The organism is Lentzea sp. NEAU-D7, from assembly GCF_026242055.1.
In the GTDB taxonomy this organism is placed as follows: domain Bacteria; phylum Actinomycetota; class Actinomycetes; order Mycobacteriales; family Pseudonocardiaceae; genus Lentzea.
Map to the genome: position 1 here is coordinate 1 of NZ_JAPJDL010000015.1, position 110,845 is coordinate 110,845.

Annotated in this window: 125 protein-coding genes and 1 riboswitch (1 of these 126 cut by a window edge); of the genes, 73 read left to right on the top strand and 52 right to left on the bottom strand. The window is 69.6% G+C overall.

Annotated elements, in window-relative coordinates:
• Positions 1–485: hypothetical protein (locus tag ORI60_RS27225; RefSeq protein WP_266040851.1), on the top strand; the 485-nt coding region annotated here is incomplete at its 5' end.
• Here the strand turns inward: ORI60_RS27225 and ORI60_RS27230 are convergent.
• Together ORI60_RS27230 and ORI60_RS27235 are read right to left on the bottom strand one after the other, a co-directional pair.
• Positions 482–979, bottom strand: a complete 498-nt coding sequence (locus ORI60_RS27230) for a methylated-DNA--[protein]-cysteine S-methyltransferase (RefSeq protein WP_266040852.1) — start codon at positions 977–979, stop codon at positions 482–484. The two genes, ORI60_RS27225 and ORI60_RS27230, sit on opposite strands and share 4 nt — an antisense overlap.
• Entirely contained in the window at positions 976–2,262 is a 1,287-nt protein-coding gene (locus ORI60_RS27235; protein ID WP_266040853.1) for a bifunctional transcriptional activator/DNA repair enzyme AdaA, read from the bottom strand. The genes ORI60_RS27230 and ORI60_RS27235 overlap by 4 nt, the downstream gene beginning before the upstream one ends.
• Positions 2,263–2,342: 80 nt before the next feature.
• Between ORI60_RS27235 and ychF the strand changes: the two genes are divergently transcribed.
• The 4 genes from ychF (at position 2,343) to ORI60_RS27255 (ending at position 8,403) form a co-directional block, all read left to right on the top strand.
• Positions 2,343–3,422: a redox-regulated ATPase YchF gene (gene ychF, locus ORI60_RS27240; RefSeq protein ID WP_266040854.1), complete on the top strand. Its 1,080-nt coding sequence runs from the start codon at positions 2,343–2,345 to the stop codon at positions 3,420–3,422.
• Between the two features lie 97 nt (positions 3,423–3,519).
• Positions 3,520–6,645, top strand: a complete 3,126-nt coding sequence (locus tag ORI60_RS27245) for an AfsR/SARP family transcriptional regulator (RefSeq protein ID WP_266040855.1) — start codon at positions 3,520–3,522, stop codon at positions 6,643–6,645.
• A 109-nt stretch (positions 6,646–6,754) separates the two neighbouring features.
• Positions 6,755–6,910, top strand: a complete 156-nt coding sequence (locus ORI60_RS27250) for a DUF6131 family protein (RefSeq protein WP_090007203.1) — start codon at positions 6,755–6,757, stop codon at positions 6,908–6,910.
• 278 nt (positions 6,911–7,188) lie between these two features.
• A complete protein-coding gene (locus tag ORI60_RS27255; protein WP_266040856.1) occupies positions 7,189–8,403 on the top strand; it encodes a mannosyltransferase in 1,215 nt (404 codons plus the stop codon).
• 30 nt (positions 8,404–8,433) lie between these two features.
• On the opposite strand, the gene ORI60_RS27260 is transcribed toward ORI60_RS27255, so the two are convergent.
• Positions 8,434–8,727, bottom strand: coding sequence for a 4a-hydroxytetrahydrobiopterin dehydratase (locus tag ORI60_RS27260; protein ID WP_266040857.1), 294 nt, complete (start codon positions 8,725–8,727; stop codon positions 8,434–8,436).
• A gap of 32 nt (positions 8,728–8,759) precedes the next feature.
• Positions 8,760–8,872, top strand: a riboswitch (TPP riboswitch).
• Here ORI60_RS27260 and ORI60_RS27265 point away from each other — a divergent pair.
• The 4 genes from ORI60_RS27265 (at position 8,859) to ORI60_RS27280 (ending at position 13,169) form a co-directional block, all read left to right on the top strand.
• The gene (locus ORI60_RS27265; RefSeq protein ID WP_416234501.1) at positions 8,859–9,863 is read left to right on the top strand and encodes a thiamine ABC transporter substrate-binding protein; all 1,005 of its coding nucleotides are present in this window, start codon (positions 8,859–8,861) and stop codon (positions 9,861–9,863) included. Its footprint overlaps the riboswitch before it by 14 nt.
• Positions 9,839–11,446, top strand: coding sequence for an ABC transporter permease (locus ORI60_RS27270; RefSeq protein WP_416234502.1), 1,608 nt, complete (start codon positions 9,839–9,841; stop codon positions 11,444–11,446). The genes ORI60_RS27265 and ORI60_RS27270 overlap by 25 nt, the downstream gene beginning before the upstream one ends.
• Entirely contained in the window at positions 11,446–12,399 is a 954-nt protein-coding gene (locus ORI60_RS27275) for an ABC transporter ATP-binding protein (protein WP_266040858.1), read from the top strand. The genes ORI60_RS27270 and ORI60_RS27275 overlap by 1 nt, the downstream gene beginning before the upstream one ends.
• Positions 12,400–12,410: 11 nt before the next feature.
• Positions 12,411–13,169 carry an SDR family oxidoreductase gene (locus ORI60_RS27280; protein ID WP_266040859.1) on the top strand — a complete coding sequence of 253 codons (759 nt, stop codon included), beginning with the start codon at positions 12,411–12,413 and terminating at the stop codon, positions 13,167–13,169.
• Here ORI60_RS27280 and ORI60_RS27285 read toward each other — a convergent pair.
• From ORI60_RS27285 to ORI60_RS27295, 3 genes are read right to left on the bottom strand one after another with little or no spacing between them, the layout of a single operon-like run.
• The gene (locus tag ORI60_RS27285) at positions 13,166–13,978 is read right to left on the bottom strand and encodes an ABC transporter permease (RefSeq protein ID WP_266040860.1); all 813 of its coding nucleotides are present in this window, start codon (positions 13,976–13,978) and stop codon (positions 13,166–13,168) included. The two genes, ORI60_RS27280 and ORI60_RS27285, sit on opposite strands and share 4 nt — an antisense overlap.
• On the bottom strand, positions 13,975–14,979 hold the full coding sequence (locus ORI60_RS27290; RefSeq protein WP_266040861.1) for an ABC transporter ATP-binding protein: 1,005 nt from the start codon (positions 14,977–14,979) through the stop codon (positions 13,975–13,977). Before ORI60_RS27290 ends, ORI60_RS27285 begins: the two co-directional genes overlap by 4 nt.
• On the bottom strand, positions 14,976–16,049 hold the full coding sequence (locus tag ORI60_RS27295) for a LolA family protein (RefSeq protein ID WP_266040862.1): 1,074 nt from the start codon (positions 16,047–16,049) through the stop codon (positions 14,976–14,978). Before ORI60_RS27295 ends, ORI60_RS27290 begins: the two co-directional genes overlap by 4 nt.
• A 155-nt stretch (positions 16,050–16,204) precedes the next feature.
• Between ORI60_RS27295 and ORI60_RS27300 the strand changes: the two genes are divergently transcribed.
• Genes ORI60_RS27300 through ORI60_RS44640 form a run of 3 tightly spaced genes read left to right on the top strand, consistent with a single transcriptional unit; the run spans position 16,205 to position 18,954 of the window.
• The gene (locus ORI60_RS27300) at positions 16,205–16,918 is read left to right on the top strand and encodes a response regulator transcription factor (RefSeq protein ID WP_266040863.1); all 714 of its coding nucleotides are present in this window, start codon (positions 16,205–16,207) and stop codon (positions 16,916–16,918) included.
• Complete coding sequence (locus ORI60_RS27305; protein WP_266040864.1) at positions 16,915–18,171, top strand: sensor histidine kinase; 1,257 nt, start codon at positions 16,915–16,917, stop codon at positions 18,169–18,171. The genes ORI60_RS27300 and ORI60_RS27305 overlap by 4 nt, the downstream gene beginning before the upstream one ends.
• 9 nt (positions 18,172–18,180) lie before the next feature.
• On the top strand, positions 18,181–18,954 hold the full coding sequence (locus tag ORI60_RS44640; protein WP_323055949.1) for a (deoxy)nucleoside triphosphate pyrophosphohydrolase: 774 nt from the start codon (positions 18,181–18,183) through the stop codon (positions 18,952–18,954).
• Here ORI60_RS44640 and trpS read toward each other — a convergent pair.
• Positions 18,947–19,870: a tryptophan--tRNA ligase gene (gene trpS / locus ORI60_RS27315; protein WP_266040865.1), complete on the bottom strand. Its 924-nt coding sequence runs from the start codon at positions 19,868–19,870 to the stop codon at positions 18,947–18,949. The two genes, ORI60_RS44640 and trpS, sit on opposite strands and share 8 nt — an antisense overlap.
• A gap of 181 nt (positions 19,871–20,051) precedes the next feature.
• On the opposite strand from trpS, the gene ORI60_RS27320 reads away from it, so the two are divergent.
• On the top strand, positions 20,052–20,354 hold the full coding sequence (locus ORI60_RS27320; protein ID WP_266040866.1) for a YciI family protein: 303 nt from the start codon (positions 20,052–20,054) through the stop codon (positions 20,352–20,354).
• On the opposite strand, the gene ORI60_RS27325 is transcribed toward ORI60_RS27320, so the two are convergent.
• Positions 20,351–20,953, bottom strand: coding sequence for a S41 family peptidase (locus ORI60_RS27325; protein WP_266040867.1), 603 nt, complete (start codon positions 20,951–20,953; stop codon positions 20,351–20,353). The genes ORI60_RS27320 and ORI60_RS27325 overlap by 4 nt on opposite strands.
• A 377-nt stretch (positions 20,954–21,330) precedes the next feature.
• Positions 21,331–21,486, bottom strand: coding sequence for a hypothetical protein (locus tag ORI60_RS27330; protein ID WP_167974072.1), 156 nt, complete (start codon positions 21,484–21,486; stop codon positions 21,331–21,333).
• A gap of 166 nt (positions 21,487–21,652) precedes the next feature.
• Between ORI60_RS27330 and typA the strand changes: the two genes are divergently transcribed.
• The 9 genes from typA to ORI60_RS27375 all read left to right on the top strand — a co-directional run bounded on the left by typA (position 21,653) and on the right by ORI60_RS27375 (position 34,401).
• Positions 21,653–23,548 carry a translational GTPase TypA gene (gene typA, locus ORI60_RS27335; RefSeq protein WP_266040868.1) on the top strand — a complete coding sequence of 632 codons (1,896 nt, stop codon included), beginning with the start codon at positions 21,653–21,655 and terminating at the stop codon, positions 23,546–23,548.
• Between the two features lie 1,583 nt (positions 23,549–25,131).
• Entirely contained in the window at positions 25,132–26,793 is a 1,662-nt protein-coding gene (locus tag ORI60_RS27340) for an ABC transporter family substrate-binding protein (protein ID WP_266040869.1), read from the top strand.
• Between the two features lie 302 nt (positions 26,794–27,095).
• The gene (locus ORI60_RS27345; protein ID WP_266040870.1) at positions 27,096–28,877 is read left to right on the top strand and encodes an ABC transporter family substrate-binding protein; all 1,782 of its coding nucleotides are present in this window, start codon (positions 27,096–27,098) and stop codon (positions 28,875–28,877) included.
• A 94-nt stretch (positions 28,878–28,971) separates the two neighbouring features.
• Positions 28,972–29,970, top strand: coding sequence for an ABC transporter permease (locus tag ORI60_RS27350; protein WP_266040871.1), 999 nt, complete (start codon positions 28,972–28,974; stop codon positions 29,968–29,970).
• Positions 29,963–30,895 (top strand): ABC transporter permease, encoded by a 933-nt coding sequence (locus ORI60_RS27355; RefSeq protein WP_416234497.1) that lies wholly within the window; start codon positions 29,963–29,965, stop codon positions 30,893–30,895. The genes ORI60_RS27350 and ORI60_RS27355 overlap by 8 nt, the downstream gene beginning before the upstream one ends.
• On the top strand, positions 30,895–32,055 hold the full coding sequence (locus ORI60_RS27360) for an ABC transporter ATP-binding protein (RefSeq protein ID WP_266040872.1): 1,161 nt from the start codon (positions 30,895–30,897) through the stop codon (positions 32,053–32,055). Before ORI60_RS27355 ends, ORI60_RS27360 begins: the two co-directional genes overlap by 1 nt.
• Positions 32,052–33,044: an ABC transporter ATP-binding protein gene (locus tag ORI60_RS27365; RefSeq protein WP_266040873.1), complete on the top strand. Its 993-nt coding sequence runs from the start codon at positions 32,052–32,054 to the stop codon at positions 33,042–33,044. Before ORI60_RS27360 ends, ORI60_RS27365 begins: the two co-directional genes overlap by 4 nt.
• A 96-nt stretch (positions 33,045–33,140) precedes the next feature.
• Positions 33,141–33,977: an N-acetyl-1-D-myo-inositol-2-amino-2-deoxy-alpha-D-glucopyranoside deacetylase gene (gene mshB, locus ORI60_RS27370; RefSeq protein ID WP_266040874.1), complete on the top strand. Its 837-nt coding sequence runs from the start codon at positions 33,141–33,143 to the stop codon at positions 33,975–33,977.
• On the top strand, positions 33,967–34,401 hold the full coding sequence (locus ORI60_RS27375; RefSeq protein WP_266040875.1) for a hypothetical protein: 435 nt from the start codon (positions 33,967–33,969) through the stop codon (positions 34,399–34,401). The genes mshB and ORI60_RS27375 overlap by 11 nt, the downstream gene beginning before the upstream one ends.
• Here the strand turns inward: ORI60_RS27375 and ORI60_RS27380 are convergent.
• Positions 34,377–35,018 carry a GNAT family N-acetyltransferase gene (locus ORI60_RS27380; protein WP_323055950.1) on the bottom strand — a complete coding sequence of 214 codons (642 nt, stop codon included), beginning with the start codon at positions 35,016–35,018 and terminating at the stop codon, positions 34,377–34,379. The two genes, ORI60_RS27375 and ORI60_RS27380, sit on opposite strands and share 25 nt — an antisense overlap.
• Positions 35,019–35,251: 233 nt before the next feature.
• Between ORI60_RS27380 and fdxA the strand changes: the two genes are divergently transcribed.
• The gene (fdxA, locus tag ORI60_RS27385; protein WP_218130387.1) at positions 35,252–35,581 is read left to right on the top strand and encodes a ferredoxin; all 330 of its coding nucleotides are present in this window, start codon (positions 35,252–35,254) and stop codon (positions 35,579–35,581) included.
• A gap of 2 nt (positions 35,582–35,583) precedes the next feature.
• Positions 35,584–36,675: a succinyldiaminopimelate transaminase gene (dapC, locus tag ORI60_RS27390; RefSeq protein WP_266041059.1), complete on the top strand. Its 1,092-nt coding sequence runs from the start codon at positions 35,584–35,586 to the stop codon at positions 36,673–36,675.
• On the opposite strand, the gene ORI60_RS27395 is transcribed toward dapC, so the two are convergent.
• From ORI60_RS27395 to ORI60_RS27405, 3 genes are all read right to left on the bottom strand, one after another.
• Positions 36,676–37,581: a hypothetical protein gene (locus tag ORI60_RS27395; protein WP_266040877.1), complete on the bottom strand. Its 906-nt coding sequence runs from the start codon at positions 37,579–37,581 to the stop codon at positions 36,676–36,678.
• 86 nt (positions 37,582–37,667) lie between these two features.
• Complete coding sequence (gene dapD, locus ORI60_RS27400) at positions 37,668–38,624, bottom strand: 2,3,4,5-tetrahydropyridine-2,6-dicarboxylate N-succinyltransferase (RefSeq protein WP_266040878.1); 957 nt, start codon at positions 38,622–38,624, stop codon at positions 37,668–37,670.
• A gap of 69 nt (positions 38,625–38,693) precedes the next feature.
• Positions 38,694–39,107 carry a hypothetical protein gene (locus ORI60_RS27405; protein ID WP_266040879.1) on the bottom strand — a complete coding sequence of 138 codons (414 nt, stop codon included), beginning with the start codon at positions 39,105–39,107 and terminating at the stop codon, positions 38,694–38,696.
• A 60-nt stretch (positions 39,108–39,167) separates the two neighbouring features.
• Between ORI60_RS27405 and dapE the strand changes: the two genes are divergently transcribed.
• From dapE to ORI60_RS27420, 3 genes are all read left to right on the top strand, one after another.
• Entirely contained in the window at positions 39,168–40,235 is a 1,068-nt protein-coding gene (gene dapE, locus ORI60_RS27410) for a succinyl-diaminopimelate desuccinylase (protein ID WP_266040880.1), read from the top strand.
• Positions 40,236–40,252: 17 nt separating this feature from the next.
• Positions 40,253–41,035, top strand: coding sequence for a TIGR00730 family Rossman fold protein (locus ORI60_RS27415; RefSeq protein ID WP_266040881.1), 783 nt, complete (start codon positions 40,253–40,255; stop codon positions 41,033–41,035).
• A 115-nt stretch (positions 41,036–41,150) separates the two neighbouring features.
• On the top strand, positions 41,151–41,684 hold the full coding sequence (locus tag ORI60_RS27420) for a TIGR00730 family Rossman fold protein (protein WP_266040882.1): 534 nt from the start codon (positions 41,151–41,153) through the stop codon (positions 41,682–41,684).
• Here ORI60_RS27420 and ORI60_RS27425 read toward each other — a convergent pair.
• Complete coding sequence (locus ORI60_RS27425; RefSeq protein ID WP_266040883.1) at positions 41,655–42,707, bottom strand: winged helix DNA-binding domain-containing protein; 1,053 nt, start codon at positions 42,705–42,707, stop codon at positions 41,655–41,657. The two genes, ORI60_RS27420 and ORI60_RS27425, sit on opposite strands and share 30 nt — an antisense overlap.
• A 10-nt stretch (positions 42,708–42,717) precedes the next feature.
• Complete coding sequence (locus tag ORI60_RS27430) at positions 42,718–44,214, bottom strand: CocE/NonD family hydrolase (protein WP_266040884.1); 1,497 nt, start codon at positions 44,212–44,214, stop codon at positions 42,718–42,720.
• A gap of 117 nt (positions 44,215–44,331) precedes the next feature.
• On the opposite strand from ORI60_RS27430, the gene ORI60_RS27435 reads away from it, so the two are divergent.
• Both ORI60_RS27435 and ORI60_RS27440 read left to right on the top strand, forming a co-directional pair.
• On the top strand, positions 44,332–44,670 hold the full coding sequence (locus ORI60_RS27435; RefSeq protein ID WP_266040885.1) for a hypothetical protein: 339 nt from the start codon (positions 44,332–44,334) through the stop codon (positions 44,668–44,670).
• A complete protein-coding gene (locus ORI60_RS27440; protein WP_266040886.1) occupies positions 44,670–45,581 on the top strand; it encodes a glucosyl-3-phosphoglycerate synthase in 912 nt (303 codons plus the stop codon). Before ORI60_RS27435 ends, ORI60_RS27440 begins: the two co-directional genes overlap by 1 nt.
• On the opposite strand, the gene ORI60_RS27445 is transcribed toward ORI60_RS27440, so the two are convergent.
• The 4 genes from ORI60_RS27445 to ORI60_RS27460 are packed head-to-tail and all read right to left on the bottom strand — an operon-like array spanning position 45,471 to position 49,913.
• Positions 45,471–46,814, bottom strand: coding sequence for an amino acid ABC transporter ATP-binding/permease protein (locus tag ORI60_RS27445; RefSeq protein WP_266040887.1), 1,344 nt, complete (start codon positions 46,812–46,814; stop codon positions 45,471–45,473). The two genes, ORI60_RS27440 and ORI60_RS27445, sit on opposite strands and share 111 nt — an antisense overlap.
• A complete protein-coding gene (locus ORI60_RS27450) occupies positions 46,811–48,160 on the bottom strand; it encodes an ABC transporter ATP-binding protein/permease (protein ID WP_266040888.1) in 1,350 nt (449 codons plus the stop codon). The genes ORI60_RS27445 and ORI60_RS27450 overlap by 4 nt, the downstream gene beginning before the upstream one ends.
• Entirely contained in the window at positions 48,130–48,753 is a 624-nt protein-coding gene (locus tag ORI60_RS27455; RefSeq protein ID WP_266040889.1) for a cytochrome d ubiquinol oxidase subunit II, read from the bottom strand. Before ORI60_RS27455 ends, ORI60_RS27450 begins: the two co-directional genes overlap by 31 nt.
• Entirely contained in the window at positions 48,753–49,913 is a 1,161-nt protein-coding gene (locus ORI60_RS27460) for a cytochrome ubiquinol oxidase subunit I (protein ID WP_266040890.1), read from the bottom strand. The genes ORI60_RS27455 and ORI60_RS27460 overlap by 1 nt, the downstream gene beginning before the upstream one ends.
• Before the next feature lie 132 nt (positions 49,914–50,045).
• Between ORI60_RS27460 and ORI60_RS27465 the strand changes: the two genes are divergently transcribed.
• The 5 genes from ORI60_RS27465 to ORI60_RS27485 are packed head-to-tail and all read left to right on the top strand — an operon-like array spanning position 50,046 to position 52,293.
• The gene (locus tag ORI60_RS27465) at positions 50,046–50,384 is read left to right on the top strand and encodes a PadR family transcriptional regulator (RefSeq protein ID WP_266040891.1); all 339 of its coding nucleotides are present in this window, start codon (positions 50,046–50,048) and stop codon (positions 50,382–50,384) included.
• Positions 50,369–51,061, top strand: a complete 693-nt coding sequence (locus tag ORI60_RS27470) for a permease prefix domain 1-containing protein (RefSeq protein ID WP_266040892.1) — start codon at positions 50,369–50,371, stop codon at positions 51,059–51,061. The genes ORI60_RS27465 and ORI60_RS27470 overlap by 16 nt, the downstream gene beginning before the upstream one ends.
• Positions 51,058–51,366: a DivIVA domain-containing protein gene (locus ORI60_RS27475; RefSeq protein ID WP_266040893.1), complete on the top strand. Its 309-nt coding sequence runs from the start codon at positions 51,058–51,060 to the stop codon at positions 51,364–51,366. Before ORI60_RS27470 ends, ORI60_RS27475 begins: the two co-directional genes overlap by 4 nt.
• Positions 51,350–51,751: an SRPBCC family protein gene (locus ORI60_RS27480; RefSeq protein ID WP_266040894.1), complete on the top strand. Its 402-nt coding sequence runs from the start codon at positions 51,350–51,352 to the stop codon at positions 51,749–51,751. The genes ORI60_RS27475 and ORI60_RS27480 overlap by 17 nt, the downstream gene beginning before the upstream one ends.
• Positions 51,748–52,293 (top strand): DNA-3-methyladenine glycosylase I, encoded by a 546-nt coding sequence (locus ORI60_RS27485; RefSeq protein ID WP_359757614.1) that lies wholly within the window; start codon positions 51,748–51,750, stop codon positions 52,291–52,293. Before ORI60_RS27480 ends, ORI60_RS27485 begins: the two co-directional genes overlap by 4 nt.
• On the opposite strand, the gene ORI60_RS27490 is transcribed toward ORI60_RS27485, so the two are convergent.
• Complete coding sequence (locus tag ORI60_RS27490) at positions 52,280–53,065, bottom strand: enoyl-CoA hydratase-related protein (protein ID WP_266040895.1); 786 nt, start codon at positions 53,063–53,065, stop codon at positions 52,280–52,282. The genes ORI60_RS27485 and ORI60_RS27490 overlap by 14 nt on opposite strands.
• Positions 53,066–53,075: 10 nt before the next feature.
• A complete protein-coding gene (locus tag ORI60_RS27495; protein ID WP_266040896.1) occupies positions 53,076–53,873 on the bottom strand; it encodes a PaaX family transcriptional regulator C-terminal domain-containing protein in 798 nt (265 codons plus the stop codon).
• Between the two features lie 276 nt (positions 53,874–54,149).
• Here ORI60_RS27495 and ORI60_RS27500 point away from each other — a divergent pair, with 276 nt between their 5' ends.
• The 3 genes from ORI60_RS27500 (at position 54,150) to ORI60_RS27510 (ending at position 57,566) form a co-directional block, all read left to right on the top strand.
• Entirely contained in the window at positions 54,150–54,317 is a 168-nt protein-coding gene (locus ORI60_RS27500; RefSeq protein WP_084402065.1) for a DUF3117 domain-containing protein, read from the top strand.
• A 118-nt stretch (positions 54,318–54,435) separates the two neighbouring features.
• On the top strand, positions 54,436–55,887 hold the full coding sequence (locus ORI60_RS27505) for a leucyl aminopeptidase family protein (RefSeq protein ID WP_266040897.1): 1,452 nt from the start codon (positions 54,436–54,438) through the stop codon (positions 55,885–55,887).
• A gap of 164 nt (positions 55,888–56,051) precedes the next feature.
• On the top strand, positions 56,052–57,566 hold the full coding sequence (locus ORI60_RS27510) for a membrane dipeptidase (RefSeq protein WP_266040898.1): 1,515 nt from the start codon (positions 56,052–56,054) through the stop codon (positions 57,564–57,566).
• Here ORI60_RS27510 and ORI60_RS27515 read toward each other — a convergent pair.
• Positions 57,548–58,441 carry a LysR family transcriptional regulator gene (locus tag ORI60_RS27515; RefSeq protein ID WP_266040899.1) on the bottom strand — a complete coding sequence of 298 codons (894 nt, stop codon included), beginning with the start codon at positions 58,439–58,441 and terminating at the stop codon, positions 57,548–57,550. The two genes, ORI60_RS27510 and ORI60_RS27515, sit on opposite strands and share 19 nt — an antisense overlap.
• Before the next feature lie 52 nt (positions 58,442–58,493).
• On the opposite strand from ORI60_RS27515, the gene ORI60_RS27520 reads away from it, so the two are divergent.
• Positions 58,494–59,723 (top strand): MFS transporter, encoded by a 1,230-nt coding sequence (locus ORI60_RS27520; protein WP_266040900.1) that lies wholly within the window; start codon positions 58,494–58,496, stop codon positions 59,721–59,723.
• A 16-nt stretch (positions 59,724–59,739) separates the two neighbouring features.
• Here ORI60_RS27520 and ORI60_RS27525 read toward each other — a convergent pair whose 3' ends face one another.
• Both ORI60_RS27525 and glgA read right to left on the bottom strand, forming a co-directional pair.
• Positions 59,740–61,047, bottom strand: a complete 1,308-nt coding sequence (locus ORI60_RS27525; RefSeq protein WP_266040901.1) for a hypothetical protein — start codon at positions 61,045–61,047, stop codon at positions 59,740–59,742.
• A gap of 182 nt (positions 61,048–61,229) precedes the next feature.
• The gene (glgA, locus tag ORI60_RS27530) at positions 61,230–62,381 is read right to left on the bottom strand and encodes a glycogen synthase (RefSeq protein ID WP_266040902.1); all 1,152 of its coding nucleotides are present in this window, start codon (positions 62,379–62,381) and stop codon (positions 61,230–61,232) included.
• A gap of 88 nt (positions 62,382–62,469) precedes the next feature.
• Here glgA and glgC point away from each other — a divergent pair, with 88 nt between their 5' ends.
• Positions 62,470–63,684, top strand: coding sequence for a glucose-1-phosphate adenylyltransferase (glgC, locus tag ORI60_RS27535; protein WP_266040903.1), 1,215 nt, complete (start codon positions 62,470–62,472; stop codon positions 63,682–63,684).
• Between the two features lie 371 nt (positions 63,685–64,055).
• On the opposite strand, the gene ORI60_RS27540 is transcribed toward glgC, so the two are convergent.
• Complete coding sequence (locus ORI60_RS27540) at positions 64,056–64,688, bottom strand: O-methyltransferase (RefSeq protein ID WP_266040904.1); 633 nt, start codon at positions 64,686–64,688, stop codon at positions 64,056–64,058.
• 219 nt (positions 64,689–64,907) lie between these two features.
• On the opposite strand from ORI60_RS27540, the gene sigE reads away from it, so the two are divergent.
• The 4 genes from sigE to tatB all read left to right on the top strand — a co-directional run bounded on the left by sigE (position 64,908) and on the right by tatB (position 68,000).
• A complete protein-coding gene (gene sigE, locus ORI60_RS27545) occupies positions 64,908–65,489 on the top strand; it encodes an RNA polymerase sigma factor SigE (protein WP_082374044.1) in 582 nt (193 codons plus the stop codon).
• Positions 65,490–65,527: 38 nt separating this feature from the next.
• Positions 65,528–66,019, top strand: a complete 492-nt coding sequence (locus ORI60_RS27550) for a zf-HC2 domain-containing protein (RefSeq protein WP_323055952.1) — start codon at positions 65,528–65,530, stop codon at positions 66,017–66,019.
• A gap of 65 nt (positions 66,020–66,084) precedes the next feature.
• Entirely contained in the window at positions 66,085–67,605 is a 1,521-nt protein-coding gene (locus ORI60_RS27555; RefSeq protein ID WP_266040906.1) for a S1C family serine protease, read from the top strand.
• A 17-nt stretch (positions 67,606–67,622) separates the two neighbouring features.
• The gene (tatB, locus tag ORI60_RS27560; protein ID WP_266040907.1) at positions 67,623–68,000 is read left to right on the top strand and encodes a Sec-independent protein translocase protein TatB; all 378 of its coding nucleotides are present in this window, start codon (positions 67,623–67,625) and stop codon (positions 67,998–68,000) included.
• An 80-nt stretch (positions 68,001–68,080) separates the two neighbouring features.
• On the opposite strand, the gene ORI60_RS27565 is transcribed toward tatB, so the two are convergent.
• Positions 68,081–69,226, bottom strand: coding sequence for an Mrp/NBP35 family ATP-binding protein (locus ORI60_RS27565; RefSeq protein ID WP_266040908.1), 1,146 nt, complete (start codon positions 69,224–69,226; stop codon positions 68,081–68,083).
• 103 nt (positions 69,227–69,329) lie between these two features.
• On the opposite strand from ORI60_RS27565, the gene ORI60_RS27570 reads away from it, so the two are divergent.
• Together ORI60_RS27570 and ORI60_RS27575 are read left to right on the top strand one after the other, a co-directional pair.
• Positions 69,330–69,797 carry a MarR family winged helix-turn-helix transcriptional regulator gene (locus ORI60_RS27570; protein WP_035913526.1) on the top strand — a complete coding sequence of 156 codons (468 nt, stop codon included), beginning with the start codon at positions 69,330–69,332 and terminating at the stop codon, positions 69,795–69,797.
• A gap of 4 nt (positions 69,798–69,801) precedes the next feature.
• Entirely contained in the window at positions 69,802–70,200 is a 399-nt protein-coding gene (locus ORI60_RS27575) for an NUDIX hydrolase (RefSeq protein WP_266040909.1), read from the top strand.
• Positions 70,201–70,258: 58 nt separating this feature from the next.
• Here the strand turns inward: ORI60_RS27575 and ORI60_RS27580 are convergent, their stop codons facing one another.
• The 4 genes from ORI60_RS27580 to ORI60_RS27595 are packed head-to-tail and all read right to left on the bottom strand — an operon-like array spanning position 70,259 to position 73,173.
• Positions 70,259–70,744, bottom strand: coding sequence for a DUF1003 domain-containing protein (locus ORI60_RS27580; RefSeq protein ID WP_266040910.1), 486 nt, complete (start codon positions 70,742–70,744; stop codon positions 70,259–70,261).
• The gene (locus tag ORI60_RS27585) at positions 70,737–71,990 is read right to left on the bottom strand and encodes a magnesium transporter MgtE N-terminal domain-containing protein (protein WP_266040911.1); all 1,254 of its coding nucleotides are present in this window, start codon (positions 71,988–71,990) and stop codon (positions 70,737–70,739) included. The genes ORI60_RS27580 and ORI60_RS27585 overlap by 8 nt, the downstream gene beginning before the upstream one ends.
• A 14-nt stretch (positions 71,991–72,004) precedes the next feature.
• Positions 72,005–72,838 (bottom strand): aminoglycoside phosphotransferase family protein, encoded by an 834-nt coding sequence (locus ORI60_RS27590; protein WP_266040912.1) that lies wholly within the window; start codon positions 72,836–72,838, stop codon positions 72,005–72,007.
• Positions 72,835–73,173, bottom strand: coding sequence for a hypothetical protein (locus ORI60_RS27595; protein ID WP_266040913.1), 339 nt, complete (start codon positions 73,171–73,173; stop codon positions 72,835–72,837). The genes ORI60_RS27590 and ORI60_RS27595 overlap by 4 nt, the downstream gene beginning before the upstream one ends.
• Positions 73,174–73,332: 159 nt before the next feature.
• Between ORI60_RS27595 and ORI60_RS27600 the strand changes: the two genes are divergently transcribed.
• Positions 73,333–74,292 carry an HpcH/HpaI aldolase/citrate lyase family protein gene (locus tag ORI60_RS27600; RefSeq protein ID WP_266040914.1) on the top strand — a complete coding sequence of 320 codons (960 nt, stop codon included), beginning with the start codon at positions 73,333–73,335 and terminating at the stop codon, positions 74,290–74,292.
• A 146-nt stretch (positions 74,293–74,438) separates the two neighbouring features.
• Positions 74,439–74,615: a hypothetical protein gene (locus ORI60_RS27605; RefSeq protein WP_266040915.1), complete on the top strand. Its 177-nt coding sequence runs from the start codon at positions 74,439–74,441 to the stop codon at positions 74,613–74,615.
• Positions 74,616–74,626: 11 nt separating this feature from the next.
• Here the strand turns inward: ORI60_RS27605 and ORI60_RS27610 are convergent, their stop codons facing one another.
• Positions 74,627–75,004, bottom strand: a complete 378-nt coding sequence (locus ORI60_RS27610) for a DUF4190 domain-containing protein (protein WP_266040916.1) — start codon at positions 75,002–75,004, stop codon at positions 74,627–74,629.
• A 202-nt stretch (positions 75,005–75,206) separates the two neighbouring features.
• On the opposite strand from ORI60_RS27610, the gene ORI60_RS27615 reads away from it, so the two are divergent.
• From ORI60_RS27615 to ORI60_RS27665, 11 genes are all read left to right on the top strand, one after another.
• Complete coding sequence (locus tag ORI60_RS27615) at positions 75,207–76,403, top strand: acyl-CoA dehydrogenase family protein (RefSeq protein WP_266040917.1); 1,197 nt, start codon at positions 75,207–75,209, stop codon at positions 76,401–76,403.
• A 90-nt stretch (positions 76,404–76,493) separates the two neighbouring features.
• Complete coding sequence (locus ORI60_RS27620) at positions 76,494–77,315, top strand: hypothetical protein (protein ID WP_266040918.1); 822 nt, start codon at positions 76,494–76,496, stop codon at positions 77,313–77,315.
• 9 nt (positions 77,316–77,324) lie between these two features.
• A complete protein-coding gene (locus tag ORI60_RS27625; RefSeq protein ID WP_266040919.1) occupies positions 77,325–77,993 on the top strand; it encodes a hypothetical protein in 669 nt (222 codons plus the stop codon).
• Positions 77,994–78,030: 37 nt separating this feature from the next.
• Positions 78,031–78,630, top strand: a complete 600-nt coding sequence (locus tag ORI60_RS27630; RefSeq protein WP_266040920.1) for a hypothetical protein — start codon at positions 78,031–78,033, stop codon at positions 78,628–78,630.
• A 23-nt stretch (positions 78,631–78,653) separates the two neighbouring features.
• Complete coding sequence (locus ORI60_RS27635) at positions 78,654–79,163, top strand: hypothetical protein (RefSeq protein WP_266040921.1); 510 nt, start codon at positions 78,654–78,656, stop codon at positions 79,161–79,163.
• 53 nt (positions 79,164–79,216) lie between these two features.
• Positions 79,217–79,777, top strand: a complete 561-nt coding sequence (locus ORI60_RS27640) for a general stress protein (RefSeq protein WP_266040922.1) — start codon at positions 79,217–79,219, stop codon at positions 79,775–79,777.
• 167 nt (positions 79,778–79,944) lie between these two features.
• Complete coding sequence (locus tag ORI60_RS27645; protein ID WP_266040923.1) at positions 79,945–81,198, top strand: ABC transporter substrate-binding protein; 1,254 nt, start codon at positions 79,945–79,947, stop codon at positions 81,196–81,198.
• A 68-nt stretch (positions 81,199–81,266) separates the two neighbouring features.
• Positions 81,267–82,151, top strand: coding sequence for a carbohydrate ABC transporter permease (locus tag ORI60_RS27650; protein WP_266041061.1), 885 nt, complete (start codon positions 81,267–81,269; stop codon positions 82,149–82,151).
• Entirely contained in the window at positions 82,151–82,996 is an 846-nt protein-coding gene (locus ORI60_RS27655; protein ID WP_266040924.1) for a carbohydrate ABC transporter permease, read from the top strand. The genes ORI60_RS27650 and ORI60_RS27655 overlap by 1 nt, the downstream gene beginning before the upstream one ends.
• 8 nt (positions 82,997–83,004) lie before the next feature.
• The gene (locus ORI60_RS27660; protein WP_266040925.1) at positions 83,005–84,189 is read left to right on the top strand and encodes an ABC transporter ATP-binding protein; all 1,185 of its coding nucleotides are present in this window, start codon (positions 83,005–83,007) and stop codon (positions 84,187–84,189) included.
• A gap of 270 nt (positions 84,190–84,459) precedes the next feature.
• Complete coding sequence (locus ORI60_RS27665) at positions 84,460–85,347, top strand: SDR family NAD(P)-dependent oxidoreductase (protein WP_266040926.1); 888 nt, start codon at positions 84,460–84,462, stop codon at positions 85,345–85,347.
• A gap of 65 nt (positions 85,348–85,412) precedes the next feature.
• Here ORI60_RS27665 and ORI60_RS27670 read toward each other — a convergent pair whose 3' ends face one another.
• Entirely contained in the window at positions 85,413–85,919 is a 507-nt protein-coding gene (locus ORI60_RS27670) for an SRPBCC family protein (protein WP_266040927.1), read from the bottom strand.
• Positions 85,916–86,218: an ArsR/SmtB family transcription factor gene (locus tag ORI60_RS27675; protein WP_266040928.1), complete on the bottom strand. Its 303-nt coding sequence runs from the start codon at positions 86,216–86,218 to the stop codon at positions 85,916–85,918. Before ORI60_RS27675 ends, ORI60_RS27670 begins: the two co-directional genes overlap by 4 nt.
• 72 nt (positions 86,219–86,290) lie before the next feature.
• Here ORI60_RS27675 and ORI60_RS27680 point away from each other — a divergent pair, with 72 nt between their 5' ends.
• From ORI60_RS27680 to ORI60_RS27690, 3 genes are all read left to right on the top strand, one after another.
• Positions 86,291–86,611, top strand: coding sequence for a hypothetical protein (locus ORI60_RS27680; protein ID WP_266040929.1), 321 nt, complete (start codon positions 86,291–86,293; stop codon positions 86,609–86,611).
• A gap of 75 nt (positions 86,612–86,686) precedes the next feature.
• A complete protein-coding gene (locus ORI60_RS27685) occupies positions 86,687–87,679 on the top strand; it encodes a hypothetical protein (RefSeq protein WP_266040930.1) in 993 nt (330 codons plus the stop codon).
• Positions 87,676–87,954: a hypothetical protein gene (locus ORI60_RS27690; RefSeq protein WP_266040931.1), complete on the top strand. Its 279-nt coding sequence runs from the start codon at positions 87,676–87,678 to the stop codon at positions 87,952–87,954. Before ORI60_RS27685 ends, ORI60_RS27690 begins: the two co-directional genes overlap by 4 nt.
• Here the strand turns inward: ORI60_RS27690 and ORI60_RS27695 are convergent.
• From ORI60_RS27695 to ORI60_RS27710, 4 genes are all read right to left on the bottom strand, one after another.
• Complete coding sequence (locus tag ORI60_RS27695; RefSeq protein ID WP_266040932.1) at positions 87,947–88,423, bottom strand: GNAT family N-acetyltransferase; 477 nt, start codon at positions 88,421–88,423, stop codon at positions 87,947–87,949. The two genes, ORI60_RS27690 and ORI60_RS27695, sit on opposite strands and share 8 nt — an antisense overlap.
• A 9-nt stretch (positions 88,424–88,432) precedes the next feature.
• On the bottom strand, positions 88,433–88,618 hold the full coding sequence (locus tag ORI60_RS27700) for a hypothetical protein (RefSeq protein WP_266040933.1): 186 nt from the start codon (positions 88,616–88,618) through the stop codon (positions 88,433–88,435).
• Between the two features lie 172 nt (positions 88,619–88,790).
• Positions 88,791–89,657 carry a chromosome partitioning protein ParB gene (locus ORI60_RS27705; protein ID WP_266040934.1) on the bottom strand — a complete coding sequence of 289 codons (867 nt, stop codon included), beginning with the start codon at positions 89,655–89,657 and terminating at the stop codon, positions 88,791–88,793.
• Positions 89,647–90,318 (bottom strand): metallophosphoesterase family protein, encoded by a 672-nt coding sequence (locus ORI60_RS27710; RefSeq protein ID WP_266040935.1) that lies wholly within the window; start codon positions 90,316–90,318, stop codon positions 89,647–89,649. Before ORI60_RS27710 ends, ORI60_RS27705 begins: the two co-directional genes overlap by 11 nt.
• 65 nt (positions 90,319–90,383) lie before the next feature.
• Here ORI60_RS27710 and ORI60_RS27715 point away from each other — a divergent pair, with 65 nt between their 5' ends.
• The gene (locus tag ORI60_RS27715) at positions 90,384–91,463 is read left to right on the top strand and encodes a DUF2332 domain-containing protein (protein WP_266040936.1); all 1,080 of its coding nucleotides are present in this window, start codon (positions 90,384–90,386) and stop codon (positions 91,461–91,463) included.
• Here the strand turns inward: ORI60_RS27715 and ORI60_RS27720 are convergent.
• A complete protein-coding gene (locus tag ORI60_RS27720; RefSeq protein WP_266040937.1) occupies positions 91,447–91,824 on the bottom strand; it encodes a hypothetical protein in 378 nt (125 codons plus the stop codon). The two genes, ORI60_RS27715 and ORI60_RS27720, sit on opposite strands and share 17 nt — an antisense overlap.
• 139 nt (positions 91,825–91,963) lie before the next feature.
• Positions 91,964–93,034, bottom strand: a complete 1,071-nt coding sequence (gene corA / locus ORI60_RS27725; RefSeq protein ID WP_266040938.1) for a magnesium/cobalt transporter CorA — start codon at positions 93,032–93,034, stop codon at positions 91,964–91,966.
• Positions 93,035–93,319: 285 nt separating this feature from the next.
• Between corA and ORI60_RS27730 the strand changes: the two genes are divergently transcribed.
• Together ORI60_RS27730 and ORI60_RS27735 are read left to right on the top strand one after the other, a co-directional pair.
• Complete coding sequence (locus ORI60_RS27730) at positions 93,320–93,826, top strand: MaoC family dehydratase (protein WP_090065688.1); 507 nt, start codon at positions 93,320–93,322, stop codon at positions 93,824–93,826.
• 15 nt (positions 93,827–93,841) lie between these two features.
• Complete coding sequence (locus tag ORI60_RS27735; RefSeq protein WP_266040939.1) at positions 93,842–94,837, top strand: DUF2332 domain-containing protein; 996 nt, start codon at positions 93,842–93,844, stop codon at positions 94,835–94,837.
• Between the two features lie 29 nt (positions 94,838–94,866).
• Here ORI60_RS27735 and ORI60_RS27740 read toward each other — a convergent pair whose 3' ends face one another.
• Positions 94,867–95,286 (bottom strand): NUDIX hydrolase, encoded by a 420-nt coding sequence (locus tag ORI60_RS27740; protein WP_416234498.1) that lies wholly within the window; start codon positions 95,284–95,286, stop codon positions 94,867–94,869.
• 134 nt (positions 95,287–95,420) lie between these two features.
• Between ORI60_RS27740 and ORI60_RS27745 the strand changes: the two genes are divergently transcribed.
• The 4 genes from ORI60_RS27745 (at position 95,421) to ORI60_RS27760 (ending at position 97,741) form a co-directional block, all read left to right on the top strand.
• Positions 95,421–95,579: a hypothetical protein gene (locus ORI60_RS27745; RefSeq protein ID WP_169746024.1), complete on the top strand. Its 159-nt coding sequence runs from the start codon at positions 95,421–95,423 to the stop codon at positions 95,577–95,579.
• Positions 95,580–95,658: 79 nt separating this feature from the next.
• Positions 95,659–96,219: a PH domain-containing protein gene (locus tag ORI60_RS27750; protein WP_266040941.1), complete on the top strand. Its 561-nt coding sequence runs from the start codon at positions 95,659–95,661 to the stop codon at positions 96,217–96,219.
• A gap of 36 nt (positions 96,220–96,255) precedes the next feature.
• Positions 96,256–97,113, top strand: coding sequence for a PHP domain-containing protein (locus tag ORI60_RS27755; protein ID WP_416234499.1), 858 nt, complete (start codon positions 96,256–96,258; stop codon positions 97,111–97,113).
• A gap of 13 nt (positions 97,114–97,126) precedes the next feature.
• Entirely contained in the window at positions 97,127–97,741 is a 615-nt protein-coding gene (locus ORI60_RS27760; protein WP_266040942.1) for a MarC family protein, read from the top strand.
• Here the strand turns inward: ORI60_RS27760 and ORI60_RS27765 are convergent.
• Entirely contained in the window at positions 97,738–98,040 is a 303-nt protein-coding gene (locus tag ORI60_RS27765) for an ArsC/Spx/MgsR family protein (RefSeq protein ID WP_266040943.1), read from the bottom strand. The two genes, ORI60_RS27760 and ORI60_RS27765, sit on opposite strands and share 4 nt — an antisense overlap.
• A gap of 233 nt (positions 98,041–98,273) precedes the next feature.
• On the opposite strand from ORI60_RS27765, the gene ORI60_RS27770 reads away from it, so the two are divergent.
• Positions 98,274–99,113: a PD-(D/E)XK nuclease family protein gene (locus ORI60_RS27770; protein ID WP_266040944.1), complete on the top strand. Its 840-nt coding sequence runs from the start codon at positions 98,274–98,276 to the stop codon at positions 99,111–99,113.
• 113 nt (positions 99,114–99,226) lie between these two features.
• Positions 99,227–99,523, top strand: a complete 297-nt coding sequence (locus ORI60_RS27775; RefSeq protein WP_266040945.1) for a hypothetical protein — start codon at positions 99,227–99,229, stop codon at positions 99,521–99,523.
• Positions 99,524–99,551: 28 nt separating this feature from the next.
• On the opposite strand, the gene ORI60_RS27780 is transcribed toward ORI60_RS27775, so the two are convergent.
• From ORI60_RS27780 to ORI60_RS27825, 10 genes are all read right to left on the bottom strand, one after another.
• On the bottom strand, positions 99,552–100,190 hold the full coding sequence (locus ORI60_RS27780) for a response regulator transcription factor (protein ID WP_266040946.1): 639 nt from the start codon (positions 100,188–100,190) through the stop codon (positions 99,552–99,554).
• A gap of 106 nt (positions 100,191–100,296) precedes the next feature.
• Entirely contained in the window at positions 100,297–101,181 is an 885-nt protein-coding gene (locus ORI60_RS27785) for a type II secretion system F family protein (protein WP_266040947.1), read from the bottom strand.
• 1 nt (position 101,182) lies between these two features.
• On the bottom strand, positions 101,183–102,787 hold the full coding sequence (locus ORI60_RS27790; RefSeq protein WP_266040948.1) for a VWA domain-containing protein: 1,605 nt from the start codon (positions 102,785–102,787) through the stop codon (positions 101,183–101,185).
• Positions 102,784–104,136, bottom strand: coding sequence for a CpaF family protein (locus ORI60_RS27795; protein ID WP_266040949.1), 1,353 nt, complete (start codon positions 104,134–104,136; stop codon positions 102,784–102,786). Before ORI60_RS27795 ends, ORI60_RS27790 begins: the two co-directional genes overlap by 4 nt.
• Positions 104,133–105,287, bottom strand: a complete 1,155-nt coding sequence (locus tag ORI60_RS27800; protein WP_266040950.1) for an AAA family ATPase — start codon at positions 105,285–105,287, stop codon at positions 104,133–104,135. The genes ORI60_RS27795 and ORI60_RS27800 overlap by 4 nt, the downstream gene beginning before the upstream one ends.
• 8 nt (positions 105,288–105,295) lie before the next feature.
• Complete coding sequence (cpaB, locus tag ORI60_RS27805; RefSeq protein ID WP_266040951.1) at positions 105,296–106,045, bottom strand: Flp pilus assembly protein CpaB; 750 nt, start codon at positions 106,043–106,045, stop codon at positions 105,296–105,298.
• Between the two features lie 15 nt (positions 106,046–106,060).
• Positions 106,061–107,137 (bottom strand): TadE/TadG family type IV pilus assembly protein, encoded by a 1,077-nt coding sequence (locus ORI60_RS27810; RefSeq protein WP_266040952.1) that lies wholly within the window; start codon positions 107,135–107,137, stop codon positions 106,061–106,063.
• Positions 107,128–107,529: a TadE/TadG family type IV pilus assembly protein gene (locus tag ORI60_RS27815; protein ID WP_266040953.1), complete on the bottom strand. Its 402-nt coding sequence runs from the start codon at positions 107,527–107,529 to the stop codon at positions 107,128–107,130. The genes ORI60_RS27810 and ORI60_RS27815 overlap by 10 nt, the downstream gene beginning before the upstream one ends.
• Before the next feature lie 189 nt (positions 107,530–107,718).
• Positions 107,719–107,874, bottom strand: a complete 156-nt coding sequence (locus tag ORI60_RS27820) for a Flp family type IVb pilin (RefSeq protein ID WP_266040954.1) — start codon at positions 107,872–107,874, stop codon at positions 107,719–107,721.
• Between the two features lie 2 nt (positions 107,875–107,876).
• Entirely contained in the window at positions 107,877–108,068 is a 192-nt protein-coding gene (locus ORI60_RS27825; protein WP_266040955.1) for a Flp family type IVb pilin, read from the bottom strand.
• A gap of 207 nt (positions 108,069–108,275) precedes the next feature.
• Between ORI60_RS27825 and ORI60_RS27830 the strand changes: the two genes are divergently transcribed.
• The 3 genes from ORI60_RS27830 to ORI60_RS27840 all read left to right on the top strand — a co-directional run bounded on the left by ORI60_RS27830 (position 108,276) and on the right by ORI60_RS27840 (position 110,722).
• Entirely contained in the window at positions 108,276–108,884 is a 609-nt protein-coding gene (locus ORI60_RS27830) for a prepilin peptidase (RefSeq protein ID WP_266040956.1), read from the top strand.
• Positions 108,885–108,983: 99 nt separating this feature from the next.
• Positions 108,984–110,291, top strand: coding sequence for an O-antigen ligase family protein (locus ORI60_RS27835; RefSeq protein WP_266040957.1), 1,308 nt, complete (start codon positions 108,984–108,986; stop codon positions 110,289–110,291).
• Complete coding sequence (locus ORI60_RS27840) at positions 110,288–110,722, top strand: hypothetical protein (protein WP_266040958.1); 435 nt, start codon at positions 110,288–110,290, stop codon at positions 110,720–110,722. The genes ORI60_RS27835 and ORI60_RS27840 overlap by 4 nt, the downstream gene beginning before the upstream one ends.
• A gap of 21 nt (positions 110,723–110,743) precedes the next feature.
• Here the strand turns inward: ORI60_RS27840 and ORI60_RS27845 are convergent, their stop codons facing one another.
• Positions 110,744–110,845: the 3' portion of an alpha/beta fold hydrolase gene (locus ORI60_RS27845; RefSeq protein ID WP_266040959.1), read on the bottom strand. It continues 777 nt past the right edge of the window; only the last 102 of its 879 coding nucleotides appear in the window; its start codon lies off the right edge, out of view; the stop codon is at positions 110,744–110,746.

Here is a 110,845-nt window from a genome sequence, read left to right on the forward strand (position 1 = left end):
ACGTGGAAGTCACCGCCCGCGTCACCGTCACCCCGGCTGCCCACTTCGTGTGGTCCAACCGGCTCGACCTCGTCCACGACTGCCTCGTCTGCCTGCGGGTCGGGCGGGTTGTGCAGTTGCGGCACGGGATGCCGTACGGGCTCTGCACCGGCAACGAGCATCCGGCCCCGATGCGTGTCAGCGCGTTCGACGCTGCCGAGCACGGTGCCGAGCGGAGGTTGCGGTGCCGGATCACGTCGTGGTGGGCGCCGTTCAGCGACTCGGTGGAGGCTGGGGTTCAGGCTTCGGAGCTGAGTGCTGAGCCTTGGGTGCGGCTCCACTACCGCGTCGGGTGTCACACCTGCCGTGACAGCGGGGTTGGCGAGTGGCTTGGCATGGAGGGGGCGTTGGAGTCCGGCGCGGCTTCGGCGGTCAGTTCGTGTCCCAGGTGTGGGACCGCGCTGGTGTCCGCTGTGGCCGGGCCGGAGATCGATCTCGTCGGTTAGTTCTCGTGGGCCAGGAGCCAGCGCTTGACGTCCAGGCCCCAGCGGAAGCCGCCCAGGTTGCCGCCGATCCTGATCACGCGGTGGCAGGGGACGAAGAGGGCCGCCGAGTTGCGGGCGCAGGCCGAGGCCGCTGCCCTGATCGCGGCCGGGCGGCCGGAGAGTTCCGCGTACTCGGAGTAGGTGACGGGCTCGCCCGCCTTCACCGTGCGCAGGACGTCCCAGGCGTGCTGGAGGAACGGGCCCGACTTCTGGCGGACCTCGATCGTGTCGATCGCCGTCAGGTCGCCCTCGTGGTAGGCGATGGTCGCCTTGGTGACGTCGCCCAGGTCCGGGCGCGGGGTGATCTCGGACGGCATCAGGGTGGCGTGGATCTGGGGCGTCAGCAGGGCCAGGTCGGCGGTCCAGCCGCTGGCGAGCACTGCTCCGTCCGGCGCGACGATCGCGGTGAACGGCCCCGCCGGGGTGTCCACAGTGGACGTGTGCGCGACGGTCATGATGTTGCTGCCTTCCTCGTCAGGTGTGCTCCTGCGTAGGAGCGCCACGGCCGCCAGTCGGGGCCGTGGGAAGCAAGGTGTCGTGAGGCTTCGGGGAGCACCAGCACGTCCGGTGCGCCCAGCACTCGCATGGCCACCTCGTCGGCCACCGCTGGGCCGGCCAGAGGGGTCAGTTCCTCGGTCAGGTCCTCGATCGAGCGGCCCACGTCCACGACGAGTCTGCCGCTCGCCAGCGCCTCGGTGACGGGGTGGTCCCCGGCCGTGTAGAGGTGGGTCAGGTTGCCGTCGGGGATCTGCAGCGGGACGCCGGTGAACGGGGCCACCAGGCGCAGCAGGGTCTCGGCGCCGTCCACGCTGCCCGCCACGCGGATGCCGGGGACCTCGCGGACCAGGGGGCCGATGATCGGGTCCGCGCCCAGGAACTCGTCGACGGCCACCGGGTCGGCGTCGAGGTCCAGGAGGCGGCGGACCCGGGAGACGGCCGCACCCAGGTCGCGCACGTCGGCGAGGCGCAGTGAGCACAGGACGTGGCCGGGCGGGAACGTCAGGCGGACCGTCGCCTCGCCGTGCGGGAGGGCCAGCGTCCGGGCGTAGGAGTCGGCGGTCACCTCTTCGACGCCGGGCAGCGCGTGCGCCCGGAAGTGGGCGAGCAGGCCCGTGGCGTCGAACGGTGCCCGGTACGGCAGGCGCAGGACGATGCGGCCCGGCGTGCCGACGGGGGCCTTGCCTCGGCTGCGCATGTCGGACGGGGTCGAGGCGAACACCATGCGGATCGTGTCGTTGAACTGGCGCACCGACGCGAAGCCCGCGGCGAACGCGATGTCGGCGAACGGCAGTTCGGTCGTCTCGATCAGCAGCCGGGCGGCGTGGGCGCGGTGGGCGCGGGCCAGGGCCAGCGGGCCGGCACCCAGTTCGGCGGTCAGCACGCGGGTGAGGTGGCGTTCCGAGTAGCCGAGCCGGGAGGCCAGGCCCGTCACGCCGTCGCGTTCCACGATGCCGTCGCTGATCAGGCGCATCGCCCGGCCGGCCAGGTCCGCGCGGAGGTTCCACTCCGGCGAGCCGGGTACGGCGTCGGGCAGGCAGCGTCGGCAGGCGCGGAAACCGGCCGACTGGGCGGCGGCGGCCGTGAGGAAGAACTGGCTGTTGCGGCGCTTCGGGGTCACTGCGGGGCACGACGGCCGGCAGTAGATGCCGGTCGTGCGGACCGCGTGGATGAAGCACCCGTCGAAACGGGCGTCACGTGCGGAGCACACCCGGTACGCGTGTTCTTCGTCAATGACCATGCCATCGATCCTGCCAGCGGGAACGAGCAATGGCTCGCGGAAATCGGACACGACCGTTCCCTGCCGTAGACTCGCTCTCCGTGAGTTTGACCCTCGGTATCGTCGGCCTGCCCAACGTTGGCAAGTCCACCCTGTTCAACGCGCTCACGCGCAACGACGTGCTCGCCGCGAACTACCCGTTCGCGACGATCGAGCCGAACGTGGGCGTCGTGCCGCTGCCGGACGCGCGTCTCTCCAAGCTCGCCGAGATCTTCGGTTCCGAGCGCGAGGTGCCCGCCGTGGTGTCGTTCGTCGACATCGCGGGCATCGTCAAGGGCGCGTCGGAGGGAGAAGGCCTCGGCAACAAGTTCCTCGCGAACATCCGCGAAGCGAACGCGATCTGCCAGGTCATCCGCGTCTTCGACGACCCGGACGTCGTGCACGTCGACGGCCGCGTCGACCCGTCCAGCGACATCGAGACGATCAACACCGAGCTGATCCTCGCCGACCTCCAGACCCTCGAGAAGGCCATTCCGAGGATCGAGAAGGAGGCGCGGATGCAGAAGGACCGCCGCGCCGTCCTGGAGAACGCGAAGAAGGCCAAGGACATCCTCGACGCGGGCCGCACGCTGTTCGCGGCGCAGTCCGAAGTGGACGGCGAGCTGCTGCGCGAGCTCTCCCTGCTCACCACCAAGCCGTTCCTCTACGTCTTCAACGCCGACGAGGGCGTGCTGACCGACGAGGCCCGCGTGAAGGAACTGCGCGAGCTGGTCGCCCCGGCCGACGCCGTGTTCCTCGACGCCAAGGTCGAGTCGGAGCTGCTCGAGCTCGACGAGGAGTCGGCCCTGGAGCTGCTGGAGTCGATCGGCCAGGCAGAACCGGGCCTGCACGCGCTGGCCCGCGCCGGCTTCCACACCCTCGGCCTGCAGACCTACCTCACGGCGGGTCCGAAGGAGGCGCGCGCCTGGACGATCCCGCAGGGCGCCACCGCCCCGCAGGCCGCCGGCGTGATCCACACCGACTTCGAGAAGGGCTTCATCAAGGCCGAGGTCGTGTCGTTCGACGACCTGGTGGCCTCGGGCTCGAAGGCCGACGCCAAGGCGGCGGGCAAGGTCCGCATGGAGGGCAAGGACTACGTCATGTCCGACGGCGACGTGGTGGAGTTCCGCTTCAACGTCTGACTCCGTTCCGGGGTTTCGCGGGCTCCGAGCCGATCGGCTCGGAGCCCGTTCTCGTTCATCTGCAGTGTCCCGGTTCGCGCACCTAGACTTCGAGCTCGTGGGAGTTGAGTACCGGGTACTGGGGCCGCTCGAGGTGTTGCTCGACGGGGAACCCGTGGCAGTTCCCGCTGGGCGCGGACGGGTGCTGCTCGCGACGTTGTTGTTGCGCGCCAACCGGTTCACCTCGGTGGACGAGTTGGTCGAGCGGGTGTGGGAGGGCGAGCCGCCGAACCTCGATCGCGCGCACAAGACGCTGCAGACGGTGGTCATGCGGCTGCGGCAGGCGCTCGGCGCGGCGAACTGCGTGCGGCACGAGTCCGGTGGGTACCTGGCCGAGGTCGAACCGGGGCAGCTCGACCTGCTGAGGTTCCGCGCGCTGGTCGCGGAGCAGCGGTTCGGGCCCGCGCTGGAGCTGTGGCGGGGGCCCGTGCTGGGCAACGTCGCGTCGGAGTCGCTGCACCGCGACGACGTGCCGCCGCTGGTGGAGGAGCAGCTCGGCGCGCTGGAGCAGCGGATCGACGCCGATCTCGCCGCCGGACGGGCGGTGGACCTGGTGCCGGAGCTGCAGGAACTCACGCGCAGGCATCCGCTGCGCGACCGCTTCTGGGCTCACCTGATGCTGGCGCTGTACCGGTCGGGACAGCAGGCAGGCGCGCTCTCGGTGTACCGGCAGGTCAGCGAGATGTTCGCGGACGAACTGGGAGTCGACCCGGCGCCGGCGCTGAGCGAGTTGCACGAGCAGATCCTGCGCGGAGAGGTCGCGCCGCCCGAGGAGAAGCGCGTCACGCCGCGGCAGCTGCCGCCGGACCTCTCCACGTTCGCCGGGCGCGAGGAGGACGTCGGACGGCTCGCCACGAGCGGTGCGCGGGTGCTGGTCATCTCCGGCACCGGAGGGGTGGGCAAGACCGCTCTCGCCGTGCACTGGGCGCACCGGATCGGCGGGCGCTTCGACGACGGGCAGATCTTCGTGAACCTGCGCGGCCAGGACCCGGTGCGGGCGATGCCGCCGCAGGAGGCGCTGACGCTCGTGCTCAAGGGGCTGGGCGTCGACTCCCCGCCGGTCGACCCGGACGAGCAGGTGGCGCTCTACCGGTCGCTGGTCGCGGACCGGAAGTTCCTGCTGCTGTTGGACAACGCGGCGAACGCGGAGCAGGTGCGGCCGTTGCTGCCCGCGTCCGCCGACGCCCTGACCCTCGTCACCAGCCGTGGTGACCTGCGTGGACTGACCCTGAACGACGCCGACCTCGTGCGGTTGCCGACGCTGGGCGCGGACGGCGGTATGCGGCTGCTGGAACGCGTGCTCGGTGAGGGCCGGGTGAGCGCGGAGGGGGACGCCGCCGCCTCGCTGGTGCGGTTGTGCGCCGGACTGCCGCTGGCGTTGCGCATCGCGGCCGCCGACCTGCGCGCCCAGGACTCGATGCTCATCGCGGACAAGGTCGCGCAGCTCGACGCCGACCGGCTCGGCGAGCTGGCGGTCCCCGGCGATCCGGGCGCCGCGGTCAGCGCCGTCTTCGACGAGAGCTACTCCGCACTGCCCGAGGACGCACGGCTGGTGCTGCGCCGCCTCGGGGTGCTGCCCGGTGTGGACTTCACCGCGAACGACGCCGCCGTGATCTCCGGTCTGCCCACCGTCCGCCGGCACCTCAACCACCTCGTCGCGGTTCACCTCGTGGAACAGCGCGGCGACCGCTTCGCCCTGCACGACCTGCTGCGGGTGTACGCGCGGGAGAGGTGTGGGAGCGACGAGGTCACCGAGGCCATCGGGCGGCTGTACGACTTCTACCGCCGCATGACCGACACCGCTGCCGAGCTGATGTTCCCCGACCAGCGGCGGTTCCCGCTCGACACCGCCACGACGCAGCTGCCGGACGTGGTGCTGACCACTTCGGAACAGGCGTACGCGTGGATGACCGCCGAGTACGAGAACCTGGTCTCGACGGTGGTGGCAGCGGCCGAGCAGGGTGACCACCGGCCCGCCGCCGAGATCGGTGTCGTGCTCAGCGGCTTCTGCTACGAGATCCGCGACGACACCAGCTGGTCGGCGTTGTGCGAGATCAGGCTCAGCGCCGCCCGCGAGTCCGGCGACGACGTGCTGATCGCCGACGCGAGCCTCTCCACCGCGGCGCACCGCTACTGCCAGGGGGACTTCGCACAGGCGGCGGAGCTCGGCAGGGTCGCGCTCGAGCTGGGCGGCCGGAGCGGCAACCACGGCGCCGTGGCGTCCGCGCACACCGTCCTGGGCGCGGTGGCCCGCGTCGCGGGTGACTCGGCCGTCGCCCTGCACCACCTGGGGGAGGCGCTCTCGATCCACGAGCAGATGGGATCGGTCGAGGGCCAGGCGCTGGTGCTGGTCAACATGGGCACCGTGTCGTACAGCCTGCCCGACCTCCTCGCCGCGGAGCAGAAGTACCTCAGGGCGCTGGAGCTCAGCGACTCACCCGCGCTCCACGGCCACGTCCACGCCTCGCTGAACAGCGTTTACCTGGAACTGGGCAGGTTGCCCGAGGTGATCGCGCACCAGGACGCCTATCTGGCGGTGCAGGCAGAACTCGGCAACCCCAGGCGGTCCACGCTGGGCACCAGCATGGCCGTCCGGGCGAGGCGCGCGCTCGGAGAGGAAGACGCCGCGTTCGACCTCATGCTCGAGGTCCTCGACGAGATGCGGCTCATGCTCAGCTTCGACGCGGAGGCCGACGTCTGGAACTCGCTGGCGGAACTGTTCCACGAATGCGGCGAGCACGAGGACGCGTTGGCCGCGGCGAACCTGCAGATCAGGATCAGCGACCCCGAGACGATGGTCCACGACCGCATCGCGGCGGGCTGTTCGGCCGCGCGGTCGTGTCGCGAGCTCGGCGACTACGAGGCAGCGGCACGCCACCTGAGCGAGGTGCGCGCACTCGTGAACGACGAGCACCTGCTGGGCGCGGGTGACGAGCTCAAGGAACGTGCGTTGCTCCACCTCGCGCTGGGCGAGACGGCGGAGGCGCTGAGTTGTGCGGAGGAGGCTGTCGCCACGCACCGCCGCTACCACCAGCGGTACCTTGAAGGGCAGTCACTCAGGGCGCTCGCGTCAGCACGCCGCGCCACGGGTGACATCGCGGGCGCGGAGGCCGCGGAAGCGTTGGCCGCCGATGCTCACCGGGACTGCGGAGTGCCCGAACGCCTGTGTGCTCGTCCGGTGTGATCGCCGAATCCCGCCTGCGCCGATTACATCTCTGACGAATGTATGAAGCGAGGTTTGTACCTACCGCCGTGGGGTAGCCCTAGAACAGGATTCCCCACCTGGAGGTGTCATGATCGTCCTCGGACTGATCCTGCTCGTCGTCGGATGGCTTGCTGGCATCAGCATCCTGACGACGCTTGGCGTGGTGTTGCTGGTGATCGGCGCGATTCTCGCCGTGTTGGGCGCGGTCGGCAAGCCGATCGGTGGCCGGGCGCACTACTTCTAAACGCCGTACCAAGACACCGTTCCCCCTCGGAGACGGTGAAGGGGCAACCTCCACAGTGGAGGTTGCCCCTTCTTTATGTCTCACAACGGCTTTACACGTTGTTCTTGGCGCGTGCGGCGGCGGCGAACACTCCGAACGCGACCCCCAGCATGGCCAGAGCGGCGACAGCGGCAACTACAAGATCAACTGACATGATCAGAAAAACTCCCTCTTGCGATCTCTCCCGTCCTAATGACGCCGGGGTACCCCGTTTCGTTGCCTCGGGTAACGTTTTCGGGGTGAAACTCCGTGCTGTGGAAGCGCGTGTGCTCTCCGTAGCACCGTGGCTGCTCGCGTTGTCGGTCGCCGGGCACCTCTTCATGGTCGCCTTCCAGGCGAAGATGACCATGATCGACCTGCTGGTGTACCGCAACGGATCGCCGCACCTGTTCTCCGGCGACCTGTACGAGTGGCGGCTCGACCAGTACGCGGACGTGTTCCCGCTGCCGTTCACCTACCCGCCGTTCGCGGCCGCGATCTTCACGCCGATGAGCTGGGTGCCGTGGGAGGCGTCGCGCTGGATCTGGCAGCTGATCTGCCTGGGCTGCCTCTACTTCATCGTGCGCACCAGCCTGAAGCTGCTCAAGCTGCAGGACCCGCGCCGCGCCATGATGTGGACCGCGCTGACGCTGTGGATCGAGCCGGTCCGCACCACGCTCAACTACGGCCAGATCAACCTGGTGCTGGTCGCGATCCTGATCGGCACCCTCGCCAGCGCGCGCAACTGGGTCGGCGGTGCCGGTGTGGGGTTCGCCGCCGGCATCAAGCTCACGCCCGCGATTTCGGGGCTGTACTTCCTGATCCAGCGGCGGTGGATGGCCGCTGTGTGGTCGTTCGTCGCTTTTGTCGTGGTTTACGGCATCGGCTGGGCGATCTCACCGTCCCAGTCGGACAAGTTCTGGTTCCAGCTGCTCGGCGACGCGAGCCGGGTCGGGCCTGTCGGCAGCGCGATCAACCAGTCACTGCGCGGTGCCCTGAGCCGCACGGTCGGTTACGACGTCAAGACCGGTCCGATCTACATCGTCGCCGTGCTCGTCGCGGCCGCGCTGACGTGGTTCGCGGTCAGCAAGACCAAGGACGCGCTGGCGTTGATCGTCAGCGTGCAGATGCTCGGCCTGCTGGTCTCGCCGATCTCGTGGAGCCACCACTGGGTGTGGATGGTGCCCGCCCTGCTGTGGCTGATCTACGAGGGCGGGCACGTCCTGTGCAAGATCACCGCCGGCCTGTGGGTGTTGCTGACCGGCGGCTACCTGATCTCGTTCCTGCTGCTCGCCCAGCCGAACATCTGGGACTTCCCGCGGCCCTGGTACTTCGTGCTGCTCGGCTGGGGCTATCCGGCCGCGGGCATGCTCACGCTGGTCGCGATCGGGCTGGCGGCCAGGCGTGCGAGGAACGCGCCGCTGCCCGGTGACGAGGAAGCGTCCGACGGCGCGCCCAGCCGGGTCGCCGGCTGACGCACGCCGCAGTGGGACGTGGTGTGCGAATCAGCTCATCGCGTCCAGGACGCCGTCGATCTCCTCGGCGAGGGACACGTCGAGTGCGGTGATTCCTCCCTTGTGGTGAGTGCTCAGGCGGAATGTCAGCGTCTTGTACCGGATGTCGATGTCCGGGTGGTGGTTGTCGTTCTCCGCGATCTCCGCGACCCGGTTCACGACCATGATCGCGTGGGAGAAGCTCGGCAGTTCCACGGTCCGGACCAGCGCCGCGTCCTGGGGGCACCAGCCGGGCAGCTTGGGCAGGATGAGGTCCAACTGATCGTCGCTCAACAGCTCGGCCATGTCCTGATCGTCCCACCACGTCACGTAGGCTGCGCGTTTACCGCGGGAGTCCGGTGAAGCGCCGGGCTGAGAGGAGGGCTCGCAAGCCCTCGACCGTCCACCTGATCCGGGTCATACCGGCGTAGGGAGAGATCGCTGTGAGAAGGATTTGTGCTGTTTTCGCTGCTCTGGCGCTGACCGGTTGTTCGGCCGGCACGTCGACCGCGCCGCAGTCGCGCGAGGTCACGCTGGTGACCCACGACTCGTTCGCGGTGAAGCCGGAGGTGCTGGAGGAGTTCCAGAAGTCCTCGGGCATCACCGTGAAGCAGGTCGCGAGCGGTGACGCGGGCGAACTCACGAACAAGCTGGTGCTCACCAAGGCCAACCCGATCGGCGACGTCGCGTTCGGCGTCGACTCGACGTTCGCGTCGCGGGCGCTGTCGGAAGGCGTGTTCGCCGAGTACGCCTCCCCGGAGGCCTCGAAGGGCGCCCAGCGCTACAAGGCCGACGACTCGAACCGCCTGCAGGCCGTCGACGTCGGTGACGTGTGCCTGAACATCGACCCGGCCAAGCTCGGCGGCGTCGAGCCCAAGTCCTACGACGACCTGGTCGACCCGAAGTTCAAGGACAAGCTGGTCGTCGAGAACCCGGCCACGTCCTCACCCGGTCTCGCGTTCCTGCTCGGCACGATCGCCAAGTACGGCGAGAACGGCTGGCAGGAGTACTGGACCAAGCTCAGGGCCAACGGCGTCAAGGTCGTGAGCGGCTGGGAAGAGGCATACAACCAGGAGTTCTCCGCCACCAAGGGCGACCGGCCGATCGTCGTGTCCTACGCGTCGTCGCCGTCGGCGGAGGGCGGCAAGACCAAGGCCGTGCTGGACACCTGCTACCGCCAGGTCGAGTACGCGGGCGTGCTGTCCGGTGCCAAGAACTCCGAGGACGCGAAGAAGGTCCTCGACTTCCTTCTGGGCGAGAAGTTCCAGGCCCAGGTGGCCGAGCAGATGTACGTCTACCCGTCGCGTGAAGGTGTCGCGCTGCCCGAGTCGTGGGCCAAGGACGCGCCGTTGCCGCCGAACCCGCAGGCCCTGCCCGCGGACGAGGTGAAGGACAACCGCGAAGCGTGGGTCGAGCAGTGGCGCAAGCTCGTGCAGGGCTGAGCTCCCGTACGGGCTGGTCGGCGGCGGCGCTGCTGCCGCTGGCCTTCCTGGCCCTCTTCTTCGCCTGGCCCGTGCTGGCGATCGTCTCGCTCGGGCTGCGCGAAGGTGGTGTGCTGTCGGCGCTCGCCGACAGCGACACCTGGGAACTCGTCTGCTTCACGCTGGGGCAGGCGCTGGCGTCGACGGTCGTGGCCGTCCTCGCCGGGATGCCGCTGGCGTTCGTGCTGGCGCGGTGCCGGATTCGCGGGCTCGGGCTGGTCAGAGCCGCCGTGATGGTGCCGTTCGTGCTGCCGACCGTGGTGGTGGGCCTGGCCTTCCGGACGTTCTGGCCCGACGGCGGGGTCCTGCCGATCGTGCTGGCGAACGCGTTCTTCAACGTCGCCGTGGTCGCGCGGACCGTCGGCGGGCTGTGGGCGCACACGGACCGGCGTGCCGAGGACGCGGCCCGGGCTCTGGGGGCTTCGCGGCCGCGGGCGTTCCTGTCCGTGGTGCTGCCGGCGCTGGCACCGGCCATCGGCTCGGCCGCGGCGGTCGTGTTCCTGTTCTGCGCCACCAGCTTCGGCGTCGTGCTGGTGCTGGGCGGGTCGCGGTACCGGACGCTGGAGACCGAGATCTACCTGCGCACGGTGGAGCTGTTCGACCTGTCCGGGGCGGCGGCGCTGTCGCTGCTGCAGTTCGCCGCCGTGCTGGCGGTGCTGGTGCTGGGCGCGCTGGCCCGGCGCCGGCGGGAGACCGCGCTGGCGTTGCGGGACAGGGAGGAGCTGGCTCGACGGCCGACCGGCGGCGAGTGGTACGTGGTCCTCGCCGCGTTCGCCGTCGTGGTGGCGTTGCTGACGCCGGTCGTGGGGCTGGTGACGCGCTCACTGTCCACAAGGGACGGCTGGAGTCTCGCCGGGTACGTGGCGCTGAACACGCGCGGTGATCGCGGCACGCTGGCGGTCACCGGCGTCGACGCCGCGGTGAACTCGCTGCGGACGGCCTTCGACGCGACCCTGGTGGCGCTGGTGGTCGGGGTGTTCTCGGCCGTCGTGCTGGTCGGCCTGCGCCGGTCGGGGGCCCGTTTCGCCGAGGTGCTGGACACCGCGCTGATGCTGCCGCTCGGCGTGTCCGCGGTGACGGTCGGCTTCGGGTACCTGATCACGATGGACGCGCTGCCGGGCGACTTCCGGACCTCGCCGATGCTGGTGCCGCTGGCGCAGGCGCTGGTGGTGACGCCGCTGATCGTGCGGATGGTGCTGCCGGTGCTGAGGGCCGTCGACGAACGGCTGCGGCAGGCGGCGGCGACGCTGGGAGCCTCGCCGGCGCGGGTGTGGCGCGAGGTGGACCTGCCGCTGGTCGGGCGGTCCCTGGTGGCGGCGGCCGGGTTCGGGTACGTCGTGGCGCTGGGGGAGTTCGGGGCCACGAGCTTCCTGGCCAGGCCGGACGCGCCGACGTTGCCGGTGGTGATCGCGCGGCTCATGTCGCGGCCGGGGGAGTTGAACAGCCAGATGGCCTACGCGGCGTGCGTGCTGCTGATGGTCGTGACGGTCGGGTGCGTGCTGCTGATCGAGCGGTTGCGCGTGCCGAGCAGCGGGGAGTTCTGATGGCGCTGGAGCTGGACTCGATCACCGTCCGCTATGGACGGACGACCGCGGTGTCGGACGTGTCGCTCTCGGTGGCGGACGGCGAGGTCGTGGCGCTGCTCGGGCCGTCGGGGTGCGGCAAGTCGACGTTGCTGCGGACGGTGGCCGGGCTGGAGAAGCCCACGTCGGGGTCCGTCCGCTGGGACGCCACCGACCTGGCCGGCGTCCCGGTGCACCGGCGCGAGTTCGGGCTGGTCTTCCAGGACGGGCAGCTGTTCCCGCACCGGACGGTCGCCGGGAACGTGGCGTTCGGCCTGCGGATGAAGAAGGTCGAGCGCGAGACGCGGGACAAGCGCGTGCTGTCGCTGCTGGAACTGGTCGGGCTCGAGGGCTACGCCGATCGCCGGGTGACGCAGCTGTCCGGCGGCGAGCAGCAACGGGTGGCGCTCGCGCGGGCCCTGGCTCCCTCGCCCCGGTTGGTGCTGCTGGACGAGCCGTTGTCGGCGCTGGACAGGGCGTTGCGCGAACAGTTGGCGGTCGACCTGGCGCGGTTGCTGCGCGAGGCCGCGACCACGGCCCTCGTCGTGACGCACGACCACGACGAGGCCTTCACGCTGGCCGACCGGGTGGCGATCATGTCGCGCGGCCGGATCGTCCAGGTCGGCCCGCCGGCCGAGGTGTGGTCGTCGCCCGTCGACGTGGAGACCGCGAAGTTCCTGGGGTGCAACAAGTTCGTACCCGGCTCGTTCGTCGGGCTGGACGTCGAGCGGGTCGGGCTGCGGGCCACGGCGCTACGGGTCGACTCCGACGGGCTGATCGAGGGCACCGTGGTGGAACGGGTCCACCGGCGCGATCACGTGCGGCTGCTCGTGGCCATCGACGGCGAGGAGTACGAGGCCGTGGGGCCGATGGCCGAGGTGGGCGACCGGGTCCGGCTCGAAATTGACTTGGACGGCGTCGCCCGCATCGGTTAGCTGTGAGTCCTATGGGATCTCTCGAAGGACGCGTCGCGCTCGTCACGGGCGTGAGCAGGCGGCAGGGCATCGGGTACGCGATCGCGCAACGCCTGGCCGGGCTGGGTGCGGATCTGTTCGTGCAGCACCACGTCCCGCACGACGCCGAGCAGCCGTGGGGCGCGGACTCGATCGAGGACGTGATCGCGGGCATCGGCGGGCGCGTCGAGCACCTCGGCGCCGATCTCGCTCTGCCGGACGCACCCGACCGGTTGGTGGCGGCCGCGGTCGAGGCCTACGGGCGTGTGGACGTGCTGGTGTGCAACCACGCGAGCAGCGGGCCTGACGGGGCGCTGGGTGAGCTGGACGCGGAGAAGATCGACGCCCACTACGCGGTGAACACGCGGTCGTCGATCCTGCTGGCGCAAGCGTTTGCCCGGCAGCACGACGGGGCGCCGGGCGGACGTGTCGTGTTCATGACGTCCGGGCAGAACCTCGGACCGATGCCGGGCGAGATCGCCTACGCGGCGTCGAAGGGCGCGCTGGTGGGGATCCTGCCGACGCTGTCGCACCAGCTGATCAGGCAGGGGATCACCGTCAACGCGGTGAACCCCGGCCCGACCGACACCGGCTACGCCGGCGAGGAGACGAGGGAGTGGGTGCGCGAACGCATGCCACTCGGCCGCTGGGGTCAGCCGGACGACGCCGCCCGGCTGATCTCCTGGCTCTGCACCGACGACGCCGAGTGGATCACCGGTCAGGTGATCAACAGCGAGGGCGGATTTCGTTAACTGTCCTTCGTGACCAGGCGGATGGCCGCCAGGCCCGTGCCGATCAGCAGGTAGCAGCCGGCGAGCAGCGTGCTGTCGCCGATCTGCCCGAGCGGGATCGGATCGCGCATCACGTCGATCAGCCCCGGGAAGCCCGTCGTGATCAGGAACGGGTGCAGCCAGTCCAGCGACGAGAACTGCCCGAGCACCTGGAACACGATGATCGTCGTCATCGTCGCCGCCTGCACCACGAGCGGGTGCTCGGTGGTGGACGAGACGGCGAGGGCGACCGCGCCGATCGCCACCATCTGGAACGTCACCAGCAGGATGAACAAACCGATGCGCAGCAGGCCCTCGGCGGTCGAGAGCGTGGTGCCGGACAGCGTCATCATGCCGTCGGTGCCGAGGAACGCCGTGCCCGCGATGATGCCGACGACGGCCATCAGCGTGACGGCGAACAGCGACATCGCGGTGAGGCCGAAGAGCTTCACGAACAGCAGCCGCACGCGCGACACCGGGGCGACCAGCAGGCCGCGCAACGTGCCGTGCTGGGCCTCGCCCGCGAGCCCGTCCGCCGCCCAGATCGACGCCACCAGCGGCAGCAGCAGGTTGAGCGACAGGAACAACGTGAAGATCGGCACGACCATGCCGTTGCCCTGGAGGATCGCGCCGAGCCCCGGAGGCCCGCCGCCGCCCTCGCCCTCGTCGCTCGCGGTCCAGATGCCGAAGCTGATGATGATCGGGACGAGGATCAGGCCGAACAACCCGATGAGGGTTCGCGGCCGGCGCAGCATCCAGCGCACCTCGGAGCCGAACTGGCGCGTGATCATCGGCGTCCCCCGTCCAGAGTGTCCACAGCGGACATTCCGCGCTCTGCCTCCTCGGCCTCGGTGAGCCGTGCGAACAGCTCCTCCAGGCCGGTCTTCCAGCGCGTCGCCTCGAAGACGCGGGCGCCGCCCTGGACGAGCGTCTCGATCACCTGCGGCGCGCTCGTCCCGGCGAGCTCGACCCGCAGGCCCTCACCCAGCGGACGCGCGGAGATCTTGGCCTGCCGCAGAGCGCTCAGCGCCGCTTCGACGTCCGGGGTGATCACCTGGAGCGCCGAGCCGCCCGCCTGCAGCAGCTCGGTCAGCTCTCCCTGTGCCACCACGGTGCCGCGGTGCAGCACTGCGACGTGCGTGCAGGTGGCCTCGACCTCGCTCAGCAGGTGGCTGGAGACGAGGACGGTGCTGCCGGCCGCGTGCAGGTCCGCGATGATCTTGCGGATCTCCCGCGTGCCGGCGGGGTCCAGGCCGTTGGTCGGCTCGTCGAGGACGACGAGCTTGCGCGGCACGAGCAACGCCGCGGCCAGGCCGAGACGTTGCTTCATGCCGAGCGAGTACCCCCGGTACCTGCGGTGGGCCGCCTGGGCGAGCCCGACGCGTTCGATGGCGTCCTCGACCGCCTGCTTGATCTCCTTGCGAGGCAGCAGAGGCTCGAACGCGGCACACCTGACGAGGTTCTCCCGTCCGCTGAGGAACGGGTGGAACCCCGGACCCTCGACCAGCGCGCCCACGTGCGGCAGCGACTGCTCGGCTCCCTCTGGCAGCGGCCTTCCGAGCAGTTCGATCTCCCCCTGCGTGGGGCGGACCAACCCGAGCAGCATCCGGATCGTGGTCGTCTTGCCGGACCCGTTGGGGCCCAGCATGCCGAGCACTGCACCTTCCGGCAGCTCCAGGTCGACGCGGTCCACGGCGACCGTGCTCCCGTACTCCTTGCGCAGACCCCTGGTCCGCGCGGCGACAGCGGTCTTGCTGGGCGCTGTCACCGGCGCGCTGGTCGAGGTGGTCACTTCACCTGTCCGATCGTGTCGAACAGGACCTGCTCGGGCACGGCACCCGCGACGACACGGCCGTCGTCCGCGATCAGGATCGTGGCGACCTTCGTGGTGAAGATCTGGCCGCTGCCCCAGGTACCGCTGACCTTCTTGGTGAACCTGTCGACCAGGCCCTGCGCCTCGGCGGGAACCTGGGTCATGGCCTCGGCCGGAATCCGCGCGCCGACGACCGTGTCCCAGCCCGTGCCGAAGATCTGCGGGTCCTCACCCTGCAACGCCTGCTCGATGCCGAGCTCGGATCCGCGGTCGCGGCCCTTCTCCTCCTTGGCCTCCGGCGTCGTGACCTTGGCCTGGGCCGGCGGCGTGAACTCGAAGAGCTTCGGGTCCTGCGCGCCGACGTTGATCTCGCTGAAGCCGACCGTGCCCGCGGGCTCGCTCGCGCCGTTAGTCAGAACGGCGACGCGCAACGGCATCTTCAGCTCGGCGTCGACCGCGATCCGCACCTCGCGGATCAGGGTCTTCTCGCTGGCCTTGGGGGTCAGCACGAGCTCGTAGGCGGCACGGTTCGCGACTCGCGCGGTGCCGTCGACGGTGATGTCGCTGAACTCCTTGGTCATGCCGACGACCTGCTTGGCCGCGGTGGCCGGGTCGACCGACTCGGCCTTCTCGTTCCCGGCCTTCGGCTCGTCCGCCTTGTGCTCGGACTTGACGACCTCGTTGTCCGCGGAGTTCCAAGACCACGTGGTCTTGCCGTCGTTCACGATGGTCTGCTCGGACTGGCCGTTCGGCAGGGCGGCGCGGAACTTGCCGTTGCCGTCCGTCCAGATCCGCGCGCTGTGCTTGCCGTCGGCGAGCTGCGGGATCTCGGCGAGCGACGGCAGGCCGAGCTTGTTGTCGACCTCCACCGTTCCGCCGAACGCACCCGGCTTGCTCGTCATCACCTGTTCGACGAGTGACTCCGCGGACACGTCCGGGAGTGATGGCGGCTGGCCCGCACCCGCTGGCATGGCGAGCAGGCCGAGGCCTGCCACACCGGTGACCACACCGGCCGCCGCAGCGGCCAGGGTCACCTTTCGCTTGTTCATCAGTGGTCCCCTCCTCCAAGGGCTTGTACCCATAGCTTGGTGGTGGGTTGCTGAGATGGTGCTGAGACTACTCCCACCTGCGGTTTTGTGCTTGTGCGGAGGTGCTTGCTGAGAGTCGGCTGAGATCTTGCGGGCAGCGGGGAGCCGCGCGCGGCATGCTGTCACCCGTGAAGCCTCGAGTGCTGGTCGTGGACGACGAAGCCGGCGTGCGCCGGGCGTTGGAACGTGGTCTCTCGGCCGAGGGCATGGAGGTCGTCACGGCCTCCGACGGACCCACGGCGCTGCGGGTGGCGTTGACCGGGGCCTTCGACGTGGTGCTGCTCGACATCATGCTGCCCGGTCTCTCCGGCTACCGGGTGCTGCAGCGCATGCGCGCCGACGGGGTGCGCACGCCGGTGCTGATGGTGTCCGCCAAGGACGGGGAGGTCGACCAGGCGGACGGGCTGGACCTCGGCGCCGACGGGTACCTGGTCAAGCCGTTCAGCTTCGTCGTGCTCGTGGCCCAGGTCAGGGCGTTGCTGCGGCGGGGTGGCGGTGCTCGGCGGAGGCTGACGCTGGGGCACCTCGTCATCGACCGCGGGCTGCGCGAGGTCAGCTGGGGCGGGCAGGACGTGTCGCTGTCGCCGCGCGAGTACGCGGTGCTCGACGTGCTGGCGTCGCGGGCGGGGTCTGTGGTGACCAAGGACGAGCTGCTGCGGACCGTCTGGGGAGACGAGCAGGCAGCGACCAGGAACGCCGTCGAGGTCTACGTGGGGTACCTGCGGCGCAAGCTGGAGGCCGTGGGGGCCGGTGAGGTCGTGCGGACCATCCGCGGGCACGGGTACATCGCGTCCACGCCGGACCTGGACAACGCGCTGGGGAACAGGTGAGTCCTGGCTGGTGGTTGCGGCGCACGCTGCGCTTCCGCATCACCGTCGTGGCCACCGGGGTCGCGTTGCTGTGCCTGCTCGCGTTCACGGGCCTGGCGCCCGCGCTGATCGGGCTGATCCAGATCACCGCGGTCGACCAGGAGCTGGAGAAGTCGACGCCCCGGGTGCTGGACGTGGCCGGCGTGCCGGTGGACGGCAAGCCGCCGCTTCCGCTGACCGCGCAGGACATCCGGGCCCTGAGGTCCGGGGAGCCCGTGCTGCGGCTGGAGGGGGAGTCCGCGCTCCGGTTCCGGGGGCAGGTGGTGTTCTCCGGGGACGGGACACCGCGGCTGGAGGTCTACGCGAGCACGTTGCTCGGGTACGGCAAGGCGAACACGCTCGGCTCGCGCTGGCTGGCCGTCGCGGCGGTGCTGGTGGCCGGGCTGGTGGGGATCGCGACCTGGCTGTCGGTGCGCTCGTCGTTGCGGCCGGTCGAACGGATGCGCGTCGCGGCGGGGGAGCTGCCGCACGGCGAACGGCTGCCGGTGCCGCCGTCGCGCGACGAGCTGCAAGCGCTGGCCGAGGCGCTGAACGCGTTGCTTGCCCGGCGGGACGAGGCCTCGGACCGGTTGCGGCGCTTCACCGGGGACGCGGCGCACGAGCTGAGGTCGCCGGTCGCGTCCGTGCGGGCGCAGGCCGAGGTCGCGGTGGCACACCCGGATCCCGACTTCTCCATCGAGGTGCTGGAGTCCGTGGTCGAGGAGTCGATCCGGCTCAGCGCCCTGGTGGAGTCGTTGCTGATACTGGCCCGCGCGGACACGGCGGCGCCGCCGCGTGCCGAGGCAGTGGACCTGGTGCTGGAGGCAGAGGCGGCGATCTCCCGGCTGGACACGGAGCTGCTGGTGCGGCTGACCGCCCCGCCGTCGGCGTGCCTGGTGTCGGCCACGCGCTCAGAGGTCGAGCTGGTGCTGGACAACCTGCTGCGCAACGCCGCCCGGTACGCGTACTCGACGATCACGCTCACGCTGGTCCCGGTCGGGCGGGACGTGCGGTTGCTCGTGGACGACGACGGGCACGGCATCCCCGCCGAGCACCGCGCGAAGGTGTTCGACCGGTTCTACCGGGTGGAGGAGGACCGCGGCCGCCGGTCCGGTGGCTTCGGTCTCGGGCTGGCCCTGGTGTCACACCTCGTGCAGCGCAGGGGCGGGACGGTCCGCGCCGCGGAGTCCCCTGCCGGTGGTGCGCGTTTGGAGATCCGCTGGCCGTCCTGGTAGCAAGCTCTGGTGCCTGAGTTGCGAGCGTCCGCGCTGGTCGATGCGCCTGTTCCCGTCGTCGCGGGTGCCCTGCTGGACACCTCGCTGATCACGGCGTTCGGGGTGCGCGTCGCGGGACCGCTGCTGTGCCTGGGAGACGTGCTCACCGGGCCGTTCGGCGTGCGGTTGACGGTCACGCGCGCGGACCTGTCCGGTGTGTCCGCGGCCGGCGGCTTCCTGGAGCTGCACACGGACCTCGTGGCGACCGGCGCCGGGACGATGGTGGTCGACCGCGTCGCGTGGACCTCGGTGCGCGGTGTCGTCGGCCGGTTCGCGGACGTGGCGGTCGGGCGCGGAATGGCGTTGCGGGTGCTGGAGAAGCGCTCGGCGCTGCTCGCCCGGCGGTGCGAGGAGCTGAGCGCGGCCGGGGTCGTGGTGGGCGCGGCGGTCGTCCGGGACGGGCGGTTGCTGGCGCAGCAGCGTTCCTACCCGGAAAGCCATGCGGGGCAGTGGGAACTACCCGGCGGGCGGGTCGAGCCCGGCGAGAAGCCCGCGGACGCGCTGGTGCGCGAGTGCGTGGAGGAGCTGGGTGTTCCCGTTGTCGTCGGCGAGCAGGTCGGGCCGGACGTGCCGTTGAAGAAGGACCTGGTGCTGCGGATCTTCGCCGCGGAGCTCGCCGGCGGTGAACCGGAAGCGTTGGAGCACAACGCCGTCCGGTGGCTCACCGCCGGCGAGCTGCCCGGCCTGGACTGGCTGCCCGCCGATCGCGTGCTGGTGCCGGCCCTTCAGCAGCTCCTCAACTGAGCCCGGACAGGCGCAGCGCCGCGTTCAGCCGGTGCTGGGCGCGCTCGCGGGCCCGTTCCGCGCCGGCGTTCCTGATCCGGTCCAGCTCGGCGGGGTCGGCGAGGAGCTCCAGCGTGCGGTCGCGGACGGGACGGAGCTCCTCGATCACCGCTTCGGCCACGACGTTCTTGAGGTCGGCGAACCTGCTCGTGTAGTCCTCGGGTGCCTTGCCGGTGCAGGAGGCGAGGATCTCGGTCAGGTTCGCGATGCCCTCGGTGGACGAGACGGCCCTGCGCACCTTGCGCCGCACCAGGTCGGGGTCGTCGAGTACGAACACGACACCCGCCGAGTTCTGCGCCGACTTGTCCATCTTGCGGGCCGGGTCCGAGAGGTCCTTGATGCGCGCCCCCACCTTCGGCACCACCGCGGTCGGCACGATGAACGCGTCGCCGTAGGCGTGGTTGAACCGCCGGGCGAGCGCGCGGGCCAGTTCGACGTGCTGGAGCTGGTCCTCGCCGACCGGCACCTCCGCGGTGCCCTGCAGCAGGATGTCCGCGGCCATCAGCACCGGATAGGTCAGCAGGCTCAGCCGCACCGACTCGCGGCCGAGCGACTTCTCCTTGAACTGGATCATCCGCGCGGCCTCCCCGTACGTGCAGGTGCACTCCAGGACCCAGTTCAGCGCCCCCAGCTCGCGGATCAGATCGCTCTGGACGCACACGCTCGCCGGGGCGATGCCGGACGCGATGAGCACCGCGAGCTGCTCACGCGTCATGGATCGCAGCCGTTGCGGATTGTGCGACGACGTCATCGCGTGCAGGTCGCTGATGAAGTACACGTCCTCGTCGGTGCCCTCACGAGCCCACGTGCGCAGCGCACCGAGGTAGTTGCCCAGGTGCACCTGGCCGGAGGGCGTGATGGCGGAGAGCCGGATCATGATGCTGGTCCTCTCGTGAAGGACCGCCCGGACGACACGCACGAAAAAGCCGCCCCGTCGCGGGCGGCTCGTGTGGCGTCAGTGGTGAACTCTGCGCACAGCTACTCCGGCCGCCTGAAAGCGGCCCACCAGAAGGCGTTCATCGTGCGCATGATGGCGAGTATAGGTCTACCGTCAACGCATGTTCATCGTGCTGCTGAAGTACGCCGCGCCACTGGAACAGATCGACTACGCCCTTCCCGACCACCGAGCCTGGGTCGAGAAGCAGTACGAGCGAGGTCTCTTCCTCGCCTCGGGGCGTCAGGTGCCGAGGACGGGCGGCGTGATCATCACGCGGCCCATGCCCCGGGGCAAGCTCGAAGCGCTGCTCGCCACGGACCCGTGGGCCGAGCAGAAACTCGTGACGTACGAGATCTGCGAGTTCGAGGCGACGCGAACGGCGCCCGAGCTGCTGAAGCTGAACGAGGCCGTGCTGCAGCACTAGGCCCGTCCGGCGAGCCACTCGATCGCCGCGTCCAGCGCGTCGTCCGCGTCATTCGTGTCATCCGTGTCGACGAGCGTGTGCGGGGCGATCGGGGTGTTGCCGTACGTCCTCCCGGTGCGGTCGGCCATGAGCGCGGTCGTGATGGCGAGCCGCGCGCCGTCGGGCAGCCCGAACGTCTCGTTCGCCGTCGCGTAGCCGGCTGTCGGCCGGCCGAAGGTCTTGGTGTCCTCCGCGCCCAGGAACGAGATCAGCACGGCCTCTCCGGAACTCGCCGTGCCGCCGTCGACGAGCACCGCCACCGGCTGGTTGCGCGCGGCCGGGACCCGGTGCCACCGGTACGCGGTCCTTGCGCCGTTGTAGACGTGGCCGCGTCTGATGCCCCAGCTCGTCTCGCCGTGGGCGCTGACGAACCTGCCCCGCTCGCCGTCGCCGAGCAGCGGGGCCACCACCGCGAGCATCGGGTGCATGTCACCGCCGCGGTTGCCGCGCAGGTCGACAACCCAACCGGTCGGTCGGCTCCCGATCAGGCCGCGCAGCGCCTTCAGACCGGCGCTGACGTACTTCCTGCCGTTGCGTGAGCTGGTCTCCGGCAGGACCAACCATCCGGTTGTTTCGCCCGACCGTCCGGTTGCTTGGTCCGACCGTCCGGTTGCTTGGTCCGACCGTCCGGTTGCTTGGTCCGACCGTCCGGTTGCTTGGTCCGACCGTCCGGTTGCCTCAAGCAACCGACCGGTTGGAATGGTGGAACGCGGCGCAGAGGCCGCTCGCCGCGCCGTGATCAGGTGGGTGTGCGGGTTGCCGAGCGTGGCGATCACGTGACGGATCGCGTCGTAGGTGTCCTCCGGGACGCGCGCATCGGCGGTCGCGAGGTGAGCTTCGGCACGTAGCGCGGGCCAGTCGGCCGCCGCGCTGTCGATCGAGTGACGCTCGAGGAGGCCCAGAGCCGCCTCGACGTACGCATGGACCCCGGCGGGTCTCAAGCGGCCTTCTTCAGGGCCTTCTTGGCCGCCTTCTCGGCCTTCTTGGCTGCCTTCTTCCTGGCCTTGTCACGTTCCTTGAGCAGGAACGGAACCGGGCAGCGCTTGCACTGGGGCTTCGACCGGCAACACTTCTTCTTGAGCTTTTTGCCCACTGGTTGAACTCCACTCCGACACGTATCGCTAGAGTAGGTGAGGCTCACTTCACTGGCACTCTTGTGTGGTAATGGCGACGCAGCCGGTAGTATCAGCAACGGCCCTGCGCATCGAAGTGTCCGGCGCGAGCCCCTCCAACGCCTTCGAAGCTCATAGGAGTTCTGCGTGCCCACGGCCACCGCGTCTGTCCTTCAGACGCGAACTGACCTGCGAAATGTCGCGATCGTCGCGCACGTCGACCACGGCAAGACCACCTTGGTCGATGCAATGCTGCGCCAGTCCGGCGCGTTCTCCGCGCGTGCCGAGCTCGTCGACCGGGTCATGGACTCGGGCGAGCTCGAGCGGGAGAAGGGAATCACGATCCTCGCCAAGAACACGGCTGTGCGCAGGCACACGCCGGACGGCGACGTGATCATCAACGTGGTCGACACCCCCGGCCACGCCGACTTCGGTGGCGAGGTCGAGCGCGCGCTGTCGATGGTCGACGGCGTCGTGCTGCTGGTCGACGCGTCCGAGGGCCCGCTGCCCCAGACGCGCTTCGTCCTGCGCAAGACCCTCGCGGCCGGCCTGCCGGTGATCCTGCTGGTCAACAAGGTCGACCGCCCCGACGCCCGGATCTCCGAGGTCGTCGAGGAAGCCCACGACCTGCTGCTCGACCTCGCGTCCGAGGTGGGCGCCGACGAGTCCGTGCTGGACCTGCCGGTCGTCTACGCCTCGGCCCGCGCCGGTCGCGCGTCGCTGAACCAGCCCGAGGACGGCGGCCTGCCGGACGAGGAGAACCTGGACGTGCTGTTCCAGGTGCTGCTCGACCGCATCCCCGCTCCTCACGTCGACGTCGACGGCCCGCTGCAGGCGCTCGTCACGAACCTCGACGCCTCGACCTTCCTCGGTCGCATCGCGCTGTGCCGCATCCACCAGGGCACGATGCGCAAGGGTGAGACCGTGGCGTGGTGCCGCGAGGACGGCGAGCCCGTCAAGGTCCGCATCACCGAGCTCCTCATCACCGAGGCGCTGGACCGCGTCCCGGCCGAGTTCGCCCGTGCGGGTGACCTGGTCGCCATCGCCGGCATCGCCGACATCACCATCGGTGACACGCTGGCCGACGCCGAGGCCCCCGAGGCGCTGCCCCGGATCACGGTCGACCAGCCGGCCATCTCGATGACCGTCGGTGTGAACACCTCGCCCCTGGCGGGTCGCAACGGCGGCACCAAGCTCACCGCCCGCGTGCTCAAGGCGCGTCTCGACGCCGAGCTCGTCGGCAACGTGTCGGTGAAGGTCCTGCCGACCGAGCGCCCGGACACCTGGGAGGTGCAGGGCCGCGGCGAGCTGGCGCTGGCCATCCTGGTCGAGCAGATGCGCCGCGAGGGCTTCGAGCTGACCGTGGGCAAGCCCCAGGTCGTCACGCACACCGTCGACGGCAAGGTCCACGAGCCGTTCGAGCGCCTGTCCGTCGACTGCCCCGAGGAGCACCTCGGCGCCGTCACGCAGCTGCTGGCGAACCGCAAGGGCCGCATGGAGAACATGTCGGGCCACGGCACCGGCCGCATCAAGCTCGACTACGTGGTCCCGTCGCGAGGCCTCATCGGCTTCCGCACGGAGTTCCTCACCGAGACCCGCGGCACCGGCATCGCCAACGCCGTCTCCGAGGGCTACGGCCCGTGGGCGGGCGAGATCCGCACCCGCCACAACGGCTCCCTGGTCGCCGACCGCACCGGCTCCATCACCGCCTACGCGATGATCCAGCTGGCCGACCGCGGCACGTTCTTCGTGGAGCCGGGCGCCGACGCCTACGAGGGCATGGTCGTGGGCGAGAACCCGCGCGCCGAGGACCTCGACGTCAACATCACCCGCGAGAAGAAGCTCACGAACATGCGCTCCTCCACGGCGGACGTGATGGAGACCCTGGCCCGCCCCCGCAAGCTCTCGCTGGAGGAGGCGCTGGAGTTCTGCGCCTCCGACGAGTGCGTCGAGGTGGCCCCGGACGTCATCCGCGTCCGCAAGGTGACCCTGGACGCGAACCTCCGCGGCCGCGAGCGTTCCCGCCTCAAGCAGCGCGGCTAGTACCAGCGCTGACGCAACGCCTGACAGGGGCGGGGGGGGCGGGGGCCCGGCCCCCCCCCGGGGGGGGCCGGCCCACGGGCCCGCCCCCCCTTCGTCGTCTCCGGGGGCACGGCGCTGGTCGCGCTGGGGAGTGAGCTGGACCGGGCAGCGCGGGACGGGCGAGCGGTGGTCGGAGCAGGAGTCGGCAGGGATGGTGGGAGCAGCCGGGGTGGGCAGCGCAGCGACGAGGCGAGCGCTTGAGGGCAGGGCCTGGGACGGGGCCGCGCGGATGGTGGGAGCGGTCGGGAGCCGGGTAGCGCCGGGACGAGGCGAGCGGCTCGGCGGGCGGCGTCGAAGGACGAGGTCGGCAGGGGTGGTGGGGGCGGTCGAGGGCCGGGCAGCGCGGGATTGGGCAAGCGCTTGGCAGCGGCGGCCGAAGATGCGGTCGGCAGGGACAGCGGAAGTGGCTGAGGGCCGGGCAGCGCGGGGTTGGGCGAGCGCTCGAGGGTGGGGGCCGATGACGGGGCCGCAGGGATGGTGGTGCGTCCGGAGGTAGGGCAGCGCGGGACCGGGCAAGCGCTTGGCGGCGGCGAAGGACGAGGTCGGCGGGGATGGCGGAAGCGGTCGAGGGCCGGGCAGCGCCGGACGAAGCGAGCGCTTGAGGGCGGGGCCGACGATGAGGCCAGCGATGGCGGGACCGGCCGGAGGCCGGGTCGGGGTGGACTGGCGTCGACCATGAGAGCGGCCAGAAGGCGTGACCCAGGCGTGGCAGTGCAGGGCGGACAAGCGGCGTGCGGGGATGCGGTACGCCGGACGAGGGCGGCAGTGCGGGCAGGGGACGAGCGCCGGACGAGGCGTGACAGGGTGGGCACGGGCGAGTGCGGCGTGCAGGATCGCGCAGGGTGACGGCGGAGCCAAGCCACCCAGCCGCCAACCGCGATGGCGGAGCCGCGCCACCTGCCACCCCACGCAATGGCGAAGCCGAGGCGTCTCTCCAGACGCGAAGGGCAACGGCGGAGCCGAGCCGCCCTGCCGCCCACACCAATGGCGAAGCCGAGGCGTCCCTCCACGCGTGAAGGGCAACGGCGAAGCCGAGTCGCCCTTCCGCCAGCGGCAATGGCGAAGCCGAGGCGTGTGAACCTCTCAGCGCTGGTCAAGCGGTGGTGTCGCAACCCCGACGGCGATTGGGGCTTGACCTTGAGGGGGCGGGATGCTCCCCTCATGGGCACGGCCGGGCGCTTTTCAGCCCGGCCTTTTCCGGCCGTCTAAGCATCCCGCCAGAGGCTCAAGGTCAAGCCCCAATCGCTATCGACGCGAAGCGGCGATGACCCACACCGGCCCGGCACTGCCCGCCCAACCACCCACGCAAGGCGACCAGAGCGCACGGCAGGCGACCACCCCGCTGGAACCGGCGCCAGCCAACGCAAGCCGCCCCACCCAGCCCAACAACTCGCCCCCACCCACCGAACCACTCGACCAGGTGAGCCGTACTACTCACCGGACGAGCAACCCGCCGTCCCCACCACACGTCCCTCACAGTGGCGCGGGTGACAAAACCTGGGTTGCCCGAACGCCACCACCAACCTTCTGGCAATGTGAGGACCATGAGGCGACTCGGGGGAGTGCTTGCTGCTGCCGTCCTGTGCGGCGCAGCTGCGGCGTGCACGAACGCGCCGCCTCCGCCCCTGGTCCCGAAGTCCGAGGCACCTGTCATCACCACCACGGGGCCCAAGGTCACCGAGATCGTGGTCGGCGTGGACGACGTGGCCGGCGGTTACAACCCGCACGCCCTCGCCGCGCAGAGTCCCATCACGACGGCGTTGAGCTCGCTGCTGCTGCCGAGTCCGTTCAGGCCGGGCAACGACGGCGCGCCGCAGCTCGACCGGAATCTGATGGTGAGCGCGAAGGTCACCAAGGCCGAGCCGTTCACAGTCACCTACACGATTCGCAAGGACGCCAGCTGGTCGGACAGCGCTCCGATCGCCGCCGAGGACTTCTACTACCTCTGGCAGCGTATGCGCGCCGAGCCCGGTGTTGTGGATCCGGCGGGTTACCGGCTTGTCAACAACATCAGCGCCCGCGAGGGCGGCAAGGTCGTCGAGGTGACGTTCGGCAAGCCGTTCCCGGGGTGGCGGAGCCTCTTCTCGAACCTGTTGCCCGCGCACCTGCTCAAGGACGCGCCCGGCACGTGGTCGAACGTGCTCGCCACCGGGTTCCCGGCCACTGCCGGGCCCTTCCAGGTGCGCAGCCTCGACGAGCCGCGCGGTGAGGTCGTGCTCGAACGCAGCGACCGGTACTGGGAGGTGCCGACCACGCTCGACCGGGTCGTCATCCGCAGGGCCACGCACAGCGCGATGGCCGAGTCACTGTCCAAAGGCGACAACCAGGCCGCGCTGCTGCGCGCGGACGCGGCGGACGTGAACCTGCTCAAGGGAATCGAGAAGGTCACCACGAAGCCCGTGCCGCGCAACGAGGTCGTGCAGGTGCTGCTGCGGCCGGCGAGTGAGCGGCTCGCGGACGTCAAGACGCGCAAGGCGATCGTTGCCGCGCTCGACCGCGACGCGCTCATCGCTTCCGGGACGCAGAGCGGGCCGAGTGCCTCGTTCCGGGCCGACTCGTACGTGGTGCCGCCCAGCCGTGCCGGGTTCGTGAAGACGATCAACGGGAACACGCTCGACGCGGCGGCGAGTGAGCAGTTGCTGACCGAGGCCGGCTACTCGAAGGCCGGTGCCGAGTGGCAGAAGGCGGGCAAGGCGCTCAAGCTCCGCATCGCCGCGCCGGAGAAGGTCGAGCCGTACGTCGGCATCGCGAACCGGATCAAGGCGCAGCTGAAGGAACGCGGCATCGACTCCGAGGTCGTCACGCCGAACGCCGAGGAGCTCTTCAGCACTCAGCTCACGCAGAAGGACGTCGACATCGCTGTCGTGCCGCGGGTCGACGCGGGGGACACGGCGGCGGCGCTGGCGAGCGAGTTCGGGTGTGCCGGTGAGGCTCCGGACGGGGCGACGCCCAGCCCGCAGAACGCCGCCGGCTTCTGCGACCCGGCGATCCAGGCGGACATCGAGGCCGCGCTGAACGGCAAGGTCCTGGTGTCCGACGTGCTGGCGAGGGTCGAGCCGTTGATCGCCGACCAGGCCGTTTCGGTGCCGTTGTTCCAAGTAGTGGATCTACTTGGTGTGCTTCCCACGGTTTCAGGCGTCGACACCGGGGCACCCCTGGCGGGCGTGCTCAGCGGTGCGCCCGAATGGCGGCGTCTCGACAAGTAGTCGAGGGGTCCGAAAACCGGTTGCGGCCGCCTTTCGCGCGTTGCTACGTTCGGCCGCCGTCGTTGACAGAATTCCGCGTGCCCGGTCAACGAACGCATTCGCCCGGTAATCGGGCCATTGCGGCCTGCTACAACCTGTTTCCATTGGGTCACGATCGCCCTCCCAGGTAGTGACCGCCGCCTCAACGGGTTCTTACCGTGCTGCCCACGATGTGCCGGTTCGGGGCGCGTATGGCACATCACGGTTATGGGCGTGCCGGCCGACCAGGTCACGGCCGCCCAGTGCTAGGAGGGCACGTGTCGATGAGGAGAACCAAAGCACTTCCGGCGATCGCGCTGGTCGCCAGCGCGTCTCTCGTGCTGGGTGCCTGTGGTGGTGGCGGCGGTGGGAGCACCGACGCGAACGGTGGCGACTCCACCATCGCGGAGATGGCTGTCGCGCGCGGTGAGTCCGCGGACGGCTACACCGCGCCGGAGACCAAGCAGAGCGACCAGGTCGTGGTCTCGACGGACAAGGCGTTCACCGCGTACAACAACGCGACCGAGGACGCCAACCAGTCCTACAACACGTTCGCGCTGGTTCTCACGCAGCCGGGTGCGCACATCCTGAACGGCAACAACAAGTACAGCGTCAACAAGGACGTGATGGAGAGCGTCGAGGTCACCTCGAAGTCTCCGCAGGTCGTGACGTGGAAGCTGAAGAAGGGCGTCAGCTGGTCCGACGGCGAGGCCTGGGACTGCGACGACTTCTACATGGCGTGGTTCACGCAGAGCAACTCGTCCAAGAAGGCCGACGGCAGCAAGTACTTCAAGCCGGCCGGCAGCACCGGGTACGACCTGATGACCGGTGAGTGCAAGGACGACCAGACGTTCGTCGGCACCTTCGCCGACCCGTACCCGGACTACATCGGCCTGTTCAACAACGACGTTCTCCCCGCGCACATCCTGGAGAAGAACGCCGGCATCGCCGACATCACCAAGCTGAACAAGGACAGCGCGGCCGCTGACATCCAGAAGGCAGCCGACTTCTGGAACGAGAAGTGGAACGGCTTCACCGCGGCGCTCATGCCGGGTGCGGGCCCCTACGTCCTGACGGCCTTCGAGCCGAACCAGTCGGTGACGCTGGAGCGCAACCCCAAGTGGGTCGGCAAGCCCGGTGGCCCGTCGAAGATCGTCCTCAAGGCCGTCCCGGACCCCGTCGCGCAGGCGCAGGCGCTGGAGAACGGCGAGGTCGCCGTCAACTCCATGGCGCAGCCCGACGCGAACGCCGCGACGAAGCTGAAGGGCCTCAGCGCCCAGGGCGTCACGTTCGGCGCGGGCCCCGGCCTGTCGTTCGAGCACTTCGACATCCAGATGAAGAACCCGGTTCTGTCGAAGGAAGAGATCCGCAAGGCGTTCTTCATGTGCGTCAAGCGCCAGGACATCATCGACAAGCTGATCTCCGAGGTGCAGGCGGACGCGAAGCCGCTCGGCAGCCTGATCTTCTTCCCGAAGGACGAGGGCTACAAGGACCTCTACGCCGAGAAGGCCAAGGGCGACCCGGCCGCGGCGAAGAAGATCCTCAGTGACGCGGGCTGGACGCAGGGTGCCGACGGCGTGTTCGCGAAGGACGGCGTGCGTGCCTCCTTCCGGATCAGCCACACCGACATCCCGCGGCGCAAGCAGACCGTCGAGCTGGTCCAGGGCCAGTGCAAGGAAGCCGGTATCGAGATCAAGGACGACACCGACCCGAACTTCCTCGACGAGCGCGTGAGCCAGGGTGACTACGACGTCGCGCTGTTCGCGTGGTCCGGTGGCCCGACCAAGAGCGACAAGAAGTCGATCTACGAGACGGGCGGTGGCCAGAACTGGCAGAACCTGACCGTCCCGGCCGCGGACGAGGCCTTCAAGTCGGCCGTGTCCCAGACGTCGATCGCGGACTCGCTCAAGTACTTCCAGAAGGCCGACGAGGAGATCTCGAACGCCTACGCGTCGCTCCCGCTCTTCCAGATGCCGAACATGTGGGCGTTCAAGGGGCTCGACCGCGTGTACTTCCAGAGCTACTACGGCGCGCTTTGGAACGCCAACGAGTGGCAGACCAAGTAAATCGCCATAGCTGAAGTGCGCAACGCCTGACCGGGCGGGGCCGGACCACGAGTCCGGCCCCGCCCGAGCCGGGTTGCCCCCTAGGAGCCCCGCCGTGATCCGCTACATCATTCGACGGCTGCTGATCTCCATACCCATCCTGCTGATCGGCAGCTTCGCCTGTTACGTCCTCGTCGCCACCGCCGGAAACCCCTTGGCGGAAATGCGATTCCGGCCTGGCGTCACCGAAGCCGACATCAAGGCCGCCGAGGTCGCCCTCGGCTTGGACAAGCCGGTCTTCATCCGCTACTGGAACTGGCTCACCGACTTCCTGTCCGGTGACTGGGGCCAGAGCATCGCCCTCGGTCAGGCCAAGACCGCTGTCTTCCCGGCCGTCACCGACGCGCTGTGGACCACCGGACGCCTCGTCATCGGCGCCGAACTCCTCGCTCTGACACTGGGAGTCTCGGTCGGCGTGCTCGCCGCCGTGCGCCAGTACTCGATCTTCGACTACCTGGCGACCAGCACCGCGTTCCTCATGTTCTCGATGCCGATCTTCTGCGTCGCGGTCATCGTGAAGAACTACGGCATCCAGTTCAACAACGTCCTGGAGTCGATGGGGCTGGACCGCTGGCTCACCACCGCGGGCCCGCGGCCGGGTGGTTTCACCGGCAGCTTCGGTGAAGTGATCTTCAAGTACACCGGCACGTTCCTGCTGCCGACGGTCGCGCTGATGCTGATCAGCTTCGCCGCCTACAGCCGGTTCGAACGCGCCTCCATGCTGGAGATCCTGCACTCGGACTTCGTGCGCACCGCGCGGGCGAAGGGCATCTCGCAGGGCCGCGTGATCTTCAAGCACGCGTTCCGCAACGCGCTCATCCCGGTGTCCACGCTGTTCTCGCTGAACTTCGGTGCCGTGCTGTCCGGCGCGATCATCACCGAGACCGTGTTCGGCTGGGCCGGCATGGGCACGCTGCTGGTCAACTCCGTGCGGCAGTTCGACCCGCCGATGCTGATGGGCTGGCTCGCCGTCACGGCGACCCTGATCGTGCTGTTCAACCTGATCGCCGACGTCGTGTACGGCATCCTCGACCCTAGGATTCGCCTTGGCTAACATCAACTTGGCGTCCGAGGGCGGCGTGGTGAACAGCGCTCCCGAGTCCGGTTCCCACGAGTTCGACGCCACCAAGACCCGCACGCAGGGCCAGCTCGTCCTGCGGCGCTTCCTGCGCCACCGGCTCGCGATGGTGAGCCTCGGCGTCTTCGTCTTCCTCGTGCTGTTCGCGTTCGTCGGTCCGTTCGTCTGGACCTACGACTACGAGGACGTGACCAGCAAGTCCTACCAGCCGATGAGCGGCACCCACCCGCTCGGCACCACCCAGGTGGGCAAGGACATGCTCGCGCTGCTCATGCGCGGCACGGCCTACTCGCTGCAGATCGCGTTGATCGTGGCCGCGCTGGCGACCGCGATCGGCGTGACGTTCGGTGCCCTGGCGGGATATCTGCGCGGCTTCATCGACACGGTGCTGATGCGCCTCGTCGACCTGCTGCTGATCATCCCGCAGATCGCGGTCGCCGCGATCGTCGTCAAGGGCTTCTCCGGCAGCTGGTACGTCGTCGCGCTGGTGCTCGCCGCGTTCGCGTGGATGTCGATCGCGCGCATCACCCGCGGTGAGACGCTTTCCTTGGCGCAGCGGGAGTTCATCGAGGCGGCGCGGGCGTGTGGCGCCTCGACGCCGCGCATCATCTTCAAGCACCTCGTGCCGAACATGATCGGCAGCATCACGGTCAACGCCACGCTGGCGATCGCCGCCGCGGTGCTGACCGAGGCCGCGCTGTCGTTCCTGGGACTGGGCGTCCAGCCCCCGGACACGTCGCTCGGCGTGATCGTGCTCGAGAACTACGGGCAGTTCATGAACCGGCCGTGGCTGTTCTGGGGCCCGTTCATCGTGCTCGTGTCGCTCTCCTTGGCCGTCAACTTCATCGGTGACGGCCTGCGCGACGCGTTCGACCCGAGGCAGACGAAGGTGCGTGCCTGATGAGTGTTTCCGAACTGACGGAGGACTTCCTGCCCTCCAACACCACCGCGCCGCTGCTCTCGGTCAAGGACCTGTCGGTCACCTTCCCGACCGACGACGGCGACGTCCGCGCCGTGCGCAACGTCTCGTTCGACCTCAACCCCGGCGACGTGCTGGGCATCGTCGGCGAGTCGGGCTCCGGCAAGTCGGTGTCGTCCATGGCGATCATGGGGCTGCTGCCCAAGAACGCCGTCATCGAGGGCTCGATCCGCTATCGCGGTGAGGAGCTGAACGGTCGCACCTACAAGCAGATGCAACCGTTCCGCAGCAAGCACATCTCGATGATCTTCCAGGACCCGATGACGTCGCTGAACCCCGTCTACACCGTGGGGTGGCAGCTCGCCGAGACCTACCGCGCGCACCACGACGTTTCGAAGAAGGCGGCGTGGGCCAAGGCGGTCGAGGCGCTGGAACTGGTCGGCATCCCGCAGCCGGACAAGCGCGCGGCGCAGTACCCGCACGAGTTCTCCGGCGGCATGCGGCAGCGCGTGGTCATCGCGATGGCGATCATCAACGACCCCAGCGTGATCATCGCCGACGAGCCGACCACCGCGCTCGACGTGACGGTGCAGGCGCAGATCCTCGACACCATGCTGCGGCTGCAGGCCGAGACCGACGCGGCGATCGTCATGATCACGCACGACCTCGGCGTGGTCGCGGGCATGGTCAACCGCGTGCAGGTGATGTACGGCGGCACCGTGGTCGAGTCCGGCCCGGTCGACGACGTCTTCGAACGGCCGCGGATGCCCTACACGGTGGGACTTCTGGGTTCGGTCCCGAACCCGGCCACCCTGGGCAAGCGGCTCACCCCGATCAAGGGCGCGCCGCCGTCGCTGGTGAACCTGCCGAGCGGCTGCTCGTTCTCGCCGCGCTGCCCGCTCGTCGCCGACGTGTGCCACGAGTGGGAACCGCTGCTGGAGCAGGCCGGTGCCGCGAACCACACGACGCGGTGCCACCGCTGGGAGCACCTGGCGACGATCGAGACGCCGCAGAGGCTGTTCCTGCACGACGAGATCGGCACGGTGGAGAACCCGGCCGCGTTCGCCGCGGCCAACCCCGACGAGTCGCTCGAAGTGACCGCCGTGCACGGGTCTTTGATCACGGATGAGGAGGCGAAGTGACCGCGCCACTGCTGGAGGTCACCGACCTCGTCAAGGAGTTCCCCGTGCGGGGCAAGGGGATCATCCCGCGCAACACCGGCACGGTGCAGGCCGTGTCCGGGGTGTCGTTCGCGCTGCAGCCCGGTGAGACGCTCGGCCTCGTCGGCGAGTCCGGCTGCGGCAAGTCCACGACCGGGCGCGCGATCCTGCAGCTGCACAAGCCGACCTCGGGCTCGGTGAAGTTCGAGGGCCGCGAGCTGACGACCATGAGCAGCAAGCAGTTGCGGCCGCTGCGCAAGGACATCCAGATCGTCTTCCAGGACCCGTACGCGTCGCTGAACCCCAAGTGGCAGGTCAACGACATCATCGCGGAACCCCTGGTGATCCACGGTGTCGAGGGCGGCGTGCAGCGGCGGGTCAACGAGCTGATGGAGCTCGTGGGCCTGAACCCCGAGCACCGCAGCCGTTACGCGCACGAGTTCTCCGGCGGTCAGCGGCAGCGCATCGGCATCGCCCGTGCCCTGGCGCTGAACCCGCGGTTCCTGGTGCTGGACGAGCCGGTGTCCGCTTTGGACGTCTCGGTGCAGGCCGGTGTCGTGAACCTGTTGGAGGAGCTGCAGGAACGGCTCGGGCTCGCCTACCTGTTCGTCGCGCACGACCTCTCGGTGGTGCGGCACATCTCGGACCGGGTCGCGGTCATGTACCTCGGCAAGATCATCGAGATGGGCGAGCGCGAGGCCATCTACGGCAAGCCGATGCACCCGTACACGCAGGCGTTGCTGTCCGCGGTGCCGATGCCGGACCCGAAGGCGGAGCGCAAGCGCCAGCGGATCGTGCTGACCGGCGACGTGCCGTCGCCGGTCAACCCGCCGTCCGGTTGCCGGTTCCGCACGCGGTGCTGGAAGGCCCAGGACATCTGCGCCACCGAGGAACCGAAGCTGGAAAGGCGTGGTGGGCCGGAAGGAACGTTGTCCGCGTGCCACTTCGCCGAGGAACGCGTGGTCGTCTAGAAGCCGGTCGTCGAGTGGTCGTGGTCGCGGGACGACCACGACCACTCGGCGCGGGTGCGGCGGAACCACCCTTGGGCCAACCTTTACTCTTTTCCAGTGACGCTGACTGCCCCACCACGGTTGCTCTTCGTGCACGCCCACCCGGACGACGAGAGTCTCTGGACCGGCGGCACCATCGCGCGCTACGCCTCGGCCGGCGCGCACGTCACCGTCGTCACCTGCACGCTGGGCGAAGAGGGCGAGATCATCCCGCCCGCGCTGGCGAACCTCGCCGCCGACGCCGCCGACCAGCTGGGTGGATACCGGGTGGGTGAGCTGAGATCAGCCTGCGCCGCACTCGGTGTGACGGACCACCGGTTCCTCGGCGGCATCGGCCGGTGGCGCGACTCCGGCATGGTCGACGTGCCGTCCAACGCCAAGCCCCGCGCGTTCGTCCAGGGACCGCTCGACGACCAGACCGCCCAGCTGGTCGAGATCCTGCGCGAGGTCAAGCCCCAGGTCGTCGTGAGCTACGACGCGTTCGGTGGTTACGGCCACCCGGACCACATCCGCGCGCACGAGATCACGGTCGCCGCGTGCGCCCAGGTCTCCGAGGTCGAGCGGGTCTTCTACGCGGTGACGTCCCGCGACGCCACGAACGCCGGGGTGGCCGCGCTGGAGAACGTCCCCGAGGCGTTCCGGCTGCCCGAGCCGGGCGAGCTCCCGGTGACACCCGATGAAGAGATCACAACGGTTGTCGACGTGTCGGAGCACCTGACGGCCAAGCGCCGCGCGTTGCGTGCACACTCGACGCAGGTCAGTGTGTGGGACGGCGGGTACGCGCTGTCGAACAACATCGCGCAGCCGCTGGTCGGTGCCGAGTACTACGTGCTCGCGAAGGGCTCGCCGGAGGGCGCGGCCGCGGATCTGTTCGGAGGACTGGGTGACAGGTAGCTGGCGAGTCGTCTTCCTGCTGCTCCTGTGCGTCGAGGCAGCAGTGCTCGCCGTGCTCGAAACGATGTTCCTGCCCCTGCGCTTCGACGGCACGCTGCTGCCGGACCTGGGCGGCTGGCCGTTCCCGATCATGATCATCGTGGCGGGCGTGACGACGCCCCTGCTGGTGTCGTGGGCGGCGGGGCTGTCCCAGAAGGTCCTGACCGCCGCGCTGCCGCTGCTGGTCTGGTTCTTCACGCTGCTGGTGTTCGGCTACCTGGAGCCGGGCTCCAACAGCAGCACGCCCCTCGTGCTGCTGCAGGACTGGCGGGGGCTGTTGATGTTCGCCGCCGGCACGTTCCCCGGCGCGGTGGCCGTCGGGGCCGTGATGGCGCGCAACGCGGCCAACCGGCCTGGCCTCTACGAGACCGCCGGGATCCAGTAGCGGTAGCGGTGGTGCTCGGTGCAGCCGAGCTCCTCGTACAGCCTGATCGCCGGTTCGTTGTGCTCGGCCACCTGCAGCGCGCACGTCGTGGCGCCCTGTGCCAGGCCCCAGCCCGCGAGCTCGCCCATGAGCCGCCGCGCGAGGCCCTGACGGCGGTGTGACGGCCGCACGGCGAGCCGGGCGACGTGCAGCACGTCCTCGACCACGGCGCCGCGCACGGCCGCGACCACGGTGTCGCCGGCGGTGATGCTCGCGAAGCAGACGCCGCTCCCGCTGCCGAGCACGTGCCGCTGCGCGGCGGACACCTCGGATCCGGCCGTGAGTTCCCACCATCCGGGAAGATCGCGACTCTCGGCCACGCCGTCCGCGAACTTCTCCAGCGCGCCGGTCATCACCAGTGACTCGGCACCACCAGGATGATCCAGATCGACGCGCCAACCGGCGGCTTCGATCGCGGACTCCGGGGGTGAGCCGTTGACCACATGCGCGGTGGGTTTGATGCCGTGCTCGCGGGCGAACCCTTGAGCGGCCCTCAACGCCTCCGGGACGGGCATGCCGGGGTCACCGCAGGTCAGCGTGCTGTTCGCGCGGCCGGTGAAGCCCGCGGCGGCACGCATCAACCAGTCTCCAAGCGGAACTTCTGCCAGGGCGGGCCATGCTCGCGCGCAGAGTGATTCCAGGTGATCCACGGTGTGCACACGTTCATCCTGACTAGGTTGGAAAGAGATTTTCCGGCCGGGGGTTGTGACGTGGCACACCGTGCAGCTAAGGCAAGCCTGACCGGGTGATACTCGAACGTGCCGCGTACTCTCCGGCTTGCGCGGTGTGACCGATGAAGTTGGAGAGCGCAGTGACTTATGTGATCGCCCAGCCGTGCGTGGATCTGCTCGACAAGGCGTGCATCGAAGAGTGCCCCGTCGACTGCATCTACGAAGGCGACCGGATGCTCTACATCCACCCCGACGAGTGTGTGGACTGTGGCGCGTGCGAGCCCGTGTGCCCGGTGGAAGCCATCTACTACGAGGACGACGTCCCCGACGAGTGGAAGGACTACACCAAGGCGAACGTCGACTTCTTCAACGAGCTCGGCTCGCCCGGTGGCGCGTCGAAGGTCGGCAAGGTCAGCGCCGACCCCGAGTTCGTGAAGGCGCTCGCACCACAGGCTGCTGAGGGGCATTGATCATCCGACGCAGGGGCCCGGCGCTGCCGGACTTCCCGTGGGACCAGCTGGCAGGCCACGCCGCCAAGGCGCGCAAGCACCCCGGCGGCGTGGTCGACCTGTCGGTCGGCACCCCTGTCGACCCGGTTCCCGCGGTGATCCAGTCCGCGCTGTCGTCGGTCGCCGACGTTCCCGGCTACCCGACCACCCACGGCACTCCTGAGCTGCGCGCGGCCTTCGTCGCCGCGGTGGAGCGCCGGTACGGGATCGTCGGCGTCCAGGAAGCGGCGGTGCTGCCCACGATCGGCTCCAAGGAGCTCGTGGCGTGGCTGCCCACCCTGCTCGGCGTAGGGCCGGGTGACGTCGTGGCCGTGCCCGCCGTCGCGTACCCCACCTACGAGGTGGGCGCGCTGATGGCGGGGGCCGAGGTCGTCCGCCTCGCCGACGGGGAGCAGCCGCCCGCCGGCACGAAGCTGGTGTGGCTCAACTCGCCGTCGAACCCGACGGGGCGCGTGCTGTCGGCCGAGCAGCTGCGGGACGCGGTCGCCGCCGCCCGCGCGGTCGGCGCGGTCGTGGCGTCGGACGAGTGCTACCTGGCACTGCCGTGGGACTCCTCGCCGGTGTCGGTGCTGCACCCGTCCGTTGTGGACTCCTTCGACGGGGTGCTCGCCGTGCACTCGCTGTCGAAGTCGTCGTCGCTCGCGGGCTACCGGGCCGGGTTCATCACCGGTGACCCGGAGCTGGTCGCGGGTCTGCTGGAACTGCGCAAGCACGCCGGCATGATCGTGCCGCGGCCGGTGCAGGAGGCCATGCGCGCCGCCCTGGAGGACGACGAGCACGTCGCCGAGCAGCGGTCCCGGTACCTGGCCCGGCGGCAGGTCCTGAAGCCCGCGCTGGAGGCGGCCGGGTTCACCGTGTCGCACTCGGAGGCAGGGCTCTACCTGTGGTCGTCCCGCGGTGAGGACTCCTGGGAGACCATCTCCTGGCTGGCCGACCGCGGCATCCTCGCGGCTCCGGGCACGTTCTACGGACCGGCGGGTGCGAAGCACGTGCGGGTCGCGCTCACGGCCACCGACGAGCGGATCGCGGCGGCGGTCGAGCGCCTCGGCGTCTGATCAGGGCTTGAGAGCCGACCAGACCCTGCGGGTGAACTGGTTCGGCGGCACGGCGTCCGTGGTGAGCCGCACCGACGTGCTGATCTCCTCGCCGCTCAGGCCCAGGCCGAGCACGAGGTGCCAGTGCAGGTCCCAGAGGTCGGCGAACTCGTCCAGTTCCACGTCCGCGTCCGCGCTGACGTGGAGCACGGCCGGTTCCGCGACGCGCACGACGCGTTCGACGGCCCGCACGTCCCGCGTGTTGGTGCGGAAGCTGAACGCCAGGTCGACCGTCTCGCTGTCGAGCCCGTACGTCGCGTACGAGTGGCATCTGTGGTGCGGCAACGACAACGGCTGGTTCGTCTCCAGGTAGAGGTCGCCCTCGAACCGCAGCGTCGGTGAGTGCTGGCTCAGGGTGGCGCGGGCGCTGACGAACTCCCAGCCGGGCATGTCCAGCTTGGGCACCAGCAGTTCCAGCACCTCGCTGCGCCGCGCGGACCGGGTGCGCTCACCCGAGCGCCACGGGATCTCCCTGCTGTAGGGCTCTTTCTTCGTGACGAACACGTACGGCGCGTTGTCGGTCTGCAGGCTCAGGACGACGACGGTGCGGCCGCGCGCCCAGTCGAACGCGACGGTGGTCAGACCCGGTGCCACGCCGTCGAAGTGGCTCTCGACGCGGGGCCACCAGCTCGACAGCTCCTCGGCCAGCGCGCCCTTGACGTACCGGCCCTTCTCGTCGACGCCGACGATCCACATGGCCTCCGACCCGCGCGCGGCGTTGCACAGCGCCGCGATCTGGCGGGCCGCCTTGCCGTGGTCGATCGGCCACTGGGTCTTGAACTCCACGAAGGAGTCCTCGGACTGCGCCCCCTCCAGGGCACGCTCGATCGCGGCGCGAGCGTTCAACTCAAGTCGCTGTTTGAGCACGTGCACCTCCTAGAGCCGGCGAGGGCCAGTCCGCCTGCGCAGACCGGGCCCCGGACACCGCATTCGCCTCCCTGAAGCGGCTGGGGTCAGTCGTTGGCGTGCAACGCGGCGTTCAGTTCGACGCCGGTGCCCTTCCGGGGCTTGACCTTCACCGCGCCGGTCACCGAGTCCCGGATGAACAGCAGGTTCGATTGTCCGCTCAAAGTGACCGCCTTGACGACCTCGCCGTCCGGCAGCGTCACCTTCGTGCCGGCGGTGACGTAGAGGCCGGCCTCGATCACGCAGTCGTCGCCCAGCGAGATGCCCAGGCCGGCGTTCGCGCCGAGCAGGCAGCGCTCGCCGATGCTGATGACCTGCTTGCCGCCGCCCGACAGCGTGCCCATGATCGACGCGCCGCCGCCGACGTCCGAGCCGTCACCGACCACGACGCCGCCGGAGATGCGGCCCTCGACCATCGAGCTGCCGAGCGTGCCGGCGTTGAAGTTCACGAAGCCCTCGTGCATGACCGTGGTGCCGGACGCGAGGTGGGCGCCGAGGCGGACGCGGTCCGCGTCGCCGATGCGGACACCGGACGGGACGACGTAGTCGACCATGCGCGGGAACTTGTCGATGCTGTACACCGTCACCGGGCCACGGACGCGCAGGCGGGTGCGGGTCTGCTCGAAGCCGTCGACCGCGCACGGGCCGTGGTTCGTCCACACGACGTTCGTCAGCAGGCCGAACATGCCGTCGAGGTTCGCGCCGTGCGGCTTGATCAGGCGGTGGCTGAGCAGGTGCAGGCGGAGCCAGATGTCGTAGGTGTTCTCCGGGGCGGCCTCCAGGTCGACGGCGACCTTGACGCCGACGACCTCGACGCCGCGCTCCAGGTCCTCGCCGAGCAGCTTCGCGGCGGCCTCACCGAGGGCTTCCGCGATCTCGGCGGAGGACACGCGGACGGTGCCCAGCTCTGCCGTCCCACCGAGGGCGGGGGACGGGTACCAGGTGTCGAGGACGGTGCCGTCCGGGGTCACAGTGGCCAGGCCGATGCCGTATGCGGTGCTCACGGGTACCGAGCTTAGTCCGCTGACCGGTCCGGCCACCGTCCGGCGGGGCAGGGCCCGGCCGCCGGGAGCTCAGTCGGGAACCTCCGCGCTGAAGTACAGCGAACCCAGGTCACCGCGGGTCGCGATGAGCGCCTCGTTGCACTTCGACTGACGCGCGTCGGTGCTGGACACGTTGTCGACGCGCACCTCCGCGCACCGGTGTGCCTCGAAGTCGCCCACGGCGGTCATCAGCCGCGGCAGGACCTCGCTGACGTCCTCCTGGACCTGCTTGCCCCGCAGCGACCCGTCGAGCTGCCGGGTCATGGTGCCGACGTCCTCGACCCACGCGGCGCAGTCGGCCGGGGTGAAGCTGTGCTGGGAGCCGCACGGCGCGGTGAACAGCGACCTGATCGCGCCGCACTGCCGGTCGCACGCGGCGGGAGCCTCGCCGCAGCCGGTGGTCATGAGCAGCAGGGAGATGACCAGGAGTGTTCGCTTGATCACGCAGTGCACGGTATCGGCTGAACGGCTCAGCGCCCAAGCCGCCTGAGTAGGGTGAGCCGCGTGTCCGACACCCTTGATCTCTTCGCCGACCCGATCGACCTGACGACCTCGCTGGTGGATGTGCGCAGCGTGTCCGGGGAGGAGGCGGAGATCGCGGACCTCGTGCAGCGGTCGCTGGAGCTCCACGCGCCCCACCTGGAGATCACCCGATCAGGCAACTCCGTGCTGGCCAGGACGACCCTCGGCCGGGAGCGCCGGGTGGTGCTCGCCGGGCACCTGGACACCGTGCCGATCAACCAGAACTTCCCGAGCCGCCGCGAGGGCGACGTCCTGCACGGCTGCGGCACGGTCGACATGAAGGGCGGCGACGCGGTCATGCTCGCCATCGCGGCCCTGAGCCACCAGGCGCGCCACGACCTCACGTTCGTCTTCTACGACTGCGAGGAGATCGAGGCCGAGCGCAACGGGCTCACCAGGATCCAGCGCGACCTCCCGGAATGGCTGCTGGGCGACCTCGCGATCGTGTGCGAGCCGTCCAACGGCACGGTCGAGGCGGGCTGCCAGGGCACGATGCGGATCGAGATCAGGACGTCAGGGAAGCGCGCCCACACCGCCAGGGCGTGGATGGGCCGCAACGCCATCCACGGCCTGGGCGAGGCGCTGCGCAGGCTGGAGGTCTACGTGCCGCGGCAGCCCGAGATCGACGGCTGCCAGTACCACGAGGGCCTGCAGGCCGTGAAGATCAGCGGCGGCGTCGCGGGCAACGTCGTGCCGGACGAGGCCGTGCTCACGGTCAACCACCGGTTCGCGCCGGACCGCACGGTGGAGCAGGCCGAACAGCACCTCCGCGAGGTCTTCGAGGGCTTCGACGTCACCGTCACGGACCTCGCGGCCGGTGCGCTGCCGGGTCTGAACGCCCCCGCGGCGCAGGAACTGGTGCTGGCCGCCGGTGGCACTCCGGTGGCCAAGCTGGGCTGGACGGACGTGGCGCGGTTCGCGGCGCTGGGCATGCCCGCGGTCAACTTCGGGCCGGGCGATCCGACGCTGGCGCACACCCAGGAGGAGAACGTGCCGGTCCGGCAGATCACCGAGTGTTTCGCCGTGCTTAAGCGGTTTTTGCTGGACTGATCACTAGAATCTCAGTGATGACGGAAGAGAAGAAGAACGGCGCCGTCGATGAGCGCCCCTCGGAGAAGCGTCGCGGCCCGGTCGTGGAGCGGCGTGACCGCAAGGACGACCGCACCACCACCACGGACCAGCGCCTGCTCGACTCCCGCGGCCCCTCGGACTGGGTGCACACCGACCCGTGGCGGGTCCTGAGGATTCAGGCCGAGTTCGTCGAGGGTTTCGGCGCGCTGGCCGAGGTGCCGAGCGCGGTGACGGTCTTCGGATCCGCGCGCACCGGGCGTGACCACCCGGAGTACCAGACCGGGCGCGAACTGGGCGCCGCGCTGGCCGAAGCCGGGTTCGCGGCGATCACCGGTGGCGGTCCGGGCGCGATGGAGGCGGTCAACCGCGGGTGTTCGGAGGCCGGCGGTTTCTCGATCGGGCTCGGCATCGAGCTGCCGTTCGAGCAGGGCCTGAACCCGTGGGTCGACCTCGGCGTGAACTTCCGCTACTTCTTCGTGCGCAAGACCATGTTCATCAAGTACTCGCAGGCGTTCATCTGCCTGCCGGGTGGGTTCGGCACGCTCGACGAGCTGTTCGAGGCGCTGACACTGGTGCAGACGAAGAAGGTCACGAAGTTCCCGGTCGTGCTGTTCGGAACCGAGTACTGGCAGGGTCTTTACGACTGGATCCAGAGCTCGGTGCTCGCCGGCGGCAAGGTCGGCGAGAAGGACCTCGCGCTGCTGCACCTCACCGACGACATCGACGACGCGGTGCGCGTCGTCAAGGACGCCCACAAGGCGTGGGCGGACGCGCACTGACGCCGCACGTCGAGCAAGGCCCGGCCTGCTGCCGCGCGCGGCGGGCCGCGGCCACGTCCCGGCCGCGAGGTGCGGGCCCAGCACCTTCGAGCACGGAAGTGGAAATCTCAGACCGATGTACGTAGCTGTTTACTGCGGAAGCCTCGCCACCGTCCCCCAGAGCTATGTCGATCTCGCCGCGGAGGTCGGGCGCCAGATCGCGGAACGCGGCTGGCACCTCGTCTGGGGCGGCGGGCAGACGTCGATGATGGGCGCGGTGGCGCGGGAGGCCAGGGCCGGCGGCGCCCACACCTACGGCGTCATCCCGAAGGGCCTCGCCACCAGGGAGATCGCCGACCGCGAGTCGACCGAGCTGCACGTCGTCGACACCATGCGCGAGCGCAAGAAGATGATGGACGACAAGGCGGACGCGTTCCTGACGCTGCCGGGCGGCATCGGCACCGCCGAGGAGTTCTTCGAGGTGTGGACGGCCGGTGTGCTCGGCATGCACGGCAAGCCCGTCGTGCTGCTCGACGTCGACAACCACTACAAGGGACTCGTCGAGTGGCTGACGGAGTTGCGGGACAAGGGTTTCGTCTCGCACGCCGCGCTGAAGTCGCTGATCGTCACGGACGACGTGTCAGTCGCCCTTGACGCTTGCGTCGTCTAGTCCCTTCGCCCTGGCCAGCACCTGGGTCTCCGGCAGGAGGTCCGGCAACGGGCGGTACGGCGTCGCCGTCACCTCGAACCGCTTGCCGGACACCACCCTGCCCTGCCAGGAACCCGCGATCTCGCCGTCCACCAGGATCGCCCCGCGCCGGCCGAGGATGCGGAAGATGTCCTTCTGCGCGGCCTTGTCCGGCAGCAGCAGGTCCCGGTCGCGAGCCTGGAGGTACGGGTCGGTCGGCGGCAGGAGCCTGACCTCCGGCGGTTCGGCGTCGACGATCTCCACGTCCTCCGGCAGCCACGCCTTGGCGCCCTCGACGGTCACCTCGACCAGGCCCTCCTGCGGCCAGCGCTTCTTCACCTCGCGGGTCGACGTGCCGAAGTAACCGGCCACTTCGGACGGTCCGGCGGGGCCGTGCAGCGTCAGGTACCGGTGCACCAGCTCGTCGAACCCCGCGGTCTTGCGCGGCACGCCCGGCCAGCCGTGGATGCGTTCGAACGTCACGGTCTTCTCCTCCGGGATGATCCGGAGACCCGCGGGCAGCGCGCCGAGGCGGAAGATCGGGTCGCTCACGTGCTCGGTCTGGCAGCCCCGGCAAGGTTCGATCGTCTGCTTGGGTGCCAACGGGGTCAGGGCCTTGCTCACCTCGCCCTTGGTCATCGGCTTCGTGACGATCGACCTCATGGCGGTGGCGATGTGCCGCAGCGACGCCAGCAGGTCGTCCACCTTCGGACGTGCGGCGCGGGCACGGGCGTCGGCGTCGCTCCACGGCCACAGCGCGCGGGCGAACGCCTTCAGCTCGCCGGCCCGGTGCAGGTGAGGAGCGCCCCGCACGGACCAGGTCACGGTGAAGTCCGCTGTCGACGGTGCGTCCAGCCGGGCGGCGAGGCTCAGCAGGGCCGAGCCGGAGGTGTTGTCCTGGACGCCCAGGGAGAACACCGCCAGCTCGGTCGCGTCGCTGATCCGCCGGTCCAGTTCGTGCTGGTGGATCCGGTGGAGGAGCACCTGTTTCCGGGTGAGGTCCACCCGGACATTCTTACGCCTTCGGAACCGTGAGGCTCGACGGTCCGAAGGTGACGGTTGAGCCACGTGTCGATTCCGTCAGATAACGCGGGTCCACCGTGTCGATCACCAGTGCGGTCCGGTTGCCCCAGCCGACGTTCCACACCGTCGGCTCCAGCTCCACGTCGAGGGTCTGCGTGCGGCCGGCACCCGTCACCTTGATCGGCTTGTGCGTGATCAGCGCGCCGAGGCCCAGCGGCCCGACCTCGTACAGGTACGCGAACAGCGTCGTCGTCTCCGCACTCGGGGTGACCTGGAGCTTGAGCTTCGGCGTGCCGGCGAGCGTCGCACCCCTCGGGTACTGCGGTCCGCTCCACACGCCCGCGACGTTGCGGTCGACGAGCGGCAGCGACACCCCGGTCGGGATGTTCAGGAACCCTTGCAGCGCACCGGAGAGCAGGATCGTGCCGCTGTCGGCGACGGTGCCCCACCCGGCGGTGATCTTCCTGCCGTCGAGCTGCACCGTGTCGGCGTTGGCGTTCGGCCAGGCGCCGAACTTCCGCCACTCGCCGCCGTTGTTGGGCTTGAGCTGCACCGGCTGTTCGGCGTCGACGCCGTTGGCCGTGCCCTTGACGTAGCGGTCGAACCAGCGGCCGACCGACTCCCAGATCTCGTTGGGCAGCCCCGCCGCGCCGAACAGCTCGGCGGTGGCGTGGTCACCCGGCGAGAGCATGAGCCGCTTCGGGCCGGTCAGGCCGCCGTAGAAGTCCGCGATCTGGCCCGGCGCGAAGATGCCGTCGTTCCAGGCGTTGCCGAGCAGGACCGCGGTGCCGTTGGCGTTGATCTGGGCGATCTTGGACGCCGCCGAGCGGTCGGCGGAGATCGGCACGACCTCCCAGAACCTGCCGTCGCGGTAGGCGTCCTCGGCTTCGACGAGGACGGGGCCGGGGCGCCCGGTGGCCTTGCCCGCCGCGAGCAGGACCTCGACGGCCTGCTTGTTGACGGTGCTGTTCGGGTAGAGCGAGCGGGCCAGGTCGGTCCACGTGCTCAGCGCCGCCGCGGCCTTGATGCGCCTGTCGTTCGCCGCGGCCAGCAGGGACTGCCCGGCACCGTAGGAGATCCCGGCCGCGCCGACCTTGGTGCCGTCGGCGTGCGCGTTGGCGATGGCCCAGTCGATCACCTTGCTGACGTCGCCGACCGTCTCGGGCCCGGCGATGTCGATCTGGCCGCCGGAGTCCCAGAAGCCGCGGCTGGTGTAGCTCACCACGACGTACCCGGACTGCTTGGCGAGCTTGGCGGCCGCGCCGACGTACTCGATGTTGGGAACCGCCCAGCTGGACGGCATGACGAGCAACGGGAACGGGCCGCTGCCCTGTCCGGTCGGCTCGACGACCAGGGCCTTCAGCACGGTGCCCCCGACGCCGGGGATCGACCTGTACGAGATCTGGTGACCCGGAACCACCGCGATGGCGGCCGGAGCACCGAGCAGGGTGGAGAGGAGTACCAGGACTAGAACAAGTGACCGTCGCACTCTGGTCCTCCTTGACCATGACGTAGATCACACAGGGTTGTTACCGCGGAGTAAACCAGGTTCCTACTCGTGAGTAGCAAGCGGCTGTGAGCCAGCTCACTGTCTACGCTGGGTGGTGTGAACCGATTCCGCGTTACTGAGCTGCCGAAAGACCGCGTGCTGGTCGTTGCGCATCTGACCAGCGCGGACGCCCTGGCGGCGGTGGTCGAGGCCGGAGCCGACATCGTCGAGTTCGAGGGTGAGCTGGACCTTCCGCCGCTGTCCGAAACCGTGGACGCGGTGACGATCGCCGCCGGCGACGAGGACTTCACGCTCGCGGCTGCCACAGTGGCTGCGATGTCCGGAGCACGTGCCGTTCGTGCGTCCGACGTAAGGCAGGCGAGGAAGGTCGTGGAGATGGTCGCGAGCGTGATGGGCACCCGTCCGCCGGCCAGGGCGATGCGGGCGCTCGCCTGATGCTGCCCTCCGTCGAAGCCTGGTTCGCCTCGCACACCTGGCAGCAGCCGTCCTGGACCCCGGCCGAGCTGGTCGCGTTGAAACGCGGTCGCACGGTGTCCGTCGTGCTGCCCGCGCTGAACGAGGAGGAGACCGTCGGGGACGTGGTCTCCGTGGTCCGGCCGTTGCTCGGGACGCTCGTGGACGAGCTCGTCGTGATGGACTCCGGCTCGACCGACCGGACGGTGGAGGTCGCCTCCGCCGCCGGGGCGCGGGTCGTGCTGCGCGAGGACGTCGTGCCGTGGCTGCCGCCGTTGCCGGGCAAGGGCGAGGTGCTGTGGCGGTCGCTGGCCGCGACCACCGGGGACCTGGTCGTCTTCCTGGACTCCGACCTGGTCGACCCGGAGACGGCGTTCGTCACGGCGTTGCTGGGGCCGTTGCTGCTCGACGGCGGCGTGCACCTGGTGAAGGGGTTCTACCGGCGGCCGTTGCGGCTGGAGAGCTCCGGTGGCGGACGGGTCACCGAGCTGGTGGCGCGGCCGCTGCTGAACACGTTGCGGCCCGAGCTCTCCGGTGTGGTGCAGCCGCTCGGCGGCGAGTACGCGGCGACCCGGTCCTTCCTGGAGTCCGTGCCGTTCGCGGCCGGCTACGGCGTGGAGATCGGGCTGCTGCTCGACGTGCACCGGATGCACGGGCTTTCGGCGCTGGCCCAGGTGAACCTGGGCGTGCGCAAGCACCGGAACCGGTCACTGCTGCAGCTCGGGGCGATGTCGTCGCAGATCATGGGAACGGCGCTGGCCCGCTGCGGTGTCGAGGCCGAATCAGGTCCACTGACGCAGTTCGTCCAGGTCGGCGGGGAGTGGCTGCCCGACTCGACCGACGTGCTCGTGGCCGATCGGCCCCCGATGGCGCACGTGGTCGAAAAGGGCTAGCTGCTCTTCGCGGTGGGTGACGACCAGCGCTGCGCCCCGGCAGTCGTCCAGGACCTTGCCGAGCACGCGGTCGGCCTGCCGCGGGTCGAGGCCTTCGGTGGGCTCGTCCAGGAGCAGGACCTCCGGGTGCGCCAGCACCGACCTGGTGAGGACCAGGCGCTGGCGCTGGCCTCCCGAGATCTCCTCGCCGCGTTCGCCGACGACCCGGTCCCAGTCGAGGTCCAGCTCGGCGATCCCCGCTGCTCTGTCGAGTTCTTCCTGGGTGGCATCGGGTTTGGCCAGCAGGACGTTCGTGCGGACCGTGGTGTGGAAGACGTGGGCGTCGGCCAGCGCGCCTTTGCTCGGTTCGAGTTTCCGTGCGATGGCGTTCAGGAGCGTCGTCTTGCCCGAACCGCTCGGGCCGACGATCGCCGTTCGGCCGGTCAGCTCCGGGACTTCCGGCTCGTAGGCCGGTTCCGGCTCGTCGGTGGGTTCCGGCACGGGCTTGGTGAGGGCCGCGAGCGGGACGGTGATCTCGAACGCGGCGACGGCGGCCATGATCAGCCAGGCCGGTTCGTGCTGCGCGAGCATGAGCAGTGCCGCGCCGAACTGGACGGCGATGGCCAGCGGGGTCAGATCCCTCGTGCGTTCCTGGCGGGACAGCTCTGCCGCGGTTCTGGTCGCGGCGCGGAGTTTCTCGTCGAACAGGCCGTACGCGATGAGTTCTTCCTTGCTGTGGACCAGTTCGGTGGTTTGTTCGGTCAGCCTGGCGCGCAACGGGGTCAGGTCACGCGGGTTGCGGACGGCGAGCCAGGGGAGCAGCGCGAGGTTGATCAGCAGCCCGGCGACCAGCGGCAGCGAGAAACCCGAGACGACCGCGACGACGGCGCCGACCAGGGCCGCGGTGATCCACGGGAGGGTGGCGCGGAGCCGGGTGTCGAGCTGCTGGTCGACGTTCGTGACGATGCGGGTCAGGGCCGTGCCGGACGGGACGTGCCTGCGGTGCGCGAGGTCGTCGTAGACCCGGCCGCGCAGTTCGACGGCCTCGCTGAGCACGGCCTTGTGGCTGGTCAGGCGTTCCAGGTAGCGCAACGCGCCCTTGGCGAGCGCGAGCGTGCGGACCGCGACGATCGCCACGGTCAGCGCCTGCACGGGCGGGTGCTCGGCGGCGCGCATGACCAGCCAGGTCGCGGTCGCGGTGAGGCCGACGCCGGCGAGTTCGGCGAGCATGCCGACTCCGATCGCGAGCTTCACACCTTCACCACCCTGTCTACCTCGCCGAGCAGCGCGGGCCGGTGCGCGACGATCACCGCGGTCCGGCCTCGGGTGAACTCGCGGGTTGCCTGCAGCACGAGGGACTCCGTTTCCGCGTCGAGGTGTGCGGTCGGCTCGTCGAGCAGGAAGAGCCCTGCCTGACGCCGATCCAGGGCGGTGGCCAGCGCGACCCGCTGCCGTTCGCCGGACGAGAGGTTCGCCGGGACGAGCGTGGGGCGTTGCGGCACCCAGGACAGCGCTGCCAGCCACTGCCCGTGGTCGATCTCCCGCAGGTCGACACCGCCGACGAGCACACGGCCCTGGTCGGGCTGCACGAAACCCAGCAGCAGCCCGAGAACCGTGCTCTTGCCCGCGCCGCTCGGCCCGACCAGCGCGATCCGCTCGCCGGGCCGGATGCGCAGCGAGAAGTTCTCCAGGCTGCGGACGCTCACGCCGTCGAACACGATCTCGGCCTGAGCGAGGTCCGGCGGAGCCTGGCCCGCGGTCTCCCGGTGCGCCGGCACCTTGGCCAGGACCTCCCGGCCCTGGGCGCTCTCGTGGTACTGCGCGCCCGCGGCCCTGAGCGGCAGGAACGCCTCCGGGGCGAGGAAGAGCACGAGCAGCGCGGTGTGCAGCGCCACCCCGCCGCCGAGCAGCCTGAGGCCGACCGGCACGGCGACGAGCGCGACCGACATCGTGGCCACGAGTTCCAGCACGAAGGCCGACAGGAACGCGACCCTGAGCGCCGACATCGTCTCGGTCAGGTGCCGCGCGGCCAGCGTGCGGACGGTCGTGGACTGCGCCTCGGCCCGGCCGAACGCCCGCAGCGTGCCGATTCCCTTGACCACGTCGAGGAAGTGCCCGCCCAGGGTGGCCAGCGCGTCCCACTGGCGGGCCGTCCGCTCACGGGTGTGGGCGCCGACCAGCGCACCGAAGACCGGGATCAACGGCAGCGTCACGAGGATCGTCAGAGCCGCGGTGAGGTCCGCGAAAGCCAGCCTGATCACCACCGCGATCGGCACGGCCACCGCCAGAACCTGTTGCGGCAGATACCCGACGACGTACGGCGTCACGTCGTGCACACCCCTGGTGACCAGCGTGGCGACCTCACCGGCCTTGGTGCCGGGCGAGCGCAGGAACGCCTCCCGCAGCCGCGCCCGAGTCCGTTCGGCGGCTCGGTGCGCCCACTCGCGGTGCACCCACCACACCAGCACCCTGGCGCCGATGACCAGGCACAGCAGGAGAAGTCCCGTTCCGCCGCTCAGCACCGACGCCAGGAGCTCGGCCTGGGCCAGCACCAGGAACGGGATCGGGATCAGCGCGAGGAGAGGGCGACGGTCGACCATTGCACCAGCACCACCAACGGGATGATCGGGATCGCGACCCACGCGAGCAGGCGGAGGGTGTCGTCGTGCGCCATGAGGCCGGTGACGTCGATCGAGCTGAACGCCAGCGGGATCGGCAGCGCGCAGAGCAGCGCGGTGACCGGGAACAGCTTCCAGCGCCGGGTCTGGAACACCCAGCCGTGCACCGCGAACAGCGCCGGCATGACGAGCGCCACGGGCCACGGGGCGTGCAGCAGGTGCGCCAGGAACAGCCCCCAGCCCACGGACACCATCAGCGCGCCCGCGAACACCAGCCACCACCAGAGCCGCAGCTGCACGGCCGCCATGAACAGCACCAGCCCGGACAGGACCAGCGTGAACGTGGTGTGCGCGCCGGAGAGCAGTTCGCCCTCCAGGCGCGGGAAGGCCGCGAACAGCACCCCGATCGCGGCGACCAGCCACACCTCGTTGCCCAGGAAGAACGGGTTCATCCGCCGCAGGGAGACCTCGCGCCCGCGGAACGGCAGCAGCAGTCCGGTGCCGTAGTCGAAGCCGGCCAACGCGAAGTAGCCGACGGTCAGCGTGCCGAGCACGACGAGCCAAAGAGTTTCCATCAGAGCGTCACCACCAACGGCGAGACAGGGGCGGGCGCCACGTCCGGTCCACGACGGACCGCGCGTGCGATCAACGCCCAGTCCACGCAGGCCAGCACCACGAACAGGAACGTGAACACGATGAGTGACAACAGGATCTGCGAGGCGTCCACATGCGACACCGCGTCCTCGGTGCGCAACAACCCGTAGATGAGCCACGGCTGCCGCCCGATCTCCCGGAACATCCAGCCGAAGATGGCCGCGGCGAAGGGGAACGGGATGCCGATCACCATGAGGTACAAGGGAAAGCGCATCCGGATCACGGCATCCCTGATGAGCAACGGCAACGTGAGCCAGCTGATCATCGTCAGGCCCATCCCGATGAGGATCATGAACCCGAGCGGCGCGCCGATCCACTGCGCGGCCTCGCTCTTGCCGGGCTGGTACTGGGCGATCACGGGGAACTGAGCGAAGCCGGCGCCGATCAGCGACGGAGTGGCCAGGGCCGTGGTGACCACGCCCATCCGCAGCGAGCGCCGGAAGAAGTCGACCTCGGGCGTCCGCTTGATGAAGTGGTACGCCGAGACCCCGGTCATGAACACGCCGCCGGCCGTGATCGACGCGAAGACCACGTGCGTCAGCGCCGAGGTGAAGGTCGGGTTGGTCAGCAACGCGCCGAAATCGTCCAGCCGCACCACGTTCCCGTCGATCCGGTACCCGACGGGGTGCTGCAGGAACCCGTTCGCCGCCATGATCCAGAACGCCGACGCGAACGCGGTCAGCGCCGTCAGGTACAGCAGCGCCAGGTGCAGCCAGCGGTTCAGCCTGCCCCAGCCGAAGATCCACAGTCCGAGGAACGTCGACTCCAGGAAGAACGCGATCAGCGTCTCCATCGCGAGCGGCGCTCCGAACACGTCACCGGCGTAGGTGGCGAGCCCCGACCAGTTCAGCCCGAACTGGAACTCCATCACGATGCCGGTGACGATCCCCAGCGCGTAGTTGATCACGTAGATCCGGCCCCAGAACCGCGTCATCCGCTCGTGCACGGGCGCGCCGGTGATCGTGAACCTCGTCTGCATGATCACCAGCAGCGTCACGAGACCCAGCGTGAGCAGCACGAACAGGAAGTGGAACGACGTGGTCGTCGCGAACTGGAGCCGGGCGAGGTCTACTGCGCTCATGAGTAGCGACGGTATGTGTAGCGCGCCTACTTATTAAGGCTCGAAGGCGCATCTCAGGGGGATCTCAGGGCTGACCCTGACCGGAGATTTCAGGGGCCACTCGCAGGGCGCACATCAGTAGAGTCGCTACCCATGAAGCCCGACGCGCTACGCGGCCACCTCGACGCGTTGCTCCTGGCCACGCTCGACGGCAAGCAGTTGCACGGCTACGCGATCATCGAAGCGCTGCAGCAGGGCAGCGGGGGTGCGCTGGACCTCCCGACGGGCACCGTCTACCCGGCGTTGCGCAGGCTCGAACGGGCCGGGCACGTCAGCAGCGACTGGAGCACGGTCGGAGGTCGCAAGCGCCGCACCTACAAGCTCACGCAGGCGGGGCAGCGCGCGTTGAACGCCGAACGCGACGCGTGGCGCGAGTTCACGACGGTCATCGACGGGGTGCTGGGAGGTGGGGGCAAGTGGGCGCAGACGTGATGGACGTGGACGTGGTCGACCGGTACATGACCGAGCTCGGCTCGCGGTTGCAGGGCTCGAAGAAGCAGGTTCGCGAGCTGCTCACCGAGACCCGCGACAGCCTCGCCGACGCCACCGAGGCGCACCTGGACCGCGGGCTCACCGAGCGCGAGGCCCAGGAACGCGCGGTCGAGGAGTTCGGGCCGGTGCGCGAGATCGCCAACGAGTACCAGGCGGAGCTGGCCGTCGCGTACGGCACGCGCACGCTCGTCTGGCTCGCGATCGTGCTGCCGTTGATGCACATGGCGTGGGAGTACGGCCGGATGCTGCTCATCGGGCCGTGGCGGGACTTCGGCACGATGCCGCCGGACTGGTACCTGTTCATCGCCAAGGCCAACGATCTGACCAGCGGCATCGCGTCCGGCGTGGCGCTGGTGGCGTTGGTGCTCGGCCGGGTCCTCGCCCGCAAGTACGACACGAAGCTGCTTGCCAGGCTCGGCGCGACCATCGCTCTGGTGGCTGTCGGAGCCGTGCTGCTGGGCAACGTCGCGATCATCCTGGCCACCGCGCACTTCGACGCCTCACGGCTCGTGCAGTCGTTGCCGATGAGCATCGCGAGCCTGGTCACCTGGATCGTGATCGTTCGTCTCGGTCTGCTCGCTCGCCGCTGCCTGAGCTGTGCCACGATCGTCGCGTGACCAACGCCCTGATCTACCTGATCGTGATGATCGCCGTCGCGGCAGTGGTGTTCCTGCTCGCGGCGTTGGTGTTCGGGCGCGGCGAGGAGCTCGCGCCGCTGCCACCCGGTGCGTCGCCCACGCGGCTGCCGGCCGACGACATCACCGCGGACGACATCCGTGAGCTGAAGTTCCAGCAGGTCTTCCGCGGCTACAAGATGACCGAGGTCGACTGGGCGTTGCAGAGGCTCGCGACCGAGGTCGAGACGCTGCGGGCGCGCGTGCGGGAGCTCGAGGAGCTGGAGAGCAGTGACCACGGAGCTTGAGCTGGCCGTCCAGGTCGCTGCGCCGCCCGACACGATCTTCCGGGCCGCGACCGACTGGGAACGCCAGTCGGAGTGGAACTCCGGCACGCGCGTGTCCGTCGTCGAGGGCGACGGGAGGTCGGTCGGCAGCGAGATCGACGCCGTGACGTTCGGCGTCGGCGACCGCATGCGGATCACGCGCTGGGACCCGCCGCACGCCGTCGAGTTCCTGCACCTGGGCAAGGTCGTTCGCGGCACCGCCGTGTTCGCCGTGCGCGGCAGCCGTTTCGTGTGGACGGAACGCCTCGAGGTGCCGTTCTTCTACCCGCTGGTGAAGCCGCTCTTCGTGCTGATGCTGCGCCGTTCGCTGCAACGGTTCGCCCGGTTCGCGGAGGAGTACCGGTGATCTCCCGTTGTCCCTGGGGCGACTCGACGCCGGACTACGCCGAGTACCACGACACCGAGTGGGGCGTGGAGCTGCACGGCACGCCCGAGCTCTACGAGCGGATGTCGCTGGAGGCGTTCCAGTCCGGGCTGTCGTGGATCACGATCCTGCGCAAGCGCCCGGCGTTCCGCGCGGCGTTCGGCGGCTTCGACCCGGTGCTGGTCGCGGAGTTCGGCCCCGCCGACGTCGAACGGCTGATGGCCGACGCGGGCATCGTCCGGAACAGGATGAAGATCGACGCCGCGATCCACAACGCGCGGGTGATCGTCTCGGAGGGCGTCGACCTGGACGCGCTGCTGTGGTCGTTCGCGCCCACCCGCCACGTGCGGCCCGCCACGTTCGCGGACGTGCCGGCGATCACGGACGAGTCCAAGGCGATGGCCAAGGAACTGAAGAAGCGCGGCTTCAAGTTCCTCGGCCCCACCACGTGCTACGCGCTGATGCAGGCGACCGGCATGGTCGACGACCACATCGCCACCTGCTTCAGGGCTAGCGCCCGATGAACTTCGGCGCCCGCTTGTTCACGAACGCGTCGACCGCCTCGCGGTGGTCCTCGGTCGCGCCGCAGTCGGCCTGGGTGCGCCGCTCGGCCTCCAGCGCGTCCTCCAGGGTGCCGTCCGCCGCCGCGGCCAGCGCTTCCTTGATCTTCGCGTAGGCCGTCGTCGGCCCGGCGGCGAGCTTCGCGGCCAGGGCGTGCGCGGTGGACAGCAGTTCGGCGTCCGGCACGACCTGGTTGACCATTCCGACCCGCAACGCCTCCTCGGCGCCGACGGGCTGCGCGAGCAGCATCATCTCCATCGCGCGGCCGTGGCCGATCAGCCGCGGCAGCGTGTAGGACGCGCCCGAGTCCGCGGTCAGGCCCACGTTCGCGAAGGCCATCAGGAACTTGGCCGACGTGCCCGCGATGCGCAGGTCCGCGGCGTAGGCGAACGACGCGCCGGCGCCGGCCGCGCTGCCGTTGACCGCGGCGATCACCGGCTTCGGCATGGCGATCAGCTCGCGCACGATCGGGTTGTAGTGCTTCTCGACGGTGTGCAGTGGCGCCGGATCGCCGGCCTGCAGCAGGCCGATGTGCTCCTTGAGGTCCTGACCCGCGCAGAACGCCCTGCCAGCACCCGTGATCACCACCGCGCGCACCGACTCGTCCGCCGCCGCCTCCTTCAGCGCGGCGAGGAACGCCTCCTTCAGCGTGACGGTGAAGGCGTTGAACGACTCGGGGCGGTTGAACGTGAGCGTGCGCACACCATCGGCGTCGTCGACGAGGAGCTCGGACACTGGACCTCCATCAAGCAGTGGAAACGTTGCGCACCGGCCGCAGGCATTCGTCGACGAAACGACTCGTGCCCGGTGCCAGCCGCAGTGTCTGTTCGTCGAAGAACGACGCTGCCGCGTGCCCCGGCCAGTCCGGTGGCAACAGTTCAGCAGGAAGACCGGGATCGCGGAACAGGAACTTCCGCCACGCGTGCAGCAGCTGCTGCGAGGCTGCGAACGCCGCCGCGTCGTCCGTTTCGTCCACAACGGACACCTTCTCGTGCCAGTGCGCGACGAACGCGGCGTAGTCGCGGCCCAGTTCGGCCAGGTCCCAGGCCTTCGCCGCGAGCTCGGCGTCGCCACCGTCGTGTGAACCGTGAAAAGTTCGTGCCGCGACCCCCTCGGCGGCCAGCACGTCGGCCAGCTCCGGTGACGGCCGGGGCGCGATCCACGTCACAGGGCCGAGCGCGCCGTAGCCGAGCAGCTGCAGCTCCGAGGCCAGGTGGTCGCGCGAGTCGCGGCCGGGCATCTCCTCCAGCACCACGACGTGCCAGCGACCGTCCCACGTGGACGGCCCGGTGCGGTAGATGCGGGCGGCGGCCTCGTCGAGCCTTCGTTCCCCGCGAGGTGTCATGGCATATCCGGGCCCGTCAGGCAGCCGCGACGGCTGCAACCAGCCCTGCCGGACGGTGCGGGACACGGCCGTCCGGACGGCCGGCGCGGCGAAACCGAGGGGCTCGAGCAGCCGGACGAGCGCGGCGATGGTGGCGGCGCCACCGCGTTCGCGGAGGTGGCCGCCGTAGACGTCGAAGAGCGCGGAACGGGCTCGCACCCTGCCCAGTCTGTCACGACACGACCAGGCCCGTGTCGTGTCGGTCCGGCCGCTAGGGCGCCGATCAAGGGCCTGGACCGGCCCGAGACGACCTGGTGTGCCGAAAGTGTTGCCTTGTCGTGAAAACAGGTGTTGATCAGGCACAAGTCAAGATCGACAAATATCACCCGGACTCGCCAAAAGATCGGTTCGGTTTCGCCCCTGAGTCGCGATAGGGGAGAATGGAGCAGATCCGGCCTGGCCGGACGGGGAAGATGTTGACGGAGGGAGCACGCGATGGCGGCCATGAAGCCCCGGACCGGCGACGGTCCCCTCGAGGTCACCAAGGAGGGACGCGGCATCGTCATGCGCGTGCCGCTCGAGGGTGGTGGGCGCCTTGTCGTCGAGATGTCGGCGGACGAGGCCAGCGCCTTGGGCGACGCGCTGAGGGCCGCCGCCGGCTGAGGCACCCGGCGAGGAAGCAGTGTTGAGCCCCGGTTTCCACAGTGGAGACCGGGGCATCGCTTCGTTCCCGCCCCAGGTGAGCCCTGCTCCGACCCTGGGCGAGAATGAACGGTCGTTAATGCAACAGGGAGGTCCAACCGTGGCGTCGACGGTGCCGGCAGTGCCAACCAAGCTCGTGGACGTCGAGGTGGCCACCACCTCGCGCCGCACCGTGCCGGTGGTCGTGCTCGTGGCCACGGGACCTGAGCTGGGGCCGGGCGGCGACGGCATCGACGTCTCCGACCTGACCGGCAAGGCCGGCGAGACGGTGCGGCACGACGAGGCGTGGACGCTCGGCGTCGGCACCGGCACGCTCGCGGACTACCGCACGGCAGGTGCCAGCCTCGTGCGCGCGCTGAGCGGCGAGGACGCGCCCAGGACCGCCGACGTCCTGCTGACCCCGGACCTCGACGCCGCCAGGATGCGCGCGTTCGTGCTGGGCGCGGCGCTCGGCGGCTACCGCTTCAAGGTCACCGGTGAGGACGCTCCCAAGCGCGTCGGTTCGCTGCGGCTCGTGACCGGTGACACCGGGTTCGAGGAGGTGCTGACGTCGGCCGCGCTGAAGGCGCACGCGCTCGCCACCGCGACGTCGCTGGCGCGTGACCTCGCCAACACGCCGTCCAACGTCAAGGACCCGCGCTGGCTCAGCACGACCGCCGCCAGGCTGGCGGACAAGGTCGACGGGCTCAGCGCCACCGTGCGCGACGAGAAGTGGCTGGCGCAGCAGGGCTTCGGCGGTGTGCTGGCGGTCGGCGGCGGATCTGCCCGCCCGCCGCGGTTGCTGGAGCTGACCTACGGCACCACCGGCCCGCACCTGGTGTTCGTCGGCAAGGGCATCACGTTCGACACGGGCGGCATCTCGGTGAAGCCCGCGGACGGCATGCACCTCATGCGCACCGACATGGCGGGCGGTGGTGCGGTGATCGCCGCGCTGCTGGCCGTGGCGCGCAGGCAGCTGCCGGTCAGGGTCACCGGGCTCGTGCCGTGCGCGGAGAACCACGTGGGCGGCGCGGCGTACCGGCCGGGCGACGTCGTGCGCCACTACGGCGGCGCGACCACCGAGGTGCAGAACACCGACGCCGAGGGCCGCATGGTCCTGGCCGACGCGCTGGCGTACGCGGTGAAGAACCTGAAGCCCGACCTCCTCGTGGACGTGGCGACGCTGACCGGTGCGATGAAGATCTCGCTCGGCCTGCGCACGGGCGGGGTGTTCAGCTCGTCCGACGAGCTCGCGGCCGAGGTCGTCGAGGCCGGTGCCGGCGTCGGCGAGAAGTGGTGGCGGATGCCGCTGCTGGAGGAGCACGTGAGCGCGGTCGCCAGCGAGATCGCGGACTACAAGCAGTGCCCGCCCGGCCCCGGCGGCATCACGGCGGCGCTGTTCCTGCAGAAGTTCACGGGCGACGTGCCGTGGGCGCACCTCGACATCGCGGGCCCGGCGCGGTCGGAGAAGGTCTACGACGAGGTCGTCGCGGGAGCCACCGGCTTCGGCGCGCGGACACTGGTAGAGCTGGCTGAAAAATATTCGCGTTAGTCCCTACGATCTGCCGATACGAGACGGCGACGTTCCACGGCATGATGTGAGCTCCTTCACACCGTCGTAGAGGAGCTGTCGTGTTACTTCGCCTGGCTCTAGCCGTCTGTTTGGTCTTGGCGGCCCTGTCGCCTGCCACCGCGAGCACGCCCTGGTGGGAGCCGGTGGCGAGGCCCGCGCAGGACTCGCAGATCAACGTGACCGGCGAGCCGTTCAAGGGCACGGACAGCCTTGGCAGGGTGCGCGGGTTCGCCGACGCGCACAACCACCTGATGACCAACGAGGGCTTCGGCGGCAAGCTGATCTGCGGCAAGCCGTTCTCGGAGCAGGGCATCGCGGACGCGCTGAAGGACTGCGCCGAGCACCACCCGGCGGGTCTGGGCGCGATCTTCGAGGCGATCGTGACGGGCGACCTCGACGGCCACGACCCGGTGGGCTGGCCGACGTTCAAGGACTGGCCCTCCTACACGACGGTCTCGCACCAGCAGAACTACTACGCCTGGCTGGAACGGGCGTGGCGCGGCGGCCAGCGCGTGCTGGTCCAGGACCTGACGAGCAACGCCACGCTGTGCGTCATCCACCCGTTCAAGGACAAGCCCTGCGACGAGATGCAGTCGGTCCGGCTGCAGGCCCAGCGCACCTACGAGCTCCAGGCGTTCATCGACAGGCAGTTCGGCGGCGCGGGCAAGGGCTGGTTCCGCATCGTCACGTCGGCCGAGCAGGCCCGCGACGTGATCGTCCAGGGCAAGCTCGCGGTGATCCTCGGCGTCGAGACCTCCGAGCTCTTCGGGTGCCGGACGTTCCTCGACATCCCGTTGTGCAACAGGGGCGACATCGACCGGGGCCTCGACGAGATGTACGCGCTCGGCGTGCGCAGCGCGTTCCTGTGTCACAAGTTCGACAACGCGCTGTGCGGCGTCCGGTTCGACTCGGGCACGCAGGGCGGCGTGATCAACGCGGGCCAGTTCCTGCGCACCGGCCAGTGGTGGCAGACCGAGCAGTGCAAGGGCCCGCAGCAGGACAACCCGATCGGCACGGTCGGCCCGAACGCGCTGATCCCGGCGTCGGCCGTCGCGCCCGCGTACGACCCGGCGAAGCGGTGCAACGTGCGCGGCCTGACGGCGCTCGGCGAGTACGCGGTGCAGGGCATGATGCGCCGGCACATGATGATCGAGATCGACCACATGAGCGTGAAGGCCGCGGGCCGGACGCTGGACCTCGCCGCCCAGGCGCGCTACCCCGGCATCATCTCCAGCCACAGCTGGATGGACGCGCAGTGGACCGAGAAGGTCTACCAGCTCGGCGGGTTCATCGCGGGCTACGAGAACAGCCCCGAGGGGTACGTCGCGCAGGCGGCCGCCGCGGAGCCGTTGCGGCGCAAGTACGACGTGGGCATCGGGTTCGGTTCCGACTACAACGGCGTCGGGTCGCACCCGGCACCGCAGACCGGCGTGACCTACCCGTTCCGCAGCTACCCGGAGGGGCCGCTGGTCGACCGGCAGCGCACCGGCGAGCGCGTCTGGGACATCAACGTCGACGGCGGCGCGCACATCGGTCTCCTGCCGGACTGGGTCGAGAAGGTCCGTCAGCTCGGCGGCGACCAGCTGGTGCAGGACATGCTCGGCGGTGCCGAGTCTTACCTGCGGACGTGGTCGGGCACTCAGCGCTGGACGCCGTGAGTCCTGAGCGCGTGCTCGCGGAAGGCGCGGACGGCGGGCGGCAGCGGGTGGTCCCTCAGCCACGTCAGGCCGAAGATCCGGCCGGTCCTCGGGGTCAGCGGTAGCTCGCGCAGCCCGGGAGGGGGAGCGAACTCGGCGTGGGTGAGCAGTGCCACGCCGAGGCCCGCCGCCACCAGCCCGCGCACCGTCTCGATCTCCTGGCACTCGAAGACGTACCGGGGCGTGAACCCGGCGGCCGCGCACATGTCGTCGGTGATCTGGCGCAGGCCGTAGCCGTGCTCCAGCGTGATCAGGTCCTCGTCCGCCAGGTCATCGACCCGCACGGACCTCCTGGACTCCAGCCGGTGCCCCGCCGGCACCACGACGATCAGGGGTTGCTCGAACACGACCACCGACTCGAACTCGGGGCCGACCGGCGGCGGGGCGACCAGCGCGAGGTCGATCTCGCCCCGGACGAGCTTGTCGACCAGGGTCTGACGGGCGTTCTGCACCAGGCCGAACCGCACGTGCGGGTGCTCGGCGCGATAGCCGCGGACCAGCTCCGGCACGATCGCGCGGCCGAGCATGTGCAGGAAGCCCAGCACGACACGGCCCTTCTCGGGGTCGAGCTCCTCCTCCACCTCGCGCAGACCCGGTTCCAGCGCGGCCAGCGACCGGGTCGCCGCCTCGGCCAGCAACCGGCCGGGACGGGTCAGCCGGACCCGGCGGCCGGTCTTCACGAGCAGCGGCGTGCCGAGCTGGTCACCGAGCTCGGCGATCCAGCGGCTGACGGTCGGCTGGGGGAGCCCGACCCGTTCTGCGACGCGAGTCACGTGCTCGTCAGCGGCAAGCGCTTTCAGCACCGCCAGCTTCGGTGCCAGCTCCAATTCGTCCATGAATTGATTCTCGGACATTTCTGTATTGGACGTATGGCTTAGCGTCGATCGTGTGAACAGGTTGACCGCGGCCATCGCCGCTTCGGGGTTCGCGTGCTTCGCGCTGCTCTACACCCCGCAGCCGGTCATGCCGCAGATCGCCGCCGAGTACGGGCTGGGGCCGGGCAGCGCGTCGCTCGCCCTCTCCGCGGCGACGCTCGCGCTGGCCGTGGTGGTCGTGCCCATCGCGATGCTGTCGGAACGGGTCGGGCGTCGCCCGGTGATCGTGGTCAGCGTGCTGGTGGCGGCGTTGCTCGGGCTGGTGCTGCCGTTCGCGCCGAACTACGAGGTGTTCCTGGGCCTGCGGGTGTTGCAGGGCGTCGCGGCGGCCGGGGTGCCCGCGGCGTCCATGGCCTACCTCGCGGACGCGCTGGACAAGAAGAAGCTCGGCGCCGCGATGGGCGCGATGATCGCCGGGAACAGCCTGGGCGGCATGTCGGGACGGCTCGTCACCGGCATGACCTCCGACTGGCTGGGGTGGCGCGGGTCCGTGCTGCTCGCCGGAGTGTTCGGCCTGGGCGCGGCCCTGATCGTGGTGTTCTTCCTGCCCAGGGCCCAGACGATGCCGAAGCGCGCGCCGCGGGGCATGAAGGCGGCGTTGAAGGACCCGGTGCTGCTGTCGATGTACGCGATCGCCGTGCTGCTCGTGGGCGCGTTCATCTCGTTCTACAACGTCGCGGGCTTCCAGCTCACCGGCCCGGCGTGGCTCGAGACACTGGTCTTCCTCTTCTACGGGTTCGGCAGCACCGCGGCGGCGTTCGCGGGCAGGCTGGCCGACCGGTTCGGCCGCGGCAAGGTGCTGCTGCTGTGCATCGGCGTGCTGGCACTCGGTGCCCTGGCGAGCCTGGTGTGGGTCCCGCTCGGCCTGGCGATCGTCACCGCCGGGTTCTTCGCGTCGCACACCACGGCGAGCGGCTGGGTCGCCGCGCGCGCTCCCGAACACGCCCGCGGCCAGGCGTCCGGGCTGTACCTGGCCGGGTTCTACGTGGGCAGCAGCGTCGGCGGGACGTCCGGCGCCACGGCGTACGAGGAGTGGGGCTGGAGCGGTCTCGTCCTGGTGCTCCTGGGCTGGCTGGCGCTAGCCGCCATGCTGGTGGTGTGTTCGCAATCCTCACCAGTCGCTTCCGCGCCCAGTGGGGCATCTCGCGGCACCGCCCCCACGCCCCCATATGCCCGATATGAGGGCGTGGGGGCGGCACCGCGAGCTACCCGCCTGGACACGAAATCGACCGGCGAGGGTTAGCGAACACACCACCAGCTCAGAATTCGAGGGCGAGGGTGGCGCGCGAGTCGACCGGCGCGATGGTCGTCTTGCCGAGACGCGGCAGGTCCAGCTGCCCGTCAACCATGCCGACCGAGACCGAGCGGGTGTCCGCCGGGACCTCGACGACGATCGCGAACGGCAGCGGTCCGCCGTCGTAGCGCGCGCCGACCTGCCGGGCGGCCGAGCCGTCCGGCAGCGTGACGGTGATCAGGTCCTTGGTCCACAGGCCGCCCGCGGTGTCGGGCAGGTCGCCGGCCGCCTCGACCCGCACCTCCAGCAACGCCTTGTCGGGCGCGGAGATCGTGACCACGTCGTACTGGCTCTCGCCGAGCTTGACCGGGCGCTGGCGGCCCAGCCGCACGCCGGTGATCTTCATGCCGAGCTCGCGGCCGCCGAAGCGGATCTTCTGCGTCCGCTCGGTGAACTGGGGCGGGGCGGCGGCGCGCTGCAGCACCTGCGGCGCGTTGTCGGAACGCTTGCCGGACGGGACCTCCGCGCGCTGCTCCAGCGACTTGGCGCCGAGCGTGCCGAGCACGAGGTGCTCGGCACCCTGCTGCGGGTCCGGCACGGTGTAGACGACGAAGACCGAGCCGTTGGCGGGCAGGCGGTCGGCCGGCAGGACCTGGCGCTTGCCGGGGACCTCCAGCGCGAGCTCGGACGGCTGCGGGGCGAACCCCTGCCAGTTGGTGCGGTGGAAACCGCTGTCCGTCTCGTTGAGCTTGTCGACCTTCATCCTGACCACGCGCAGCCGTGACCCGGCCTCGGCGCGCAGCGTGCCCTCCGACGTGAACCAGATGTCCGGGTTCGCCCAGCCGGTCACGGCGGTGCCGAGCAGGTCGTCGCGCAGCTTGATGTCGGCGTCGCCCAGGCCGAGCTCGTGGTTCGAGCGCTTGCCGTCGTCGGGCAGCACGGCCAGGAAGTCGCGTCCGGCCGTCAGGTCCTGCTGCTTCGACGGGTCGAACTCCTTGCCGTCGGTGCGCACGAGCGTCCCGCCCGGCGTGCTGCGGTTGCCCTTCTCGGGCACCTGCGGCGACTGCACCTCGTAACGGACCTCGTCATCCGTCTTGGTGACTTCCTTGAGCGGCACGGGCACCCAGTCGGTGGTGGCGCCGGTGCCGGGCACCTGGACCGGTCCGCACCACAGGCGCTTGTCCACCTCGGACTCCAGGCCCGTCTTCGCGAACCAGCAGCTGACCGCGGCGGCACCGGCCCGTGCCACGTAGCCGTACTCCAGCGTGTAGGCGAGCTGCGCCTCGGCGTTGGCCTGCAGCTCAGAGGCGTCGGCGAGCTTTTTGCCGTCCATCGTGAGCTGCACCGCCGCCGGTTGCGCGGGCGGAGCTGTGGCACATCCAGTCACTGCCAGGAGGACCGTCAGACCCAGCACCGCACAACGCACAGTCCTCGCCCCTCACCAGTTGAAACCGAAACGTCACTACTGGTTAAAGGCGGCGCTCACTCGTCAGGGTTGCCCCGGTCGAGTGTGGCTCAGATCACACTGCGGTAGACCTCGACGGTTTGCTCGGCCATCGCGGACCACGAGAACTCCTGCTCAGCCCGTGTGCGGCCGGCGGCGCCGAAGCGCTTCGCGCGTTCGGGGTCTGTGATCAGTTCGTTGATCGATTCCGCCAGCTGGTGTCGATATGTCGACAAATCGTGCTCGTCGTAGTGGACGAGGAGGCCCGTCTCGCCGTGCACGACGACCTCGGGGATGCCGCCGACATCGCTCGCGACGACGGCCGTGCCGCACGCCATCGCCTCCAGGTTCACGATGCCCAGCGGTTCGTAGACCGACGGGCACACGAACACAGCCGCGTGGCTCAGGATCTGGCGCACCTCGGCGGGCTGCAACATCTTCTGGATCCAGAACACGCCCGGCCGCGCCCGCGAGAGCTCGCTGACCGCCTGCTTGATCTCCTCGGCGATTTCCGGTGTGTCCGGTGCGCCCGCGCACAGCACGATCTGCGCTTCCGGGTCGATCTGGTGCGCGGCGGCCACGAGGTGGCTCAAACCTTTTTGCCGCGTGATCCTTCCCACGAAGGCCACGATCGGCTTCGCGGGATCGATTCCACGGGACGTCAGGGCGTCGGTTTCGGCGACCGGGTGGTAGGCGTTGCTGTCGATTCCGTTGCGGACGACGTGCACCCTCGCCGGGTCGAGAGCGGGGTACGCGTCGAGCACGTCGGCCCTCATTCCCTCGCTCACGGCGATGACCGCGTCGGCGTGTTCGTACGCCGTCCGCTCGGCCCACGAGGAGATCCGGTACCCGCCGCCGAGCTGCTCGGCCTTCCACGGCCGGCGCGGTTCCAGCGAGTGCGCCGTCACCACGTGCGGGATGCCGTGCAGGAGTTTGCCCAGGTGGCCGCCCATGTTGGCGTACCACGTGTGCGAGTGGACCAGCGTGGCCGTGGAGATCGCCGAGGCCATCTCCAGGTCGACCGCGAGGGTCGAGAGAGCCGCGTTCGCCTGCTCCAGGCTGTGCGGGGCGTTGTGGGCCGTGGCGTCCGATCGGGGTGCACCGAAGCAGTGCACGTCGACCTCCACGAGCTCGCGGAGATGGGGCACGAGGAATCCCACGTGCACGCCAGCCCCGCCGTACACCTCTGGCGGATACTCCCGGGTCAACAGCGCTACTCGCACACACCCACCGTAGATCACGGCGGTACCGGTTGGGACAAACCGCTTTGCGTCTGGTTCGGGAACGATCGCACGGATAGGGTCACATACCGTGAAGGGGCAGCCGCACGTTCTCGGAATTGTGCTTGCCGGTGGTGAAGGCAAGCGCCTGTGGCCACTGACGGCCGACCGCGCGAAACCGGCTGTGCCCTTCGGGGGCAACTACCGGCTGGTCGACTTCGTGCTGTCGAACCTGGTCAACGCCGGGCTCGCGAAGCTCTGCGTGCTGACGCAGTACAAGTCGCACTCGTTGGACCGCCACATCTCGACGACGTGGCGCCTGTCCAATGTGCTCGGTCAGTACGTGACGCCGGTCCCGGCCCAGCAACGCCTGGGCCCCCGCTGGTACACGGGCTCGGCCGACGCGATCTTCCAGTCGCTGAACCTCGTCCACGACGAGAAGCCCGACCACGTGGTCATCTTCGGAGCCGACCACGTGTACCGGATGGACCCAGGCCAGATGATCTCGCAGCACGTCGAGTCGGGCGCGGCCGTGACCGTCGCCGGCATTCGCGTGCCGCGCAACGAGGCCAAGGCCTTCGGCTGCATCGACAGCGACGCCTCGGGCAAGATCACCCGGTTCCTGGAGAAGCCGTCCGAGCCGCCGCACGTGCCGGACGATCCCGAAGTGACCTTCGCTTCGATGGGCAACTACGTCTTCACGACCGAGGCGTTGCTCGACGCCCTGCGCGGGGACGCGTTGAACCCCGACTCGGACCACGACATGGGTGGCGACATCATCCCCATGCTGGTGGACCGGGGGAAGGCGCACGTCTACGACTTCCAGGACAACGAGGTGCCCGGAGCCACCGACCGGGACCGCGGCTACTGGCGCGACGTCGGGACGATCGACGCCTACTACGACGCGCACATGGACCTGGTTTCGGTCCATCCGATCTTCAACCTCTACAACCAGTTGTGGCCCATCCGCACCGCCACTCCGCCCATGCCTCCGGCCAAGTTCATCGCCGGCGGGTCCGCTGAGGACTCGATGGTGGGGCCCGGGTCGATCATCTCCGGGAAGATCCACGGGTCGGTGATCTCCTCCGACGTGACCGTCGAGGTCGGGTCGGTGGTGCAGGGGTCTGTGCTTTTGCCCGGGGTTCGGATCGGCAAGGGTGCTGTGGTTCGGCGGGCTATTTTGGACAAGAACGTTGTGGTGCCTGATGGGGCTTTGATCGGGGTTGACGCGCCTATGGATCGGGAGCGGTACACGGTTTCCGCTTCTGGGGTCACCGTGCTCGGGAAGGGTGTTCGGGCTTACTAGCTCGGGGCGCTGGCTTGGCGGGTGGTCACCTTGCGGGCGGCGACCTCGCCTTGCGTGCTTTCCCTGGGGGCGCTGCCCCCAGACCCCCGGCAATCTGATCAGGGGGCCCGCGCCGTGCGTGGGTTGATGGCACGCCTGTTGTGTTGGGCGGCTGCCTGTTGCTTTGCGGGTTGCGTTGGCGGTGGGGTCCCATCACAACCCGCACCAAGAGCGGGCCACATGAGAGAAGGGGTGTCAAGCGGACGAAAAGCGTGTCCGCTTGACACCCCTTCTCTCATGCAGCAAGTGCTATGGCGCGACTCGTGATGGGACCCCACCGCCCAGCCCGTATGGAAGGACGGCTCGCCTTCGGCTTCGCTTGGGTGGGGCTGCTACGGCCTGCGGGCCGCTACCAGAAGGCCGTCGCCCAGCGGGAGGATCACCGGCACCAGGCGGTCGTCCTCCTTGACGAGGCGTGCGATGTCCCGCATCGCCTGGGTCGAGTCGTCTCGCTGGCTCTGGTCCACCACGGCGCCGTGCCAGAGGACGTTGTCGAACGCGATCACGCCGCCTGGGCGCAGCATGCGCACGCCGTGTGCCAGGTACTGCGGGTACTCGGGCTTGTAGGCGTCCACGAAGACGAGGTCGTACGCCGCGTCGGTCAGGCGGGGGAGGACGTCCAGTGCCTTGCCCATGATCAGGCGGGTTCGGGACGGGGAGATGCCTGCTGCCGCGTAGGCCTCGCGGGCTGCCCGTTGGTGTTCCGAGGACACGTCTATCGAGGTCAGGATGCCTGATTGGGGCATGCCCGCCAGGAGGTAGAGGCCGCTGGTGCCCGCTCCGGTGCCGATCTCGACCACCGCGCGGGCCTGGAGTGCGGTCGCGAGGAACCGCAGGGCGGCGCCTCCGCCCGCGCCGATGGGCACGCAGCCCAGTTCCTGGCCGCGTGCTCTCGCCGCCAGGTGCACGTCGTCCTCGGGGAGGTACTGCTCGACGTACTCCCGCAGGGCCGATTCCGTGGTCACGGTCTAGCAGGTTAGTGCCAACTGTGCCCAAAACGGGTGAACGTGGCCCGAACCGAAATTCTCAGGGTGCTCTCAGCCCACTCTCACGATCGTTTAAAGGGAGCAGGAGAAGGTACAGAGGCAAGAAGCCAGGCTCTAGTCGGGAACAAGCCGGACCCGTCGCCCGTTGAGCCGCATAAGGGTCGCCGGGCGGCCCACATGGAGGTGCCGAAACACCTGATGCGCACGCAGTCGAGTTCTCCGGAGGCCGTCGCGCCCATCGAGACGGCCGACTGGACGCCGCCCTCGTGGGACGCGATCGTCCGTGAGCACGCGGATAGGGTCTACCGGCTCGCGTACCGCCTGACCGGCAACCAGCACGACGCCGAGGACCTGACGCAGGAGACGTTCATCCGCGTCTTCCGCTCGCTCGCGTCGTACAAGCCGGGCACCTTCGAGGGGTGGCTGCACCGCATCACCACCAACCTCTTCCTCGACATGGCTCGTCGGCGCAGCCGCGTGCGCATGGAGGCGCTGCCCGAGGACAACGACCGCCTCGAGGGTGACGACCTGTCCCCTGAGGAAATCTACGACGAGAACCACCTCGACCCCGACCTGCAGGCCGCGCTGGACGAGCTCCCGCCGGAGTTCCGCGCCGCGGTCGTGCTCTGTGACGTGGAAGGTCTCTCCTACGAGGAGATCGGCGCCACGCTCGGGGTGAAGATGGGTACCGTGAGGAGCAGGATCCATCGGGGCCGCCAGGCCCTGAAGGTCGCGCTCGAACGTCGTCGCCAAGAATCGTTGCTGGAGGACTCTGCATGACCGACCTCCGAGGTTGGGGCCTGCCTGAGCAGCATCTCTTGCCGGATGCCGTGGTCGCGTTCGTGGACGGGGAACTGTCCTCGACCGCGCACGAGCGCGCGTCCGCGCATGTTCAGCGCTGTGGCTTCTGCGCATTCGAGACCTTCACCCAGCAGCAGGCGCGCGCAGCCGTGCGCACCGCTTCGGCGCCCACGGCGTCGGCGTCGCTGCTGGACAGGCTCGGTGCGATCCCTCAGGAGGTCGAGCTGCCGTCCGCTCCCGACGGGCTCGCGATCACCGAGGACGGTCAGTTCGTCGCGGTGCAGCGCACGGACAAGCCCGCGTTCGGTGCCGGGCCCGTGCTGGGTTCGTCCAGACCACTCGGCAGCAACGGCTGGTTCAGCGGCCGTCGTGCCCGCCAGGGTGCCGGAGTCGTCGTCAGCGGCATGTTGCTGGGCGCGCTCGCGTTCACGACGCCGGAGAGCGAAGCGCCCGCCCCCGCGGTGCCTGCCCCGCAGAACGCCGGCGCGGTCTTCGCGACCACCCCCTGACAGTCATTTCACCGTTCGTCAGGCACGCTGTAGTTCAGCACTCCTAGCGGAAAATTCGGGGAGAGATGAGCCAGCAGTCGCCCAACGGCCAGACGTCCACACCCGTTTCCGGAGTGGACGACGGAGCGCATCGCAGGCTCCGGCCACGGCCCCTGGTGCAGCCGCCGGTAGACCCCGCGTACGCCACCGCCTTCGGCCGCCCGGACGGTGTCGCCGGGGCGTTCGCCTCGCGCGACGTGCCCGTGTCCCAGCTCCAGTCCGCGCCGCCGCCTCCCGAGTCCCTCGTGACGGCGTTCGGCCGCCAGGGCTCGCAGGAGCTGTTGCAGCGGCCGCCGCAGCCCACGTCCGACCCGGATCCGGAGATCGATCCGGTGTTCTGGGGCGACAAGCCCGCAGGCGACCCGTGGCGCGACCCCGCCTCCGGTGCCGTGATCGGCCCGCCCGCCGTCGGTGAGGAACCGCCGGGCGAACCCGAGCGCAAGCCGGAACCAGGTCCCCAGCTGAGCGTTCCCGAGCTCCTCTTCGGCCGTCGGGTGAAGCCGACGGCCCTCGCGCTGCTGCTGACGGTCGCGCTCGTGCTCGGTGCCGTCGGTGGCCTCGTCGGCTGGCTGATCGGGCGGGCGGGCAACCCCCTGACCGACTCGACCGTCACGCTGGCCGAGGTGGCGGAGGGCAAGGAACGCCCGGCGGGCTCGATCTCGGACATCGCCAAGCGCGTCACGCCCAGCGTCGTCTCGATCGAGTTCAAGGGCGCGAACGTCGCGGGCGTCGGCTCCGGTGTCGTCGTCGACGCCGGCGGCTACATCCTGACCAACGACCACGTCGTCGCCCCGGCCGCGCAGGACTCCTCGGCCAAGCTCAGCGCCGTCTTCACCGACGGCACCCGCGCCCAGGCCCGCGTGGTCGGCCGCGACCCGAAGACCGACCTCGCCGTGATCAAGGTCGAGGTCACCAACCCCACCGTCCTGCAGTTCGGCAACTCCGACGAGCTCCAGGTGGGCGACAGCGTCATCGCCATCGGCTCGCCGCTGCAGCTGTCCAACACCGTCACCGAGGGCATCGTCTCCGCGCTGCACCGCCCGGTCACGGCGGCGGGCGAGAACGGCGGCCCCCAGGTCACCTACGACGCGATCCAGACCGACGCCGCCATCAACCCGGGCAACTCGGGCGGCGCGCTGGTCGACTCGCGCGGCGCCCTGATCGGCATCAACTCGTCGATCCGCACCGAGACCGGCGGCTCCGTCGGCCTCGGCTTCGCGATCTCCGGCAACCAGGCCCGCAAGATCAGCCAGGAGCTGATCCGCACCGGCCAGGTCAAGCACGCGGACATGAACATCAACGTGAAGTCCGTGTCCGCCGAGACCTCCGAAGGCGCCCAGGTGCAGAACGTCCCCGCGGGCGGTGCCGCGGCGGCCGCCGGCATCCAGGAGGGCGACGTCATCACCAAGGTGGGCAACCGCATGGTCCGCAACGCCGCCGAACTGGTCGTCGCGGTCCGCGAGCACGCGATCGGCGAAACCGTGCAGGTCGTGCTGGCACGACAGGGCCGTGAGCTCAAACTAGACGTGACACTCAAGAGCGACTGACAAGTAGGCTGGGGCCCGTGTTCGACAGCATCGGATGGGTGGAGATCCTCATCATCGTCATCGCGGGTCTCTTCATCCTGGGCCCCGAACGCCTGCCCTCGGCCGCGGCCTGGCTGGGCAAGACGGTGAGGCAGGTCCGCGAGTACGCGACCGGCGCGCGAGAACAGCTGAAGCAGGAGATGGGCCCGGAGTTCGAGTCGCTCCGCAAGCCCCTCGAAGACCTGCGCGAACTGCGCAACTTCGACCCGAAGCGCGCGGTCACGAAGCACCTGTTCGACGACCCCGAACCCACCACGAAGTCGAACGGCTACCCGACGCCGCCGACCCCGACCGCGCCCGAGCAGCGCCCGCTCGCACCCGGCGAGCGCCCGCCGTACGACCCGGACGCCACCTGACCCCGTCCTGAACCGGAACGCGGGGCCCTTTCCGCCGGTGCGACCGGAGGAAAGGGCCCCGCGTTCTTCGTGAAGCCGGGTCAGCGGCCGGCGGGCGAGACGTTCAGCAGGCGGCCGGCCAGGCCGCGGGAGCGGACGGAGAGCTTCGTCGCCACCTCGGTGAGGACCTTGGCGGCCGCCGAGTCCGGCACCGCCTGCACGATCGGCGTCCCGGAGTCGCCGTTCTCCCGCAGGCGCGGGTCGAGCGGCACCTGCCCGAGCAGCGGCACGTCGGACCCGATTGCCTTCGACAGCGACTCGGCGACGGCCGCACCGCCACCGCTCCCGAAGACCTCCATGCGCGAACCGTCCGGCATCTCGAGCCACGACATGTTCTCGATGACGCCGGCCACCCGCTGGCGGGTCTGCAGGGCGATCGACCCGGCGCGCTCCGCCACCTCGGCGGCGGCCTGCTGCGGCGTCGTCACCACGAGGATCTCGGCGTTCGGCACGAGCTGCGCCACCGAGATGGCCACGTCACCGGTGCCGGGCGGCAGGTCGAGCAGCAGCACGTCCAGGTCGCCCCAGAACACGTCCGCCAGGAACTGCTGCAACGCGCGGTGCAGCATCGGCCCGCGCCACACGACCGGGGTGTTGCCCGGCGTGAACATGCCGATCGAGATGACCTTCACGCCGTGCGACTGCGGCGGCATGATCATCTTCTCGACCTGGGTGGGACGGCCGTCGGCACCGAGCATGCGCGGGATCGAGTGGCCGTAGATGTCCGCGTCGACGATGCCGACCGACAAACCGCGCGCGGCCATCGCCACGGCGAGGTTCACGGTCACCGACGACTTGCCGACGCCGCCCTTGCCGGACGCGACGCAGTACACGCGCGTCAGCGAGCCCGGCTGGGCGAACGGGATGACCGGCTCTTCGGCACCGCCGCGCAGCGTCTTGCGGAGCTCGGTGCGCTGGGCGTCGCTCATCACGTCGAGGTCGACACGCACGGACGAGACACCGTCCAGCGCCGTCACGGCCGCGGTGACGTCCTTGGTGATCTTGTCGCGCATCGGGCAGCCCGCGACCGTGAGGAAGATGCCGACCACGACGACGCCGTCCGCGCCGACCTCGACGTCCTTGACCATGCCGATCTCGGTGATCGGGCGGCGGATCTCGGGGTCCTGCACACCGGCGAGCGCCTTGCGGACGTCCTCGGTGGTGGGGAGGGGCTGTGTGGTGGTCACCGATCCATGCTACGTCCGGTTCGTGCCGGTCCTACCGGCCGGTCACTTTCCAGTACAGGGCCAGGTCGTAGTGGAGGGGGCGCTGTCCGTAACATCGACGCCCGTGCCGGAATCGGGTAGTTCCCGGTTGCCCACCCGTGTCGAGCTCGGGGTGTGGCGATCGTTCCTCCGCGCGCATGCACGGATCACGAGGGTCCTCGAGGCCGAACTGATTGCTGAGCAGCGCCTATCGCTCGCGGCGTACGACGTGCTGGTTCAACTGGCCGAGACGCCTTCCATGCGCATGCGCATGACCGAACTGGCCGATGCCGTCCTGCTGTCCCGGTCTGGCGTGACCCGGCTGGTGGACCGTTTGGAACGTGCCGGCCTCGTCGGGCGGGAGCGCGCCGACGGTGACGGACGCGGCATCGTGGCCGTGCTCACACCGCTGGGCGCCGAACGCCTCCGCAGTGCCTCCACAACCCACCTCGCCGGCGTCGCCGAGCACTTCGGGGAGAGCTTCGGCCCCGGTGAGCTCGAGGCGTTCGGCCGCACGTGCGACCGCCTCGCCGCGGACGACGTGTTCCCGTGACCGCATGATCACGGTGGTGGGACTCGTGCACGTCGAGGCTGGCCGCCTCCTCGTTGTGCGCTCACGCAACAAGAAGGCCTTCTACCTTCCCGGCGGCAAGATCGAGCCCGGCGAGTCCCTCGAAGAGGCCCTGCTGCGGGAGGTCTCCGAAGAGCTCGGCGTCGAAGCCGGACGTCCCCGGATCCTCAAGCGCTACGTCTCCCCGGCCTACGGCGAGGGTGAGGGCGCGATGGTCGACATGACCTGCTTCACGGCCGACCTGACAGGCACACTGCGACCGGCGGGCGAGATCGCCGAACTCACCTACGTGACCCGTGCGGAGTACCGCGAGCACGCCGAGACGGCTCCCGCGATCCACGAGGTCCTCGACGACCTGGTCGCGAGCCGCCAGGTCAGGCCGTGAGCCGGCGCGCTTCCGCCAGCACCTGATCGTCCAGGCCCGCCGCGGAACTCCTCGACCGTCAGGGACGGACCTTCTTGAGGTTGTTCTGCTCCTTCACCAGCTTCTCCAGCTCACCGCGGATGAAGTCCCGTGTCGCCACCTCGCCCAGGGCCAGCCGCACCGCCGCCAGCTCACGCGCCAGGTACTCGGTGTCCGCCTTCGTCTGAGCGGCCCGCGTCCGGTCCTCCTCCAGCGACACCCGGTCCCGGTCGTCCTGCCGGTTCTGCGCGAGCAGGATCAGCGGCGCGGCGTAGGCGGCCTGCGTCGAGAACGCCAGGTTCAGCAGGATGAACGGGTACGGGTCCCACCGCAGGGACACGGCGACGAGGTTCACCGTGATCCACGCGATCACGATGAGCGTCTGCCAGAACAGGAACTTGCCGGTGCCGAGGAAGCGCGCGAGCCGTTCGGAGAGCTGGCCGAACGTGTCCGGATCGATCGAGAACCGGAAGCCCCGCGGCCCTCGCGGCTGGTCGAGTCTGCGCCGAGGCAGCAGTTCAGGCATGGCTCAGTCCCGTCTCGCGCCAGTTGTCCGGCAGCAGGTGGTCCAGCACGTCGTCCACGGTGACGGCGCCGAGCAGGTGCTCGGTCTCGTCCAGCACCGGGGCGCACACCAGGTTGTAGGTCGCGAAGTAGCGCGTCACGTCGCTCAGCGAGGCGTTCGGCGACAGGTAGGTCAGGTCCGTGTCCAGCACGCCGGCGACGAGGTCGAACGGCGGTTCGCGCAGCAGCCGCTGGATGTGCACGCAGCCGAGGTAGCGGCCGGTCGGCGTCGCGGAGGGGGAGCGGCAGACGAAGACCATCGACGCCAGCGCGGGCGTGAGGTCGGGATTTCGCACCCGTGCCAACGCTTCCGCGATCGTGGCGTCCGGCGTGAGGATGATCGGCTCGGGTGTCATCAGGCCGCCGGCCGTGTCGAACGAGTACTCCAGCAGTCGCCGGACCGGCTCGGACTCCTCGGGTTCCATCAGTTCCAGCAGGCGGTCCTTGGTGCCCTCGGCCAGTTCGCTCAGCAGGTCGGCCGCGTCGTCCGGGTTCATCGCCTCCAGGATGTCCGCGGCGCGTTCCTCGTCCAGGTGCGACAGGATGCCCTTCTGGTCCTCTTCGGACAGTTCCTCGATGACGTCCGCGAGCCGTTCGTCGTCGAGGGCGTCCGCGACCTCGTGGCGGCGCTTCGGTGGCAGTTCGTGCAGCGCGTGCGCCACGTCGGCGGCGCGCATGCCCTCGAACACGGCGACGAGCTGCTGCGCGCCCTGCGGCTGGCCCGCGATCTCGTTCACGCTCAGGCCGGTGACTTCCTCCCACCGCCACACCTGCACGGGGCCCTTGAGGCTGAACCGGCCGGTGCGCTCCCGCCCGGCGACGCGGACCATGCGCCAGTCGCGGGTGCGGGTCAGCTCCATCGCGGCGTCCACGACGACCACCGTGGCGCCCTCCTCGACCGTGACCTTGGCGTCGAGCAGCTCGCCGATCACCAGCACCTCGTTGACGCGCTGGTGGAACGGCCGCAGGTTCACCGACCCGGTCGCGAGCGTCACGGCGTTCGGCTCGATCGAGGTGACGCGCAGCATCGGCACGAAGATCCGCCGGCGCGTCACCAGCTCGACGACCATGCCGAGCACGCGCGGCGGTTGCCGGTCGATGCGGAGACTGATCACGACGTCGCGAGCCTTGCCGACGGGTTCACCGTCGGGGCCGAAGACGGGAAGTCCGGCCAGCTGAGCGATGAAAACCCGGTTCACAGCCACCACATCACCAGGCTAGATCAGGCGCGGGCCGCCCACCCGGCGATGTGGGCGCAGATCACGGCGATGTCGTCGATGTCCTCCTCCAGACACCAGATCCAGTTGGCGACGGCCCGGTGCAGCGTCCAGTCGCGCGCCTTCGCGACGTCCAGCTCACCCGCGTCGCACAGCGCCAGGAACCGGTCGGTGAGCCCCCGGTGGCCGTCCATCTCGTCGAACCTGTTCCACAGCAAAGGGATCACGCAGTACTCGGGGTCGCCGGACAGCGGCTTCGGGTCGATCACGAGCCACGGTTCGCGGTCGCCGCGCAGCACGTTCTGGTAGTGCAGGTCCTCGTTGACCAGCGTCGTGCCCATCGGCCTGGTGCCGGCCTCGCGGGCGGCGTCGAGCAGTTTCGCGGGGATCGCGGGATGGCTCCGCAGGGTGTCCTCGAACCTTCGGATCTCGCCGGGAGCCCGGATCCCGCGGTGGCGGCGCAGCAGCTCGCCGATCACCCCGACCGCCAGGTCGATCGGCTCGTCGTCGAGCGAGTGCTGGTCGAGGCGTTCCAGCAGCAACGCGCCGAGCTCCTCGTCGTGGCCGAGCAGCCGGACGGCACCGTCGCCGTCGTAGAGCTTGAGCGCCAGCGGTTCGTGCTCGGTCTCGTCGTCGACCCAGCTCAGCTTGAGCACGGCGGGATGGCCGTCGGCTCTGCGGACCGGCAGCACGACGGCGCAGAACCCGTGCATCAGCGCGCCGTCCGGTGTGAGCTGCCAGCGCGCGCACGCCTTGGTGGCGAGCTTCGGCAGCTTCGCGACCCACTCGCCGGCGCCGTCGCCGAGGCCCTCGCCGAAACCGTCCGGGACGGTGATCACGCGCCGAACTCCAGCCGGTACACCGCTTCCCACTCCGGTTTGGTGTTGAGCCGGGCGGTGCGCAGGGCCTGCGCCGTCTCGTCGTCGGGCTCCGTCAGGTGTGCGACGGCCTGGGCGTCGACGAGGTGCGAGTGCGTGCTGGGGGAGCGCACGGTGACCGTGACCTGCGCGCCGTCGGCCAGGCCGGGCACGTCTTGCTCGGTGCCACCGGCGATGACCCACAGCGCGTCGGCACGCCAGTGCGCGTGCACGAGACGTGGACCGTGGCCGGGTGAGGTGATCCAGACGGCAGCCGCCTTGCGCAGCGCAGCGTCAAGTACTCGAGTGATCTCCACCGGTTCAGCCTGCCAGTGTTGGATGGCCGCTGCTCCGCAGACGGCGGCGAGTTCGACGCGAACTCGCTTTGTGAAACGGGACTCAGCGAATATGCGCCCGGAGATGATGCGTGCCACTGTGGCGCTCATAGTTACCGGCCGGTACAAGGAGGTACTCCAGTGGTCGACCAGCAGCGTCCCCGTCGCTCGTGTCTGGCGGTCCCCGGCTCGAGCCAGAAGATGATCGACAAGGCGCGCACGCTGCCGGCGGACCAGGTGTTCCTGGATCTGGAAGACGCCTGCGCCCCGCTGGCCAAGCCCGATGCCCGCAAGACCATCGTCGCGTCGCTCAACGAGGGCGGCTGGGGCGACAAGGCCCGTGTCGTGCGCGTCAACGACTGGACGACGGAGTGGACCTACCGCGACGTCACCGAGGTCGTCGAGGGCGCCGGCGCGAACCTCGACTGCATCATGCTGCCGAAGGTCCAGACGCCCGAGCAGGTCGTCGCGCTCGACTTCCTGATCACGCAGATCGAGAAGACGATGGGCTACGAGGTCGGCAAGATCGGCATCGAGGCGCAGATCGAGAACGCCCTGGGCCTGAACAACGTCAACGCGATCGCCACCGCGTCCCCGCGCGTCGAGACGATCATCTTCGGCCCGGCGGACTTCATGGCGTCGATCAACATGAAGTCGCTGGTCGTCGGCGAGCAGCCGCCCGGCTACGACGTCGGTGACGCCTACCACTACATCCTGATGCGGATCCTGATGGCCGCGCGGGCCCGCGACAAGCAGGCCATCGACGGCCCCTACCTGCAGATTCGCGACGTCGAGGGCTACAAGCGCGTCGCCGGTCGTTCCGCGGCGCTGGGCTTCGACGGCAAGTGGGTGCTGCACCCCGGCCAGATCGAGGCGGCCAACGAGGTCTTCAGCCCGAAGCAGGACGACTACGACCACGCCGAGAACATCCTCGACGCGTACGAGTTCTACACGTCCGAGGCGGGCGGCAAGCGCGGCGCGGTCATGCTCGGCGACGAGATGATCGACGAGGCGTCGCGCAAGATGGCGTTGGTGATCTCCGGCAAGGGCCGTGCCGCGGGCATGTCCCGCGCGAACGTGTGGACGCCTCCGGAGGACTGATTCCGTTACGGATTGTGCGCTACTTCACCCCGAATGTCACTGGACGTGTTCGACCGTCACGGGTTGCGTTCGAAACTGGTGAAGTGGCGCACAATCCGTCACCGGAGTTTGCGATCTCGCCCCTGGGTGGGGGCATGCTCTGGGGCATGTCACGTTCGAGTAACGGCAAGGCGAGCAGACGGTTGCGGCTCTTCAAACGCCGCGAGGACGACCTGCTCGAGCGCAGCTTCCGCAGCTGCCCCGGATGCGCCGCCGACGTCCACGTGTTCGCCGACGTCTGCCGCCACTGCGGTGGCACCCTGGAGATCGCCCTCGCGGGCTGAGCCGTCCCGGTTCAGCGATAGGTCCCGTTGACCGCGGCGAAGATCGCGAAGACGTAGAACGCGACGAACAACAAGTAGCCGACGATGACGACGTAGCCGATGATGATGCCGGCGAGCGCCAGCCCGTGGCCTTCCTCCTCGCCACGCTTGATCTTCCCCATCGCGATGTGCCCGAAGATGACGCCGACGATCGACGTCACGCCGCAGGTCGCGAAGCCCACAAGCGACAGCACCAGTGCCAGGATCGCGTTCGTCTGCGACTTGGGCGCGGGCGGCGGGTAGCCGTAGCCGTACATGGGCTGCTGGCCGTACTGGCCGGGCTGGCCGTAGGGCGGCTGCTGGCCGTACGGATCGCCTGGCTGCTTCGGGTTGTACGGGTCGTAGGTCATCGCGAGTCCCCCTAGATGTTTGAGCAGGGATCTTAGGGTTCGGCAGGGCGGTTCGTCGCGTGCGGGTGCGCGAATACACCTGTCAGCGGTGCTGTTTCGGTACAGCGGGCGCCCGCGTTGTTGCGGAGAGCACACCCCGGTCGCAAACGGGCGTTAACCGGTCCATACTCGCCGGTAACCAAAGCGTTGGAAGGGAAGTGCGATGGCGCGCCTCGCCCAGACCGCGGGTCTCACGGACATCCAGGAAGAAATCCTCGCGACCGTTCGCACGTTCGTGGACAAGGAGATCATTCCGCACGCCCAGACGCTGGAGCACGGCGACACGTACCCCGCCGACATCGTCGAGGGCATGAAGGAGATGGGCCTCTTCGGCCTGACGATCCCCGAGGAGTACGGCGGCCTGGGCGAGTCCCTGCTGACCTACGCGCTCGTGGTCGAGCAGATCGCGCGCGGCTGGATGAGCGTCTCCGGTGTCATCAACACCCACTTCATCGTGGCGCACATGCTCAAGCAGCACGGGACGCCCGAGCAGAAGCAGAAGTACCTGCCGCGGATGGCCGCGGGCGAGGTGCGCGGGTCGTTCTCGATGTCCGAGCCCGAGCTCGGCTCCGACGTCGCCGCGATCCGCACCCGCGCGGTCAAGGGCGAGTCGGGCTACACCATCAACGGCCAGAAGATGTGGCTGACGAACGGTGGCACGTCGAACCTCACCGCAGTGCTGGTGAAGACCGACGAGGGCGCCGAGAAGCCGCACCAGAACCTCACGACGTTCCTGGTCGAGAAGCCCGAGGGCTACGGCGAGGTCCTGCCGGGCCTCAGCATCCCCGGCAAGATCGACAAGATGGGCTACAAGGGCGTCGACACCACGGAGATGGTGTTCGACGGCTTCGAGATCGCCGCGGACCAGGTGCTGGGCGGCGTCACCGGCCAGGGCTTCCGCCACATGATGGACGGCGTCGAGGTGGGCCGCGTGAACGTGGCCGCCCGCGCGTGCGGCATCGCGATCCGCGCCTTCGAGCTCGCGATCGAGTACTCCCAGCAGCGCAGGACGTTCGGCAAGGCCATCGTCGAGCACCAGGCCATCGCGTTCAAGCTCGCCGAGATGGCGACCAAGGTCGAGGCCGCGCACCTGATGATGGTCAACGCCGCGCGCCTCAAGGACTCGGGCCAGCGCAACGACGTCGAGGCCGGCATGGCGAAGCTCATCGCCTCCGAGTACTGCGCCGAGGTGACGCAGGAGTCGTTCCGCATCCACGGCGGTTACGGCTATTCCAAGGAGTACGAGATCGAGCGCCTGATGCGCGAGGCCCCGTTCCTGCTGATCGGCGAGGGCACGTCGGAGATCCAGAAGACGATCATCTCGCGCGGCCTGCTCCGCGACTACCAGTCGCGCGGCTAGACGCGAGTTGATGTTCGCCCGTTAGGGGCCAATCTTTCACGGGACTGGCCCCTAACGGTTTTCACGTGCGGGCCATAAGGTTCGCTCACTTTGAGCACAGATCTGACACTTCCCGGACCTGTGTCGCCGCCCCACGTCGTCCGTCTCGAGCTGGACACGTTCTCCGGCGTCGACCGTCCCGCGCTGGCCAAGTGGTTCGGCGCCCTGTTCACCGACCTGCTGGCGCCCCTGTGCCCGGCATCGGTCGAGGAGCTCGTGCTGGTGGCGCGCGACTACCACCCCTCCGACACAACGCCCTGGGGCCCGCCGGGTTATGCCCGGCTGCTGCTCTCTTCGGGTGACTTCACCTTCCCCTCGTGGTCGGCAGCCCTGGCCGACCTGCCGTCGTTCCTGCGCGTGCAGCTGGTCCAGCTCGACTCCCAGGGCGTGCCCCTGGTCGACCACGGCTGGTCCGCGGAGATCCTGCTGAAGGACGACCCCGCGTTCCCCCACCAGGTCGTGGTCACAGCCTCGCGGTCGCTGTTCGGCGGCTGGATTTCCCATGCGGTGCAACAGGAATGGCTGTCCGTCCTGCGGTCGGGCGCCTCGTTGGTGCAGGCCAGCGGCGGCTGGATCACGCTGGACCGCGTCGGCGTGCGGACCGCGCACGAGGTCGCCGTCGGCGTCGGCCTGGACGAATCCCTTTTCATGGCCGCGGAAATGGCGCGAGGCCCGCACTGGGCCACGTTGCTGGGACCGCGTCAGGTCGCCGCTTTGGGTGGTGTGCAAGAGGTCTGCGGGACGGCGCCCTGTTTTTCCGTTGAGCACCTCGGCGGCGGTCGCATACTTTTGCAGCTGACGGAGCACCTGGACGAGGTGCCGCCGGACGTGGTGCGCAACCTGGCCGAGTTCCTCGCGCCGGTGCTGCACTGAGGGGGAGCCATGCAGCTCGGACGCTGGCCCGCGCCGCTCGTGGACCCGGTGCGCCGGCTCGCCATGCCCGCCGAAGCGCAACGCGCCTACCTGGAGGCCATCGGCACCGCGCCGTCGGCGGACGAGCTCGCGCTGGAGTTCGACGACGTCCTGCCCCGCCTGATGAGCCTCGACGCCGAGGCCGTCGCGCTGGCCGAACGCATCGACGCCCTGCTCGAGGCCATGAGCGGTCCCGGTCCCGTCTGGCACGTCGACGCCCTGGCCGGCTCACCGCGGTGGGCCTCGCTCCGCGCGCTGGCCGCCGAACTCCTGCGGCTGCTGCCCTCCGACCTCCCGCGCCCGATCGCCCCGTCCGAACGCGCCGTGCTGGAACGGATCCTCGCGCTGGACTTCCCCGGCGCAGCCACCCTGCGCGCCCAGCTCGACCACGTGCGCGTCCTGAAGCCCTGGTACGAGGGCTCGGCCAGCCTCGACCTCAGCACGGGCGGCCCCGCCGCCGAGGTGGCCGACGGAGTGCTGCCGGTCGATGCCCAGGTGCACGAATCAGGAGAACTGACAGGCGAGATCCTGCTGTGGATCACGGACGGCCGGCTGTCCGCAGTCGAGTACGCCTGGGTGACCGACGAGCCGCCGACGAGGCTGCCACCGGCGGACCAGGTGACCGCACGGCTCCGTTGACCAGCGGGATCCGGCATCGTTTGGGACCCTGTGGCTCGTGAGGCCTTCACCGAAGACCGACGTGCTCGTCGCCGTGGACACCGCCCTGCGCCCAGCGGGCTTCGTCCGCCGCGGCCACGTGTGGCTGCAGGAACGCGGTGGCGGAGTCTCCGGCTGGCTCGGCTTCGGCATCGCGGGAGCGCTCGACCTGACCCCGCTGGCCGGTGTCTGCTTCCGCCACTACGACGAGGTCTGCCGCGCCCTGGGCATCGGAATCCCGACCACGCCGGTGGTGTCCGCGCCGCTCGGCCACCTGACGCCGGACAAGCCGGTCTGGAAGTGGACCTTCACCCCCGGCGGCGACCACGCCCCCGTCGCCGCGTCGCTGGTGGCCGCGTTCCTCAAGCACGGCAAGCCGTACATCGACAAGTACGCCAAGTGGGACACCCTGGCCCGCGAGCTCGTCGCGAAGCCGGAGTCGTTGCTCGACTTCGAGCGGGCGCGCAAGCTCGCGATCATCCACGTGCTCGCCGGGAACGCCGGTGCGGCCCGCGAGGCCCTGAAGAAGGAGACCGAGCGGGTGGTGGACCTGCAGGACGCCTACGCGTGTTCGCACCGCGCTTTGGTGCACCGGTTCGAAATCGAGTTTCCAGGCTGACGGTCCGGGGTGACACTGTGCCGGTGGACGACTTGGTGATCGACGCGGCGCGCCGGTCCCTGGCTGGCCTGGTCGGGGAGCGGTGGCGGTGTGTCGGCCGTGCCTGCGATCTCGTCTGGCTGGGGTTCGGGGCCGTCCTCGAACTACCCGATCACCGGGGCGGGACTCGCGAGGTCGCCGAGTTCGCGCTGCACCTGCAGGGCGCGTGGCGGGTGCACCTCGGCGACGAGCGCCTCACCGGGGCCTCCGACATCCGTCTGCCACCACCCGGCTGGACCGGTGACGGCGAGTTCGACTGGGACGTTCAGGGCACCAACAGGTTCGACGTCCGGGCCGCGAAGCTGACCACGCACCTGCGTGGCGCACAGGTCGTCGTGACGTCGGTCGAGGTGGACGGAGACGGTGATCTGACGGTGTTCCTCTCCGACGGCTTCCGGATCGAGGCGCGGTGCGGCGGTTCGGGACGAGAGGGATGGCGGTTCTTCCGGCCCGGCGACATCGACTCCCACGTCGTCATGCCGCCCGAAGAATGAAACCGTCATAACACCCGTAGGCGTATCGGCACGCCGTAGCGGGCACTGGCAGGATGGAACGATCAGCGCGTCCGACAGAGGTGGTCCCCGTGACGAGTCCGTTCGCCAACCCGAACCGGCCCGGCGTCCCTCCCCGCCTGCCCACCCCGCCGACGGGGTGGCCGATCGGTTCGTACGCCACGTACGAGGAAGCGCAGCGCGCGGTCGACTTCCTGGCCGTCGAGGACTTCACCGTGCAGGACGTCATGATCGTCGGTGTGGACCTGATGCTGGTCGAACGCATCACGGGCAAGCTCACGTGGAGCCGGGTGCTCATGACCGGCGCGGCGAGCGGGGCGTGGTTCGGTCTGTTCGTCGGTCTGCTGCTGACCCTCTTCAGCCCCGAGCCCGGCGTCACGGTCGGGCCCGTCCTCACGGGTCTGATCACCGGTGTCTTCTTCGGCCTGGTGTTCGCCGCGGTCGGGTACGGGTCGGCGCGGGGCAAGCGGGACTTCCAGTCCGCGTCCCAGTTGGTCGCGAACCGGTATGACGTCCTCTGCCACCCGAAATCCGCCGAGAAGGGCCGTGACCTGCTCGCGAGGCTCGCGATGCGTCCCGTGAACCCGAGTTCTTAAGACTCACATAAGGCCATTGGTTCTGAATCGTTGCTTCCCTTGGTTGCGGCTCGTGATCACCAGGCCTAGGTTCGGTTGACCGGTCCGCCCGGTGCGGCCGGTGGCACGACGAGGTGCCGGGCGCTGCGGTCTGGCTCCTCCGTGTAGTCGGGAAGGAGGCAGGGCCGATGGGTGCGACGAGGCGCTATCGACTCGCCGCCGGAGTGGGTGCCGCGATGCTCGCGGCAGGAACGCTCACGGCGTGCGGGTCTGGCAGCCAAGGCATCACCGTCAACGTTTACAAGTATCCCCAGGAGAACTTCCAGGCCATCGTCGACAGCTGCAACGCGAAGGCCGCCGGGCGGTACAACATCGTCTACAACAAGCTGCCGCGGGAGGCGGACGGTCAGCGCGAGCAGATGGTGCGCAGACTCGCGGCGGAGGACGACAGCATGGACGTCCTCGGTCTCGACGTCACGTGGACCGCGGAGCTCGCGAAGGCGGGCTGGATCAAGGAGTTCACCGGCTCCGTCAAGTCGCAGGTGGAGACCGGCACGCTGAAGACGCCGCTCGACACGGCGACCTACGAGGGCAAGCTGTACGGGGCGCCGGACAACACGAACGTCCAGCTCCTGTGGTACCGCTCCGACCTCGTGCCCACGCCCCCGAAGACGTGGGACGAGATGATCTCCATGGCCGAGGCGCTGGTGGCGGAAGGGAAGCCCGGTCAGATCGTCGCGCAGGGAAAGCAGTACGAGGGACTCGTCGTGCTGTACAACACCCTGGTCAACTCCAACGGCGGCACCATCCTCGACGAGAACGGCACCAAGGCCATCGTCGACGACAAGGCCGTGGAAGCGTTGGCGGCGTTGAAGAAGCTCGCCACGTCGAAGGCGATCGACCCGTCGTTCTCCAACGCGGCCGAGGACAACGCGCGCCTCGCCATGGAGGGCGGCAACGCGGCGTTCCAGCTCAACTGGCCGTACGTCTACGCAGCCGCGCAGAAGAAGCCGGACTTCGCGAAGAACTTCAAGTGGGCGCCGTACCCCACTGTGAGCGGTGACCAGTCGAAGGTCACCGTGGGCGGGATCAACTACGCCGTCAGCAACTACACCACGCACCCGGACGAGTCGTTCGACGCGGTGTTGTGCTTGCGCGGCGCGGAAAGCCAGAAGCTCGCCGCGCTCAAGGACGGTGTGCCGCCGACCATCGAGGCCGTCTACGACGAGCCCGAGATGGCCGAGGCGTACCCGATGCGCGACGACATCAAGGAGACGTTGAAGAACGCGAGTGTGCGGCCGCGCACGCCCGCCTACCAGAACGTCTCGACCGTCATCTCCACGATCCTGTCGCCGCCCGCGAGCATCGACCCGCAGGCCACGGCGGACAGGCTGCGCAAGGAACTGCAGGACGCTCTCGACTCGAAGGGGGTGCTGCCGTGAGCCAGACGACGACGGAGGACACGACGACGACCGGGGCCTCACCGGCTCCCGTCGCGCCCAGGAAGAAAGTGCTGAGCGAGGGCAAGAAGGCCGAGCGCAGGCTCGGCTGGCTGCTCTGCGCGCCCGCCGCGCTCACCATGATCGCGGTGACCGGCTGGCCGATCCTCTACTCGCTGCTGCTGTCGATGCAGCGGTTCGACCTGAAGTTCCCGGACCGCACCGAGTGGATCTGGTTCGACAACTACGTCACCGTGCTCAGCAGCCCGTACTGGTGGAACGCGGTGTGGGTGACGGTGTTGCTCACCGTCGTCACCGTCGCGGTCGAACTGGTGCTCGGCATGTCGCTCGCGCTGATCATGCACCGCGCGCTGGTCGGCCGCGGCATCGTCCGCACGACGACGCTGATCCCGTACGGCATCGTCACGGTCGTGGCCGCGTTCTCCTGGCGCTTCGCCTGGACGCCCGGCACCGGCTACCTCGCCGAGGCGCTCGGTGGCGATCCCGTGCTCACGGAGAAGATCCCGTCCCTGATGGTCGTGGGCCTCGCGGAGATCTGGAAGACCACGCCGTTCATGGCCCTGCTGCTGATGGCGGGCCTGGCGCTGGTGCCGGACGACCTCCTCAAGGCCGCGGCGATGGACGGCGCGAGCGGGTGGCAGCGGTTCATCAAGATCACCGTGCCGATCATGAAGCCGGCGATCCTGGTGGCGCTGCTGTTCCGCACGCTCGACGCGTTCCGCATCTTCGACAACCTCTTCGTGCTCACCGCGGGTTCGCAGGGCACGTCGTCGGTGTCGATGCTGACCTACAACAACCTCATCAAGGGCTTGAACCTCGGCATCGGGTCCACCATGTCCGTGCTGATCTTCATCATGGTCGCGATCATCGCGTTCGTGTTCATCAAGCTCTTCGGCACCGCTGCCCCCGGCAGTGACGACGGGGGGAAGCGCTGATGGCTGGTATCGGAGGAGCCGAGACCACCGGCAAGAAGTGGGGCTGGGGCCTGCTCAACGCGGTCGTCGTGGTCTACGCGCTGGTCCCGGTGCTGTGGATCGTGTCGTTGTCGTTCAAGTCGTCGAAGACGCTGGCGGACGGCAACTTCATCCCGCGCGAGTGGAGTCTCGAGAACTACCAGAACATCTTCTCGACGTCCGAGTTCACGCGGGCGCTGATCAACTCCATCGGCATCGCGATCATCGCGACCGCGATCGCCGTGGTGTTCGGCACGATGGCCGCCTACGCCATCGCGCGGCTCGACTTCCCCGGCAAGAACCTGCTGGTGGGCGTCTCGCTGCTGATCGCGATGTTCCCGCAGGTCTCGCTCGTGTCCCCGTTGTTCGAGATCGAGCGTTCGCTGGGTCTCTTCGACACGTGGCCGGGCCTGATCCTGCCGTACATCACGTTCGCGCTGCCGCTCGCGATCTACACCCTCTCGGCGTTCTTCCGCGAGATCCCGTGGGAGCTCGAGAAGGCGGCGAAGATGGACGGTGCGACGCCGGGGCAGGCGTTCCGTCGCGTCATCGCGCCACTGGCCGCGCCCGGTGTGTTCACGACGGCGATCCTGGTGTTCATCTTCTGCTGGAACGACTTCCTGTTCGCGATCTCGCTCACCTCGACCGAGCAGTCGCGGACCGTGCCGGTGGCGCTGTCGTTCTTCACCGGTAGTTCCCAGTTCGAGGACCCGGCCGGGTCGATCGCGGCGGCCGCCGTGGTCATCACGATCCCGATCATCCTCTTCGTGTTGTTCTTCCAGCGCCGGATCGTCGCCGGCCTGACCTCCGGCGCCGTCAAGGGGTGAGTTGACCAATGGCAGAGATCGTTCTGGACAAGGTGACCAAGCGGTATCCCGACGGCGCTTTGGCCGTGCAGGAGGTCAACCTCGAGATCGCCGACGGCGAGTTCATCATCCTGGTCGGGCCGTCCGGCTGCGGGAAGTCCACCACCCTCAACATGATCGCGGGCCTGGAGGACATCACCGACGGCGAGCTGCGCATCGGCGGGCAGCGCGTCAACGAGAAGGCGCCCAAGGACCGCGACATCGCGATGGTGTTCCAGTCCTACGCGCTCTACCCGCACATGACGGTGAAGGAGAACATGGCCTTCCCGTTGCGGCTGGCCAAGGTCGACAACGCCACGGTCGAGAAGAAGGTCAAGGAGGCCGCGGAGATCCTCGACCTCACGCAGCACCTCGACCGCAAACCGTCCAACCTGTCCGGTGGCCAGCGGCAGCGCGTGGCCATGGGGCGCGCGATCGTGCGCAACCCCAAGGCGTTCCTCATGGACGAACCGCTGTCCAACCTGGACGCCAAGCTGCGCGTGCAGATGCGCACCTCGGTGTCGCGCCTGCAGAAGCAGCTCGGCACGACCACGGTGTACGTGACGCACGACCAGACCGAGGCGATGACCCTCGGCGACAGGGTCGTCGTCATGCGCGGCGGTGTCGTGCAGCAGATCGGCGCGCCGCAGTTCCTCTACGACCAGCCGGCGAACCTGTTCGTCGCGGGCTTCATCGGCTCCCCGTCGATGAACTTCGTGCCGGCGACGCTGGAGAACGGCGCGCTGCGGTCGGTGATCGGCGACGTGACGCTGACGGACCGGGTGCGGCAGCTGGTCGAGGCCGCTGACGCGCCCCGCGAGGTGATCATGGGCATCCGCCCGGAACACTTCGAGGACGCGGCACTGGTCGACGCGGCGGCGTTGTCGTCGGGCGGCAAGTTCACGCACCAGGTGGACGTGCTGGAGTCGATGGGCTCGGACAAGTACGCCTACTTCAACCTCACGGGCGAGCAGGCGGCCTCGGCGGAGCTCCAGGAACTCGCGAAGGACGCGGGATCGGACGACGTGCCGGGTGACGGCATCCCGCTCGTGACGCGCCTGTCGTCGGCGTCCGGCGCGGTGGAGGGCGCCTCGGCGGACATCTGGTTCGACGCGGACAAGGTGCAGCTCTTCGACCCGTCCAACGGCAGGAACCTGACGTACACGGAACGGTGAATTCTCGTTTTGCGGGCCGTCTTCCCCTCTCGGGAAGGCGGCCCGTTCTTGTCACTCGATCGAGTGAGGACTAAAGCCCTCGTGCGGTTGGGACTGATTAGTCCCGCCCTATCTGCCCTGCCGAACTCGGTTCGCCATTGGGCGCTCTGCAGCGACATCTCATCGAAACGTCGTCTTCGCTTCTTCGGATCGTCCGCACGCTTGTCGAAGGCGGGTACAGGACCACAGGGGGGTTCCCGTGAACCGCCGCCGAGTGAGGGAGAGCGTGCAATGGGGATCCTTGACGGAAAAGCGGTAGTCATCACGGGGGCGGGCCGAGGACTGGGCGAGGCCTACGCGATGCACGCTGCCCTCGCGGGCGCGTCGGTGGTGGTCAACGACAACGACGGTGACCTGGCGGACAGGGTCGCGGAGCACATCCGCGAGTTCGGCGGCCGTGCCGTGGCCTCGAACCACACGGTCGCGGACCCGAGTGAGGCGGCCAAGATCGTCGAACTCTGCGTGGACGAATTCGGCCGCGTCGACGGTCTGGTGAACAACGCGGGCCTGAACTACGAGACCGCGCCCTGGGAAGACGACCCCGAGACCATCAAACACGTGGTCGAGGTGAACGTCCTCGGTGTCATCTACACCGGAATCGCGGCGATGCGCGCGATGCGGGCCACCGGTGGCGGCTCCATCATCAACATTTCCTCCGGCGCCTCATTCGGTCAGCGCAAACTCGCCACCTATTCCGCGACCAAGGGCGCGGTGGCGTCGCTGAGCTACTCGTGGGCCCTCGACCTGGAGGCGGAAGGCATCCGCGTGAACGCCGTGTGCCCCGTCGCGCACACGCGGATGGTGTGGAAGTCGGAACGCTCCCTGCGCGCCATTCCGGCCGACCGGACGCCCGGCAAGGTGGCGCCGCTGGTGCTGTTCCTGCTCTCCGACCGCGCCGAGGGCATCACCGGGCAGGTCATCCGCTGCAACGGCCGGCAGCTGCACATCGTGGGCCAGCCGTACTTCAAGCAGCCGATCCTGGAGAGCGACAACTGGGACACCGCTTCGGTCGAGCGGGCGTTCACGGGCGTGCTGCAGGCCCACCTCGAACCGTACGGGTTGGAGAAGAGGATGCCTCCCCGGCTCCGTGCGCTGGTGGAGCCTTCGCAGACCGCCTGAACAGGTGGGGGAGGCGCCTGATCGGCGCCTCTTCCGCTGGTCGACCGTCCTCGTGTGGTCTCTCGCTAGCGCCAGGCCGGGTACTCGGGCGCCACCTCGGCGTAGCGCTCGCTCCAGTTCGGCGGGGTCCCGCCCCGCAGGAAGGCGTCCGCGCGGTCGAAGAACGCGTGCGTGCCGGGCGCGAAACCCCTGGCGTTGCGTTCGGACAGTCCGGTGTGGGTGAAGCGCAGCACCGTCTCGTCACCCTCCGCCGTGAGCTCGTAGCGCACGACGCTGTCCTCCACGATCCGCTGGTGCCACTCGTGCTCGAAGACCGCGCGGCCGTTCTCCGGCGGCTGCCACGTGAGGATGCGGCCCGTCACGCGCTTGGCCTCCATCGGCGCGGGCGGGTCCTCGGGCTCGATGACGACCTCCTTGCCGTGCGGATCGACGGTGCCCTCACCGAACCACGCCTTGCGTTCGGCGTCGTCGGTGATGGCCGCCCAGACGCGGTCGATCGGGAACCGGAAGCGCCGGTGGAAGGTGAGGGTGGCGTGCGCGCCTTCGACGGTGATGGTGCCGAGGTCGCTCATTCGTCCTCCAGGTGCTGTTGCAGTGCGTCGAGGTGGTCGCGCCAGAAGCGGCGGTACGGGGTGATCCAGTCGTCGATCCGTTGCAGGCCATCGGGTTTCAGCGCGTAGATGCGGCGCTGGCCGTCCGGTCTCACCTCGACCAGTCCTGTTTCGCGCAGGACGCGGAGGTGGCGGGACACGGCCGGCTGGGTCAGTGACGGCAGGCTGTCGACGAGCTCGCCCGCGGTGCGTTCGCGTTCGGCCAGCAGGCTGATCAGGTGCCTGCGGGTTGGTTCGGCCACGGCCTCGAAGACGTCCACGGGTCTTTTATAACTTGTGGCGTATATAAGCGCAAGGTTATAAATCGAAGCGCGGTCCGACGGGCTGCGGCTGTGGACCCGCTGGATCCCGGCGACCTGGGCCTGGTGGCGCGGTCGGGTCGCGCGCTCGGCTTCGAGCGTGAGGCCAAGGCGAGGTTCCCGGAGTACCACCCGTTGCCGTTGTGGCCCGAGCCCGGCGGCTACCTCCCGTTCGGGACTCGATCGACGGTGACCAGATCGGCAGCCTCCGTCGCTGACCGGCACGCTCACCGACACGGTGTTGGCGTGGCTGAGCGGGCGGCTGGAAGTGGCGGGGGCCTCTACCGGTTCGACGAGGACGAGTTGGCGGAGGCCGCTACTTTCCGTGCGGTAGCGCAGACGATCACGGACTGAGGTGTTCGGGTGACGTTTGCGCACGTCACACGGATGGCTGCCGAAATTGTCAGACCCTCCTGTCACCATCGGGACATGGCCGAGCGCAAACCCAGAGTCACCGACTGGAGACTCGTCGTGCAGTCCCGGTTGGACCGGGTCCGCGCGGATCTGGCTGCCCTCGGCCCGTCCGACCCCATCGATCCCGAGGGCGACGTGTGGCGTCGCACGGCCGAGGAGCAGGCCGTCGTGGTCGAGGCGATGCTCAACGCCCGCGAGCCGTGGTGGCGCATGCTGCCGTCGTGGTGGTCGGGCTGGCACATCGAACGCGCCTGGCGCGCCCTGCACGAGGCCGAGGTCGCCACGATCTCGGCCGAGCGCGGGTTCCTGGGGCGGTTGCCCGGTCTGCGGGCGCGGGTGGCGCAGTACCTGGACGACGACGATCCGCGTCGCCGGGCCCTGGAAGCGTTGCGGCCGGGGGAGTTCACGCCCGCGGTCGAGCGCGCGATCGTGGTGGACGCGCTGCGGGCCGCCTACGACAACTCGGACTTCGCGCACGCCGGTTCCCGCGCGCTGCGCAACAAGCTGATCGCCGCGTCCCTCGTGCTGTTCGTGATCAACACGGTTCTCGGCGTCGTCGGCATCGTGAAGCCCGGCATCATCCCGCTGTGCGTCGACCCGAAGGAGAACGCGCTGCCCACCGTCTGCCCGGGCGGCACGGCGAAGGCGTCCGGTGTGGACGTGTGGCTGGTGCAGGTGCTCGGGTCGTTCGGCGCGGTGCTGGCCGCCGTGGTGCTGCTCTTACGGCGCCGGCCATCGCTCTCGCCGTACGTGATGATCGGCTACCAGGCGCTGATCAAGATCATGCTCGGTGCGGCACTGGCGGTGGTCGGCATCCTGGCGCTGGGAGCGGGAGTCACGAGCGGGCTGATCGGCATCCCGTCCGCGGCGGCCCTGCTGCTGTGGGCGGTCATCTTCGGGTACGCGCAGCAGATCGGCACGCGGCTGCTCGACAAGTACACCGACGAGGTGCTGGACCAGGCGCGGCCGCTGCCGGACGCGGACGGGCCGAGGGTGGCGCCCCGGTGACCGTGTCGGAGCGGGTCGCCGCGAGAGTGCGCGCGGACTTCCGCGCCGACCTGGTCGACGAGGTGCTGGGCAGGCTCGCCGGCGCGTTCACCGACAACCAGGACGTGGAACGCGTCCACGCCGCCGTGGTGCTGGCGGCCGCCGGCGACCTGCCGGTGCTGCGGGCGCAGGTGCGCGCGCTGCGGGTGGACTGGCGTGACGTGCTGCTGAACGGCGGCCTCGGGCACGCGGACTGGCCCGAGGTGCTCGACCGCGAGTTCGGACCGGTCAGCTGACCGTGCGCTGGTAGCTGATCAGCTCGCCGGTGCTCGCGCACCGGGTGAAGCCCGCCTTCTCCAGCACGCGGGCGGAGGCCGGGTTGGTCACCTCGACGTTGGCGTGGACGGTGTGCACGTCGTCCAGTTCCAGCGCGAACGCGGTCAGGGCGGCGGTCGCCTCCGAGGCGTAGCCGCGTCCCTGGCGCGAGGGCACCACGCCGTACCCGATCTCCACCCGGCCGTCGGAAGGAGGCCAGAACAGCCCCAGGGACCCCACGACCTCATCGGTCGACCGCTCGATGATCAGGCGATGGCCGAACGGGGAGAGCCAGTCCGGGTTGGAGGAGAGGAGTCCGGCGATCACCGCGTCGCCCTCCGCCGGGAAGTCGGCGGCCCACGCCGGTTGGCGGGTCTCCTCGACCACGGCCTTCACGTCGAGCTCGGACCACGGGCGGAGGACGAGACGTTCGGAGACAAGATCAGTCACGCGCGCACGCTAGCCACGACGCGTGCGGCCGTGCGAGCGCATTTCGCGCGGCCGCGGGAACAGGGGCCGGCAGACCCGCGCAGCGATGGCCGGCAGATCGCGCGGTTCGGCACGCCGGGTGAACTCGCGCACCGTCAGGTACTTGAACACGAGTCCGGAGAGCGCCACCGCGGCGGCTGGGAGGATGTCGATCACGACCGAGACCTTTCGCTCGAAGGTTGACTGCTTCGAGACGGCTGGTGCGGAGTCCATGCAAGTTCGGGGATCCGCTCGAAGACCTTCCACATCGGATACGAGCGAAACGCGCGATCGTAATAACCGGGCCGCGAGCGCTGTGCGAAGCCGCGACGAGCGAGGTGAAGCCGGCTCAGGCCTTGCCGCCCTTCCCCGGCGACCGCGTCTCCTCCCGCACGGCGTTGATGACGTCGGCGTCCCAGCGGTGCGTGCGGATCAGCCGGTACCGCTCCGCCGCGACCCACATGTACGCCTCGGTCTCGGTGCGGTCGCCGATCATGTCGGCCTGCCGCAGCATCGCCACGACCGGCTTGTACTCGTCGGCGTACCAGCGGCGCGCCACCTCGGAGCGGTCCAGGAACTGGCAGCTGTCCTGCATCAGCCGGAACCCCCACGCCTCGACGTGCTCGCCGAGCTGGGCGTAGTGCCACGGGTCGGACAGCACGACGGCGGCGCGGGCCTCGCCGCTCAGCGGGACGCGGTCGAGGAACAGGCGCCGGTAGTCCTTCACGATCAGGTCGCCGCGGTAGCGGATGCCGGACGAGTTGATCCGGGTGATCACCTGCGTCACGTACGCGTCGATGACCTCCAGGCCCATCGCGTGCGCCACCGACACCCGGTGGTGGCCGTCGATGATGAAGTGCAGCTCGCCGACCCGGTACACCTCGATCGGCGGCACGCTCTCGCCGCGGCGCGCGGCCAGGGCCAGTCGTTGCCAGCGTTCCCGGACGCGGCCGGAGGTCGGGCGGAAGCGGCGGTCGAAGTCGCGGGTGCGGTCTACGCTGCCGACGATCGAGTCCAGGCGGATCGTCTGCAGGCCCAGGCGCTTCTCCGACGCCATGCCCAGGGCGTCCACGACCTCGTGGAACGGCAGCATGATGTTCACGTCGTCGGGCTCACGGCGCAGCCAGGCCGCGAGGCGCGACATCACCTGGCGGCGGCGAGCGCGCAGGAAGTCGCTCTCGGCGTCGGCCACGGGGAAACCGGTGTCACGTCTCATCACGACCTCCCGAGATCTCGAGAACCTTCTGCGGAACGACGTTGATCACGCGTGTGGCGCCCAGCGAACGGTCTGGACGTGGCACGCCGTGCGGATGAATGTGGCCGTGCAGCATGAACGAGGGCTGCAGCCGTGAGACAAGTCCACGTAAACAGTCGAAGCCGCGGTGCGGCCCGTCGGGTTCGTCGCCGCAGTCCAGCGGCGGCGAGTGGGTCAGCAACACGTCCACACCACGTCCGTCCCGCAGCCTGCGCCACCCGGCCAGCCGGGACACCCGGCGGGCACGGCGGGCCTGCTGCCGTTCCGTCCACTGGTTCGGGCCCTTGTTGTAGCGGATCGAACCACCGAGACCCGCGATCCGCAGGCCGGCGACATCGACCACGCGTTCGTCCGCGTTCACCGCACCGGCTGGTCCTGGCCACCGCACCGGCACGCCCGCCTTGGTCCACAGGCCGCGCACGTTCGAGTAGCCCGACAGGTCGGTGTCGTGGTTGCCGGGGACGAACACCAGCGGCTTGTCCAGGGCGTTGGCCAGGTGTTCCAGGTAGTCGAACGGCAGGTCACCGGCCGCGACGATCAGGTCGACGCCCGAGTGCTGGTGCACCTGATCGGTCCACAGCTGCTCGACCACCTCGTCCGCGACAGCCAGAATCCGAGCCATCCCAGCACTGTAATGAGGTCTTTCACCACATGACGGGTGGCTTGGCTGCCATTAGCGTGGTCACCGTGCTTGCCGAGCTGTTCGCCGCGGCCGCTCACGGATGCCGCGACCGCAGTCCGCTGACCCAGCGACTCCTCATCGACGCCGCCGACGACCTCCGGCAGGGCGGTGTCACGGCCAGGATCATGGCCGGCTCCGAACGCGACCGGGAGGGCACCGTGCCCGGGCTGCGGTTCGCGGGCGCCGTCCACCGGCTCGTGCTCGAAGGGCGCGCGCCGGGCCTCGCGAAGCACTACCCGTCCGTCGGCGGCCAGCCCCACCTGCCGACGCTGTGGGAGGACGCGCTGCCCGCTCTCGAGGCGCACGCCGACGTCCTGCGGCAACGCGTGCTGGCCACCGTCGTGCAGACCAACGAACCCGGCCGCAGCGCGCCCCTCTACGGCGGCCTGATGGTCGCCGCACAGGAGGCCGCGAAGGCCGCCGGACGGCACGTGCCGTTCTGCGTGCGGCTGCTGGAGGTCGGCGCGAGCGGCGGGCTCAACCTGCGTCCGCACCACGTCGGCTACCAGCTGGAGGACACGGTCCTCGGCGATCCGGACAGCCTCCTGGTCCTCGACCCGGAGTGGACCGGCAGGCCGTCCGCCGACCTGAGCCACCGGCTGCGCGTCGTCGGCAGGGCGGGCTGCGACCTCAACCCGGTCGACGTGTCCACAGAGGACGGACGTCTGCACCTGAGCTCGTTCGTCTGGCCGGACCAGCTGGAGAGGTGGAACCGCCTGCGGGACGCGCTGGACCTCGCCGCCACCGATCCCGTCAGGGTCGACCGGTCGGCCGGTCCGGAGTGGCTGGCGAAGCAGCTCGCCCGCGCCGAACGGGACGTGCTCACCGTCGTGTGGCACTCCGTGGTGTGGCAGTACGTCTCGCCCGCCGACCGGGCGATGGGCAGGGCCGTGCTGGCGGACGCGGCCGCGAAGGCGACGCCCACGACACCGTTGGCGCTGCTGGTCTTCGAGCCTCGCCGCACGGACGACGACTACCGGTTCGAGCTGCTGCTCAAGCTCTGGCCGGCCGGGATCTCGCTGAACCTCGGCCACGGCGCGGGCCACGGCACGCCGTTCACCTGGGGCGTCACCCCGTGGGAGTGACGACCGGGTTCACCACGTACCGGCCGTCCTGGACCTCCACGGGCAGCCGGAACTCCGCGCGGGTGCCGTCGTGCGTGTACTCGACGACGATGGCGCCGTCGCGGTAGACGCCGCGGTCCACCTGCGCGGTCTGGAACTGGTCCGCGGTCGTCTTCGCGACGTCCTCGCCGCCGACCGCCAGCAACGGCTCCAGCTTGTGGAAGTCGTGTGCGCGCAACGCGTTCGTCACCTCGGTGGCGAGCTCGTCCGGTGACGCGGCACCCGGAGACGGCCAGAACGCGATGGACACGAAGACCATCGCGAGCCAGCCGATGGGGAACACCAGCAGCCAGAACCTGAGGTTCGTCAGCCGCGCGTACACGTCAGGGCGTTCCGCTGATCAGCACGAACACGGTGGTGATCCAGCAGAGCAGGAACGCGAGGATCCAGAAGCGGATGTTGGTGAGGATTCTGGTCATGACAGGGCCCTTCTACAACGAAAAAAGCGAGCGAAACCGGGACTAGAGCCAGCGATTTCGGCGCAGTATTCGGTAGAGCGTCAGGCAGGCGATCAGGACCAGACTCATGATCAGCGGATAGCCGAACTTCCACTTCAGCTCGGGCATGTAGTCGAAGTTCATGCCGTACACACCGACGACCATGGTCGGCACGGAGATGATCGCGACCCACGAGGTGATCTTGCGCATGTCGGTGTTCTGCTGCAGCGTGATCTTCGCGAGCGTCGCGTCGACCAGCGTCGTCAGCAGCTCGTCGAACGCCGTGACGCGCTCGGACACCTCGGTGAGGTGGTCGTCGACGTCCCGGAAGAACGCGCGCACCTGCTCGGGGATTAGCGGCGTGTAGCCCTCCGCCAGGCGGCGCAACGGGTTCGCGAGCGGCATCACCGCCCGGCGGAGCTCCACGACCTCGCGCTTGAACATGTAGATCTGCTCCGCGCTCACCTCGGTGCGCGGCGCGAAGACGCGCTCCTCCATGCGGTCGATGTCGTCCTCGATGTGGTCGGTGACCTCGAGGTAGTTGTCGACGACCTGGTCGGCGATCGCGTGCATCACCGCGGAGGGGCCGATCTCCAGGCGCTCCGGGTCGGCCTCCAGCACGTGCCGCAGCTTGGAGAGCCCGGAGTGGTTGCCGTGCCGCACGGTGATCACGAAGTCCTTGCCCAGGAACACCATGATCTCGCCGGACTCGACGATCTCGTTGGCGGTGTCGGGGGATTCGTTCGTCACGTAGCGAACGGTCTTGAAGACCATGAAGAGCGTGTTGTCGTACCGCTCGAGCTTCGGGCGCTGGTGCGCGTGCACCGCGTCCTCGACCGCGAGCTCGTGCAGGCCGAACGTCTCGGCGATGCCCTCGATCTGCTCGGCGTCGGGCTCGTGCAGTCCGATCCAGACGAAGCCGTCCTTGCGCTTGCTCACCTCTTTGACGGCGTCGGTGTGCGTCCACCGGCCGGGCAAGCGCTTGCCATCGACGTAGACCGCGCAGTCGACCACGTAGTGCGACAACGGCACGGAGATGTGCGGCGCAGGGCGCTGCTGGGCGCCGCGTCCGCGGATCGAGGGCAGGCTGGGCATGGTGAGTTCCTCCAGGGCCACACGTCGTCGAGGTGCACGAAAAGCACGACGGGCGTCCTACCGGTGGGACTCGGCGAACTAGAACGATCTAGCAGGCCACCTCGGTGAGGACGCGCTTGGTACTGGCAGGGTGGGGGTCCTTGCTCATTTAGGGGTCCTCACCTCCTCGGGGCGGAGTCGACGGTGGTGGAAATCCTCACACACCGGTTGCCGAGGGTACTCCCTCCGTGTGAAGACTGTCTCCCCACCCGAGACAGATCTCGATCACACGTAGTTGGAGGCGCGGTGCAGTTCGGTCGGTACTACGAGGAGTTCGAGGTCGGAGCGGTCTACAAGCACTGGCCTGGCAAGACGGTGACGGAGTACGACGACCACCTGTTCTGCCTGCTCACGATGAATCACCACCCGCTCCACATGGACGTGAACTACGCGGAGAACACGACGGACTTCGGCAAGAACGTCGTCGTCGGCAACTACATCTACTCGTTGCTGCTGGGCATGTCCGTGCCCGACGTCTCCGGCAAGGCGATCGCCAACCTGGAGATCGAGTCGCTGCGGCACGTGAAGCCGACGTTCCACGGCGACACGATCTACGGTGAGACCGAGGTGCTCGACAAGACGCCGTCCAAGTCGAAGGACGACAGGGGCGTGGTCTACGTGGAGACTCGCGGCTACAAGCAGGACGGCACGGTCGTGTGCATCTTCAGGCGCAAGGTCATGGTGCCGAAGCAGTCCTACGGCGAGGCCCGCGGTGGCGAGCAGCCGGGGCGGCCGGAACCTGTGTCCAACTGATTGTGGGGTAGTGAAGTGACTTCTCTGGATCTGGCACAGCGGAGGTTGCGCGCTTTCGCGGAGGAGGCCGCGGCCACCTCGCCGCTGTACGGGCACCTCGCGTCGCGTGCCGCCGAGGATCCGGAAGTCGCCGACCTGCTGACCGCCGCCAGCGAGGACAACGCCACGGGCGAGCTCCTGCTGGCGGCGGCGCACCGGCTGGTGCAGGCCGAGCCGTTCCACCAGCTCTCGAACTACTACCCGTCGCTCGGCGGGACGTACGGCGCGGACGAGAGCACCTGGCCGTTGTTCCGGGACTTCCTGCTGGAGCGGGGCGACCGCGTGCGGGCGCTGGTGTCCAGCCAGGTGATCCAGACCAACGAGGTGCGGCGGGCGGCCCTGCTCTACCCGGCCGTCGCGGCCGCGGCGAAGCAGGCGGGCGGGCCGGTCGGGCTCGTCGAGGCCGCGACGACGGCCGGGCTGCTGCTCGGGCTCGACCAGTACTCGTACCGCTACCAGACCGCGGAGGCGGGCCAGCTCGTCGCCGGGCCGGCCAAGGCCGCGCTGGGACTGCACTGCGCCTTGGAGCTCGCTCCCGGCGCCGCGCTGCCGAAGCTGCCCAAGACGGTCAAGGTGGCCGCGAAGGCGGGGATCGGGGTGGCACCCGCCGACCTGGCCGACGAGGACGCCTACGCGTGGCTGGAGGCCTGTGTGTGGGCCGATCAGCCGGAGCGGCTGCGGCTGTTCGGAGTCGCGTGCGGGGTGCTGCGCAAGAACCCGCCGCGCCTGGTGACCGGTGACCCGGTCGCGGACCTCGCCAAGGCGGTCGAACCGATCGACGCGCCGCTCGTCGTCATCACGAGCGGGTCCGGCCTCGACCTCGTGCCCGCGTTGTCCGCTTTGGGCAGGCCTGTCTGGTGGGCGGCGCACGAGGCCGGTGAGCTGCGCCTCATCCGTGTCGGTGAGTCAGGCGTGGAGACGACCACCCTGGCGACCACCGAGGCCCACGGGCAACGTCTCGTATGGCGTTGAACGTCCCACCCCTAACGCGTGAACCCTGATCAGGCCCTGGGCAGGCAGTTCCAGCCGGAGAGCGCTTCCACGAGCCCTTCGGTGGTCGGAAGTGTGTCCAAGGTCGCACCGTCGACCCAAGCGACATCCGATGCGTCGTCGCCCGCTCGGAGCACACCCGACGTGACCTGGCATTCGTAGTCGAAGATCAGGAAAACCCCGTTCGGGGCCGGTCGCTCCACGTGGCCGACGAGGCGGCCGACGGTGACGGAGAGTCCCGTCTCCTCGGCTAGTTCCCTAGTCACAGCCGCCTCATCCGTCTCATCGGGCTCCACTCGCCCGCCCGGTATCGACCACAGGCCCTCACCAGGCGGATTAGCGCGTCGCACGAGCAGCAGTCGCCCGTTCGAGTCATGAACGACGGCTCCGACGCAACGGATCGTGCGCTTGCTGCTGGGCGTCACGATCACGAAGGGTAGTCACACCGGATCGGCGGTGCTGTCCGCTACCCCGGCTGCGGTACAAATCTCCCAAGGTGCTGAATCGTGCTGTACAACGGTCACGAACGGCGCCAAACGGGTGCGACGCGGACGGGGTGGACACCGTGAACTTGAAGAAGATTCTCACTTTCGCTGGAATCGCCTTGCTGTTGTTCTTCCTGATCGCGGAGCCTCAGCAGGCGGCTCAACTCGTGCAGAACATCCTCAACTCGCTGCGAACCGCGGCCGAAGCGCTGATCACGTTCGTGCGTTCTGTCTTCTAGTCTGGTGTCAGCCACCCGCGGGGTGGCGGGAGCAGGTCAGACAGGGCACTGCCTGGTACCAGGAAAGGGCTGGTAGCGCATGTTCGCACCACGTGATCCGGACGACTACCTGCTGTCGAGCGAGCGTCGGGTCATCCGGGTGCGCAGGCACTGGTCCTACCTGATCTGGGACGTCCTGGAGGCGGCGGCGCTGCTCGCCGGCTTCATGATGATCTCGTACCTGCTCCCGGCGGACGCCGGCGTGATCCAGAACGTGCTGTGGTACGGCGCGCTGCTGGTCCTGCTGAGGCTCTCCTACTTCATCATCGAGTGGTGGGTGGAGCGCATCGTCGTCACCGACAAGCGCTTCATGCTGACCTCGGGCGTCTTCGAGACCAAAGTCGCGATGATGCCCATCAGCAAGGTCACCGACCTCACCTACGAGCGCACCGTGGGCGGACGCATGTTCGGCTACGGCACGCTCATCGTGGAGTCGGCAGGTCAGATCCAGGCGCTGAACCGCCTGGAGTTCCTGCCGGACCCCGAAGAGGTCTACGACGCCATCTCGGAGCTGACCTTCGGCGACAAGAAGGCACAGGCCGAGCGGTTCTCGATGATCAAGGCGCAGCGCGCCGCGCGCGGGAAGAAGATGGTCCCGTAACACGGGTCGTTCGCCACGTCGTCCACACTGGACGACGTGGTCATCGATCTGCACACCCATTCGTCCGAGTCCGACGGCACCGACAGCCCCGCAGACCTGGTGAGGGCGGCGTCCCTCGCCGGACTCGACGCGGTGGCGATCACCGACCACGACACGGCGGCCGGGTGGGCCGAGGCCGAGGCGGCGCTGCCGTCCGGGCTGAGGCTGGTGCGCGGAGCCGAGCTGTCGTGCTCCTCGGCTGACGGCTACGGCCACACCATCACCGTTCATCTGCTGGCGTACCTGTACGACCCGACGCACGCCATGCTGATGAAGGAGCAGTCGCGCCTGCGCGAGGAACGGCGGCAGCGGCTGCAGAAGATGGCCGAGATGATGCAGGCCGACGGCTTCCCGATCGACCCGGTCGACCTGATGTCCCGCCTGCCGTTCGACGCGCCGGCCGGACGCCCGCACCTCGCCCAGGCGCTGATCCGCGCCGGGGTGGTGTCGTCGGTCGACGAGGCGTTCGCGACGTTCCTGACCGGCGGCCAGTACTACGTCGGCCGCACCGACACCCCCGTCGAGCGCGCGATCGAGATGATCACCGAGGCCGGCGGCGTCACCGTGCTGGCCCACCCCTTCGCCCGCTCCCGCGGCCCCGTCGTGGCGCCCTCCGTCGTGCGCTCGCTGGCCTCGGCCGGTCTCTTCGGCGTCGAGGTGGACCACCCGGACCACGACCAGGAGACGCGGCGCTCGCTGCGCGCGCTGGCGGACTCGCTGGGCCTGATCGTCACCGGGTCGAGTGACTACCATGGCACGAACAAGACGGTGCGGCTCGGCGCGGAGACGACGGCGCCGGAGATGCTGGATGCTCTGGCCGAGAGGGCGACGGGCTGCAAGATCCTCGTTGGATAAGGGCGGTGTTCTCGTGTTCAACCTGCGGCTCTTCATCGAGGCCTCGATCACGCTGCTGGTGATCATGGACCCGCCTGGGACCGTGCCGGTCTTCCTGGGGCTGGTCGGCCGCAAGTCGCGCGAGGCCCGCAAGCGGGCGGCGCGGCAGGGCGTGCTGGTGTCGTTCCTGGTGATCACGCTCTTCGCGGTGGCCGGCAACTCGATCCTGGCGTACATGCACATCGGCATTCCCGCGCTGCAGGGTGCGGGCGGGCTGCTGCTGTTGCTGATCGCGCTCGACCTGCTGACGGGCAAGGGCGCGACCAACCACCCCGAGGTCGAGGACGTGAACATCGCCCTGGTGCCGCTGGGGACGCCGTTGCTGGCAGGGCCTGGTGCCATCGCCGCGACGATCGTGTTCGTGCGTCAGGCGAACGGTGACTGGGGCTCCTACCTCGCGCTGGCCGCGGCGATCGTGGCCGTGCACCTCGTGCTGCTGGGAACGCTGCGGTCCGCCGGTCTGCTGATCAAGGTGTTCAAGGAGAGCGGGATCCTGCTGATGGCCAAGATCGCCGGTCTGCTGCTGGCCGCGATCGCCGTGCAGCTCGTCGCGTCGTCCGTGCAGGGCTTCATCTCGTCCGGCGTCTAGCGCTCGATGTGGGCCTTGTCCCCGTCGATGACGATGGGCCGCTCGATCAGGCTCGGGTTGGCGACCATGTGCGCGATCCACCGCGCGCGGTCGTGTTCGAGCAGCTTCGGGTAGGCGGGCTCCTTGGTGCGCGCGATCTCCCACGGCTCCTTGCCGAGCAGCGTGAGGACGTGGTCGAGCTCCTCGGCGGTGGGGACGTCGTCGAGGTAGCGGCGTTCGGTGTACTCGACGCCCTCGTCGTCGAGGCGCTGCGTGGCCGCGCGGCTCTTCGAGCAGCGCGGGTTGTGCCAGATCTCCATGCGGCGAATCTAGCGAGTTCATCCTCCCGGCGAGCTCGTCGCAGCGCGGATCTCCACGCGGGATGCGTTGCGAGTTCGTGTCGGTCGTCCGGTCAACCGCCGGTGCCGGATTCGGCGAAGCCCAGTTCGGCACCGGCGATTCGGCCGGACGACCGACTTCCCGACGAACTCGCCGCCATCTGCGGAGCAGGGGCAAACCAACACTGTCAGGGTGCCTGAGTAACTTGGTTGGGGTGGAACAACTCGGCTTCGACTTCGGCACCGCGGCACCCCGCAAGCTCGTACGCGTCACGCCCGCGAAGCTGTCGACGTGGACGAGCTGTCCGCGCCGCTTCCGGATGACGTACCTGGACCGCCCCTCGCCGCCCAGGGGTGGCGCCTGGGCGCACAACACCCTCGGCGCCGTGGTGCACAACGCGTTGAAGGCCCTCTTCGACCTGCCGCCCGACCGCCGCACCCCGGACCAGGCCGTCGCGCTGCTGAACCGGCAGTGGAAGTCCGAGGGCTTCCGCGACGTGGACCAGGCCGACGAGTACCGCACCCGCGCCCAGGGCTGGGTCCACGACTACGTGTCGTCCCTCGACGTCGACTTCGAACCGCTGGGCGTGGAGCGCTGGGTGTCGTCGCCGACCGAGCGCATCGTGGCCGAGGGCCGGGTCGACCGCATCGACTACCGCGACGGCGAGCTCGTCATCGTCGACTACAAGACCGGTCGCCACGTCCTCACGTCCGACGACGCGCGCGGCTCGCAGGCGCTGGCCCTGTACGCCTTGGCGGCTCGGCGCACGCTGCGCAAGCCGTGCCGCAAGGTCGAGCTGCACCACCTGCCGTCGGGGTCGGTCGCGGTGTGGGAGCACACGGAGGAGTCGCTGGCGCGGCACGTCCGGCGGGCCGAGGAGGCCGCGGACGAGATCGACCTGGCCACGGAGACGCTCAAGGCTGGTGGGGACCAGGAGGTCCTGTTCCCGCCGGTGACGGGGCGGCAGTGCCAGTGGTGCGACTTCCGGCGGAGCTGTCCCGAGGGCCAGGAGGCGGCGCCCGCGCTGGACCCCTGGGCGATGCTCGCGCCGTAGCCGGAGGGACCGGAAGGGTGCCTGGAGTGCGGCTTTTGCCGTACACGGTCATGAGGGCGGCCGGGTCGTGACTGGCCGCGCACCGCTGGACCCGTAGGGTGGCGGGAGTGGACGTGGAAGCAGCAAAGCGACCGTCGCGGACCTACGGATTCCTGCGCGCCGTGAGCGGAGTGCTCGCGGTGGGCATGGTGCTGCTCGCTCTGGGGAACATCGGCGTCCAGTTCTACGCGAACTCCCGCGATCTACCCGGGCCTGGGACGTTGTCCGTCGTCGCGCACGTGGTGGCGGCGGTGCTCGTGGTCGGTGCGCAGATCGTGGCTGACCGGTATGCGGACTGGAAGGCGCCGGTCGCGTCGCTGGCGGTGCTGGTCGTGAGCGCCGCGACGCTGTGGACGTTCTGGTGGGCCTGAGCCGGTGGGGACCGGGCGGCTCGGGGCCTCAGGCGGGCGTCGCGTCGCTGTGGATCAGGCCGATGCGCAGCGCCGCCATCAGGGCCTGGGCGCGGTTGGAGACGCCCAGCTTCTCGTAGAGGCGTGAGACGTAGGTCTTGGCCGTCGACGGCGAGACGAACAGGGTGCGCGCGATCGCCGGGATCGACACGCCCTCGCCCAGCAGGTGGAGCACCTCGCGTTCCCGCGGGCTCAGCGTCAGGTGGGCCGCGTGGCGGCGGGCCATGGCGTTCGCGAGGCCCGTGGCGGTGAACGACGAGGCCGCCACGGAGGCGTGGCGGATGGCGCAGAGGATCTCCTCGACGGGGGCGGACTTGCCCACGAACGCCGAGGCGCCGGTCTCCAGTGCGCGGAAGAGCACGTCGTCCTCGCCGTGCGAGGTCAGGACGACGATGCCCAGCGCCGGATAGCGGTCGCGCAGTTCGCGGGCCAGGCGCAGGCCGTTGCCGTCCGGAAGGGCCACCGCCACGGTGACCACGTCCGGAGAGGCCGCGGCGATGATCGCTCGGGCCTCGGCCCCTGTGCTCGCCTCGTCGACGACCTCCAGGTCGGGATTCTCGGCGGCGAGCATTTTCAGGCCGAAGCGGGTGAGTGCGTGTCCGTCGACGACGACGACTTTGACTGCCATGAGCCGCCCCCTCTCGCTGAAGGTTCAACCCGCATGTCGTTCCGCACGTAGCAATTGGTTACACCGAAGGGACCAATAGAGTCCTCGGTCCTCGATGGACAGGGACCTACAGATTCATCAGCACGCGGGCGATGCTGATGGCGCCGGGGCCGATGATGATCACGAACATGGCCGGGAACAGGCACGTGATCAGCGGGAACAGGATCTTCACCGGCACCTTCTGGGCCTGTTCCTCGGCACGTTGACGGCGGCGGACGCGCATTTCGCGAGCCTGTTCGCGCAGCACCGACGCGATCGGGACGCCCAGCTCACCCGCCTGGGCCAAAGCGGAGACGAACGCGCGGAGCTCGGCGACGGTGGTGCGCAGGGTCAGGGCTCGCAGGGATTCGTTGCGAGACTTGCCTATTTGCATCTCCTGCAGGACGCGGGCGCATTCCTGGGCGAGCGGGCCCGAGGTGTTGCGGGCCACCTGGGCCATGGCCGCGTCGAAGCCGAGACCCGCTTCCACGCACACGGTGAGCATGTCCAGCGCGTCGGGCAGCGCGCGGCGGATCTTCTCCTGGCGCTTCTGGCCCGCGTTGAGCAGCAGCAGGTCGGGCAGGAAGAAGCCGAACACGGCACCGAGCACGAGGCCGGCGACGAGCCAGCCCGCCGAACGCACGCCGAGCAGTCCGCCCAGCCCGAGACCGAGCAGCAGCCCCAGGCCCTTCGCGGCCAGCACGCGGTCCGGTGTCCAGGTGACGGGGTTGCCCGCGAGGTCGAGGCGGTGCTGCAACCTCGACGCGACGCCGGCGGGGGACAGCCGCAGAGCGATGGACCGCAACCAGCTCGGCGAGACGACCGCGTCCGGTTTCACCGCCGAGGCGGTCGAGTAGCTCGTCTCGATCAGCGTGAGGGAACCGGCGGCGGTGACGCGTGGCTTCATCACCAGAGCGAACGCCACGAGGAACACCGCGAGCAGCAGGCAGCCAACACCGAGGTACAGCGCCATGTCACACCTCCACGCGCACGAGCTTGCGCATCCACAACGAGCCGAGCACGACCAGGACGGCGGCACACGAGAGCATCACGACGCCGATCGGCGTCGTGTAGAGCGGCCGCATGTACTCCGCGCGGAAGAAGAACAGGAACGCCGCGAGGAAGATCGGCAGTCCCACGAGGACGTACGCGGACAGGCGGCCTTCCGCGGACAGGGCGCGGACGTGCCGGTGGGTCTGCGACCGGTCGCGCATGGTGGAGACGGTGTTCATCAGCACCTCGGCGAGGTTGCCGCCCACCTGGCGCTGGATGCGGATCGCCATCACCACCCACGCGAGGTCGGCGCTGTGCATCCGGGCGGCCACGCGGTCGAGCGCGTCCTCCAGCTCGGCACCGATGCGGGTGGCGGCCAGCGCGCGCGAGAACTCGCCCGCGGTGGGCTGGGTGTCGTCGCGGACGACGGCGTCGATCGACTGCGCCAGCGAGAAACCGGACCGCAGCGAACTCGCGACCAGCTGCAGCACGTCCGGGAGCTGGTCGGCGAACGCGGCACGGCGCTTCGAGGCCCGCACCCGCACCACCAGCGCCGCCAGCAGCCAGCCGAGCAACGCGCCCAGCGGTATGCCGATCCACCACGTCGTCAGCAACGTCAGCAGCGCGGCGAGCCCCGCGCCGGCGCAGAGCCGCAGCAGGGTCCACTCGGCGGGGCTCGCCTTCATCCCGGCCAGGTCGAGCCGGTCGGCGAGGCGGGCGGCGCCGTCGTCGCTCATCACCCGGCGCGTCCAGACCACGGCGGTCTGCGCGGCCTGACTCTCCTCCTGCGCAACGGGTTCCTGCGTGCCGTAGTGCTCCAGCTGCCGTTCGAGCCCGCGGCTGGCGGCGGATCGGCGCGGCGTCAGCAGCATGATCACGACGAGGAACACGATCAGGAACGTGCCCGCGATCAACACCACGGCCGCCCAGTTCAGCCCGGGAGCCGGGACAGGTGTGACGGCGGGCAGAGGTGCGGGAGCGGCGGCGGAAGGCGCGGTGGTGACCGGAGCCGGCACGGTCAGCGCGGCGAACGCGGCAGCCAGGGCGGGGGCGTCGGACGCGGTCAGCAGCCGCCCGCCTGCGGCGGCGGAGATGCGGCGCAGGGCCTCGTCGCTGTACTGGAAGCCGATCACGTCGGTCGGCACGCCGGCGGACGCGACCGCGGAGACAGCGGCGTCCACAGTGGAGCGCGAGACGGTGTCCTCGCCGTCGGACACGATCACCATCCGCCGTTCGGAAATGCCCTGCAACGCCGACAACCCGACCGGCACGGCGTCGAACAACGACGTGTCGCCCTTGGCCTGCAGCGAGTTCAGCGCGCCGGAGAAAGCAGCCCGGTCCGCGGTGGGTGCGAGCACGAGCGAAGGTTGAGACGAGAACGCCACCAGCCCGACCTGGACGTCGGCGGGCAGGGACGACACGTAGGTGGAGATCGCCTGCCGGGCGACGACGATCCGGTCCGGTGCCATCGACCCGCTGGTGTCGAGCAGCACCACGACCCCGCGAGTCGGTGCGGCAGAGGCGAAAGCGCCGAACAGGAACGTCAGCAGCACGCCGGTGACGAAGCCGGCCACCACACGGGTCATCGCGGACCACCTCCGAACAGGTGCGGCGGGACGTCGATCCCGCGGTCGCGCAACCGCTCCACGAAGTGCGGCCGCAACCCGGTCGACTGCAGCGTGCCCCGGTAGAAGCCGCGCTCGTCGACCCCGGCGTGGAAGTCGAACGTGAAGATGTCCTGCAGCGTCACGATCTCGCCCTCCATCCCGATGACCTCGGTGATGTGGGTGATCCGCCGCGTGCCGTCCTTCAACCGCGACTGGTGCACGATCAGGTCGATCGCGGACGCCATCTGCTCTCGGATCGCGCGTGCCGGCAGGTCCACGCCCGCCATCAGCACCATCGTCTCCAGCCGCGACAACGAGTCGCGCGGCGAGTTGGAGTGCACGGTGGTGATCGAGCCGTCGTGGCCGGTGTTCATGGCCTGCAACATGTCCAGCGCCGCGCCGTCGCGCACCTCGCCGACGATGATCCGGTCGGGCCGCATGCGCAGCGCGTTGCGCACCAGGTCCCGCACGGCCACCTCGCCGCGCGACTCCACGTTCGGCGGCCGTGCCTCCAGGCGCAGCACGTGGTCCTGGCGCAGCTGCAGCTCGGCGGCGTCCTCGATGGTGACGATGCGCTCGTCCGCGGGCACGAACGACGACAGCACGTTCAGCGATGTCGTCTTGCCCGAGCCGGTGCCGCCACCGATCAGGATGTTCATCCGCCCCTGCACGCACGACTGCAGCAGGTACGCCGTCGCGGGCGTCAGCGTGCCGAACCCCACCAGGTCGTCCACGGTGAACGGGTCGGCGGCGAACTTGCGGATGGTCAGCACCGAGCCGTCCAGCGCGATCGGTGGCACGACGGCGTTGACGCGGCTGCCGTCGGGCAGGCGCGCGTCGACCATCGGGGACGCCTCGTCGACCCGGCGCCCGACCTTGGCGACGATCTTGTCGATGGTGCGGCGCAGGTGGGACTCGTCCGCGAACGCCACGGGCACCGGCTCCAGGCGCCCGGCACGTTCGACGTAGATCTGGTCGAACCCGTTGACCATGATCTCGGAGATGCCGGGGTCGCGGAGGTAGGGCTCCAGCGGTCCGTGGCCGAGGATCTCGTCCAGCACCTCCAGCGCGATGCGGGCGCGGTCGGCGTTGGTCAGCGGTGTCTCGTCGCGCTCCAGCACCGCCTGCAACGTCTGGCGCACACGGGTCTCCAGCTCGCGCTGGTCGAGGTGCGCGTCGTAGAGCTTGGGGCCCAGCACCTCCAGCAGACCGGCGTGCACGCTGCGCTTGACCTCGGCGAACGGGTCGGCGGCGCGGTTGTGGCGGCGCACCGGCGGCGTCGGTGACGACGACTCCCGTTGCGCGGCGATGCGGTTGGCCAGGCTCATCGGAACCACCTCTTCGAGGGCCGGGCGGCGGCGACGGGCTCGGCGAGCACGTGCTCACGGGCGAACCGCGAGATGGCCTCGCTGACCGGGTGCCTGGGCAGGTCGATGACGATCGGGTTGCCCTTGTTGACCGAGATCGGGACGTCGCGGCTGGACGGCACGTGCGCGCGGATGTCGCTGCGCACCACGCGCTCGATGTCGTCCATCGAGAGCCCGACCTTCGCGTCGGACCGGTTGAGCACGATCGACCGGATGTCGTGCGCGTAGGAGAGCAGGTCCAGCATGTCCAGCGTCACGCGCAGGTTCTTCAACGCCGGCACGTCCGGCGTGGTCAGCAGCACGTGGTGGTGCGAGGCGTCCATCGCGGCCAGCACGTGCTCGCTGAACGCGGACGGCGTGTCCACCACGACGAAGTCGAACATCGCCGGCAGCACCTCCAGCAGCTCGCCGACGAGCGACGCCGGGATCCGTTCAGCGTCACCGGGCTCGACCGGCGCGAGCAGCGCGCTCAGCCCCGGCCGGCACGCCGTGAGCAGCGACGACGCCCCCGCCGCGTCGACGTGGCCGACCATCCCGAGCCCGTGCACGATCGTGCGGACCGGCTCGGCCCGCAGGCAGATGCCCACGTCGCCGAACGCGAGGTCGAGGTCCACCAGGCAGACCGACCGCGTGCCACCGGCCGCGAGCGACGCGGCCAGGTTCACCGCCAGCGTCGTCTTGCCGCACCCGCCCTTCGCGGCGAACACCGTGATCACCTGGCCGTTCCTGCGCTCGTCGGCCCGGGGCAGCGGCACGCCGGTGACCTGCGAGGACAGGGCTCGTGACCGGGCGCAGGCGTCCACCAGCGCCGCGAGGTCGTCCCGCGTGACGACCTCCCGCACCCCGGCGCGCAACGCGCGGGTCAGCACCGCGACGTCGAGCGCGTCGCGCAGCAGCACCACGCCGGCCGACGGACGTTCGACCCGCAGACCCGCGGTGAACGCCAGGGCCTCGTCCAGGTCGATGGCCGAGCCGATGACGACGAGGTTCTCCAGGGGGTCGGTGGCGAGCAGCCGCGAGGCGTCGCCCAGGGTGTCCGCCGCGCGGACGTCACCGCCGAGCGCGGGGGAGAGCTGTCCGGCGAGTGCGGCCGGTTCGCACAGGATCGTCATGGCACGCCTCAGTTTCCGAACAGGGAGCGGTTGTCGACGCCGTTGCCGGGCGCGATCTCGGACTTGCCGCCGAGCAGGGCGAAGTAGAGCGTTCCCGTCTGCTGGCCGTGGATGAGCTTCTCCGCGTCCGCCTGCTTCACCGCGACCGTGACGATGGCCTTGCCGACGTCGCCGTCCTCGGCCGCCTTCTTCTCGTCGACGACGGAGAGGACCTCCAGGCCGGTCAGCAGCAGCCGGGTGGACTGGTTGCGTTCGTACTGCTTCGATAGACCGTCACCGGACGGGGTGTTGCCCTTGCCGTCCATCACGGTGAAGGTGTCGAAGACCGCGACCTTCGAGCCCTTCTGGATGAGCCCGCCCGCGCGCTGCCAGGCCTCGGTCGGCACGGTCACCGCGATCATGCCGTCCGGGATCGAGATCCCCTTGGCCAGCGACGCCTGCTCGGTGAACAGCGCCCTCGTGAGCAGCTGCCCCTCGGGGATCTCCGACGACGTGACGAGCTGGGCCACCGACGGGTCCACTTCGGACATCGTGTTCTCGGGCACGCTGCTCTTGGGCATCTGCTGCTGCTCGACGAGGTCCTTCAGCGCGTCACCGCTCGTGCCGGCGGGGATGCGGTCCTTCGCGACGAGCACAGTGACGGCCTGCTGGCCCGCGATCGCGCGGGTGTCGGCACTGCGGACGTAGAGGAACACCCCGGCGCTGCCGCAGACGGCCAGCAACACCGCCAGGATGATGACGAATGCGCGGTTCTTCATGACGACTCCTGGGTTTCAGCCGGTGAGCTGGACGATGCGGGCACCGAGGTCGGGGCCGCCGATGGTGCCGGTGTTGGGCATGAGGCCCTCGACGAAGTAGCCCGCGACGCACTTGTCCGAGCCCTTGCACTCGTTCTTGTTCGTCAGCCAGTCCTTCTGGCTCGCGCCGGGCAGCCAGTAGCCGGTGACGACGAACCCCGCGAAGCCCGCCAGCGCGTACGTGCCGCCGGTGCCGGTACCGGTGACCTTGGTGTAGATCGGGAAGTAGACGGCCTCGCGCGAGCTGAACGCGGCGGCCAGCGCGGTCTTGCAGTCGCTGCCGGCCGAGGCGCCGGTGTCCGCGCTGTAGGTGTTGTTCAGGATGTCCACCGAGCAGTCGGAGCCGGTGTCGTCGACCCAGCCGAACATGCCGGGACCGTCCGATCCCGACGGTCCGCTGGGACAGGTGGTCCCGGTCGTGGTGTGCAGCTTCAGCACCCGGTGCACCGACAGCGGTGGCGTGGCGGGCGGGGTGGGACCGAAGTTCGTGCCGCCGGACGTCGCCTCGTTCCACTCGCACCACGAGATCGTCAGAGCCATGGTGGTCGCGGTCTTCGGCGGACCCCACCTGGCACGGGCGCACGCGGCGACCCGCGAGCCCTCGTAGGAACCGTTGTCCAGCAGGGATCGGGCGAACATCGGCGGCAGCAGGGTGCCGCCACCGGACGTCTGCGTCGAGGTGTGCACGTCCACGTACGTGACGCCGGCGGCGGGCTTCGCCGGGCAGTCGGTCATCGCCCCCGTCGCCGCCGGGCACGAGGGCAGGACGCCGCCCTTGTCGTACCCGCACACGACATCCACAGTGGACACACCGTCTTTGGCGTTCTGGTTGGCGAAGTAGTTGGACTCGTTCACCGCGCAGGGCTCGGCGGCGCAGCTGTGGGCGACCGCGAGCGCTCCCGCGTCGGCCCCGTTCTGCAGCTCGGCGCGCTCCTTGAACAGGAAGCCGACGTCGATCACGATGGCGCCCATGCCGAGCAGGACGCCGAACCCGAGCAGGATGCTGATCAGCACGCCGAGCGCTCCCCGGTCGTCATCCCTCCTCACCCGCATGGCATGACCCCCTCGGCGGTCAGCGTGATGGGGGAGCCGAAGCCTCCGCCGCCGAACAGTCCCGCGAGACCGCCGACCGGCGTGATGAAGGCGTAGGTGTGGGTGACCACCACTTCGGCGCTGTCTTCGCCGGGCGTCCCACCCGCGGGGCAGGCGTCGACCGCGACGTCGACGTCGTCGAGACCGGTCGCGGCGAGCACCGCGCGACCGGAGGGGTCCGGCTGGCCCAGCGCGGCGACCCGCACGCCCTCACGGGCGGCCTGCGTCAGGGTGATCTGGGCGCGCACGGCCCAGCCGAAGTCCACGATGCCCATCACGAGGACGAGCACGATCGGCATCAGCAGGGCGACTTCGACAGCGGTCGCGCCGCGATCGCGAGCAAGGTTCGTCATGACCGCTCCGAAGAAAGGCGCGCGGCCGGCGGAGGGGATCGCCGGCCGCGCGGGACAGGAGACTTCAGCCCGCGGTGTCGTCGGGGGCGCACTCGAACCATGGGGCCCGGGTGTGGCCGCGACTCCCCCCCCCCCAAGCCGGGGGGGGGGGCGGGGGGGGGCGCCCCCCCCCCCCCGGGACAGGAGACTTCAGCCATCGATGACGTCGGCGACGAACTCGAACATGGCGGCCATGTTCTCGCCGACCGCGGTGATGGCCACCAGGGCGGTGACCGCGATCAGCGCCAGCATCAGGCCGTACTCGACGGCGGTGGCGCCACGGTCCGATTCGTGCGGACGCTTCACGGTCAGAGCAGTTCGGCGGCGATCTCGTTGAACAGCGCCAGGAGGTTCACGCCGACTGCCGTCACGCCGACGATGATGACGATCGCGATCAGGGCGACCATCAGGCCGTACTCGACGGCGGTCGCACCCCTGTCGTCGTCTTCGCGCCGGGTGCGGGTGAGGAACGTCTGCACGTAGCTGAGGAAGGTGAGCATCGCGGTCTCCTGTGGGATGTGAGATCCATGTCGGGACGCCGCAACTCTGCGTGACGGGCGGTGGTCGCCGGTATCGGGCGATGAGGTGTAACGAAACCGCAGATCGGAGGACATTGTCGGCTGATCGGGGGACACGCTGTAGGCCCCTCGGCCAGATCTGCCGCCGTCACGTTCCGTTGCGACGATACGCGCTCTACCGTCGGCCGCATGATGGTTCTCTGGGCCGCCGGAGGTGCCCTGGGCGGGCTCGCCTCGGGTGTCGCCCTGCGCGGCACGGTCAGCCGGTTCACGCGCACCGGCATCGCACTGCCGCTGGTGTCCGCGGCCGTTCTCGCCGTGCTCGCCCTCAAGTTCGCCGGCTCGGTCGAGGTGCTCGCGTTCGCCTGCCTGGGCGCCGTCGGGGTCGCGCTCGCGTTCATCGACACGGCCGTGCACCGGTTGCCGGACGTGCTGACGCTGCCCGCGTACCCGCTGGTGCTGCTCCTGCTCACGGTGGCCGCGCTGACCGGCGGCACGGTCGGCGCGCTCGGCAGGGCGGTGCTCGGCGGGCTCGTGCTCGCGTTCGTCTACCGCGTGCTGGAGTTCTTGAACCCGGCCGGAATGGGCTTCGGCGACGTGAAGCTCTCAGGCGTCATCGGGATGGCGCTCGGGTGGCTCGGCTGGCCGGTGCTGCTGTTCGGCGCGGCCCTCGCGTTCATCCTGTCGGCCGTCGTGTCGCTGGTCCTGTTGCTGCTGCGGCGGGTCACGCTCAAGAGCTCGTTGCCCTTCGGGCCGTTCATGTTGCTCGGCGCGTTCGCCGCGGTGCTGCTGTCCTGACCGGAACTCGCTCTTCCGCCGCAGCCGTCCGGCACCTACAGTGTGCTCTCGATCCGCTTGGGGAGGCGGGTCGATCACCCTTGGGGGAAGTCGATGGACGTGGGGGACGTCGTTGGCGCGCGCCGAGATTCGGTCGCGTTGCCGGTGCCGGTGTTGCTGGTGGTCGCGGGGTTCGCCGCGGCCGTCGTCGCGCAGGGCGGGTACTACCTGCCAGGTCGTGCGCTGTCGGGACTGCTCGTCGTGCTGGCCGTCGTGCTGGTCCGCCCCCGGCGGAACGTCCTCGTGGTGCTGGGCGGAGCGTTCGCCGCGTGGGCTCTGCTGCGGGGGCTGCTCGAAGGTGACGTGCTGTCAGGACTGCCGTCGGCGGTCGCGGTCGTGGTGTTCGCCGGCGCCGCGCTCGTTGCGGCACAGGCTGATCACGATCAGCGCGAGCTGCTCGCCGGCGTCCTCGCCGGCGTCGGTGCGCTGATCGGGTTCACCGGATGGATCGCCGTGGTGTTCCGGCTGCCGTCGTGGTCGACGGTGGCCGAGGGGTTGCTGCGGGCCGGGTCGACCCTGACCTACCCGAACGCGGCCGCGGCGGTGATGGCGGCGACCGCTGTGCTGTCGCTGGTCCTGCGGCCGGCTCCGCTCACCGCAGTGATGAGGTTCCTGCTGTTCGCGGGGATCGGCGCGACGATGAGCCGTGCCGGTGTGATCGCACTGCTCGTGGGCTTGCTGGTGCTGTGTGCGCTCCGGGGTGTCAAGGAGACGCTGACCGCCGCCGTGCCACCGCTGCTCGGAGCCGCGGTGGCGGTGGGTGCTCTCCTCCCGTCGATGCGCGTGGCCGACGAGCCGCAGCCCTGGCTCGCGGTCGCAGGCCTGGTCGCCGGTGCCCTGGTGACGCTCGGTTTGCCCGGACTGGGCCGGTGGGCGGCGCCGGTCGCGGTGCTGTCGCTGGCAGGCGGCGCGGTGGCCGTGCACAGCCTCGCCGGCGGCCTTGCCACGCGGTTCTCGTTCAGCTCACCGGACCGCGCCGGCGCGACGGGGGCCGCGTTGGACCTCGTCGCCCAGGCGCCGCTGCTCGGAGCCGGACCGGGGAATGGATCTTTTTTCTTCGACCGCGGCAACGAAGGCGCCCGTGTGATGCGTTACGTGCACAACGAGTACCTCCAGGTGCTCGTCGAACTGGGGGCTGTCGGGCTGGTGCTGGCGCTGGGGGTCGTCGCGGCCGCGCTGGTCCTGCTGTGGCGCGGGCGCGGGAGTTCGTTGTGGGCGGGGGCGATGGCGGCGGTCGTCGTCGTGCTGGTGCACAGCGGTTTCGACTTCCTGTGGCACCTGCCCGCTGTTCTGATCGTCGCCGGCCTCTGCGCCGGAACGGGGTTTCCGTCCACGAAGGACGGAATGACTGAGGGGACAACAGCATGAAGAAGTTCACCGCGGGGAAGACGGCGGCGGTCGTGGCTGTCGCGGGTGGCGCGGTCCTCGCGTCCATCGCGCCGGTCATGGCCGACGTGAGCGCGCAGTCGCCGTCGGTGGGGCTCGTCAGAGTCGAGGACCCCGGCAAGCTGAAGGCGTGGGGCGCGGCGGTCGAACTCGACGTGACCTACTCCTGCCCGGTCAGCCAGTCGCCGGCCTACCTCTACGTGAGCCTCACGCAGAACCGGCCGCTGATCGGCCTCGCCACCGGCAGCGGTTCCAAGAACGTCACCTGCACCGGTGGGTTCTCGACCGTCAAGGTCAGCGTGACGGCTCAGAACCGGGCGTTCGGCTCGGTCGCCCCCGCGTTCGCGAAGGCCGACCTGCAGGCCTACCCGAACACGGCGAGCGACGAGCGGACGATCTCGCTCAACTGGTGATGTGACAGGGCCTGGCTGGGGTCAGGAAGTCAGCCAGGCCCGCCACGTCGGCAGCAGCGTGGCGATGAGGTCGAGCGGCGCCTCGGTGTTCGGCGAGTGCATCACGCCGGGCAGCACGGCGAA

Coding starts and splice junctions, on each gene's coding strand:
- ORI60_RS27525 (WP_266040901.1), bottom strand. CDS start 61,047: ATGGACGGCAAAAAGCTCGCCGACGCCTCTGAGCTGCAGGCCAACGCC.
- ORI60_RS27555 (WP_266040906.1), top strand. CDS start 66,085: ATGAGCCAGCAGTCGCCCAACGGCCAGACGTCCACACCCGTTTCCGGA.
- ORI60_RS27360 (WP_266040872.1), top strand. CDS start 30,895: ATGAGTGTTTCCGAACTGACGGAGGACTTCCTGCCCTCCAACACCACC.
- ORI60_RS27260 (WP_266040857.1), bottom strand. CDS start 8,727: ATGGCCGAGCTGTTGAGCGACGATCAGTTGGACCTCATCCTGCCCAAG.
- ORI60_RS27780 (WP_266040946.1), bottom strand. CDS start 100,190: ATGGCAGTCAAAGTCGTCGTCGTCGACGGACACGCACTCACCCGCTTC.
- ORI60_RS27660 (WP_266040925.1), top strand. CDS start 83,005: ATGGCAGAGATCGTTCTGGACAAGGTGACCAAGCGGTATCCCGACGGC.
- ORI60_RS27380 (WP_323055950.1), bottom strand. CDS start 35,018: ATGCGTGCCGCCGCGGGCTTCACCGGCCGCGCGAACAGCACGCTGACC.
- ORI60_RS27450 (WP_266040888.1), bottom strand. CDS start 48,160: ATGGTCGACCGTCGCCCTCTCCTCGCGCTGATCCCGATCCCGTTCCTG.
- ORI60_RS27840 (WP_266040958.1), top strand. CDS start 110,288: ATGAAGAAGTTCACCGCGGGGAAGACGGCGGCGGTCGTGGCTGTCGCG.
- ORI60_RS27825 (WP_266040955.1), bottom strand. CDS start 108,068: ATGCTCACCTTCCTCAGCTACGTGCAGACGTTCCTCACCCGCACCCGG.
- trpS (WP_266040865.1), bottom strand. CDS start 19,870: ATGATCCGGCTCTCCGCCATCACGCCCTCCGGCCAGGTGCACCTGGGC.
- ORI60_RS27515 (WP_266040899.1), bottom strand. CDS start 58,441: ATGGACGAATTGGAGCTGGCACCGAAGCTGGCGGTGCTGAAAGCGCTT.
- ORI60_RS27275 (WP_266040858.1), top strand. CDS start 11,446: ATGGCGCTGGAGCTGGACTCGATCACCGTCCGCTATGGACGGACGACC.
- ORI60_RS27415 (WP_266040881.1), top strand. CDS start 40,253: ATGACGGAAGAGAAGAAGAACGGCGCCGTCGATGAGCGCCCCTCGGAG.
- ORI60_RS27665 (WP_266040926.1), top strand. CDS start 84,460: ATGGGGATCCTTGACGGAAAAGCGGTAGTCATCACGGGGGCGGGCCGA.
- ORI60_RS27230 (WP_266040852.1), bottom strand. CDS start 979: ATGACCGTCGCGCACACGTCCACTGTGGACACCCCGGCGGGGCCGTTC.
- ORI60_RS27575 (WP_266040909.1), top strand. CDS start 69,802: ATGATCACGGTGGTGGGACTCGTGCACGTCGAGGCTGGCCGCCTCCTC.
- ORI60_RS27460 (WP_266040890.1), bottom strand. CDS start 49,913: ATGAGCGCAGTAGACCTCGCCCGGCTCCAGTTCGCGACGACCACGTCG.
- ORI60_RS27625 (WP_266040919.1), top strand. CDS start 77,325: ATGCAGCTCGGACGCTGGCCCGCGCCGCTCGTGGACCCGGTGCGCCGG.
- ORI60_RS27280 (WP_266040859.1), top strand. CDS start 12,411: ATGGGATCTCTCGAAGGACGCGTCGCGCTCGTCACGGGCGTGAGCAGG.
- ORI60_RS27750 (WP_266040941.1), top strand. CDS start 95,659: ATGTTCGCACCACGTGATCCGGACGACTACCTGCTGTCGAGCGAGCGT.
- ORI60_RS27610 (WP_266040916.1), bottom strand. CDS start 75,004: ATGACCTACGACCCGTACAACCCGAAGCAGCCAGGCGATCCGTACGGC.
- ORI60_RS27645 (WP_266040923.1), top strand. CDS start 79,945: ATGGGTGCGACGAGGCGCTATCGACTCGCCGCCGGAGTGGGTGCCGCG.
- ORI60_RS27420 (WP_266040882.1), top strand. CDS start 41,151: ATGTACGTAGCTGTTTACTGCGGAAGCCTCGCCACCGTCCCCCAGAGC.
- ORI60_RS27765 (WP_266040943.1), bottom strand. CDS start 98,040: ATGGAGATCTGGCACAACCCGCGCTGCTCGAAGAGCCGCGCGGCCACG.
- ORI60_RS27440 (WP_266040886.1), top strand. CDS start 44,670: ATGCTGCCCTCCGTCGAAGCCTGGTTCGCCTCGCACACCTGGCAGCAG.
- ORI60_RS27705 (WP_266040934.1), bottom strand. CDS start 89,657: ATGAGACGTGACACCGGTTTCCCCGTGGCCGACGCCGAGAGCGACTTC.
- ORI60_RS27465 (WP_266040891.1), top strand. CDS start 50,046: ATGAAGCCCGACGCGCTACGCGGCCACCTCGACGCGTTGCTCCTGGCC.
- ORI60_RS27320 (WP_266040866.1), top strand. CDS start 20,052: ATGTTCATCGTGCTGCTGAAGTACGCCGCGCCACTGGAACAGATCGAC.
- ORI60_RS27505 (WP_266040897.1), top strand. CDS start 54,436: ATGCAACAGGGAGGTCCAACCGTGGCGTCGACGGTGCCGGCAGTGCCA.
- ORI60_RS27810 (WP_266040952.1), bottom strand. CDS start 107,137: ATGCGGGTGAGGAGGGATGACGACCGGGGAGCGCTCGGCGTGCTGATC.
- ORI60_RS27800 (WP_266040950.1), bottom strand. CDS start 105,287: ATGACGATCCTGTGCGAACCGGCCGCACTCGCCGGACAGCTCTCCCCC.
- ORI60_RS27235 (WP_266040853.1), bottom strand. CDS start 2,262: ATGGTCATTGACGAAGAACACGCGTACCGGGTGTGCTCCGCACGTGAC.
- ORI60_RS27655 (WP_266040924.1), top strand. CDS start 82,151: ATGGCTGGTATCGGAGGAGCCGAGACCACCGGCAAGAAGTGGGGCTGG.
- ORI60_RS27345 (WP_266040870.1), top strand. CDS start 27,096: ATGAGGAGAACCAAAGCACTTCCGGCGATCGCGCTGGTCGCCAGCGCG.
- ORI60_RS27670 (WP_266040927.1), bottom strand. CDS start 85,919: ATGAGCGACCTCGGCACCATCACCGTCGAAGGCGCGCACGCCACCCTC.
- ORI60_RS27300 (WP_266040863.1), top strand. CDS start 16,205: ATGCTGTCACCCGTGAAGCCTCGAGTGCTGGTCGTGGACGACGAAGCC.
- corA (WP_266040938.1), bottom strand. CDS start 93,034: ATGCCCAGCCTGCCCTCGATCCGCGGACGCGGCGCCCAGCAGCGCCCT.
- ORI60_RS27615 (WP_266040917.1), top strand. CDS start 75,207: ATGGCGCGCCTCGCCCAGACCGCGGGTCTCACGGACATCCAGGAAGAA.
- ORI60_RS27580 (WP_266040910.1), bottom strand. CDS start 70,744: ATGCCTGAACTGCTGCCTCGGCGCAGACTCGACCAGCCGCGAGGGCCG.
- ORI60_RS27605 (WP_266040915.1), top strand. CDS start 74,439: ATGTCACGTTCGAGTAACGGCAAGGCGAGCAGACGGTTGCGGCTCTTC.
- ORI60_RS27685 (WP_266040930.1), top strand. CDS start 86,687: ATGGCCGAGCGCAAACCCAGAGTCACCGACTGGAGACTCGTCGTGCAG.
- ORI60_RS27340 (WP_266040869.1), top strand. CDS start 25,132: ATGAGGCGACTCGGGGGAGTGCTTGCTGCTGCCGTCCTGTGCGGCGCA.
- sigE (WP_082374044.1), top strand. CDS start 64,908: ATGCGCACGCAGTCGAGTTCTCCGGAGGCCGTCGCGCCCATCGAGACG.
- ORI60_RS27295 (WP_266040862.1), bottom strand. CDS start 16,049: ATGAACAAGCGAAAGGTGACCCTGGCCGCTGCGGCGGCCGGTGTGGTC.
- ORI60_RS27795 (WP_266040949.1), bottom strand. CDS start 104,136: ATGAGCCTGGCCAACCGCATCGCCGCGCAACGGGAGTCGTCGTCACCG.
- ORI60_RS27500 (WP_084402065.1), top strand. CDS start 54,150: ATGGCGGCCATGAAGCCCCGGACCGGCGACGGTCCCCTCGAGGTCACC.
- ORI60_RS27830 (WP_266040956.1), top strand. CDS start 108,276: ATGATGGTTCTCTGGGCCGCCGGAGGTGCCCTGGGCGGGCTCGCCTCG.
- cpaB (WP_266040951.1), bottom strand. CDS start 106,045: ATGAAGAACCGCGCATTCGTCATCATCCTGGCGGTGTTGCTGGCCGTC.
- ORI60_RS27455 (WP_266040889.1), bottom strand. CDS start 48,753: ATGGAAACTCTTTGGCTCGTCGTGCTCGGCACGCTGACCGTCGGCTAC.
- ORI60_RS27250 (WP_090007203.1), top strand. CDS start 6,755: ATGATCGTCCTCGGACTGATCCTGCTCGTCGTCGGATGGCTTGCTGGC.
- ORI60_RS27790 (WP_266040948.1), bottom strand. CDS start 102,787: ATGACCCGTGTGGTGGCCGGCTTCGTCACCGGCGTGCTGCTGACGTTC.
- ORI60_RS27785 (WP_266040947.1), bottom strand. CDS start 101,181: ATGGCGCTGTACCTCGGTGTTGGCTGCCTGCTGCTCGCGGTGTTCCTC.
- ORI60_RS27815 (WP_266040953.1), bottom strand. CDS start 107,529: ATGACGAACCTTGCTCGCGATCGCGGCGCGACCGCTGTCGAAGTCGCC.
- ORI60_RS27640 (WP_266040922.1), top strand. CDS start 79,217: ATGGAACGATCAGCGCGTCCGACAGAGGTGGTCCCCGTGACGAGTCCG.
- ORI60_RS27285 (WP_266040860.1), bottom strand. CDS start 13,978: ATGATCACGCGCCAGTTCGGCTCCGAGGTGCGCTGGATGCTGCGCCGG.
- ORI60_RS27710 (WP_266040935.1), bottom strand. CDS start 90,318: ATGGCTCGGATTCTGGCTGTCGCGGACGAGGTGGTCGAGCAGCTGTGG.